Consider the following 89,266-nt stretch of genomic DNA (forward strand, 5'->3'; position numbering starts at 1 on the left):
CCCGAGACCCGCCATGCCCCCCACCGATCTCTCGCTGCAGATCCAGCTGCACCCGTTCCCCGATGGCGACGCCGTCGCCTCCGCCCTGGCGCAGGCCGTGGCCGACGACCTGCGCGCCGCGCTCGTCCAGCGTGGCCAGGCCAGCCTGGCGTTGTCCGGTGGCACCACCCCGCGCCGCTTCCTGCAGGCGCTCTCGCAGCAGGCACTGGACTGGGCGAACGTCACCGTGACCCTGGTGGACGAGCGCTGGGTGCCCGATGACCATGAGCGCTCCAATGCGCGGCTGGTGAAGGAGTGCCTGCTGCAGAACGCGGCCGCCGACGCCCGCTTCGTGCCCCTGTACCGGCCCGCGGCGACGCCCGACGAGGTGCTGGAGGACATCGCTGCAGGGTTGCCGGCCACGCTGGATGTCGTGGTGCTGGGCATGGGCGGCGACGGACATACCGCCTCGTTCTTCCCGGGCGGCGACCGCCTGGCCGAGGCGATGGACACGGCCACCGGCACCACCGTGCTGCCGATGCGTGCACCCGGCGCAGGCGAGCCCCGCATCACCCTGACCCTGCCCGTCCTGCGCGATGCCGGCCGGCTCTACCTGCATATCGAAGGCGGCGAAAAGCGGCAGGTGCTCCAGCAGGCCCTCTCGGGCCAGGGCCCGGGGGCGCAGTTCCCGATGCACCACGTGCTGCAGGCACTGCGGGCTCCACTGCAGGTCTACCTGACCGCCTGAGCCTCCCGGCGCCGGTGTTGAGGCAAAACCGGCCGCCCTGCTTATAATGTGGTCTTGTCCGCGGCACCCCGGTGCCCGTCGACCCCCGTTTTCGTAGCCATGCGCGGCCCACGGCCGTGCTGCCAAAGGTGGAAAGTGCGTAACTACGACCTCGAATTCCTCAAGCATTTCTCGATGGTGATCGGCTTCCTGATGCTGGTCACCGCGGGCCTGATCGTCGGCGCGTACTTCCTGCACGACAGCATTCCGCCGGAAGTGAACCCGAAGGCCGTGCAGATCACCGAGGCGCGCATCGCCCCGGCCGGCGCTGTCTATGCAGGCGAAACCGGTGCTGCCGCCCAGGCCGCCGCCGCCCAGGCCGCGCTGGCGGCCGCCGCTTCCCAGGTCGCCTACGGCGGCACGCTGGACGGTGGCGAGATCTACAAGAACCTGTGCGGCGCCTGCCACACCAACGGCGTGGGCAAGGCCCCGATGCTGACCGCCGCCGGCATGGGCGCCCGCGCCAGCAAGGGCGTCGACACCCTGTACAAGCACGCCATCGAAGGCTTCACTGGTCCGGACGGCGGCATCATGCCTCCGAAGGGCGGCAACCCGGCCATCTCCGAAGAGCAGATCCACGCCACCGTCGACTGGATGCTGGCCAACAGCAAGTAAGGCTTCGGGCCTTCCACGAACGCCGCCTCCGGGCGGCGTTTTTGTTTGTGCGGTGCTTCAACCCCGAAACGACCTCTCCCTTCTCCCCGTTGTCACAGGGAGAGGGGAAGCGCGCCAGTCCGCCTCGCATGGAAAACCTTCCGTCACCCAATCCGTTTACCCTTGCCGCCTCGCTTTCCCGGTTGCCCACGATGACGTCGTCCCGCTCGCTGCTCACCCTTGCCCTGCTCGCCTCCCTCTCGCTGCCTGCCTGCGCAGCCACGCCGAAGGAACGCGTCATTCCCATCGGCCAGGTGCAGGGCGAAGGCGCGCGCAGTCCGCTCGATGGTCAGACCGTCACCATCGAAGGCGTCGTCACCGGCGCCTTCATCGACGGCCTCGGCGGCTTCTTCGTGCAGGACAGTGGCGACGGCAACGCCAGGACCTCCGACGCCCTCTTCGTCGCCCTGGAAGAAGGCGCGCCGCCGCCGACGATTGAGGTCGGTGACCGCCTGCGCGTGCGCGGCATCGTCGGCGAACGTAAAGCCGGCAACGATGACACGTTGACCGCACTGCATGCGCCGGTGATCCAGCCGCGCGGCAAGGGCAGCGTCGCACCGACGGTGCTGACCGCGCAGCCCACCGACTGGGAAGCACTGGAAGGCATGCACGTCCGCATCGATGCCCCGCTCACGCTCAGCGGCACCCACACGCTGGAACGCTTCGGCGAACTGATCACCAGCTTCGCCGGCCGCCTGTGGCAACCCAGCGAACTCGCCACGCCCGGCAGCGCGGAGGCCAAGCGCCTCGCCACCGACAATGCGCGCCGCACCCTGCTGCTGGACGACGGCAGCGCCAAGCGCGACCCCGCCACCGTCTGGTACGTGAAGGACGGCCAGCCGCTGCGCACCGGCACCGTGCTGACCGGCGTGCAAGGCATCGTCGACCAGCGCGCCGGTGGCTGGCGCCTGCAACTCACCGCCGCACCGACCATCGCCGCGCCGCAGCGTCCGGCCGCACCGCAGGTCGCTGGCAACGTGCGCGTGGCGGCGTTCAACCTGGAAAACCTGTTCAATGGCGACGGCAAGGGCGGCGGCTTCCCCACCGAGCGCGGCGCCAAGACGCCCGAGCAGTTGAAGGCGCAGATCGCCAGGCTGGTCGCGACCATCCGCGGGCTCGACCCCGACATCGCCGCGCTGATGGAACTGGAGAACGACGGCTACGGCGCCGACTCCAGCCTGGCGCAGCTGGTCGCCGCGCTGAATGCCGGCGGCGGCACGTGGCGCTTCGTCGACGCGAAGCAGGGTCCCGGCCCCGACACCATCCGCGTCGGCCTCATCTACCGCAGCGACAAGGTGAAGCCCAGCGGCAAGCCCGCCACGCTGCAGGAAGGTCCGTTCGGCGAACGCAGCCGCAGCCCGCTGGCGCAAGCGTTCGTGCGTGGCAACGGCAAGCCCTTCGTCGTGGTCGCCAACCACCTGAAGTCGAAAGGCTGCTCGGAAGCCACCGGCGCCGACACTGACCAGAAGGACGGCGCCGGCTGCTGGAATGCATTGCGCCTCGATTCGTCGAAGCGTCTGGACGCATGGCTGAAGACCGACCCGACCCGCACGCGCAGCGACCGCGTGGTGATGCTGGGCGACTTCAACGCCTACGCGATGGAAGACCCGGTGCGCTGGCTGCGCGACGACGCCGGCTGGATCGACGCGTTCAAGCAGGCGGGTGTCGAGCAGCCTTACTCCTACGTCTACAACGGCCTGACCGGCCGCCTCGACCACGCCCTGCTCAGCCCCTCGCTGGTGAAGCAGCTGCGCGGTGCAGCGGAGTGGCATATCAATGCCGACGAACAGGACGCGCAAGGCTACGCTGATGGCGACGCCAGCGTGCCTTTCCGCAGTTCCGACCACGACCCGCTGCTGCTGGGCTTCGATCTGTAGGCGGGACGGCAGGTCGCCACTTTTCCTGTGGGAGCGACGTCAGTCGCGATGACACCTCCACGTTAGGTCATCGCGACTGACGTCGCTCCCACAAGACGGGAAACGTCACCCGCCGATCTTCTCCACCAGCGCCTGCAATTTCTGCACGGTACCCCAGTTGCGCGTGGTGGCGGCCTTGCCTGCCTTGCCCAGCATCGCTTCCGCGGCCTTGCTCTCCAGAATGCCGCTGGCGCAGTGCAGGTAAGCGGCGCGCGTGCCGACCAGGAACTGTTCGGGCGCGACTACATGCGGCGCGATGGCGTCGAGGTTGACCAACGCGGCGGCGTCCGGCGTGAACGCGACCAGCAGGCGTGACGGATCCGTCGCGGTGTCGGCGAAGGGGTTGTCGGCCATGATGGCGTCGAGATCCTTCGCGGATTTCACGATGACAGGCACCTCGATGCCGAGTCGATCGGCGATGGCCTTCGAGATGTCGGTCGCCAGCGTTGCGGACGTTCCCTTGCCGGCCTTGAAGACGACGTTGCCGCTATTGAGCAACGTAGCGACGTCGGTGTAGCCGAGCGCCTCCAGCAGCGCGCGCAGGTCCGCCATGGCGATGCGCTTGGCCTTGCCGACGTTGATGCCGCGGAGCAGGGCGATGTGGGTCGTCATGTCAGAGCTTGCGTCATTGATGCTTGAGGACGCCGAAGCGGTCAGATGTCATCGTGGGGCTCGTCGCGGGAGCCGCCAAGAAACCACAACGCGACGCCGACGATTCCCACTGCAATCGGCCAAGCCACATGCAGATCAGCATGCCGGTGGAGTTGCGACAGGACCAGCGAGGCCACGATGACGAGGCTACCGGTGATGCTCAATGGACCGAGGGAGGTATTGCCCACCCGGTAGAACCGCCCATCGTCGCGATTGATCCAGGCCCGGAGTTTCGACCACCGTCCCATGCGCATCTCACTCCTGTGCGGACCCGATCGGCGCGAAGCGACGCACCGGCTGCCCGTCCACGATCACCTCCTCGCAGAACATCGCATACGGCCGCACCCACAATCCGCCTTCGCCGTACAGCGCGCGACACACCACCAGCGGCTCCAGCGTCTCGCTGTGCCGCGCTACTGCGACGACTTCGTAGTCGTTGCCCTTGTAGTGGCGGTAGAGGCCGGGGGTGAGTTCGGGGATGGTGGGGAGTGTGGCCATGGTGGTGTCTTCTCTCAACATGATGTGGGCATAGGCTAATCCTACGAGATCACGGTCCCCTAAGTGCTTCCTTGCCACAGCCCTTGGATTGGCTGAGCCACGGGCAGTGACCCGATAGCGCCACCTTGCATAGTTGCGTTTATCAATGAATCTCATCTATTTTTCACGGCAGAAAGCAGCTGGATTCGAGCTATACAAGGAAAGGCAATGAAGCCTATTTGGATTAGCGGGGCATTGATAGTTTTGGTGGCATCCACTCTCGCCATATCGCGAAGTTGCGGTACTCCAGACCTTCTTGATGAAGGAATAGTTGCCCCGGAAAACCAACCCTCAGCAGCCGGCCACGGACCAGCGAGGGCGGATTCATCTAAGCCGCACAACGACATACGTCAGGCGTCAACTGAAAAATCTACTCTTAGCCCCTTCTCTCATCTACCTAGGACAAGGAGCGGACTTCCGCTGGAGTCGGACCCGTTCGTGGCCGAAAGTGTAGAGGAACAGAGATGGCTGGATCGGAACGGCTATCCGAATGCTGAGCAATGGAAAACGTACTCGATGTCTTCGGACTCCATGCTTCAGTTGGCTGCGGAAAGTGGAGACAAACTCGCTGGCGTGGTGTTAGACAGCAGAGCTTTGTACAAGGGTGACAAAGGCGCTTCTGATCGCCTTTTCCATGCGGCCGAAGATGGCTCAATGTTTGCGCTCTCTTTGCTACAGGCGTATATGGCTGCCTCTCCTAATGGGAACCGTGAACTCGCTTACGCAATCAGCAGAGTCATGGAAATGAAGGGTGATACAAGGGCCGCCCTGGCTAGAGATTTTTCCTTCCCAAGCGCTCTGACCGCTGAAGAGCGATTGAAAGGGGAAGCACTGACGCTGCAACTTCACAAGCAGCTCAAGAGCAACACAAAGACAACCAGTTTCGTTGATCCTCGGCCGTTTCCCTGAAAAATAAGGAGTTTTTTGTGAAGAAAAGGAACCTAGTAGTAACCGCCTTGTTCGGTTTCTCGGGATTAGCCGTCGCTTGCAATATGCTGCCTCTCCCTATACCACCATTGCCAATATCGGTTTCTGCAACAGATGTGGCCAAGGCAATGATGAATGGATTTAGTCCTGCCAGCGCTCTGCATGCAGCAGCGATGACAAAAATGGACTCTTATGCAGGCACTGCAGTGGGAAAAGATGTTTGGAAAGCAAACAATTTCGTTGGTTACTTGAACTACAGAGGACCAATGGGTGGCGCAGGCATGGTCTTCATTGACAAGCCTTGCGACAAAACTGCCGAAGACGTCGCGCGGGAACGTCAAAACTCAACAAACCCAGCAACGCCCGGCTCAGGCAGCGGAGGCGGCGGCGGCGGCGGACCAGGCTACGGCGGTAGTCCTGGCGCACCAGGGTGTGTCTACGGATGTGGAAATCCAATCGTAGATGTCGGCGACCTTGAGCAGGCTTGATCCCTGTGTCGTGAAAAATGTTGTCACTTACAGCGCGGGGAGTGTGGTCAGGGCTGTCTCGTGAATGCTTAGGGTGGGCCTTGGCCCACCCTATAGACTGCCCGGATCGTGATGATGGGTATTGCTTCGCTCCACCCATCCTACGCACTACGGATTGAGCCGATTGAACACGGCCACGCTGACCCACAGCAGCACGAGAACACCGATGCCGCGATAGGTTGGGGTGAGCTTGCGAAGCCCAACAGGTAGACGTTTCGTCGCCACGATGTTGGGGTTCACTCCGTTCACCCCAACCTATGAAAGCACTTGCGCAATCCCTCAATACCCCGCCGCCTGCCCATCCTTGCGGCTCTCGCTGGCGCCGTAATACACGCCGGTGTCCGGGTCGCGCTTGATCGCCTGGTAGCCGCCGTACGGGCCGAGTGCCCATTCGACGTGGTGGCCCTTGTCCATCAGCGCGCGCACGGTCTCGTAGGGGAAGCCGGATTCCAGCTGCACCACGCCGCCGTCGCTCATGACCTTGGCGCTGCCGACCGGCTCGGTGGAGCCGTCGTGCTGCACGCGCGGCGCGTCTCCGGCCTCTTGCAGCGTCATGCCGAAGTCGACCAGGTTCATCACGATCTGCACGTGGCCCTGCGGCTGCATCGCACCACCCATCACGCCGAAGCTGACCCACGGCTTGCCGTCCTTGGTGATGAAGGCCGGGATGATGGTCTGGAACGGACGCTTGCCCGGCGCGTAGCAGTTGGGATGCGGCGCGGCGCCCTCGCAACCGTTCAGCACGAACATCTCACCGCGGTCCTGCAGGATGAAGCCCAGGCCGGTCGGCGTCATGCCGCTGCCCATGCCGCGGTAGTTGGACTGGATCAGCGAGACCATCATCCCGTCCTTGTCGGCGACGGTCATGTAGATGGTGTCGCCCTCTTCCAGTTCCTTCGGCGTTCCGGGCTGTACTTCGCGCAGCACTTTGTCCGGCGAGATCAGCTTGGCGCGCTCGCGCGCGTACGGCTTGGAGATCATGCGGGCGACGGGCAACGGCTGGAACGCGGGATCGGCGTACCAGCGCGCGCGGTCGGCGAAGGCCAGCTTCTTGGCTTCGACCAGCAGGTGCACGTGCTCGGGGCTGCCGTAGGGGATCTTGGAGAAGTCGTAGCCTTCCAATACGTTGAGCATCTGCAGCGCGGCGATGCCCTGGCTGTTCGGCGGCAGTTCCCACACGTCGTAGCCGCGGTAGTTGGTGCTGACCGGCTCGACCCACTCGCCGTGGTGCGCGGCCATGTCCTCGTACGACAGGAAGCCGCCGTTGGCCTTGAAGTAGGTGTCGATGGTGCGCGCGATGTCGCCCTTGTAGAACGCGTCGCGACCACCATCGGCGATCTTCTGCAGCGTGTCGGCCAGATAGGGGTTCTTCCACATCTCGCCGGTGCGCGGGGCACGGCCGGCGATGGTGAACTGCTCGGTGAAGTCGGGGAACTTCGACAGCCGCGGCACCGAGCGTTCCCAGTAGTAGGCGATCGTCTGGTGCACCGGATGGCCGTCGCGCGCGTAGCGGATGGTCGGCGCCAGCAGGTCCTTCATCGGCAGCTTGCCGAAGCGGCCGTGCAGCGCGAACCAGCCATCGACCGCGCCCGGCACGCTGACCGGCAACGGGCCGTGCGCGGGAATGTCGGTTATGCCTTGCTGCTTGAAATGATCGAGCGTCAGCGACTTCGGCGAACGGCCCGAACCGTTGTAGCCGTGCAGCTTCTTCGTCTTCGGATCCCAGACGATGGCGAACAGGTCGCCGCCGATGCCGTTGCCGGTGGGTTCCATCAGGCCGAGCGCCGCATTGGCGGCGATGGCGGCGTCCATCGCGGTGCCGCCCTGCTTCATCACGTCCAGCGCGATCTGGGTGGCGAGCGGATGCGACGTGGCCGCCATCGCATGCGGCGCGATGACGTCCGAACGGGTGGCGAAGGCGCGACCGGTGATGCGGTCGGCAGCGGAAGCAGGCTGTGTTGCTGCGAGCAGCAAGCAGCAGGTCAACGGACGCAGCAGTGACATCGGAAACTCCTCACGACGGATGAACGATGCCCCGCGATACCCGCGCGACATCTCAAGTGCGACGGAACCAACCCGTGATGCTGTAGCGATGGTCGCCCGCCCACGGGGCGACCTGGCTGACCTGGTGCCCCTGGGGAACACGGAACAGGCTCAGGCTGTTCCAGTGCGGCGTGAACGTCTCGACCACATTCTGTCGACTGTCAACGAACTGCAGCAGGCCACCCCAGTCGGCTTCCCAGTTGCGGGCCAGGTTGATCACGTAGGCAAACGCGCGCTCTTCCTCATGCGACTTGTCGTCGTGCAGGCGGAGAAAATGGCCGGGGCGATAGCGCACGGCCATCGCGCTGACCATGCGGATGCCGGTGTCGCCGGTCAGGGTATGCGTGAAGGCGATGAAGTCCGGCGAGTTCAGGAAATCGACGACAACGTGCAGCAGCAATTCCGGGTGCAGTCCATCGCGACGTGCTTCGATCATCTTGAAACGGTCGAAGTGGAACTCGAAGCCCGTGGTCGCACGACGCAACGCTTCCATCAACCGGGCCCGATCCTGCTGGGCGGGCGACAACGCCCGTGCCTCCGCCGGGAGCAGGGGAGGCCGGTCGGAGCGTTGCGCAGGCTCCCAAGGAACTTCGTGTTGCAGGCAATCACGCAGCCGTTGCGCGGAGGCATCCTGCAGGAACTCCGGGATCTGCACACGGCCTGTCGCATCCAGGCGCGCACGGTAAGACTCGATGCGGAGATCGTTGTTGATCATCGGAACGCAGACCACGCCGAACTTGGCGACTGCATCATGCGGCCGCCCGATGGCTCATTCTCGCACGCGGTCAGGGCCAGACTGGAGGGTTGGCCTGCCAGGCCCCGAGTACTTCGGCCAGCATGTCGCGATCTTCCTGCCGCCAATCCGGCAGCCGCGAAGCGAAGTTTCTGGCGTCCATCCACGCACCTGGTTCGGTGCGCACGGCGGCGCCGAACCATGCGACGGCCTCCTGCTTGCGGTCCAGCCGCCACAGGACCAGCGCCAGCGTCGGGGGTGCCCAGGAGGGCGACCCATACGCCGTGACGATCTCGGACCACTGCATCAGCGCGGGCTCGAACTGGCCCGCACGGTACAGATCCCATCCATAGTTCCAGCGGATGGCACGCCCGACGGTGCCCTTGGCCTCGGTCGCCGACACGGCCTGCAGGTACAACTGGTCGGCCAGTTCCGCCCGGCCTTCGGCGGCGGCGATGTGCGCCAGTTGCGCCGTCGCCTCCACATGCCGCCGTCCACGCTCGCGTTCACGCACCAGCGCCTGAACCTGCGGCTCACCTTCTCCCTCCACGACGATGATCGGCCGTGCCGTCGACTTGTCTTCGTCGAAATAGAATTCCTTGGGTTTCGGCACGCTCTGCGCATGCGCGGACAACACTGCGGATGCCAGCGCGGCAGCCAGCAGCAAGCACTTACCGGATTTCACGTACGGTCCCCTGACACAGATGTAGCCCCGACCCATCCTAACCGCTGCAACGCACAACAACCCAGTGATGCGCGTCACAGAAAAAGCCGCTGTTACAATGCGCGCCTTCACGCCCGAGGGGTTTTCGGGCCTCGCCAGCCGCTTTCACGGGCCCGCCATGACCAGCACCGCCGAACTCACCTCGCCCTCGTCCGCCAACCTGCCGCAGATCGGGGTGATCGACAGCGACTACACGCTGGAGCACAAGTACACGCGCACCGACGGGCGCATCTACCTGAGCGGCGTGCAGGCGCTGGTGCGGCTGCCGCTGATGCAGCGGCTGCGCGACCAGGCCGCCGGCCTGAACACCGCCGGCTTCATCAGCGGCTACCGCGGCTCGCCGCTGGGCGGCTTCGATCTGGAGCTGTGGCGCGCGCGCAAGCACCTGGAGACGGCAGGCGTGAAGTTCACGCCCGGCCTCAACGAGGACCTGGGCGCGACCATGGTGTGGGGCACGCAGCAGACCAACCTGTTCCCCGGCGCCAAGGTCGATGGCGTGTATTCGATGTGGTACGGCAAGGGTCCCGGCGTGGACCGCTGCGGTGACGTGTTCAAGCACGGCAACGCCGCCGGCACCTCGAAGTTCGGCGGCGTGCTGGCGCTGGCCGCGGACGACCACAACTGCCGCAGCTCGACGCTGCCGCACGGCTCGGAAGACGAATTCGTCAGCGCGATGATGCCGGTCCTGAACCCCGCCGGCGTACAGGACATCCTCGACCTGGGCCTGGTGGGCTGGGCGATGAGCCGCTACACCGGCCGCTGGATCGGCTTCAAGACGATCGCCGAGACGGTGGAATCGTCGGCGTCGGTGCAGGTGGATCCGTTCGCGCGCGAGATCATCCTGCCGGAAGACTTCGCCATGCCGGCCGGCGGCCTCAACATCCGCTGGCCGAATCCTCCGCTCGACCAGGAGATGCGCCTGCACAAGTACGCGGTCGCCGCGGCGCAGGCGTTCGCGCGCGCGAACAAGGTCGACCGCATCGTGCTGGATTCGCCGCGCGCGCGCCTCGGCATCGTCACCACCGGCAAGAGCTACCTGGACGTGCTGCAGGCGCTGGAATACCTGGGCCTGGACGAACAGGCCTGCGCCGACATCGGCATCCGCGTCTACAAGGTCGGCATGACCTGGCCGCTGGAGCCGGTGGGCATCACCGAGTTCGCCAAGGGCCTGGAAGACATCGTCGTGGTGGAGGAGAAGCGCGCCTTCATCGAGCGGCAGATGAAGGAGTACTTCTACAACTGGCCGGCCGGCGCCGGCACGCGCCCGTCCATCGTCGGCAAGTACGACGAGGGCGGCGAGTGGATCCTGCCGTCCACCGGCGAGTTGACCCCGGCGACGATCGCCGGCGTGATCGGCCGGCGCATCCAGCGCTTCTTCACGACCGAATCCATCGAACAGCGCCTGCGCTGGATGGAGGAGAAGGAAGCCGAGATGGCGCTGCCGCGCGCCAACTTCCCGCGCGTGCCGCACTACTGCAGCGGCTGCCCGCACAACACCTCGACGGTGGTGCCGGAAGGCTCGCGCGCGCTCGGCGGCATCGGCTGCCACTACATGGTGACGTGGATGGACCGCGACACCGACACCTTCACCCACATGGGCGGCGAAGGCGTGACGTGGTCCGGGCAGGCACCGTTCACCGAGACGGAACACGTGTTCCAGAACCTCGGCGACGGCACGTTCTTCCACTCCGGCTCGCTGGCGGTGCGCCAGTCGGTCGCCACCGGGGTGAACATCACCTACAAGATCCTCTACAACGACGCGGTGGCGATGACCGGCGGCCAGCCGGTGGACGGCACGCTGTCCGTGCCGCAGATCGCGCACATGATGCGGTCCGAGGGCGTGGACACGATCGTCGTGGTCAGCGACGACGTGCGCAAGTGGAGCAAGCGCGAGCTGTTCCCGAGCGGCGTGGAGTTCTTCGACCGTGCCGAACTGGACGACGTCCAGCGCCGCCTGCGCGAGGTGAAGGGCGTCTCCATCCTGATCTACGATCAGGTCTGCGCCACCGAGAAGCGCCGCCGGCGTAAGCGCGGCAAGCTGCCGGATCCCGCCAAGCGCACGATGGTCAACACGCTGGTCTGCGAAGGCTGCGGTGACTGCGGCGTGAAGAGCTTCTGCGTGTCGGTGCTGCCGAAGGAGACCGAGTTCGGCCGCAAGCGCGAGATCGACCAGTCGAACTGCAACAAGGACTTCCGCTGCGTCGACGGCTTCTGCCCCAGCTTCGTCACCGTGCACGGCGGCACGCCGCGCAAGGGCAAGAAGGCGAACGCCGCGGATCTGCTCGCTGCGCTGCCGGCGCCCGCATTCAAGTCCTCCCTCGACGAGCCCTGGAACATCCTGATCACCGGCGTCGGCGGCACGGGTGTGGTGACCATTGGTGCGCTGCTCGGCATGGCCGGCCACCTGGAAGGCAAGGGCGCCAGCGTGCTCGACCAGACCGGCCTGGCGCAGAAGGGCGGCGCGGTGACCACGCACATCCGCATCGCGCGCACGCCGGAAGACATCCACGCCGTGCGCATCGCCGCCGGCGAGGCCGACCTGGTGCTGGGCTGCGACATGGTGGTGGTCAACGACTACTGGGTGCTGTCGAAGGTGCGCGGTGAACGCTCGCAGGTGGTGCTGAACACCTACGAGGCGATGCCGGGCACGTTCACCACGCATCCGGATATGCAGTTCCCGGCCACCGACATCATCGCCGGCGTGAAGGTCGCGCTGGGCGGCCGCGAGCCGATGCTGGTCGATGCCACGCAGATCGCCACCGCGCTGATCGGCGACGCCATCGGCAGCAACCTCTTCATGCTGGGCTACGCCTGGCAGCAGGGACTGGTGCCGATCTCGTTCGACGCGATCATGCGCGCGGTCGAACTCAACGGCGCCGCCGTCGAGATGAACAAGACCGCCTTCGCCTGGGGCCGCCTGGCCGTGGTGAATCCGCAGGCGGTGCAGGAAGCCGCCGGCCTGATCCGCAACACGCAGACCGAGAGCGAGCGCACGCCGCGCGCCCTCCAGGTGCTGCCGCCGGGCGAATGGGAGAGCAGCGAGTGGGGCGCCAACGCGGCACCGCGCAATCCCGGCAACGAGAGCGAGCTTCGCGGCCTGCCGGAAGACGGCGCGGGCGACGCGGACGTCGCCTTCCTGCCGCTGGACGACCTGCGCCTGTCGCGCTCGCTGGACGAACTGATCGCGCGCCGCACCGCGTTCCTGACCGAGTACCAGGATGCCGCCTACGCGCGCCGCTACACCGACCTGGTCACGCAGGTGCGCAACGCCGAGAACACCCGGGCGCCCGGCTCGACCGCGCTGACCGAAGCGGTGGCCCGCTACTTCTTCAAGCTGATGGCCTACAAGGACGAGTACGAAGTCGCGCGCCTGTATACGAGCGGCGAGTTCCAGCGCCGGCTGCAGCAGCAGTTCGACGGCGACTACGAGGTGCACTTCCACCTCGCGCCGCCACTGTTCGCCAAGAAGGACGCGCACGGCCGCCTGATGAAGAAGGAATACGGCCCGTGGGTGTTCAAGGCGTTCGGCCTGCTCGCGAAGCTGCGCTTCCTGCGCGGCGGCACGTTCGACGTGTTCGGCTACACCGACGAGCGCAAGGGCGAGCGCCAGCTGATCGCCGACTACGAGAAGACCACCGGCGAACTGCTGGCCGCACTGGACGCCGGCAAGCTGGGCCTGGCCGTGGAGATCGCGAGCATTCCCGAGCACATCCGCGGCTACGGTCACGTCAAGGAAAAGCACCTGCACGCCGCGAAAGCGCGCGAGGCCGAACTGCTCGGCCTGTGGCGCAACCCGAAGGCGCTGCACATCGTGCAAGCAGCGTAACGAAGAAACCCCGCTCCGGCGGGGTTTCTTCTTGCTGGACACTACGGTCGGGCGGCGCGTACGCGCTATACGCCAGGCGAGCTGCTCCGCGATCGCGTACGCGTACGGCGCTCATGCACCTCAACGATCGCCGCGCGGCGGACGATGGCAGAACCAGGCCAACCATCAACACGGTGCGGGTGGAGACGGAAGCTGCGATAAGCGGCCACGTGCTCGAACGTATCCATATTTGATGACAGCACTGCCTGCACCTCGTTGTCGACGTATACGCCCGGCTCGATGCGGTCGATGCCGTGCCGCTTACAGCGCGCGGCGTGCCACGCACCAAGCCTCGGCGATTCCGGCATCGTGACGTTGGCCATGCGGATTGGATTTCAAGGTCTTCGACGATCCCGAGCAGACGTCCATTCCATGATCGCGACCATCTGTGTCGGTCTGCGGCGACACAGATGGAGGCCGGAGATCGAATCGGCTCAACTGAAGTAGGGCCGCTCCGGCGCGAACAGAAGGCGTTTGGCCGCCAGCCGCCACGCTTCAGGACATTGACGCCCCTTCAGCACCACCGCTGCGCCGTAGGCCATACCGCGTGAGCGCGGCGAAACGTCCCCGAGTGCGCGCTCCGCCTGCACGAGGCTCGCGCCCGATTGCACCGCATCGATGAACCTCAGGATGTCGGGTGCATCTTCCGGGTCTGATGCCAGAGCGGCCTGGCGCAGAAGCGCTGCGGGTTGGTGTTCGCGCATGGCGAGCGCGAGCGAGGGCCACACGGTATCGGGATCGATGCCCTTTCCTTCCGACAGCGAGAGCGCGGCACGGACAGCCGTGGCATCCGCGCCGTCCGAGGCAGCCACCAGACGCAGGATACGAGGACCGTTGACTGGATCGGCAGCGGCGCCGCGCGCGCGCGCCTGCTCAAGCTTGCCGGAGGCCATCAGATGATAGGCGTGCATCGGCGAATCGGCTGTCTGTTCCCCCGACTCAAGCGCCATCATCTGCCTAAGGCGACTCGAGCCCGCCATCGATGAGGCGGGCAGCGTGCCGTCGCCCGCCACGCGCTGCACCCGTGCCATGTCCAGGCTTACGTATTCGCCGATCTCCGGCAGGCGGCTGCCCTGCTGCAGCAACGCCATCGCCGGCTGCCACTGTTGGCGTTCGGCATGCACGTAACCCGCCGCCATTGCGAACCAGGCGTCCTTGGGCCAGCGCGCATGTCCATCGAGGAATGCCTGGTCCCGCGCCTGTCCGTCCTCGGTGCAGCGCGCGACGAGGTACTGCAGCGAGGAACGACCCGCATCCGCCTGCGCCAGTGCGCGGTGGCGCGCGCAGACTGTCGCGTGGGCATCGCCTTCGGCGAGGTCCTGTTCCATGCGCAGCAGGCTGACCGCGTGCGGCTCGTGCTTCAGCCGCAGGCCGATCAGATCCTGAAGCTTGCCCTGCTCGCTTGCTCGCCCCCACCACTCGCGGGTGTGCGGGGACGCGACGCGATCCCAGCGCGCGTGCGCATCCACCACTCTCGCCTGCTCCGACCCTTCCGGCAGCAGGCCCAGCATGTCGCTTGGTGGGGCATCGCCCAGGCCGCTCAGCACAGTTCGCCAGCCCGACCCGCTACGGCTGCTGATCTGCTCGGGCGGATCGCTGAAGAGATGATCCACGCGGGTCGACGTCCAGCGAATCGCACCGAGCCGGCGTTCGGGACGCTCGCCGGCCGTGCCGTAGCTCGCCGTCCACTCCACCAACGGAGCGGCACCTGCAATGTTGTACACCAGCCGCTCGCTACCAGCCGGCGCCCGCTCATCGAAACGTTCGACCAGTTCGCCACTGTCGCCGGTGTGCGTCTCCACGGTATAGCGCGACTGCTCCGGCAGTGTCATTTCCCGGTGCGAGAACGCCGGCACCTCCACGGTCTGGCCCGCCACCTCGACGCGCATGTCGCGCGCCAGACCGTTGTACACGGTGAGCGTGGAATGACCGACGGCACCGCCGAGCAGGAAGACCGAGCCCACGATGCCGCCGGCCACCGCCAGGCGCGTGGTCGCGGGAACGACGCCCGTCGCGGTCTGGAAGCGATCCCACCATCCCAGCTTGTGCTGCAGCGTGCGGCCCTTGCCAGGCACCAGCAGCGGGTACTCGCGGGGGGCGGCGGCGACCAGCACCGGCGGCGGCAGTTCCGTCGTCGTGCGGATCTGTTCAGCGACGCGATCCTCGGTCGCCAGCAGCGCTTCGAGCGCGACGTGGCGCAGGCCGCCCAGCGCGCCCCGGGCGCCGTCCACCCAACCCTGCGCCACCTGCATCCACTGGTTGATGTTCTGTTCGGACGTCCTCGGCAGGCCGAACGGCTGGTGCAGTGCCGCGGTCCATTCGGTCACACCCAGGCCGGTGGCCATGGCGTCGTCCAGCACGACCTGCGGCGCCTTCGCGTAGAGCGTATCGAGGGCGGAATGCACCTGGTTGCAGGCCGCTACCAGGCGGCGCAGCTCGGCCTCGGAAACGCGGTTGTCCGCGGTCACCACATGGAATGTGTTGGCGAACACCGCATGGGCATCCTCGAGGTCGGCCCTGGCGTGCTCGGCGTAATGCAGCACCTCCAGCTGCCCGCGCAGCGCTTCGGCCCAGCGGCCGCCCAGGCGCTCGGCGGCCGCGCGGTGCAGGCTGCGGCACTCGCGGTCGTGCGCTTCCACGGCCGTGCGCAGCGGCGCGATCTCCGCGTCCAGCTCGGCGAGGATGCGCGGCACGTCCTTGCGTGGGACCTGGGCGCCGCGCCAGTTCACCATGCCGCCTTCGGTTTCCATCGCGCCGATGTGGATCGCGTCCAGCATCGCGCGCTGCTGCTCGAGCTCGCGCAGCCGTTCGATATCGCTGCCCACCTGCGGCGAATACAGTGCGTCGATCCGCGCCACCAGATCGGCGTCGGCCGGCACGGCCTCGTACAGTTCGTGGGCCTTCTGGCAGCGGCGCACGAAGGACCGCCCCAGGTAGGCGCCACGGTAACGGCGCGACATCGCAATGGCTTCGTACTCTTCGTCCAGGTGGCGCAGCGACGCCGCCGGCTCCGCGAAGGTCTCCGGCGCCTGCGACAGCAGCCCGGCCGACAGCGTCGCCTTGAGGCCGTCGGCGTCGCGCAGCAGGTCGATCGCGGGACGTGCATCGATCCCGCACGCCACGTAGATCTTCTTGACGTTCTGCTCGCGTGCGTTGTTGGACGGATGCGTGGACCACATCTGCGGCGGCGGCGCCAGTTCGGCGGCGAACACGCGGTGCCCGCTGGCGTCGGCGCCCGCCGGAACCGCCGGCGCGGCGCCGTAGTCGGGCGTGTCCAGCACGTCGCGCAGCCGCTCGATGATGCGCGACTGGATCGCGAACACATCCTTGACCGCCTGCCCGCGCGCGGCTTCGCGCGAAGCGAACTGCACGGCGCGTTCCCAGGCTTCATCGGCGGCACCCAGCTTGTGCAGTGCGTGCACCAGGGCGTCACTGCCGGTCAGCGATGCGGCCACCAGGTCCGCCTGGAATTCCATCTCGCGCGACAGCGCGCGCTGCGCGATCAGCACCCAGCGGAACACGATCTCCACCAGCGAGCGGATCGACCACACCACCAGCGACAGCGACCAGCCGATCCATGCGATGCGCAGGTCCAGCCGCGAGATCGTCGCCAGCACGGTATCCAGCGCATCGCGCTTGGCGACGATGTGGGCGGCGATCTGCTGCGCCACGTAGACCCACCGGCCGACCGCCATCGATCGCTGGGCGAAGTGACCGAATTCATGTGCGAGCACCGCCTTCAGTTCGCCCAGGCTCAGCACATTGACCAGGGCCAGGCCGATCTCCAGATTCTTGCGCGACGGCAGTAGCAGGTTCAGCAGCGTCAGGTCGTAGAACACGCTGGCGTTGACGCGCGGCGACAGGAAGACGCGATAGGGACGCGGCGCTCGCGCTTCGTCGGCCAGCCGGTGCAGGAACGCGAACAGTTCGGGATGCTGCGCCGCCGTTATTTCGATATCGGCGGAGGAAGCTTCGGTCTTCCTGCGGAAGATCAGCGCCTTGGCCATGAATACCGCCAGGAAGGCGGCGCAACCTGCCACGAGCACGGTGAACAAGGTGCTGCCGTCGCCCCCGGAGCCCGCCAGCAACTTGGTGGTCAGGCGGTAGGCGGTCCAACCGAACCACGCCATCAACCCAAGGTACGCGAGCATGAAACCCGACAGGCCCAGCATGGCGAGCCACGCATTGCGGCGATAGTTGCCGGTCGGTGCCGTCAGGCCAGCCGGGACCGACGCCGGTCCGGCGGGATACAGAGATTCCATCGACTTCCCCCTTGGTTTGGATACATCCCACGTCCAGGCCAAGGCACCGGCCATCCGTGGGCGGAGCAACGCGGCAGCCGTCCCCCGACGGCTGGCGAACAGACACTAGCGCGCGCCGCCTGGACTGTCCATGCGGAAGAGGATCAGGGCATCCGTCGCCAGACCAGGCAGCGGTTGTTGGCCGGCATCGCGTTGTCTTCGACAAGCACCAGGCCGATGCCGCGCGCCAGCGCATTGACGGCTTCGAAGTCGCGGATGCCGGAGGCGGGATCGCGCTCCTTCAACCACTGCTCGAAGGCGCGGTTGCTGTCGCTGGTGAAGTCGCCACCGTAGTTGAAGGGGCCGTAGACGATCAGCAGTCCTTTCTGCTCAAGGATTCCGCCCACACCGGCGAAGAACGCCTCGGCCTGCGGCCAGCCCATGATGTGCAGGCTGTTGGCGGTGAAGACGGCGTCGAAGGTCACGTCGGGCCAGGGACCCTCGACATCCAGCTCGATGGCGGGCGGCGTGTTCGGCAACGCCGCGTCGTCCAACCATGCGCCGATGCCCGCGAGGTTGTCCGCGCGATCACTGCTCTGCCAGGTCAGCCACGGTATCGCCGTCGCAAAGTGCACCGCATGCTGGCCGGTGCCGCTGCCGATCTCGAGCACGCGGCGGGCCTCGGCGAGATGGCGCTGCAGGACCTCAAGGATCGGTCCCTGGTTGCGGTCGCATGATGGCGCGAACGGTCTGGTCATGCGTAGCGTGCGCCATGCGCACGACCAGGCGTTGACGGAAGCATCATGAGGTCGTGCGCACGGCGCACGCTACGCGGCCCGCACATAGAAGCGCTTCGCGCCGCCTTCCCCTGCCCGCTCCTCGACGGTGAAGTGGCGCGGATGCGCCTTCAGCAGGTCGCTGAGCTTCTTGTGCCCGTACAGGCGGCTGTCGAAATCGGGGCGCACCTTGTTGAGGTAACTACCGACGGCGCCAAGGAAAGCCCAGCCCTGGTCGTCGCTGGCTTCCTCGATGGCCTGGCGGATCAGCCGCAGCGGCAGCGATTCCTGCTTGCCGGCCTCCGCCACCGGCGCTGCCGTCGGCTCGGCCTGGCCGGCGGGCTTCTTCGCGGCGGATTTGGTGGTCTTCCTGGCCGGCTTCGCAGGCTTCGGCGGCGACGGCGGCATATTGGATGCGGAAGCCTCGCTCCGCAGCACTTCGACATAGATGAACTTGTCGCACGCCTGCACGAAGGCGTCCGGCGTCTTGCGCTCGCCGAAGCCGTACACGGTCAACCCTTCCTCGCGCAGGCGCTGCGCCAGCCGGGTGAAGTCGCTGTCGCTGGAGACCAGGCAGACGCCGTCGAACCGGCGCGTGTACATCAGGTCCATCGCGTCGATGATCAGCGAACTGTCGGTGGCGTTCTTGCCGCTGGTATAGGCGAACTGCTGCACCGGGTTGATCGAGTGCTTCAGCAGCGCCTGCTTCCACTGGGTCATGCGGGTGCTGGTGAAGTCGCCGTAGATGCGCTTGACGCTGGCGACGCCGTACTTGGCGGTTTCCGCCAGCAGGCCTTCGATGACGGCGGGTTGCGCGTTGTCGGCGTCGATCAGCACCGCCAGTCGTGGCTGCTCGTCGTCGTTCTCGGGCCGGGCGACCGAACGGGATTTCATCTGCGAGGCTCCTGTGCGCGATGAGGCGCATTGTGCACTACGTCGCCGTGGCATGACCGGCGTCACTTGACGTTGCGCCGCATGCCGACGACAGTCCGGTGGCTTTCGCTCCAGGATCCCGACATGCAACGACGCGACTTCCTCGCCCTTGGCGGCCTGACCCTCGCCGGCCTTGCGCTGCCCGGCACGCGCGTCATCGCCGCCGAAGCCCTGCTGGAACCCGGCGACGTGGCGAAAAAGAAGCGTCTGGCCGACGCGGCGTTGGCAGCGGCCACCGCTGCAGGCGCGACCTACTGCGACGTGCGCATCGGCCGCTACCTGCGGCAGTCGCTGATCACGCGCGAGGACAAGGTGCAGAACGTGGTGAACACCGAGTCGTCCGGCATCGGCGTGCGCGTGATCGCGCAGGGTGCCTGGGGGTTCGCGGCGACCAACGACCAGACGCCGGACGGCGTCGCGGCTGCGGCACGGCAGGCGGTTGCCATCGCCCGCGCCAATGCGCGCATCCAGGGCAAGCCGGTGCAGTTGGCACCGCTGGCCGGCGTGGGCGAGGTCGCGTGGAAGACGCCGATCGTCAAGAACGCGATGGCGGTACCGGTGAAGGAAAAAGTGGATCTGCTGCTCGGCGCCAACGCCACCGCGCTGGCGGCCGGCGCCAGCTTCGCGGCCTCGCGCATGTTCGTCATCAACGAACAGAAGTATTTCGCCAGTACCGATGGCTCGTACATCGACCAGGACGTGCACCGCATCTGGGTGCCCTTCACGGTGACGGTGGTGGACCAGGCCACCGGCAAGTTCAAGACCCGCGACGGCCTGTCCGCGCCGATGGGCATGGGCTACGAGTACCTGGACGCCAACCCGGCCGACAAGATCGCGTTGCCCGGCGGGGTGGTGGCGTACGGCGCGTCCTACGACCTGCGCGAGGACATCGTGGCGGCGGCGAAGCAGGCGCGCGCCAAGCTGACCGCACCGTCGGTGAAGCCCGGCAAGTACGACCTGGTGCTGGACCCGTCCAACCTGTTCCTGACCATCCACGAGAACGTCGGCCACCCGCTGGAGCTGGACCGCGTGCTCGGCTACGAGGCCAACTACGCCGGTACCAGCTTCGCCACGCTGGACAAGCGCGAGCAGCGCTTCCAGTGGGGCAGCCCCATCGTCAACTTCACCGCCGACAAGACCGAGCCACGCAGCCTGGGCGCGGTGGGCTACGACGACGAAGGCGTCAAGACGCGCCGCTGGGACCTGGTGAAGGACGGCGTGCTGGTCAACTACCAGGCCACGCGCGATGAGGTGCATATCCTCGGCGAAGACGCTTCGCACGGCTGCAGCTACGCCGACTCGTGGAGCAGCGTGCAGTTCCAGCGCATGGCCAACGTCTCACTGGCGCCAGGCAAGGCGCCGCTGACCGTGGCGGAGATGGTCAAGGACGTCGAGTACGGCATCTACATCCACGGCCGCGGCTCGTATTCGATCGACCAGCAGCGCTACAACGCGCAGTTCGGCGGCCAGTTGTATTTCGAGATCAGGAACGGCCAGGTCACCCGCCAGATCGAGGATGCGGCCTACCAGATCCGCACGCCGGAGTTCTGGAACGCCTGCACCGCGATCTGCGATGCCCGCGATTTCCGCCTGGGCGGCTCGTTCTTCGACGGCAAGGGACAGCCCAGCCAGGTCTCGGCGGTCTCGCATGGCTCGGCGACGACGCGCTTCAACGGCATCAACATCATCAACACGGCACGCAGCCTGGGATAGGCCATCGACCGTCGTCCCAGCGCACGCTGGGACCCATCGTGCTCCTGATTTTGTATTCCCACTCCAGAGCGAAGCGCCAATGGATCCCAGCGTGCGCTGGGATGACGGGACTGAACCTGCCCGCCGCGATGAGCGCGACGTTTCTCCTTCTATGCCGAAAGTCATTTGACGCTGTCTGCACCCCGGCGCAAGAATCGGGGACGACCCGCGCGGTGCACATGGCGCGGGCACAACGCGTCCGTCGCAGTCCTCGCCTGCCCCGTGCAGGCCCAACGGTGGAGAACAGCCTTGCAACGTCGTGACTTCCTGGCCCTGACCGGCCTCACCGTGGGCGGGCTGATGGTGCCGTCCTACTTCGGCAAGGCGATCGCCGCCGAGCAGCTCCAGTCCACCCTCGACATCGCGTTCAAGAAGCGCCTGGCCGATGCCGCGCTGGCCGCGGCCAAGCAGGCCGGCGCCACCTACTGCGACGTGCGCATCGGCCGGTACCTGCGCCAGTTCGTGATCACCCGCGAGGACAAGGTGCAGAACGTGGTGAACACCGAGTCCACCGGCGCCGGCATCCGCGTGATCGCCAACGGTGCGTGGGGCTTCGCCGCCACCAATACGCTGACCGCCGAGGGCGTGGCGGCCGCCGCGCGCCAGGCCGCCGCGATCGCCACCGCCAACAGCAAGACGCAGACCGCGCCGGTGCAGCTGGCCAAGGCGCCGGGCTTCGGCGAGGTGTCGTGGAAGACGCCGATCAGGAAGAACGCCATGGAAGTGCCGATCAAGGAGAAGGTCGACCTGCTGCTGGGCGTCAACGCCGCCGCGATCAACGCCGGCGCCGACTTCGTCAACTCGATGATGTTCGTGGTCAACGAGCAGAAGTACTTCGCCAGCACCGACGGTTCCTACATCGACCAGGATGTGCACCGCATCTGGGTGCCGATGACGGTCACCGCCATCGACAAGGCCAGCGGCAAGTTCCGCACCCGCGACGGCCTGTCCTCGCCGGTCGGCATGGGCTACGAGTACCTGGATGGCGACGCGACGCAGAAGTACGCCACGCCGAACGGCGTCATCAACTACGGCCTGTCCTACGACATGAAGGAGGACGCCATCGCGTCCGCCAAGCAGGCGCGCGCCAAGCTGACCGCGCCGTCGGTGAAGCCCGGCAAGTACGACCTGGTGCTCGATCCCTCGCACACGTGGCTGACCATCCACGAGAACGTCGGCCATCCGCTCGAACTGGACCGCGTGCTCGGCTACGAGGCCAATTACGCCGGTACCAGCTTCGCCACGCTGGACAAGCGCAAGGAGGCGTTCCAGTACGGCAGCGGCCTCGTCAACCTGTTCGCCGACAAGGTGCAGACCGGCAGCCTGGGTGCGGTCGGCTACGACGACGAAGGCGTCAAGACCAAGCGCTGGGACCTGGTGAAGGAAGGCAAGCTGGTCGACTACCAGACCATCCGCGACCAGGCCCACATCCTGGGCAAGGACGAATCCGACGGCTGCTGCTACGCCGACTCGTGGAGCAGCGTGCAGTTCCAGCGCATGGCCAACGTGTCGCTGGCGCCTGGCAAGACCAAGCTGTCGGTCGCCGACATGATCAAGGACGTCGAGAACGGCATCTACATCATCGGCGACGGTTCGTTCTCGATCGACCAGCAGCGCTACAACGCGCAGTTCGGCGGCCAGCTGTTCTACGAGATCAAGAACGGCAAGATCACCCAGCAGCTCGAGGACGTGGCCTACCAGATCCGCACGCCGGAATTCTGGAACGCCTGCACCGCGATCTGCGACGAGAGCGACTACCGCCTGGGCGGCTCGTTCTTCGACGGCAAGGGCCAGCCCGGCCAGGTGTCCGCGGTGTCGCACGGTTCCTCGACCGCGCGCTTCAACGGCATGAACGTCATCAACACCGCCCGCAGCCTGGGATGAGACCTGTAGAGCCGAGCTTGCTCGGCTGCACCGGATCGTAGGTCCTGCCAAACAACGAAGAGCAGCGGAGCGAGCTCCGCTCTACAAGGAAAAACTCCATGAGCATCCTCACCGAAGCGCAGGCCAAGGCCATCCTGGACAAGGTCCTCGCGCTGTCCACCGCCGACGAGTGCACCGCCTCCCTCACCGGCTCGATCGACGGCAACATCCGGTTCGCGCTGAACAACGTGTCCACCAGCGGCATCGTCAGCAATACCGACCTGGCCGTGCAGGTCGCGTTCGGCAAGCGCACCGGCGTGGCGACGATCAACGAGTTCGACGACGCCGCGCTGGAGCGCGTGGTGCGCCGCGCCGAAGACCTCGCCCGGCTGGCGCCGGAGAACCCCGAGTTCATGCCGGCCGTCGAGAAGCAGACCTACAAGCCCTCGCCGACCTTCAGCGATTCCACCGCCGCCATCACGCCGGAATTCCGCGCGCAGGTCGCCGCCGATTCGATCGGGCCGTGCAAGGCGGAGAAGCTGATCGCCGCCGGCTTTCTGGAAGACGGTCAGAGCTTCGTCGCCTTCGCCAACAGCAAGGGCAACTTCGGCTACCAGAAGGCCACCGCGTTCAACTACACCTGCACGGTGCGCACCGAGGACGGCCGCGGTTCCGGCTGGGTCGGCCGCAACCTGAAGGATGCGAACGCCTTCAAGGCCGACAGCGATATCCGCACCGCGATGCGCAAGGCCAGCGAATCGGCTGAGGCCAAGGCGCTGGAACCGGGCAAGTACACGGTCATCCTGGAGCCCGCCGCGGCCGCCGGCCTGATCTCCTTCATGATGAACTTCTTCGATGCGCGCCAGGCCGACGAAGGCCGCAGCTTCCTGTCGAAGAAGGGCGGCGGCAACAAGCTGGGCGAACAGGTCTACGACCCGCGCGTGAATATCAGCGCCGATCCGTGGCACCCCGGCGCCGAAGTGATGCCGTGGGACAACGAAGGCCTGCCGCGCGAGAAGATGCCGATCGTCGAGAACGGCAAGGTGGTCAACCTGGAGTACTCGCGCTTCTGGGCGCAGAAGCAGGGCAAGCGCGCGGTCGGTTCGCCGGGCAACCTGCTGTTCGCCGGCGGCACCAAGTCCACCGCCGAGCTGGTCGCGGGTACGCAGAAGGGCATCCTGGTCACGCGCACGTGGTACATCCGCATGGTCGATCCGCAGACCGTGCTGCTGACCGGCCTGACCCGCGACGGCACGTTCTACATCGAGAATGGCCAGATCAAGCACCCGGTGAAGAATTTCCGCTTCAACGAGTCGCCGGTGATCATGCTCAACAACATCGAGGAACTGGGCAAGCCGGTGCGCGTGGCCGGGGACGAGTCCAGCTTCGTGATGATGATCCCGCCGATGAAGCTGCGCGACTTCACCTTCACCTCGTTGTCGGATGCGGTGTAGCGCTTCTCCTTCTCCCCCCGGGAGAAGGTGCCCGAAGGGCGGATGAGGGGCGAGCGCAGTCCATGATGCTTGAACCATCGGGACGCCATCGCCCCTCTCCCCAACCCCTCTCCCACAGGGACTTCCTGCGGTCGCCGTCGGGAGAGGGGCTTTCAGAGACCCCGGCTTTGCTCCACTCCCGGCTAACGCGTGCGCAGTTCCTCCACCTGATACTCGGCGGCGTGGTGACGGCTGCATTGCCCAGGCAGGCGCGCGCCCAATCGGGCAACTACGACTTCCGCTTCACCCGCCTGAAATACGACTCCGGCGACTGGGACGTGGACGCGCGCATGCCGTCCAACCTGATCACCTCGCTGATCGATTACACCAGCCTGCGCGTGGATCCGAAGGAGCATGTGCTGGCACTGTCCGATCCGCGCATGCTGGCCGCGCCGTTCTGCTACCTGGCCGGGCACAAGCTGGTCGACTTCAATCCGGCGGAGAAGCGCAACTTCGAGCGCTACGTCCGCAACGGCGGCTTCGTCTTCGTCGACGACTGCAACCACGACATCGACGGCCTGTTCGCCAAGTCGTTCGAAGCGCAGATGGCGGCCATCTTCGGCTCGAAGGCGATGAAGAAGCTGCCGAACACGCACGCGATCTATTCCTCGTTCTTCAAGTTCGACGGCCCGCCGGCGACCAGCTTCGAACTCAACGGCTGGGGTGACGACCTGGTGCACGAGTACCTGCAGGGCATCGAGATCAACGGCCGCCTCGGCGTGCTCTACAGCAACAAGGACTACGGCTGCGAGTGGGACTACGACTGGCGCAACAAGCGCTTCCTGGCCGAAGACAACACGAAATTCGGCGTCAACCTCGTGATCTATGCGTTGACGACATGACCGTATCCGCCCACCCGACACTCTCCGCCGTCATCCCAGCGAAAGCTGGGATCCAGTTTGATCTTGCCTTTGCATCTTCCACCGGCCGTCCGCATTCAGCGCGAAGATCACGATGGATCCCAGCTTTCGCTGGGATGACGGCGAACCTTACTGCAACCCGCTGCACTGGAGTCAGCCAGGAAACACCATGACCACGATCACCGAATCCGACCTCCAGCAGCAGCTCGCCAAGCTGGGCGAACTCCGCGCCGCCATCGGCCAAGCCATCGTCGGCCAGCAGGACGTGGTGGAGCAATTGCTGATCGGACTGCTCGCCGGCGGCCACTGCCTGCTCGAAGGCGTGCCCGGCCTGGGCAAGACGCTGCTGGTGCGCTCGCTGGGCGAGGCGCTGCACCTGCAGTTCCGCCGCGTGCAGTTCACCCCCGACCTGATGCCCAGCGACATCCTCGGCACCGAGCTGCTGGAGGAAGACCACGGCACCGGCCACCGCCATTTCCGCTTCCAGCCCGGCCCCATCTTCACCAACCTGCTGCTCGCCGACGAACTGAACCGCACGCCGCCGAAGACGCAGGCCGCGCTGCTCGAAGCGATGCAGGAGCGCACGGTCAGCTATGCGGGCACCACGCATGCCCTGCCCTCGCCGTTCTTCGTGCTGGCCACGCAGAATCCGCTCGAGCAGGCTGGCACCTACCCGCTGCCGGAAGCGCAGCTGGACCGCTTCCTGCTGCACATCCGCGTCGACTACCCGACCGAACAGGAAGAACACGACATCCTGGCGCAGACCACCGGCCGTGCCGGCGGCACGGTGCCGCGGGTGATGGAAGGCGAGGCGGTGCTGGCGCTGCAGCAGCATGTGCGCGACGTGCATGTCAGCGACGACCTGCTGCGCTGGATCACCAAGCTGGTCCGCGCGAGCCGTCCCGGCGACGGCGTGCCGGAAGAGATCCGCAAGTACGTGCGCTGGGGCGCGGGTCCGCGCGCCGGCCAGTCGCTGGTGCTGGCGGCGAAGGCGCGCGCGCTGCTGCACGGTCGCCTGGCCGCGACGCGCGAGGACATCGCCGCGCTGGCCAAGCCGGTGATGCGCCATCGTCTGCTGCTGTCGTTCGCGGCGGAGGCCGAACAGGTGAGTGCCGACAATGTGATCGCCGCGCTGCTGCGCGGTGTGCCGCTCGCCGGCTGATCGACCACCCGTGGCGCACGACCTGATCCCCGCCGACGTCCGCAGCCGGTTGAAGGACCTGCGGCTGACCGCGCGCCGTGCCATCGGCGCGCAGGGGATCGGCGTGCACCACAGCCGCAGCCGCGGCGCCGGCCTGGAGTTCGCGCAGTACCGCGCCTACGAGCCCGGCGACGAACTGCGCCAGATCGACTGGAAGCTGTATGCGCGGTCGGACCGGTTCTTCGTGCGCGAAGCCGAGCGAGAGAGTCCACTGACGGTGTGGATCGTGCTCGACGCCACCGCCTCGATGAACCAGCGCGACGGCGAACGCGGCACGCGCTTCGATGCCGCGCGCCGGCTCACCGCCTGCATCGCTGAACTCGCGCTGCGCCAGGGCGATCGTTTCGGCCTGCTGGTGCTGCACGGCGATGGCGTGCGCCTGGTGTCGCCCGGGAACGGCGCGCGCCAGCGCGACCAGTTGCTGCTGGCGCTGCATGGGCTGAGTGCGGGCGGCGTGTTTCCGGCCACGGACAAGCTGGCGCCGGTGTGGGAGCGCATCGGCGCCGGCGACCTGGTGATGGCGCTGAGCGACGGCTTCGACGAGGCGATGGTCGCGTTGATCGAACGGCTGGCGGCCGCGCGCCGCGAGGTGCTGGCGATCCAGCTGCTGACGGCGGAGGAGCGCGACTTCCCGTTCACCGGCGGCCACCGCTTCCGCGATCCGGAGACCGGCGAGGAACTGCTGGGCGATGCCGTCGCGCTGCGTGCGGACTATCTGGCCCGCTTCGCCGAGGCACAGCGCCTGCTGGATGCGCGGCTCGATGCCAGCGGCATCCGCCATGCGCGCTACTACACCGACCAGCCGCTGGACCTGCCGCTGCGGCGGCTGTTCGGTGCGCGCGACGCGGCGGAGTACGCATGAGCCTGGCCGTGCTGTTGCCTGCCGGCCTGGCCGCGCTCGCGGCGCTGCTGCTGCCGTTGCTGCTGCACCTGGCGCGTCGCCACGAACAGACGTCGACCGACTTCGCCGCGCTGCGCTGGCTGCGGCAGAAGCCGAAGCCGCGCCACCGGATCCGCTTCGACGAGTGGCCGCTGCTGCTGCTTCGCCTGCTGCTGCTCGCGTTGCTGGCGCTGTGGCTGGCGAAGCCGGTGCTGTCCGGCATGGACGACACGCGCCCGTGGATCGTCGCCGTGCCGGGCGTGGATGCGACCGCGATACGCGCGCAAGCCGGCAGCGCGGACGCGCGCCTGCACTGGCTGGCGGCCGGCTTCCCGTCGCTGGACGAATCCGCACCCGCAGGCACACCCGCCGTCGCCAGCCTGCTGCGGCAGCTGGATGCCGAACTGCCGGCAGGTGCGCCGCTGACCGTAGTCGTGCCGGCGACACTTCAAGGCGCGGATGCCGAGCGTCCGGCGCTGTCGCGCGCGGTGACATGGACCGTGGTCGATGGCGCGATGCCCGCACCCTCGGCATCAACTCTATCGCCGCCATCGATGGTCGTACGTCACGCAACTGGCAACGACACGGGACTTCGCTACCTGCGCGCCGCCGCGCATGCCTGGCAGCCGAACGCCGATGCCCCACCGCCGTTGCAGGTCGGCACGCAGGATGAAGCGCTGCCGGCGATCACCCGGCCGCTGGTCTGGCTGGTGCCCGGGCCGGTTCCCGCGCCGGTCGTGCAGTGGATCGAGTCCGGCGGCACGGCACTGCTGGCGCACGACAGCACGCTCGACGGTTTCGCGGCCGACGCAACGCCGTGGCGCGATGCCGACGGTGCAGCGATGGTGGAATCGGCAACCCGCGGCAAGGGTCGCGTGCTGCGCTTCACCCGACCGTTGCGACCGGATGCGATGCCGGCGCTGGTCGAAGCCGACTTCCCGCAGCAGCTGCGCGCCCTGTTCGATGCGCCAGCCGCAGCTCCCGCGCGCGTGCTCGCCAGCGACTACGCGCCGGTGACTGGTGGCGCGACCTATCCCGTCGCGCCGCGCGACCTGCAGCCCTGGCTGGCCTTGCTGATCGCACTGCTGGTGTTGGTCGAGCGCTGGATGGCGACGCGACGTGCACGGAGCGTGGCGCCATGACGTTGTCGGCGATCGATCGCTTGGCGCAGGTGCGACGGCATGCGCTGCTCGGCCAGCTGCTGCTGGGCGCGGCGATCCCGGTCGCGGTCGGCGCCGTCCTGTGGCGCATGACGTCGCCTGGCGCCGCAGTTGCGGTGGCACTCGTCGGCATCGCCCTGCTCGCGCTCCTCGCGTGGCAACGAACGCGCGCGTTCGACACGCCATGGCTGGTGCGGCAACTGGATGCCCGCCGCACGGATCTCGACGACAGCGCCGACTTGCTGCTGGCGCCGCCCGCCTCGCTGACGCCGTTGCAGCAGCTGCAACAGGCGCGCGTGCGCGAACGGCTGCGCGTGCAACCCGCGCCGGACCTGCGCACGCCGTGGCCGTGGCCGCGCATCGCGGCGGTGTGGCTGGCCGCCGCAGTCGTGATCGTCGCGACGCTGCTGTGGCCTTCCACGACGCTTGACGCCGGCACCCTCGCACCGTCGGACGAACCGGCGCCGGCGACGCCCGGCATCCCGCACCTGGTAGCGCAACGCCTGCATGTCGCACCCCCGGGCTATACCGGCATCGCCGCCCATGCGGAAGCGTCGCTGGATGCCAAGGCGCCGGTCGGCTCGCGGCTGACCTGGACGTTGCGCTTCGATCCGCAACCGACGGCGGCGACGCTGGTCTTCCACGATGGCCAGCGGATCGCGCTGACGCGCGACGGAGATACCTGGAGCGCTGCGCACCTGCTGGCGAAGTCGACGCTGTATCGCGTCGTCGCGGCCGGCACGGAAGGCCTGCCACCGACGAAGCTGCGCCGTCTGGATGCGATCCCCGACCGTGCGCCGGAAGTGAAGGTGCTGGCACCGGATCGCGGCCTCAGCCTGGTGGCGGTCGGACAGACGCAGTGGTCCCTCGCCTTCGAAGCGCGCGATGACTACGGCATCGCCCCGACCGCCGCGCTGAAACTGACGCTCGCACAGGGCAGCGGCGAGAACATCGCGTTCAAGGAACAGGTGATGACGCTGCGCGGCAGCGGTCCGGCGACGGCGCGCCGCTTCAGCGCCTCGTTGGACCTGAAGACGCTGGGCATGGCGGTGGGCGACGACCTGATCGCGCAGCTGAGCGTGCAGGACACGCGGTCACCGTCGCCGCAGCGCGCGCAGAGTCCCGGCCTGATCCTGCGCTGGCCGGCGGACCTCGGCCAGGAAAGCACCGGGCTGGAAGGGCTGGTGAAGAAGGTGATGCCGGCCTACTTCCGCAGCCAGCGCCAGATCATCATCGACGCCGAGGCGTTGCAGAAACAGAAGCGCAGCCTGCCGGCGGATACGTTCGTGACGCACTCCGACGCCATCGGCGTGGACCAGCGCATCCTGCGACTGCGCTACGGCCAGTTCCTCGGCGAGGAAGCCGAAGGCGAGCCGCAACCACCGCCGACCAACGATGCGGACGACGAGCATGCGGACGGCGACGGCCACGACCATGCCGGTGAAGCGGCGCAGGCCGACGACGGGCATGGTCACGGACAGGCGACGTCGGCCAGCGGCGCTGGCTTCGGCCGCGAAGCCGACGTATTGGAAGCCTACGGCCACACGCACGACCACGCCGAGGCCGCGACGCTGCTCGATCCGGAAACGCGCGCGACACTGAAGAAGGCGCTGGACCAGATGTGGCAGTCGGAACTGCACCTGCGCCAGGGCCATCCCGACCGGGCGCTGCCGTTCGCCTACAAGGCGCTGGAGTACATCAAGCAGGTGCAGCAGGCCACGCGCATCTACCTGGCGCGGGTGGGGCCGGAACTGCCGCCGATCGACGAGACGCGCCGACTCGGCGGCGACCGCAAGGGCATCGCGCCGCGCGCGCTCGGTCCGCTCGCGCGTCCGCAGGACGACGAAGCACCGGCGCCGGCGCGCGCCTGGACCGCGCTGGCGAACGACAGCGTGCCGGCCGACGTCGCCGATCTCGATGCGCTGCAGGCCTGGCTGCGCAGCAACGAGACGCGCGTGCCGGACGTGCTCGACCTGTTCGCCGCCATCGACGAGGTACGCGGCGATCCGGCGTGCGCGCCCTGCCGCCAGCGACTACGTGCGCTTCTGTGGTCGGCGTCCGCGCAACCGCCGGCGCAGGTACCGCGGCGTGGCGCGGTGGACGACGCGGGTCGCCGGTACCTGGATGCTCTGCGGCAGGAGCCGGCGCGATGAACGTGGCCGCCTCGCTACCGCTGTTGTTGGCTGTGCTGCTGGCGCTCGCCGTGGCGATGGCATGGCTGCGCCTCGTGCTGTGGCGGCAGAGCGCGCCGCAGGACCGGCGCAGTTCATCGACGCGGTTCGCGCTGCTGTGCCTGCTGCAGCCGATGATCGCGCTGCTGCTCTACTTCACCCTGCTGCCGCCCCGCCAGTCGGCCACCACCGGCACGCTGGTGGTCATGACCGCACAGGCGGACCGCGTCGCCCTGCCGGCGACGCTGCAAGGCCAGCCGCGCGTCGCGTTGCCCGAAGCACCGGCAGGCCTCGATGCCGAGCGCGTGCCCGACCTCGGCACGGCGCTGCGCCGGCATCCGGAAGCGCATGCGCTGCATGTCGTCGGCACCGGGCTGGAAGCGCGCGATCGCGACGCCGTCGGTGATCGCGACCTCGCCTTTTCGGCGGCGCCGATGCCGACGGGCATCGTGCAGCTGGCGCCGGTCGATGTCGTGGTGCCGGGCGCCACCTTCGCCGTCACGGGCCGCGTGCATGGCGTGCCGCAGGCGACCGTGGTGTTGCGCGATCCCGCCGGCCAGCGCATCGCCGCGACCGTCGTCGACCGCCAGGGCAGCTTCCGCCTCGACGGACTGGCACGGCTGCCGGGGCCGTCGTCGTTCCGCGTCGAGGTGCTGGATGCCACGCGCAAGGTGGTGGATGCGGCGACGGTGCCGGTATGGACGCAGGCCACACCCGCGCCACGCGTCTGGGCGCTGGCCGGTGCGCCGAATGCGGAATGGAAGTACCTGCGCCGCTGGGCGACCGACGCCGGCATTCCGCTGCACCTGCAGGTCAGCCTGGGCGGCGGCCTGCAGCTGGGCGACGCGCCACTGCCGATGACGGCCGACACGCTGCGCCGCTTCGACCTGGTGCTGCTGGACGCACGCAGCGCCGCCGCGCTAGGCGAGGGACAGCGTGCGGCGCTCGTCGCCGCGATGCGCGACGGGCTCGGCGTGCTGGTGCGCACCGATGGCGCACTGGCGCCGGGCGTGCAGCGGATGCTCGGCCTGTCGCTGGCCGGCAACGGTGCAGCGGAATTCCAGCTGCCGCGTCCCGCGCCTGACGACGATGCCTGGCGCGCGCGCCGCGGCGCCGGCACGGCGGATGCGCCGGTCGATGCGGATGCGGTCCCTGCCGGACTGCCGACGCTGACGCGGCAGGCGCTGCGCCCGGCGTCGCCGGACGCGATCCCGCTGCTGCGCACGGCCGATGGCACCCCGATCGCGTGGTGGCGCGCGGAAGGGCGCGGCCGCATCGGTGCGTGGACGCCGACGGATACCTACACGCTGGCGCTGGCCGGCCACGCCGACACGCACGCCACCCTGTGGTCGCAGGCGTTGGGCACGCTCGCACGTTCGAGCCCGGACGCGACCTTGGCCGCACTCGACGATGCGCGTGTTTCGCAGCGGGTATCGCCATGCGGACTCGCCGACGACGCCCGGGTCACCGCACCGGATGGCACCGTCACCCGAGTGCAGCGCGATCCCGCCACCGGCGCGACCCGCTGCGGCGGCTACTGGCCGCGCGCGGCGGGATGGCACCATCTGGCAACGGACAGGACGACGGCTCCGTTCTTCGTCCGCGCGAAGGACGATGCGCCGCACCTGCACGCGGCCGCGGTGCGCGAACAGACCCAGCGGCTGGCATCGCGATCCCGGACTGCCGCCGCCGCGTCGGCAACGGAAGGCCCCCGTGGGCCTGCGTGGCCCTGGTTCCTCGGTTGGCTGTTCGCTGCGGGTCTGCTGTGGTGGCTGGAACGGCGGCGTCCCATCGCGGCGTGAGCAGGCCCGGCTTTCCGGTCCCGGATTAACGACTCTCGAATGTCTGATACGTAATCTCTGCTTCAGACCCATCTTCCGGAGTGCCGCATGATCCGAGCCGCGATTCCCGCCGTGTTGCTGACCCTGTCGCTTGCCGCCTGTTCCGCGCCCGATGCCGACGAGCAGACCGCCGCCGCCGAACAATCCCAGGCCGCCGCCACCGAAGCCGCCGAGCCGGCGCCCGCGGAACCGGCACCGACCGAACTCGCCGGCACCTGCGACGATACCCAGGCGCAGTGGATCATCGGCAAGACGGCCGGCGAGAAGGAGATCGAACAGGCAAAGACCGACAGCAAGTCCGAGGCCGTGCGCGCACTGAAGCCGGGCGATGCCGCCACGATGGACTTCAATCCGAACCGCCTGAACATCATCCTCGACGAGAAGGGCGCAGCGACCTCGGTCAACTGCGGCTGACAGCCACACGACAGGGTTCGACGACGAGCCGCCTGTGCCTGCACAGGCGGCTTTTTCGTGCATGAAGAATCGCACTGCACGCCCCGCAAAAAGTTGCCTTTGCAACCAACCACTGGCGTGCAATAGGTGTTGTTGCGGCATCGCAACAACTGTGATCTAGTCGGGGCTCCGGTGACATTTCGAAGTGCCGCTGCGTGGGCAGGGCACGGTGTCGCCGTCACTCCGGTTTGAGGCGACACATGGCCCCTCGCAATCGCCAAGGCGGCTTTGACAACGGTCTGTACGATCCGAACGACGAGCGCGACGCCTGCGGCTTCGGCATGATCGCGCAACTCGACGACCAGCCCTCGCGCGCGCTGGTCGATACCGCCATTGCCGCGCTCTCGCGCATGACCCACCGCGGTGGCGTCGCCGCCGACGGACTCACCGGCGATGGCTGCGGCCTGCTGATCCGCAAACCCGATGCCTTCCTCCGCGCGCTCGCCGCGGAGTCCAACATCGCGCTGGGCGAACGCTTCGCCTCCGGCCTGGTGTTCCTGCCACACGACGACGCGCAGGCCGCGCAGTGCCGCGCCACGCTGGAAGCCGAACTGTTCCGCACCGGCGTCACCGTGAAGGGCTGGCGCGTGCCGCCCACCAACGACAGCGTGTGCGGCCAGCTGGCGAAGGACACGCTGCCGCGCATCGAACAGGTGTTCGTCGACGCCGGCGACGAGCAGAAGGACGAAGCCTTCGGGCTGGCGCTGTTCCTCGCGCGCCGCCGAAGCGAACAGCAGCTGCGCGTGCCGGTCCCCGACTTCTACGTGGTCACGCTGTCGCCGCATGCCATCGGCTACAAGGGCATGGTGCTGCCGGACAAGCTGGCGGTGTTCTTCGCCGACCTGCAACGTGCCGAGCTGGCCAGCAGCGCGGTGGTGTTCCACCAGCGCTTCTCGACCAATACGCTGCCGCGCTGGCCGCTGGCGCATCCGTTCCGCCTGCTGGCGCACAACGGCGAGATCAACACCATCGAAGGCAATCGCCGCTGGGCGCAGGCGCGCAGCAAGGTGTGGAAGACGCCGCGTTTCGACATCGGCGAGTTCGACCCGGTCATCTCGATGCACGGCTCGGATTCGCAGAGCCTGGACAACATGCTGGAACTGCTGGTCGCCGGCGGCATGGAGCTGATCCAGGCGTTGCGCATCCTGGTACCACCGGCCACGCAGTCGCTGGAGTTCAAGGACGCCGACCTCGCCGCGTTCTACGAGTTCTACGGTCTCAACACCGAACCGTGGGACGGCCCGGCCGGCATCGTCTCGATGGATGCGCGCTATGCGGCGTGCACGCTGGACCGCAACGGCCTGCGCCCCGCGCGCTGGATGCTGACCAGCGACCGCCACTTCATCGTCGCCAGCGAAGCCGGCGTGTGGGAAGTGCCGGCCGAGCGCGTCACCCGCAAGGGCAAGCTCGGCCCCGGCGAGATGATGGCGATCGACCTGCGCCGTGGCGACCTGCTCGACAGCGAGGCGGTGGACCGCATCAACCGCGGCCGCGCGCCGTACAAGCAATGGTTGCAGCAGGGCGTCACCTACCTGCAGACCGAACTGATCGACCCGTCGCTGGTCGAGGAGCCGTTCGACGAAAAAACGCTGCGCGGCTACCACAAGCTGTTCCAGCTGACGACCGAGGAAGTCGAGCAGGTGCTGCGCCCGCTCGCGGAAACCGAGCAGGAAGCCACCGGCTCGATGGGCGACGACACGCCGATGGCGGTGCTGAGCCGGCAGACGCGTCCGCTGTACGACTACTTCCGCCAGGCGTTCGCGCAGGTCACCAACCCGCCGATCGATCCGCTGCGCGAAGACTGCGTGATGTCGCTGACCACCCAGCTGGGCCGCGAGACCAACATCTTCCATGCCGGCGCGGAGACGGTGAACCACGTCATCCTCAACTCGCCGGTGCTGAGCCAGCGCAAGCTGCGGCAGCTGCTGAAGATGCCGCAGTACGTCGAGAAGAACCGCCTGATCGACCTGTCGTACGCGCCCGAGGAAGGCCTCAAGGCCGGCCTGGAGCGGATCTGCCGTGAAGCCGAACAGGCCGCGCGCGATGGCGACGTCATGCTGCTGCTGTCGGACCGCTACCCGCAGCCGGGCCGGCCGATGGCGCACGCGCTGCTCGCCACCGGCGCGGTGCACCACCACCTGTGCCGGGTCGGCCTGCGCTGCGACGCCAACTTGATCGTCGAGACCGGCACCGCGCGCGACCCGCACCACATGGCCTGCCTGATCGGCGTCGGCGCGACGGCGGTGTATCCGTACCTGGCCTACCAGACGCTGTTCGACCTTGGCCGCCGCGGCATCCTGCAGATCAAGAAGGGCGGCGAGCAGGCGCAGATCGGCCGCAGCTACCGCAAGGGCGTCTACAAGGGCCTGTCGAAGATCATCTCGAAGATGGGCATCTGCACCATCAGCAGCTACCGCGGCGCGCAGCTGTTCGAGATCGTCGGCCTCGACCCCGATGTCGTCGACCTGTGCTTCGCCGAGACGCCGTCGCGCATCGGCGGCGTCGGCTTCGAACGGCTCGACCTGGAAGCGCGCCAGCTGGACGCGCGTGCGTGGAACGACCGCGAGGCGCCGGACGTCGGCGGCCTGCTGAAATACGTGCACGGCGGCGAGTACCACATGTACAACCCGGACGTGGTGATGACGCTGCAGCGCGCGACGCGCAGCGGCGACGCCCGCGATTGGCAGGCGTACGCGGAAGCGGTGAACACGCGTCCGCCGTCCGCGCTGCGCGATCTGCTGCAGCTGAAGAAGGCCGACGTGCCGACGCCGCTCGACCAGGTCGCCGATGCGTCCGACCTGTTGCGCCGCTTCGACAGCGCCGCGATTTCGCTGGGCGCGCTGTCGCCGGAAGCGCACGAGGCACTGGCCATCGCGATGAATCGCCTGGGCGGGCGCAGCAACTCGGGCGAAGGCGGCGAAGATCCTGCGCGCTACGGCACCGAGAAGCGCAGCAAGATCAAGCAGGTCGCGTCTGGCCGCTTCGGCGTGACGCCCGAGTACCTGGTCAATGCGGAAGTGCTGCAGATCAAGGTCGCGCAGGGCGCCAAGCCCGGCGAAGGCGGCCAGCTGCCCGGTCACAAGGTCAACGACCTGATCGCGCGGCTTCGCTACGCCAAGCCCGGCATCGGCCTGATCTCGCCGCCGCCGCACCACGACATCTATTCGATCGAAGACCTCGCCCAGCTGATCTACGATCTGAAGCAGGTCAATCCGCAGGCGCTGGTCTCGGTGAAGCTGGTCAGCCATGCGGGTGTCGGCACCATCGCCGCCGGCGTGGTGAAGGCGGGCGCCGACCTGATCACCATCTCCGGCCACGACGGCGGCACCGGCGCGAGCCCAGTCAGTTCGATCCGCTATGCCGGCGTGCCGTGGGAACTCGGCGTGGCCGAAGCGCACCACGCGCTGGTGGTGAACCAGCTGCGCGACCGCACCGTGCTGCAGACCGACGGCGGCCTGAAGACCGGCCTCGATGTGGTGAAGGCGGCGCTGCTCGGCGCCGACAGTTTCGGTTTCGGCACCGGCCCGATGATCGTGCTGGGCTGCAAGTACCTGCGCATCTGCCACCTCAACAACTGCGCCACCGGCGTCGCCACACAGGACGAGCGCCTGCGCACGCAGTACTTCACCGGCCTGCCGGAACGCGTGGAGAACTTCTTCCGCCTGCTGAGCGAGGAAGTCCGGCAGTGGCTGTCGTATCTGGGCGCACGCTCGCTGGACGAGATCGTCGGCCGCACCGACCTGCTGCAGCAGATCGACGTATCGCCGCGACAGGGCGTCAACATCGACCTGTCGCGCCTGTTGAAGGGCGCCCAGTTCGACAGCAGCGCCTGCGCGGCGCAGCGCCTCTACGAATCGCCCGACAGCCTGGCCACGCAGCTCGACGGCCTGCTGGCCGAACCGATCCGCAGGAAGAGCGGCGGCGACCACCGCTTCCTGATCCACAACACCGACCGCAGCATCGGCACCCGCCTGTCCGGCGCCATCGCGCGCCAGCACGGCAACCAGGGCATGGCCGACGCGCCGTTGAACCTGCGCTTCCGCGGGACCGCCGGCCAGAGCTTCGGCGCGTTCAACGCCGGCGGCCTGCAGATGGAGCTGGAAGGCGAAGCCAACGACTACGTCGGCAAGGGCATGGCCGGCGGCCGGCTGGTAGTGCGCCCGCCGCGCGGTGCGCGGTTCGAAGCGCGCAACACGCCGATCATCGGCAACACCTGCCTGTACGGCGCGACGGGCGGTGAGCTGTTCGCCGCCGGCCGCGCGGGCGAGCGCTTCGGCGTGCGCAATTCCGGCGCGCTGGCCGTCATCGAAGGCGCCGGCGACCACTGCTGCGAATACATGACCGACGGCATCGTGCTGGTGCTGGGCAAGGTGGGCCTGAACTTCGGCGCCGGCTTCACCGGCGGCCTCGCCTACGTGCTCGACCTGGACCGCGATTTCGTCGACCGCTACAACCACGAGCTGATCGACATCCACCGCATCAGCCCGGAAGGCTTCGAGAGCCACCGCCAGCACCTGCATACACTGATCAGCCGCCACCGCGAACTGACCGGCAGCATCTGGGCGCAGCAGATCCTCGACGAGTTCCGCGACTACGTGGGCAAGTTCTGGCTGGTGAAGCCGAAGGCCGCGAGTATCGATTCGTTGAACGAGACGTTGAGGCGCGCGGCATGAGTGCGCTTCGCCTTTCTCCTCCCCCCTCGCGGGGGAGGATGCCCGCAGGGCAGGAGAGGGGGCGCGAGCGCAGCGACGCGTGCGGTTGCTTCCATGCACTCGATGCGATGACGTGGCGCTTCGCCGCAGCGGGCTCCGGCTCACCCTCTCCCGGCCTTCGGCCACCCTCTCCCATCAAGGGAGAGGGGAAGCAGGTACTGTCCCCATGAGCAAGAAGCAGGTATTCCAGTTCCTCGACCTGCCGCGGACGATGCCGCAGCGCATCCCGCTGGAGCTGCGCACGGGCGGCGACTGGGGCGAGCTGTACGGCAAGTTCGGCAAGGACGAGGCGCAGTACCAGGCCGGCCGCTGTCTAGACTGCGGAAATCCTTATTGCAGCTGGAAGTGCCCGGTGCACAACGCCATCCCGCAGTGGCTGCAGCTGGTGCAGGAGAACCGCATCGAGGAAGCCGCCGCGCTGTGCCACTCCACCAACCCGCTGCCGGAAGTCTGCGGCCGCGTCTGTCCGCAGGACCGCCTGTGCGAAGGCAGTTGCACGCTCGAGGAATTCGGCGCGGTCACCATCGGCGCGGTGGAGAAGTACATCGTCGACACCGCGCTGGCGAACGGCTGGCGGCCCGACCTCAGCGACGTGCAGCCGACCGGCAAGCGCGTGGCGGTGATCGGCGCGGGTCCCGCCGGGCTCGGCTGCGCGGATCGGCTGGCACGCGCCGGCATCCAGGCCGTGGTCTACGACCGCTACGAACAGATCGGTGGCCTGCTGCAGTTCGGCATCCCCAGCTTCAAGCTCGACAAGAGCGTCATCGCGCAGCGCCGCGAGGTGCTGGAAGGCATGGGCGTGGAGTTCCGCCTCGGCGTGGAGATCGGCCGAGACCTGACGCTGGCGCAGCTGCTGGAGGAGTACGACGCGGTCTTCCTCGGCACCGGCGCCTACCGCTACACCGACGGCGGCCTCCCCGGCCAGGATCTCGATGGCGTGCTGCCGGCCCTGCCCTTCCTGGTGCAGAACGGCCGGATCGTCAGCGGCAGCGATCCCTGGGGTCGCGCGATCGCCGGCTGGGAAGACAAGCTGCAGCTGCCCGAGCTGCAGGGCAAGCGCGTGGTCGTGCTGGGCGGCGGCGACACCGGCATGGACTGCGTGCGCAGCGCGATTCGCCTGGGCGCGGCCAAGGTCACCTGCGCCTACCGTCGCGACGAAGCCAACATGCCCGGCTCCGCGCGCGAAGTCGCCAACGCGCGCGAGGAAGGCGTGCGCTTCCTGTTCAACCGCCAGCCGCTCGCCATCGTGGCCGGCGACGACGGCCGCGTCGCCGGCGTGCAGGTGGTGGAAACGAAGCTCGGCGAACCCGACGAGCGTGGCCGCCAGAATGCGGTGCCGATCGAAGGCAGCGAGTCGGTGCTCGAAGCGGACGTGGTGATCATCGCGTTCGGCTTCTCGCCCACCGTGCCGGCGTGGTTGGCGGAGCTGGGCGTGGAGGGCACGCCGAACGGCCGCATCGTCGCCGGCGGCGGCGAGCGCCTGCCGTTCCAGACCACGCATCCGAAACTGTTCGCCGGTGGCGACGCCGTGCGCGGCGCTGATCTCGTCGTCACTGCGGTGGCCGAAGGGCGCGACGCGGCGGGCAGCATTGCGACACTGCTGCTCGGCTAGGATGGATCACGCGTCGATCCATTCGGACGACGCGGGTCACCTGCCGAGGCATCCATGACGTACCGAACGGCTTGCGTTTTCGCAATGGCGGCCTGCCTCACCGCGAATGCGGTGATGGCCGCATCACCGGCCCGCCGGGAAACGACCGACCAAGAAGTGGACGCTTCGTTGGCCCCGCCTCCTGCAGGGTGGGCGTCAAGGACGTTCCAACCGCTGAAGCTCGCGTTGTCGGCCACCCGCACTCGCCTCGGTTCCCAGGAACGACTCCTGCTGAATGCCACGTGGTGCAACACGAGCAAGCGCAGCGTGCTCGTGTATCGCGACACGGACTGGGGCGTATCCCGAGGCATCCTGCTGCTCAGGAGGACAGCGACCTCGAACTACGAAGCGGTGCACTCGGTACCCCATCGCATGATCCCTCCCGGCGTTTCCAACAGGGCGGACTATTACGCCACGCTCGAACCAGGCGCCTGTACGTCCCTGCGTCTGGAAGGCACGGCCGCGTCTTTGTCCGGCGCAGCGGGAAACTACGAGCTCAAGCTTTTGGGCATTCCCTATGCGACGACCCGGCAAAACTTGCCGTCGTCTGCCTGGACCATGGAGGGAGGCACCATAGAATCGAACGTGCTGGAAGTAGACGTACTGCCCTGACGCCCGGAGGTGCCAGGACAGCCCGGCCTCACAGCGTCGCCATGTCGATGACGAAGCGGTACTTCACGTCGCCCTTCAGCATGGGCTCGTAGGCATCGTTGATCTCGACGCCATCGGTGACCGTACAATCCGCAATACGTGGGTTTCTCTGTCCCAACCGGGGTCGACCGTCGCTTAGACTGTGGTTCCACCCACGACCTCCTTTCCCTCATGCGCCTGGGCCTGGCCGCCAACCGCCTGCACCACCACACCGAGGACGCCGCGCTGTTCCGTTGGCTGCGCGCCTGCGAACCCGGCATCCGCGAGCTCGGCCTGGGTCTGCACGTGGTGGGCCGCACCCACGACGCCATCGCCGCCGCCGGCATGCTGCGCGGTTACGAGCCGCTCAAGCGCTATCCCTACGGCCGCGATGGCGGTCTGATGAAACTGGTGGCGGAAGTCGTCGGGCTGGAAGGCGCGGAGCGCAGCCTGGACGGGGCGATCTACTTCATCGATCCGGTCGATCCGTCCTCGATCTTTCCCGAAGCGATTGCCTTGAAGCGCCAGTGCGTGATCCACGGCAAGCCGTTCCTGTCGACGGTCGCCTCGGCGCGCGACTGGGTCGAGATGGAACGCGTCCATGCCGGCCTCCTGCCGGACCGCGGCGCGGACCGCTTCCATGCGCTGGAGTCGCAGACGCTGGCGCTGATCGCGCACGATGCGATGAAGCCGCGGATGCTCGACTTCGCCGATACCCATTTCGACGTGCTGTCGCGTTTCGCGCATCGCATGGCCACTGGCACCACCGGCGCGCGCCTCAACGAGCTGGCCTGGAGCCGCGGTTGGCCGCAGGACACGCCTTGGGTGGAACGCTTCCAGAGCGGTCCGCTCGGCGGCGACGCGCAGATCGCCGACCGCGTGCTGGAGCACCGCTGCCAGCGGGTGATCTTCTTCGAGGATCCGCACGTCGCGCGCCAGCACGAAGCCGACATCCAGTTGCTGGAGCGCGCGGTGACGACGGTGACCGATGAAGCGGTGTGCACGACGTCGCTGGCGGTCGCGCACCGCTGGTGCGAGGCGGTGACGAAGCGTGTGCTTCTTGTAGGAGCGACGTGAGTCGCGACCGAACGCCGGAATCCCCTTTAACTTCATCGGGCAAACAGCAATCAGGCAGTTCCATTCTCGCGGTCGCGACTCACGTCGCTCCTACAGGAACGGCAACAACGCATGAGCACCCCACCCCGCCATCTACTCAAAGACCTCTCGCTCTCCGCCATCGCAGCCGGCTTCGTCACCGTGCTGGTCGGCTTCGCCAGTTCGGCGGTGATCGTATTCCAGGCGGCGCAGTCGCTGGGCGCGTCGCCGGCGGAGATCAGTTCGTGGATGTGGGCACTCGGCCTGGGCATGGGCCTGACCTGCATCGGGCTGTCGCTGCGCTACCGCATGCCGGTGGTGACCGCATGGTCGACGCCCGGCGCCGCCATGCTGATCAGCAGCGCGGCCGGATTGCCGCTGTCGGACGCCATCGGTGCGTTCCTGCTGTCGGCGTTGCTGATCGCGGTGTGCGGTTTCTCGGGTTTCTTCGAGCGGATGATCAGCCGCATCCCGGTATCGCTGGCCTCGGGCATGCTGGCCGGCGTGCTGCTGCGCTTCGGCATCGACGCGTTCGCGGCGATGAAAACGCAGCTCGGCATGGTGCTGACGATGTTCGCGGTCTACCTGCTCGCCCGCCGGCTGCTGCCGCGCTACGCGGTGATCCTGACGCTGCTGGTAGGCATCGTCTTCGCCGCAGCGCTCGGCCTGCTGCATGTGGACGGCCTGTCGCTGCAGCTGGCGAAACCGATCTTCACCGCGCCGACTTTCTCGTTCGCCGCCATCGTCGGCATCGCGCTGCCGTTGTTCATCGTGACCATGGCCTCGCAGAACGTGCCCGGCGTGGCGGTGATCCGCGCGTCCGGATACGCGATCCCGATCTCCCCCGTTGTCGGTTGGACCGGCGTGACCAACCTGCTGCTGGCGCCGTTCGGTGCGTTCGCGCTGAACCTGGCCGCGATCACCGCGGCGATCTGCATGGGCCGCGAGGCGCACGAGGATGCATCGCGCCGCTACGTCGCGGCGATGGCAGCCGGCGTGTTCTATCTGATCGTCGGCCTGTTCGGTGCGACGGTGGCCGCGTTGTTCGCGGCGTTCCCGAAGGAACTGATCCTCGCCATCGCCGGCATCGCCCTGCTCGGCACCATCGGCAACAGCCTGGCCGCCGCGTTGCGCGAGGAAGCGGATCGCGAGCCGGCGCTGGTGACCTTCCTCGTCACTGCCTCCGGGCTATCGCTGGGCGGCATCGGGTCGGCATTCTGGGGGCTGGTCGCGGGTGTGGTGACGCTGCTGGTGCTGCGTCGCCGCTGAGTCGCGTTCGTGCATTGCTCATGCAGGTGAACACGGTGTGGAGCGTTCAGTTCCAACGCGCGGGATTCACCGACCGGTGATGCGGGCGTCGGCAGGATCGGCGCTCCATCCTTGCAGGAGATTCCCATGCAGACCATCCGCCTCCGCCATCGCCTGTTGACCCTGGCCACGCTGGCCGCCCTGTCCGGCGCCGCGTTCGCGCAGGCGCCCGCGCCGACCGTCGGCAAGGACGCGATGAAGGAGCCGCAGGTGCGCGCGCTGCTGGCCGAGAAGGGTTACACCAACATCGACGATCTCGATTTCGAAGACGGCATGTGGGAAACCGACGCCACCAGTGCCAACGGCGACCGCGTCGACGTCCGCATCAATCCGGCCACCGGCGCCGTGATGGCCGAGAAGCTGGTGTCCAACCTCAGCGAAAACGACGTCAAGGCGAAGCTGGCCGCCGCCGGTTACTCCAAGATCCATGACGTCGATTTCGACGACGGCGTGTGGAAGGCCGAAGCCGAGCGTGCAGACGGTAACGATGTCGAGATCCACCTGGCCGCCAACACCGGCGAGATCATCCACGTCGAGAACGATTGATCGCCATTACGTCTATGCCATGAAGAAGGCCGCCCTCGGGCGGCCTTCTCCTATCCCGCTGTCGATGCCTGCGGTGGTCGTGCGAATCGCCATCCCACCAGCCAGCCGATGGCCAGCAGCACCGCCGCCAGCAACCACGGCGCGCCGGGCACATGGGCCGGCGCGGCTTTGCCGATGAACAGTGCGAACGTACCGGCGAACATCATCGGGCCGACGATGCCGGCCAGGCTGACCAGGCTCATCAATGCGCCCTGCACGCGGCCCTGCACGTCGGCGCCCACCTGCTGCGTGATCAGTGCCTGCGTCGCCGGACCGGCGAGACCCCACAACGCACTGATCGGCAGTCCGATCAGGAACATCCAGCCGACATCGGCGGTACCGTAGATGCAGAAGCCGACCACGCCGCACGCCAGCCCGAACAGCAGTGTGCGGCGTTCACCGAATCGCGGCACGACGCGACCGACCAGGCCCGCCTGCACGATCACGCTGCATACGCCGACGGCCGCCAGCACCCACGCAACTTGCTGCTCGTTCCAGCGGTACTGGTACTCGGCGAACAGCACGAACACGCTCGGATAGACGTAGTGCGCCAGGTTGGCGATCAGCACGACCGCGGCCAGCCCAAAGACCTGCGGATAGCGCTTCAGCAGCGCCATGGAACCGATGGGATTGGCATGGGACCAGTCGAACGTCGCTGTGCGACGCGCCTTCGGCAGCGATTCCGGCAGCACGAACCAGCCGTACAGGAAGTTCAGCAGCGCAAGCCCGGCGGCGAACCAGAACGGCAGCCGCAGGTCGATGGCACCGAGCTGGCCGCCGATGATCGGACCGATGATGAAACCCACGCCGAAGGCCGCCCCGATCATGCCGAACGCCTGCGCGCGTTTCTCCGGCGCAGTGATGTCGGCGATGTAGGCATTCGCCGTGGTGAAGCTGGCCGAGAACACGCCGGAGAAGATGCGCGCGACCAGCAACCACGGCAGCGATTGCGCCAGTGCCATCAACACGAAGTCGATGCCCAGGCCCAGGCACGACAGCAGGATCACCGGGCGTCGTCCAAAGCGGTCCGACAGCGCGCCCTGGATCGGCGTGCACACGAACTGGATGGCGGCGAACAGCATGCCGAACGTCCCGACCCACCACGCGGCCTGCACGAAGTCGCCGCCGGTGAACTCGCGCACCAGCCCCGGCAGCACCGGAATGATCACGCCAAACGAGAGGATGTCGATCAGCACCGTGATGAAGATGAAGACCAGGGCCGCGCGACGGCCTGCGGATGCGGGAGTTTCGGCGTTCACAGGCGGCACCGGCGAGAGGTGCGCAAGTGTAGGGCATGCCACCGGCCGTGGTGGAGGCTTCTTGTGGGAGCGACGTCAGTCGCGATCGCAGACCATGGCGGTCCTCGATGTTCGGTATCGATGTCTGGAGCACTTCCGCACCGTTGGCACCGTGTATGGCAGCACGCGTGCGATCGCGGCTGACGTCGCTCCCACAGGGCGGGTCTACAACGCGGCCACCGAGACCACCTGGCTCAACCGATGCCTCTGGCCCGGCTCCAGCTCGATCGCATCGTCGCTGGCGTTCGCGGCTTCCAGGCAGACGAAGGTCCGCCAGCCGTCGTCGGGCATGTCGCCGATGGCGGCGGCACCGGCCTCACCCGGATTCCAGACCACCAGCGAACGGCTTCCGAACGTGTCCAGCCGGATGCGGCGACCGCCCGCCGGGTCGAGCAGGTCGAAGCGATGCCCGGTGCCGATATAGATGCGGTCGCTGCGGCCGGGATCGCGCGGGTCGCGCAGCGACCAGTCGCCGGACTGCACATGCGTCCCGCCGTCGTACTTGTCGTCGTAGCGCAATCCCTCAAGACCGGTGACCGTTGCCTGGGTGACATCGGCAACGCGGAAGTAGGTGTGCAGTGCCTGTGTCAGCCGGTACGGCGCGTCGCCGCGATGCAGGGTGTCGATGCTCTGCCGCAGTTCGCGGCCGATGTGCAGCGACATCTGCAATTCCAGCGGCACGCCGTCGCGCAGCGGCAGCGCGAGTTTCAGCACGGCGGTGCCGTCGGCTTCGCGCTTCGCCTCGGTCAACGGCCAGCGCGAGATGCGTGCATGGCCGTGCTGGACGGCACCGTCCGGTTGCCCCTGCTTGCCGAAGTATGGCCAGCAGACGGGCACGCCGCCGCGGATAGCCTTCGGTGGCAGCGATGTCGTCGGCGACACCCATAGCAGGTCATCGAAGCCGTTGGGGGTGAACGACAGCAGCTGCCCGCCATGCAGGCTGATGCGTGCGACGGAGAACGGCGTCTCCACGCGCAGCGCCTCGATGCCGCACCATGTTTCGCTGGTTACGCCGTCGGGAAGTGTGTTCACGGCTTCAGGCCTTCGGGTGGCACGACCGGCGGCCCTTCCGCCTTCAGCGCCGCAAGGATCTTCGTGCCGGCGCGACCATCCGCCGGAAGCAGCCCCAAACGCTGCTGCTCAACGACGATGGCTCGCCGTGTCTGCGTCCCGATCATGCCGTCGGCACTGCCGATGGCATGGCCGCGGGCGAGCAGAAGGGTCTGCAGTTCGCGCCGCTGCGGGCGCCCGATCCCGGGATCGTCGGTCGGCCAGGCGGCGACCAGCCCCGTGCCGCCACGCAGGCGATCGGCGAGCAGCGCGATGGCCAGCGCGTAACTCTCGGCGGCGTTGTAGGAATAGATCGCGTCGTAGTTCTTGAAAACGACAAAGGCGGGACCATTGGCGCCGGTCGGCACCAGCACCGCGGCGTTGCGGTCGTCGGCCGGCAATGGCTGGCCATCGACGCGCGCGAGGCCCTGCGCCACCCATTGGGTCAGCGGCTTGCGGTTGGTGCGCCCGGCCTGCACCACGTCGGATCCGGCCGGCAGCTTCACCTCGTAGCCCCACGGCTCGCCCGTCCGCCAGCCGGACTTCACCAGGTAGTTCGCGGTCGAGGCCAGCGCATCGGGAATGCTGTCGATCAGGTTGCGCCGCCCATCGCCATCGAAGTCGACCGCGATGCGCTGGTAGGTACTGGGCATGAACTGCGTATGGCCGAACGCGCCGGCCCAGGAACCGTTCAAGCCGTCCACGCGCACATCACCCGCCTGCAGCAGCTTCAGCGTGGTCAGGAACTCCCCGCGGAAGAACGCCTGCCGCCGGCCGAAGCACGACAGCGTGGACAGCGACACCAGCAGCGGCCGCTTGCCGAACACGCGTCCGTAGTCGCTTTCCACGCCCCACACGGCGACGACGCTGGCAGGGTCCACGCCGTAGGCCTGCGATACCCGGCCCAGCAGTTCAGCATGCGTCGTCAGCATGGTCTGCCCGTCGGCCACGCGCTGGTCGTCGACCAGTGCGGCCAGGTAATCCCATAGTGGCGTGGTGAACTCGGGTTGCGCGTCGAGCAGGTCCAGCACGCTCATGTCGGCGGCCAGGTCTTTCGTGTACGTGTCGAAGCTGGCGGTCTTGATGCCCTGCTTTTCGGCGACGCCGCGCAGGCTGGTCATGCAGGCGGCAAACACCGGATCGGGCACCGGTGTTGCGGAGGCAGGAGGTGCAGGTGCAGGTGCAGGTGCAGGTGCAGGTGCAGGTGCAGGTGCAGGTGCAGGTGCAGCCAATGGTGTTTGCGCGACGGCAGGGGCTGCGGCCATCAGCGCCAGCCAGAGAATGGATGCGTGCGAGGTCATGACGGCCTCCCTGGCCTTCGGGGGAGCGGCCACTTTGCCTTGCGAAAACAGTGAAGCCAAGCCGCATGCCAATGGTTCGCCGGGGCGTGGGCGGCCATGCACGCTGGCCAAGCCGGGTCAGGGACGCCGATCAGCGAACGACGACGCGGTACTCCACCACCTCCACCGGCGGCACGGTCTCCCACGAGCGCCGATACTCCATCCGTACCGTCGCCTCGCCCGGCTTGTCCGCACGGAACCACCAGCGGGCCATCGACGATGCGCCGGGCATCGGTGGTTGCGTGTCCATCGGCGGCGGCGTGGCCGGACCGGTGGTCCGCGACAGCACGGGCGTGCCGTCCGAGGTGAATTCCCACTGGTAGCCGGTGCTGGCGTTGGACATCAGCGCGATCTCCAGCACCTGACCCACGCGCATCGACACCGGTCCTTCGCCATGGGGCCGGACCAAGCCATCGTCCGGCAAGGTCGCCGGCGGTGGACCACCGCCGCTGGCGGGGTCGCTGGCGCAGGCCGACAGCAGCACGAACAGGCCGGGCAGCAGCAGTGATCGCATGGTCGCGTCCTCTCGGGAGACGCCGCCGTTATACACCCCGGCTTTAGGGCCCGTCCGTAAAATGGCGGCATGAACAACACCCCCCAGGATTCCTCGCTGGGTCGCGAGGTCGCGTATCCCGCGCACTACGACCCGACCCTGCTGTTCCCCATCCCGCGCCAGGGCGCGCGCGACGAGATCGGCATCGCCGCCGATGCCCTGCCCTTCATCGGACACGACCGCTGGCACGGCTACGAGCTGAGCTGGCTGGACGCCCGCGGCAAGCCACGCGTGGCGACCGCCACACTGACCGTGCCCTGCACGTCACCCTGCCTGATCGAATCGAAGTCCCTCAAGCTCTACCTCAACTCGCTCAACAGCACGCGCTTCAACAGCGATGCCGCCGTGCTGGAACGCATCGCCACCGACCTGTCGGCGCGCGCCGGGGCGGACGTGCAGGTGGTGTTCGGTCTGCCGCCGATGGCGGAGACGCCGGAAGGCGAGTCGATCGACGGACTGGATGTGGAAATCGACCATTACGGTCCGCCGCGTGCCGAGTTCCTGGCCGCCGATCCGGAAGAGAGCGTCGAGGAAGTGCTGTCGTCCGAACTGCTGAAGTCCAACTGCCCGGTCACCGGCCAGCCGGACTGGGCGACCGTCATGATCCATTACCGCGGCCCGCGCATCGACCGCGTGGAATTGCTGCGCTATCTGGTCAGCTTCCGCGACCACGCCGAGTTCCATGAGCAGTGCGTCGAACGGATTTTTCACGATCTGCTGGCGCACTGCCGCCCGACCTCACTGTCGGTCGAGGCGCGCTACACGCGTCGCGGTGGCTTGGACATCAATCCGTGGCGCGCGACGGCTGACATGAATGTCCCGCTCATGAAGCGCGACCTGCGCCAATAAAGTTACTCAGGTAACAATAGATCCGTTTCACGCGCGCGCTATGGATTCTTAACAGGGCGCGTGCAACGCTTTGCGCATCCCACAGCCCGCCAGGAAGGGTGGATGCAATGAGTACAGAAAAGAAGGCCGACTTCTCGGACGTTACAGCCAAGGTGGATTCCACTGCCGAGAAGGCTGCGGACTTCTCCGACGTCACTGCACGTGTCGACAGCACTGCTGAGATCATCGGCGAGCAGAGCTACACCATCGAAAAGGGCGACACGCTTTCCAAGATCGCTAAGACGCACTACGGCAGCGCCAATGCGTGGAAGCAGATCTTCGAAGCCAATCGCGACACGATCGACGACCCCGACCGCATTTTCCCGGGGCAGGTCATCAAGCTGCCGCCCAAGCCTGCCGACGCCTGATCGCCTCTTCACCTCATCCACAAGGATCGAACCCATGAAGCACAACCGCATTTCATACGCTCTGGCCGCCGCGCTCGTCGGCACCGTCGCGCTCGCCGGCTGCAAGAAGAAGGAAGAACCCGTTGTCGCGCCGCCGGCCGCCGTTGAGCCGGCACCCGCACCGGCTGAACCCGTACCTGCCCCGATGCCGGTCAGCGCTACCAGCGTCACCGTCGGCAATACGGCCGCCGCCGACAAGTCCGTGGCTGCTGTGGGCATGTTCGGCGTGAAGGACAAGATCATCGTGTCGGTGAAGACCGATGCGGCGACGCCGGCCAATGCCGCGATCGACGCCAAGCTGACGTTCCAGGATGGCCAAGTAGCCGCTCAGCAGACCGCTAATGTAGTCGCCGGCGGTGCCGACACCACCAACATCGAGTTCACCAAGGCGACCAACTGGCCTGCCGGCAAGTACAAGGTCGACGTGACCTTGAACGGCCAGCCGGTTGGCATGACGCAGGAAATCGAAGTCAAGTAATCCCGCAAGACCAAGGCTCTCTCCCACGTGTGTGGGGCAAGCTCGGGCGTGGAGCGATCCACGCCCGCTTTTTTTGCGCGTGATCCGCCGCCGGATCGTTCCCTCTGCACACAAGGCGACGGCGACCCTGTCCCGGGACAGGAAGGCAGCGGAGGCTGCCGCCATCCATACCCCCTCGTTTTGCCCTGCGTGCGATGGCGCGCGACAATGGCGCGCTGAATTCCCATCGCCCCTTGTCGAGAGTCCTGATCCCCATGTCGGATACGCCCCGCATCATCTACACCCTCACCGATGAAGCCCCGTTCCTCGCCACCCAGTCGCTGCTGCCGATCGTTGAAGCGTTCACCGCGCCGGCCGGCATCGCCGTGGAGACCCGCGACATCTCGCTGGCCGGCCGCCTGCTCTCGCAGTTCCCGGAATACCTGAGCGACGCGCAGAAGATCAGCGACGACCTGGCCGAGCTGGGCCAGCTGGCGACGCAGCCGGAAGCCAACATCATCAAGCTGCCCAACATCAGCGCCTCGGTGCCGCAGCTGAAGGCCGCCATCAAGGAACTGCAGGCGCAGGGTTATCCATTGCCGGACTACCCGGACGAGCCGAAGGACGACAGGGAGAAGGACGCCAAGGCGCGATACGACAAGGTCAAGGGCAGCGCGGTGAACCCGGTGCTGCGCGAAGGCAACTCCGATCGCCGCGCGCCGCTGTCGGTGAAGAACTATGCCCGCAAGCATCCGCACCGCATGGGCGCGTGGAGCGCCGACTCGAAGTCGCACGTCGCCCACATGGCCGCCGGTGACTTCTTCGGCAGCGAGCAGTCGGCCACGCTGGCCAACGACGGCGCGCTGAAGATCGAACTCGTCGCCAACGACGGCACGGTTACCGTGCTGAAGGACAAGGTGAAGGTGAAGGCCGGCGAGATCGTCGACGCCGCCTCGATGAGCCGCAAGGCGCTGGCCGCGTTCGTCGCCGCCGAGATCGCCGATGCCAAGGCCAAGGGCGTGCTGTTCTCGCTGCACCTCAAGGCCACGATGATGAAGGTCTCCGACCCCATCATGTTCGGTGTGGTGGTCAACGAGTACTACAAGGCCGCGCTGGCCAAGTATGCGGCCGTGCTGGAACAGATCGGCTTCGACGCCAACAACGGCATCGGTGACCTGTACGCACGCCTCGGCACGCTGCCGGCCGACCAGCAGGAAGCCATCAAGGCCGATCTGCAGGCCGTCTACGCCGACAGCGCCGCCGTGGCGATGGTGAACTCCGACAAGGGCATCACCAACCTGCACGTGCCGAGCGACGTGATCGTCGATGCCTCGATGCCGGCGATGATCCGCGACTCCGGCAAGATGTGGAACGCCGACGGCAAGCTGCAGGACACCAAGGCCGTCATCCCGGACCGCTGCTACGCCGGCATCTACCAGGCGGTGATCGACGACTGCCGTGCGAACGGTGCGTTCGACCCGGCCACCATGGGCAGCGTGCCCAACGTCGGCCTGATGGCGCAGAAGGCCGAGGAATACGGCAGCCACGACAAGACCTTCCAGATCCCGGCCGACGGCACCGTGCGCGTCACCGACGACGCCGGCAAGGTCGTGTTCGAGCAGAAGGTCGAGGCCGGCGACATCTGGCGCATGTGCCAGACCAAGGACGCGCCGATCCAGGACTGGGTGAAGCTGGCCGTCGGCCGCGCGCGCCTGAGCAAAACGCCGGCGATCTTCTGGCTGGACAAGGACCGTGCGCACGATGCGCAGGTGATCGCCAAGGTCGAGCAGTATCTGAAGGACTACACCATCGATGCGCTGGACATCCGCATCCTGCCGCCGGTCGAGGCGATGAAGGTGTCGCTGGAGCGCACCCGCAAGGGCGAGGACACCATCTCGGTGACCGGCAACGTGCTGCGCGACTACCTGACCGACCTGTTCCCGATCATGGAGCTGGGCACCAGCGCGAAGATGCTGTCGATCGTACCGCTGATGGCCGGTGGCGGCCTGTTCGAGACGGGCGCCGGCGGCTCCGCGCCGAAGCACGTGCAGCAGTTCCTGGAAGAGGACTACCTGCGCTGGGATTCGCTGGGCGAGTTCCTCGCGTTGGCGGCATCACTGGAGCACCTGGGCCAGCGCTACCTCAACACGCCGGCCAAGGTGCTGGCCAACGCGCTGGACGTGGCCAACGGCCGCATCCTCGACGAGAACCGCTCGCCCGCGCGCAAGGTCGGCGAACTCGACAACCGTGGCAGCCATTTCTACCTGGCCCTGTACTGGGCGCAGGCGCTCGCCGCGCAGGACGAGAACGCGGAACTGAAGGCGAAGTTCGCGCCGCTGGCGAAGGCGCTGGCCGACAACGAAGCCACCATCCTCGGCGAGTTGAACGGCGCACAGGGCAAGGCGCTCGACATCGGCGGTTACTACCACCCCGATCTGGCGAAGACCGCCGCCGCGATGCGTCCCAGCAAGACGTTCAACGACGCATTGGCGACGCTGTCGGCCTGACGCTGATTGCTTTGCTGCCGACTCCAACGCCCGGTCTCGTGCCGGGCGTTGTGTTTTCGGCGACCATCGTGCGTGCCGCCGCTATCCGATGCCTCCCGCCATGACCGACGCCACCGACATCCTGCTGTTCTCCTACGGCACCCTGCAGCTGGAAAGCGTGCAGCTCTCCTCGTTCGGCCGCCGGCTCGACGGCGAACCCGATGCGATGACCGGATACGCGCGGACGATGGTGGAGATCACCGATCCCGACGTGCTCGCCGCCAGCGGCGAACGCTTCCATCCCATCGTCAGTCCCAGCGGTGATCCGTCCGATGAAGTCGGCGGTACCGTGTTCCGCATCACCGCCGACGAACTCGCCGCGGCGGACCGCTACGAAGTCGCCGACTACACGCGGGTGCAGGTACGCCTGAAATCCGGGCGCGACGCCTGGGTCTACGTGAAGGCCTGACCCCCTCGCCACAGAAGTTGTGGGAGCGACGTCAGTCGCGATGAACCGCCGCGGTGGCCGATCGCGACTGACGTCGCTCCCACGTCGGCCTGCGCTCAGCGGAACAACGACAACGACGTCATCGCGCGCAGGCGGCGCTCGCCCAGCCGCTGCACCGCGCGCTGGTGCCTGGCCTTGCCCGCCGCGTCATGGACATGGTGACGGCGCTCTCCCTGTGCCTGCGCCGCGTCGTCGAGTGAGTGCGCGACATGGCCTTGCAGGAACAACATGCCCTGGCTCATGCCAGCCAGCTGCTGCCACCACTGCTTCCTGGTTTCGGTCTGCATGGGACTGCTCCGTTGCGCCGGTGTCCGGCTTGAAGGACTCCCAAGGTAGGCGCATGATCTGCCCTGAAAAAGCGAAAGCTCCGCAACCCAGCCTTGAGGTGCATTCAAGATGAGTCGGCTGCCGCTGGACCAGGTGGACGCCTTCGTCCCCGCCGCCCGCCTGCGCAACCTGACGCGTGCGGCCGAGGCCATGCACCTCACCGTCAGTGCGTTGAGCCATCGCATGCGGCTGCTGGAGCAGCGGCTGGGCCACAAGCTGCTGGCGCGCGGCCCGCGCGGCGTGGAACTGACGCCGGACGGCCAGCGCCTGTTCGATGCGATCTCCGGCCCGCTCGACACCATCGAGCACGCACTGCGGCGCGCCACGCTGCGCAACGACCACACCGTGACGCTCAGCCTGATCCCATCGATGGCCACCGCCTGGCTCGTGCCGCGACTGCCGGCGTTCCTCGCGGCGCATCCCGAGCTGGGCCTCAACCTGCAGTCGAGCACGCACGTCGTCGACTTCGAGCGCGAGCCGGTCGACCTCGCGCTGCGCCTCGGTGGCGGCCGCTGGCCGAACGTGCACGCCGAGTTCCTCTTCCACGAATGGATCACGCCGGTGGCCAGCCCTGCGCTGGTGAAGCAGCATGGCAAGCCGGCGCCGGACCAGATGACGAAGCTGCCGCTGCTCGGCGACCCGGCCAACCGCTGGAAGGACTGGTTCGAGCATTTCGGCGGCCAACCGCCCGCGCGTTACGTCGCCCAGTTCGACGACACCGAGACGCTGCACCAGGCCGCGGCGCAGGGCGTCGGTGTGGCGCTGGCGCGCTGGACGCTGGCCGAGCCGCTGGTAAAGGCCGGCCGGCTGGTGGCGCTGACGAAGAAGCGGCTGCAGGCCGACTTCGCGCACTACCTCGTCTATCCAGAGCGCAGCCTCTCGCACCCCGGCTTCGGCAAGGTGCGCGCCTGGCTGCTGGAACAGGCCGGCATCGCGGTGGAGCGATGACTCCAGCGCGTGCCGGCTAACATCGGTCGCATGGTCCACGACGATGCCATCGCCCGCCTGATCCACGACGCCTTCGCGGACTACCACGCGCGATTCGCGGAGATCACGCAGCGCGCGAAAGGCCGGTTCGAAACGATGGACTGGGCCGGCGCGCGTGCCGACGCCGTCGAACGCATCGAGCTGTACGACCAGTGCATCGCCGAATGCGCGCTGCGCCTGCAGTCGGCGCTGCTGGGCCAAGCCCACGACCGGACGCTATGGGTCACCGCACGGGCAGCGTTCGAGACGCTGGTCGCGGGGCAGATCGACCGCGAGTTGTACAAGACGTTCTACAACACGCTCTGCCGCCGTTTCCTGCGCATCCGCGGCGTGGACCCGGCGCTGGAGTTCGTGGCGCTGGACGTCGAACCCACCGATGCGATCACCCATCCGGTCGCGCGCCACAGCTATGCCGTGTCCGAGCAGCGCCCGACGGATACGTTCGCGCGCGTGCTCGGCGATTACGGGTTCGACGTGCCCTATGCCCACCGCACCCGCTGCGCCGCGGCCATCGCCGTGCGCCTGCAGGACGACCTGGCGCACTGGGGCGCGAATCCCGTCCGCGGCATCGAACTGCTGGACACGGTGTTCTACCGCGAGCGCCGCGCCTACCTGGTGGGCCGTGTGTTCGGCGAACACCGGTTCTCGCCCTGCGTCATCGCCCTGGTCAACGACGGTGGCCAGCTGAAGGCAGAAGCGGTGCTGACCCATCGCGGCGACGTGGCGCACCTGTTCGGTACCTCGCGCAGCTACTTCCACGCCGACCTGTCGACGGTCGGCGATGCGGTGGTGTTCCTGCGTTCGCTGCTGCCGGGCAAGCCGATCGACGAGATCTACACCGTGCTCGGCCGCGCCAAGCAGGGCAAGACCGAGCGCTACCGCACCTTCTTCCATCACTTCCGTGCGCAGCCGGACGAGCGTCTGGTGCATGCCGAGGGCACGCCCGGCATGGTGATGGCGGTGTTCACCCTGCCCAGCTATCCGCTGGTGTTCAAGGTGATCCGCGACCGCTTCGCCTACCCGAAGGCGATGAGCCGGCAGGATGTCGAGGACAAGTACGACCTGGTGTTCCACCTCGACCGCGTCGGCCGGCTGCTGGACACGCAGGCGTTCCGCTTCCTGCGCTTCCCGCGCGCGCGCTTCTCGCCCGAGCTGCTGTGGGAACTGCGCGAAAGCTGCGGGCAGAGCCTCAGCGAGGACGGCGACGACCTGGTGATCCACCTCTGCTACGTGCAGCGGCGTCTGCGCCCGTTGAACCTGTACCTGCGCGAGCAGAAGGCCGAGGCCGCACGCACCGCCGCGCTCGACTACGGCCAGGCGATCAAGGACATGGCGCGCAACAACATCTTCCCGGGCGACATGCTGCTGAAGAACTTCGGCGTGTCGCGCCGCGGCCGCGTGGTGTTCTACGACTACGACGAACTGCGGCTGGTCGCCGACTGCCGCTTCCGCGACTGGCCGCAACCGACCACGTACGAGGAGCAGATGGCCGATGGCCCGTGGTTCCACGTGGATGCCGGCGACGTCTTCCCCGAACGCTTCCCGCAGTTCCTCGGCCTTCCCGATGCGCAGGCGAAAGCGTTGAAAGCCGCACATGGCGACCTGTTCCGGCCGGCGTGGTGGCGCGACCTCCAGTCGCATCTCGCCGCCGGCGAATACCCGGATACTGCCCCGTATCCGGATGCGTTGAAGCTGGCGTGATGGCGCGCATGCGGACGCAACGCGCGTCGCGCTACCCTTGCCGGCATCCGGAGGACGCTGTCCCGTCATGAGCACGTACCGTCTCGATTCCATCTTCCGGCCTCGCGCCGTCGCGGTGGTGGGCAGCCAGTCGCGGCCGCGCTCGGTCGGCCGTGCGGTGATCGAAAACCTGCTGGCGGCCGGCTTCGACGGAAACATCGGACTGGTGAACAAGCATCCGACGCCGATGGACGGCGTGACGACCGTGCGCCAGCTTCGCGACCTGCCATGGACACCGGACCTGGTGGTCATCGCTACGCCCGCGGCGACCGTGCCGCAGCTCGCCGCGGAAGCCGCAGAGAAAGGCGCCGGTGCCGTGGTCGTGCTGACCGCGGCGATGGGCAGCGGTCCGGGCTCGCCCGCGGCGCAGCTCGAAACCCTGACGCGCGAAAAGGGCCTGCGCGTGCTCGGGCCGAACTGCCTGGGCGTGATCGCGCCGCATGCACGCCTCAACGCCAGCCTCGCCAGCCGCTTCCCGAAGGCCGGCGACCTCGCGCTGATCTCGCAGTCGGGTGCCATCTCCGGCGGCCTGGTCGAATGGAGCATGAGCCAGCCGGTCGGCTTCTCGGCCGTCGTGTCGCTGGGCGATGCGCTGGATGTCGACTTCGCCGACCTGCTGGACTACTTCGCGACGGACCATCGCACGCGCGCGATCCTGCTGTACGTGGAAGCCATCCACGACGCCCGCAAGTTCATGTCGGCCGCGCGTGCGGCGGCGCGCACGAAGCCGGTCGTCGTGGTGAAGTCAGGGCACAGCGGTCGCGCCCAGGTCACGCCCGCCGGCAGCACGCACACCCAGAACCTGGCGCGTCCGAATACGGTCTACGGCGCCGCGTTCCGCCGTGCCGGCCTGCTGCGCGTGCGTTCGCTGCACGAACTGTTCGCCGCCGCGCGCACGCTGGGCCAGGTGCGGCCCTTCCAGGGCCGTCGCCTGGCGATCCTCACCAACGGCGGCGGCGTCGGCGCGCTGTCGGTCGATCACCTGTACGAACAGGGCGGCACGCTGGCGACGCTGTCGGACACCACCCGCGATGCGCTGGACCGCATCCTGCCCGTGGGCTGGTCGCGCACCAATCCGGTCGACCTGCTGACCGACATCGACGCCGACCGCTATGCCGCCACGATCGAGGCGCTGCTCGCCGATCCGGAGAACGACGCACTGCTCGCGGTCAACGTGCCGACCGTGCTGTCGTCCTCGTCGGAAGCCGCGCATGCGGTCACCCGGGTGCTGTCGCAGCGGCCCGCGCACGGCGCGCGCAAGCCGGTCTTCACCGTCTGGCTGGGCAACGACCCGCAAGCCGAAGCGGTACTCGATGCTGCGCAGATCCCACGCTATCCGAACGAATCCGACGCGGTCGCCGGCTTCATGCATCTGGTCCGCCATCGCGAGGTGCAGGCCGCGCTGATGGAGACGCCGCCCAGCCTGCCGGAGGACTTCAGTCCGGACCTCGCCACCGCACGCAGGCTGGTCGATGCCGCACTGGACGCCGGACAGACCTGGCTGGATCCCCTCGCCACCACGCAGCTGCTCGCCGCCTACGGCATCCCGATGGCGCCGGTATGGCGCGCGGTCGATCCCGACGATGCGGCGCGCATCGCCGCGCCCTTGCTGGCCGAAGGCGCGACGGTGGCGGTGAAGATCCTGTCGCCCGATATCCCGCACAAGTCCGACGTCGACGGCGTGCGCCTCAACCTGCCCAACGCGAACGCCGTCCGCGAGGCGGCGGCGGCCATCCTGCGGCGCGCGCGCGAACGCCGGCCGGACGCGCGCATCGAAGGCGTGCTGGTGCAGCCCACGCTGCTGCGGCCGAAGGCGCGCGAACTGATCGCCGGTATCGCCGACGATCCGGTATTCGGCCCGGTCATCGCGTTCGGGCGTGGCGGCACGGCGGTCGAGGTCATCAACGACCAGGCCGTCGCCCTCCCGCCATTGGACCTGCGGCTGGCGCACGAGCTGATCGCACGCACCCGCGTCTCGCGCGTGCTGAAGGCGTACCGCGACGTGCCGGCGGCCGACGAGCGCGCGGTCGCGCTGGTGCTGGTGAAGCTGGCGCAGCTGGCCGCCGACATTCCGGAGATCCAGCAGCTCGACATCAATCCACTGTTGGCCGACCGCGACGGCGTGGTCGCGGTCGACGCGCGCATCGCGGTGGCGCGCGGTCGCGCGCTGCACAAGGGCCGCGGCCATCCCCGCTTCGCGATCTTCCCGTATCCGACCGAGTGGGAGCGCACGATCCTGCTCGGCGACGGCCAACCCGCGCTGGTGCGCCCGGTGCGGCCGGAGGACGACGCGATGTTCCGCGCGTTCTTCACCCACATCACCGACGAAGACCTGCGCCTGCGCTTCTTCCAGTCGGTGCGCCATTTCAGCCACGAGTTCATCGCCCGCCTGACCCAGCTGGACTACGCCCGCTCGATCGCGCTGGTGGCGGTGCATCCGGGCACGCACGAGATGCTCGGCGCAGTGCGCCTGCACGCCGACGCCAACTACGAAACCGGCGAGTACGGCATCCTGGTGCGCTCGGACCTCAAGGGCCACGGCATCGGCTGGAAACTGATGCAGATCATGATCGAGTACGCACAGCGGCTGGGCCTGAAGACGATCGAAGGTCAGGTGCTGCGTGAGAACCGCACCATGCTGGCCATGTGCGAGAGCCTGGGCTTCCGGGTCAAGCTGGATCCCGACGATCCCACGCTGATGCATGTCAGCCTGCCGGTGCCTCCCAACGCGCGATAGTTGGCCCGTCATTCCCGCGAAGGCGGGAACCCAGTGCCTTCGCTTCCGTACGTTCAAGTCGCTGGGTCCCCGCCTTCGCGGGGACGAAGGTCTACAGCTTCACCATCACCTTGCCGAAGTTCTCCCCGCGCAACAGGCCGATCAGTGTGCGCGGCGCGTTCTCCAGCCCGTCGAACACATCCTCGCGCCAGCGGATCTTTCCTTCCGCCAACCAGCCGCCCGTCTCATACAGGAGCTGCGGATACCGCGTTTTCCGTCATTCCCGCGCAGGCGGGAACCCAGTGCCTTCGCCTTCGCGCGTTCAAGTCGCTGGGTCCCCGCCTTCGCGGGGATGACGGGCTAAAGCTTCACCACCACCTTGCCGAAGTTCTCCCCGCGCAGCAGGCCGATCAGCGCGCGCGGTGCGTTCTCCAGGCCATCGACGAGATCCTCGCGCCAGCGGATCTTCCCGTCCGCCAGCCAACCACCCATCTCACGCAGGAACTGCGGATACAACGCGATAAAGTCGTGCTGGATGAAACCGCGCACCGTCAGGTGGCGGGTGAGGATCTGGCTCATCAGCCAGGCCATGCGATCGGGCCCTGCCGGCAACGCCTTGTCGTTGTAATGCGCGACCAGCCCGCAGACCGGAATGCGGGCGAAATCGTTGAGCAGCGGCACCACCGCATCGAACACCGCGCCACCGACATTCTCGAAGTAGACATCGATACCGTCCGGACAGGCCGCACGCAGCTGCGCGGCGAAGTCCGGCGCGCGATGGTCCAGCGCGACGTCGAAGCCGAGTTCGTCCCGCAGGTAGGCGCGCTTCTGCTCGCCGCCGGCGATGCCGACCGTGCGCGCGCCCTGCAGTTTCGCGATCTGGCCGACGGTCGCGCCGACCGGCCCGCTGGCGGCGGCGACCACGACGGTTTCGCCGGGCTTGGGTTGGCCGATCTCATGCAGGCCCACGTAGGCGGTGAACCCGGGCATGCCGTAGACGCCCAGTGCGGTGGTCAGTGGCGCGACGTTCGCGTCCAGCTTGCGCTTCAACGTCCGCCCGTCAGCGACGGCATGCGTCTGCCAGCCGCCATGCGCCAGCACGACGTCGCCGACCCGCAGATCGGGATGGCGCGATTCGATCACCTCCGACACCGTGCCGCCGTCCATCACCTCACCGATCTCCACCGGCTTCGCGTAGGAGCGCCCGGCATTCATGCGCCCACGCATGTATGGGTCCAGCGACAGGTAGCGGTTGCGCAGCAGCACCTGGCCATCGGCGGGCGCGGGCAGCGGCGCGTGCTCCAGGCGGAAATTCTCTGCGGTCGGCTCGCCCTGCGGCCGCGCCGCCAGCACGATACGGGTGTTGCGGTCGTCGTTCATGGCGAAGCGGTTCCCGGTGCGTGGATGCGGCGAGTCTAGCGACCATGCGGGAGGATGCGGTGAAGCGTGTCCTGCGTGCGGCGACCGCCATGCCGCCTGAACAAGACGCGTGCTAGGCTCCGCGCACCTTTCTGGAGGGCTTTCCGATGACGATCCGCATGGTCCCGCTTTCCCTGGCGCTGCTCGCCGCCCTCGCCGCGTCGCAGCCGACGATGGCCGCAACACCGGCGACGCCGGCCAAGGCATCGCCCACCCTGCCCGCCGCCGACGCCGCGGCGCTCGATGCCGTCCTGAAAGGCGACTGGCGCAGTGCGGAGAACACCGCGCGCGATGTCTATCGCCACCCGAAGGAAACGCTGGCCTTCTTCGGCGTGAAGCCGACGCAGACCGTGGTGGAGATCACGCCCGGTGGCGGCTGGTATGCGGAGGTGCTGGGCCCTTACCTGAAGAAGAGCGGCCACTACGTCGCCGCCGTGGTCGACCCGGCGTCCGCGTCCGAGAAGAGCCGCGGCTACTACCAGCGCAGCGTGGATGGCCTGCAGAAGAAATTCACCGACGGTCCGGCGCAGTTCGACAAGGCCAAGATGGTGAAGTACGACCCCGCCAAGCCGGTATTCGGCGCGGCCGACTCGGCCGATGTGGTGCTGACCTTCCGCAACGTGCACAACTGGCGCAGCGCCAACCAGGCCGAAGGCATGTTCAAGGGCTTCTTCGCGGTGCTGAAGCCGGGCGGCGTGCTGGGTGTGGTGGAGCACCGCGCCAACCAGGACGTCGCGGCCGACGACAAGACCGGCTATGTCGGCGAAGCGCAGGTGATTGCGATGGCCGAGGCCGCGGGTTTCCGGCTGGACGGGAAGAGCGAGATCAACGCCAATCCGAAGGACACGAAGGATCATCCGAACGGCGTGTGGACGCTGCCGCCGTCCAACAACCACCCGGAAGCCGACCGCGCGAAGTATCAGGCCATCGGCGAAAGCGACCGCATGACGCTGCGGTTCGTGAAGCCGCACCACTGATCCTGCGCAGCTGGATATGCCGCGATCCTCACCGGGTCGCGGCGTTGCAGTCCGCCGCCCCATGCTCATCGCGTTCAACAAGCCGTTCAACGTGCTTTGCCAGTTCACCGACCGGAGCGAGCCGCCGCGGCGCACGCTGGCCGAGTTCGGCCTGCCGCCGCGCGTGTACGCCGCCGGCCGGCTGGATTACGACAGCGAGGGCCTGCTGCTGTTGACGGACGACGGCGCTTTGGCGAACCGGCTGACCGATCCGCGCCACAAGCAGCCGAAAACCTATTGGGTGCAGGTGGAAGGCACGCCGACAGACGAGCAACTGGATCGGCTGCGGCGTGGCGTGGCGTTGAACGACGGGCCGACGCGGCCCGCGCGGGTGGAGCCGCTGGAGCCCGCACCGACCCTGTGGCCACGTGATCCGCCGGTCCGCTTCCGCAAGTCCGTGCCCGACGCCTGGTTGTCGATGACGATCACCGAAGGACGCAACCGCCAGGTCCGGCGGATGACCGCAGCCGTCGGCCTGCCGACGCTGCGGCTGGTGCGGGTCGCCATGGGCGATACCCGATTGGGCGACCTCGCGCCCGGTGCCTGGCGCGCGCTCTGACGAGGCGCACCGGCCGGTAGCGGGCGATCAGCTCTCGGTGGAACGGGCCGTACTGCGCGGCTTGCGCGGCGTGCCGGTCTTGCGCGCGGTGGATGCCTTGCCGTTGACCTTGCGGGCTTCCACGCGGCGCGACTTGCCTTCGATCGCACCGGTCGCCTGACCCTGCTTGCGCTTGCGGTAGGCCACCAGCGCAAGCAGGCCCACGCCGATGCCCGTCGCCACCGCCACGGCCGGATTGCGCCGCACGAAGTTCACCGCGAGCTTCCCGCCTGTCTTGGCGACGCCCAGCGCCGCCCCCGTCTGCAACAACTTGTCCGCGCTCGGCACGGCGTGCTTGAGGCTGGTGCCGGCCTGGCTCGCCAGTTCCAGTGCACGGTCGGTGATGGTGGTCAGCTTGCTCATGGGTCTTCCCTGGAAGAAGTGGGTAGGCCGCCAGTGTCTTGGCGGTGGTGTTTACGCGGCGTTAGTTCGGCGCCCCGCACCTGAACGGCAGCGTAGCCCGCGCGTCCATGGATCGTCGGACCGCGCCGAGTGGAACCTCCCCGCGACGTGAAGCATGCGCCGCCGCCGCGGCAGGCGATAACGAAACGTCAGGTGCCTCGGGGCTTCGCCCGATGCGTAGCCTGCGCGCTCCATGGAGCGTCGGGCCGCGCCGAGTGGAACCTCCCCGCGACGTGAAGCATGCGCCGCCGCCGCGGCAGGCGAAAACGAAACGTCAGGTCCCACGGGGCTTCGCCCGATGCGTAGCCTGGGCGCTCCACGGATCGTCGGGCCGCGCCGAGTGGAACCTCCCCGCGACGTGAAGCATGCGCCGCCGCCGCGGCAGGCGATAACAAAACGTCAGGTGCCGCGGGGCTTCGCCCGATGCGTAGCCTGCGCGCTCCACGGATCGTCGGGCCGCGCCGAGTGGAACCTCCCCGCGACGTGAAGCATGCGCCGCCGCCGCGGCAGGCGATAACGAAACGTCAGGTGCCGCGGGGCTTCGCCCGATGCGTAGCCTGCGCGCTCCACGGATCGTCGGGCCACGGATGCTTCGGATACCGCCCCTTCATTTCCTTCTTAACCTCGGCATAGGTCGAGTTCCAAAAGTTGCGCAGGTCGGAGGTCACCTGCAGCGGCTTGCCGCCGGGCGACAGCAGATGCAGCAGCAGCGGCACGCGGCCATCGGCGACGCGCGGGGTGTCGGCCAGGCCGAACAGCTCCTGCAGCTTCACCGCCAGCACCGGCGGCTGGCCATGCGCGTAGTCGATGCGGCGCTCCATGCCGGACGGCACGGTGATGCGGGTCGGCGCCAGCTGGTCGATGCGTTGGCGCAGCGACCATTCCATGCCGGACTTCAGCGTGTTCGCCAGGTCGTCCTCGCCCAGCGCGTCGAGCCGGGTCTTGCCGGCGAATGCGGGCTTCAGCCAGTCGTCGAGCGTGGCCATCAGCGCGTCGTCCGACAGGTCGGGCAGGCCGAGGTCCGGCATCCACTCGCGCAGGCAGCGCACGCGTTCGCGCCACTGCTGCAGCGATTCTGGCCAGGACAGCGCCTCCAGTCCGAGGTCGCGCACCGCGTCGGTCAGCGCCGCGGCAGCGAGCGCGGGATCGACGCGGCCCGCGGGACGCGCGTCGAACACGATCTGGTCGAAGCGCGATTCGCGCTGGGCGGACAGCGCACGCCGCGCCGCGTCCCAGCGCACGGTGTCTTCGGTGACGAAGCGGTCGGCAAAATCGCGGCGCAGGCGTCGTTCGTCCACCGGCGCGCCGCGCTGCACCAGCGCGTCGCGGTTCTCGTGGCGCAGCTCGCTGACGACGATCCACGGTTCGCCGACCAGCGCGCTGTCGTCGAACAGCCGCGCACTGCGCCCGTTCGCCAGCAGGTAGCGACGCGCGTCCTGCGGATGCTGGAAGCCGATGCGGTCCGGGAAGGCGTGCATCAGCACGTCGCCCAAGCGATGCGCTTCAACGGACGATGGCGGCGCTGCGTTCTCACGTACGCGGCGGCGCCACTGCTTCGCGGCGGCGTCGATCGCGGCCAGGCCCGAACGGTTCGCGTCCTGCGGTGCGCGGCCATTGCGGAACGCCGCCAGCGCACGCCAGCGCACGGCCAGCGCATCGCCTCCCATCCGCAGCGGATCGCGTGCTTCGACCAGCGCGGCGAGATCGCAGGCGAGCGCAAGGTCCTCGCCCTCGCCCGCTGACAGCAGCATCGCGGCCAGGCGCGGATGCGTGCCCAATGCAAGCATGCGCTTGCCCAGCGGCGTGATGGCATTCGTCGTCGTCAGCGCGCCAAGACGGCGCAGCAGGTCGCGGGCTGCGTTCATGGCACCCGGCGGCGGTGCGTCGACGAAGCGCAATGCGTCGCTGCCCCACGCGGCCAGTTCCAGCGCCAGCGCCCCGAGTTCGACCAGCGCGATCTCCGGGCGGCGTTGCGGGTCCAACCGCTGCGACTGCGGCCACAGGCGATAGGCCCAGCCATCGGCAACACGACCAGCACGACCGGCGCGCTGGTCGGCAGAGGCCTGCGAAATCGTGGTGATTTCCAACCGGGAAAAGCCGCTGTTCGGATCGTAGGACGGCTCGCGCGCCAAGCCGCTGTCGACCACCACGCGTACGCCAGGCAGGGTCACCGACGACTCGGCCACGTTGGTCGCCAGCACCACGCGGCGCCGGCCCTGCGGATCGGGCTGCAATGCTTCGGACTGTTTCTCCACGGGCAGGTCGCCGTGCAGGGCCAGCACCACGATGTCGTCCTTTCTTTCTCCCGCCGGGAGAAGGTGCCCAGCGGACGGACGAGGGGCGGGCGAAGCCATGTTGCCCGTCCCACCGCGACCTTCGTCGCCCCTCACCCCAACCCCTCTCCCGTCGGGAGAGGGGCTCAGCATCGCCTCCACGCGCACAATCTCGCGCTGGCCCGGCAGGAACACCAGTACGTCGCCGGGATGCTGTGCGAGGGCGTGTTCGATCGCACGCTTCGCATGCAGTTCCACCGGCTCGTCCCGATCGCCCTGAGCCTGTCGAAGGGCACGGCGTGCCGGGAAGTGCGCCACCTGCACCGGAAAGCCGCGGCCCTCGCTGCTCAGCCGTGGCGCATCGAGGAAGCGCGCCAGCTTCTCGCCATCGAGCGTGGCCGACATGACGACCAGGCGCAGGTCCTCGCGCAGCTGCGCCTGTACGTCCAATGCCAGTGCCAGGCCGAGATCGCCGGCGAGATGGCGTTCGTGGAATTCGTCGAACAGGATCGCACCGACGTCCTCGAGCATCGGGTCGTCCTGGATCATCCGCGTCAGGATGCCTTCGGTGACGACCTCGATTCGCGTGTCGGGACCTACCTTGTTCTCGAAGCGGATGCGGTAGCCCACCGTGCCGCCCACGGTTTCGCCACGCTGCTTCGCCATGAATCCGGCGGCCGCGCGCGCGGCCACGCGGCGCGGTTCCAGCATCACGATCTTGCGGTCCTGCAGCCACGGCTGGTCCAGCAGCGCCAGCGGTACCTGCGTGGTCTTGCCCGCGCCGGGCGGCGCTTCCAGCACCAGGCGCGTGTGCTCGGACAGGCTGCGGACGATGTCCGGCAGCAGCGGGGTGATCGGGAACGTGGGCGACGGCATGCGGGGGAAGGATAAAGCCTGCCGTGCCTCTGTAGGAGCGACGTGAGTCGCGACCGCACGGCTTGCGTGACGGTAGTTCCGGGAGATTTCCGATGGATTCGGGCTTTTCGTTTTCGCGGTCGCGACTCACGTCGCTCCTACAACAGCACACGCCAGGGCTTAAAATACCGCCATGGATCTCATCGACATCGGCGCCAACCTCACCCACGAAAGCTTCGACCACGACCGCAACGCCGTGCTGCAGCGCGCGCGTGAGGCCGGCGTGGTGCAGCAGGTGGTCACGGGCGCCAGCCGCGATCACTCGCCGACCGCGCTGCGGCTGGCGCAGGCGCATGCAGGCGAGCTGTTCGCCACCGCCGGCGTGCACCCCCACCACGCCACCGAATACACCGACGAATGCGATGCCGAAATGCGTGCGCTGCATGCGCACCCGGAAGTCGTGGCCGTGGGCGAATGCGGGCTGGACTACTTCCGCGATTTCTCGCCACGTCCCGCGCAGCGCAAGGCGTTCGAACGCCAGTTGCAGATCGCGGTCGATACCGGCAAGCCGCTGTTCCTGCACCAGCGCGACGCACACGACGACTTCGTGGCGATGATGAAGAACTTCGACGGCAAGCTGGGTCCGGCCGTGGTGCACTGTTTCACCGGCACGAAGAAGGAACTGTTCGACTGCCTCGACCAGGACTGGCATATCGGCATCACCGGCTGGCTGTGCGACGAACGCCGCGGCCTGCACCTGCGCGAACTGGTGAAGAACATCCCGGCCAACCGGCTGATGATCGAGACCGACGCGCCCTACCTGCTGCCGCGCACGGTCAAGCCGCAGCCCTCGCACCGGCGCAACGAGCCGATGTACCTCGCCCACATCGTCGCCGAGCTGGCGCGCGACCGCGGCGAAGACATCGAGGTCACCGCCGCCGCCACGACGGCGACGGCGCGTGCGTTCTTCCGGCTGCCGGCGGCCGGCTGAGGCCCGGCGCGCTCACTCGACCTTGCTGTCCTCGGACTTGGCCTGCTGCATGGCCTCGGGTTCGAGCTCTTCCGCACTGCGGTTGAGGTGGACGAACACGCCCCACGCCACCAGCAGCAGAGCGGCCGAGCCGCCGATCGCGATGACATAAGGCAGCTGGCGCGGATCCTCGTGCATCAGTTCGAACGTCGCGACCAGCGTCTCGATCGACAGCGCGATGACGATGACGACCAGGAAGCGCGACAGGTAACGGCGCACGCGGGTGGGTCCGCTGACCTTGACGTCGCGTTGCACCTCTTCCTCGAACACGGTTTGCGCCAGCTCCAGCGCCACCAGCCCGATGGTCAGCATGCCGATGCTCTCGAGGATGTTGTCGAAGCGGCCGCGCAGGCCGACGTCGCTGCCGGCGATCACGACGCCATGCCAGAGTTCGCTCGCGGCCAGCACGATCAGCGCGACGGCGGCGACGAAGAACAGGGCGATGATGGCCAGGTGGCCGACGAGGAAGATCTTGTGCAGGTGCTTCATGGCTGCGCCACCGGAAAGCTGGCACAGGATGGAGGCACGCGGCGTCAGGGCCGCGTGAAAGCCGGCATCACGCGGCGCGCTGCGCTTCGTAAGCCTGCAGGTGCACCCAGGCAGCCTGCAGGCGCGGCACATCGACGCCGTGCGCGTGCGCGCGATGCACCATGTCGCCGACGATGTGCGCGGCTTCGACGCGCTGGCCGGACTCCAGATCGCGCAGCATCGAGGCCTTCATCGGCGAGCCGGCGGCAGTCAGCGTGTCGCGCGCGGACGCCTGCGCGGCGGCCGGTATCGGCTGGCCCGAGGCCGCGGCGATGGCCAGGCATTCGTCGTGCAGTCCGGCCATGAACGCGACGCCATCCTCACCCGCCACGATCTCGCCGATCGGCGCGCGCATCAGGCACGTGCCAGCCGCGAGGGCCGTGAGGAAGCTGTACTTCACCCATTGCGCCTGCGCGATGTCGGGCGTGTGCGCGTGATCGACGCCCGCCTGCGTGCAGGCGGCGGCCAATGCCTGCAGGCGAGTATCCGGCGACTGGCCGGTGCGTTCGCCGAACGTCATCGACGCCGGCTTGCCCAGGTGCAGGATCTCGCCATCGGCACCCAGCGTGGCACTGATGAAGCACAGGCCGCCCAGGATCTTGTCGAAACCGAAGCGTGCATCCAGCGCTTCGTAGTGGCGCAGGCCATTGAGCAGCGGCAGCACGGCAGCCCCGGACGCCACGGCCGGTGCAATGGCATCCATCGCGCTGTCCAGGTCGTACGCCTTGCAGCTCAGCAGCACCAGGTCGAACGGCACGACGGCCGACAGGTCGTCCGCGGTCAACACCTGCACCGCTACGTCGGCGTCGCCCAGCGGACTGCGAAGGCGCAATCCACGCTCACGCAGCAGTGCCGCGCGCGCGGGACGCACCAGGAAGCTGACGTCGATGCCGGCCTGTGCCAGGCGACCGCCGAAATAGCCGCCGGTTCCGCCGGCGCCGAGCACGAGCAGCCGCATCAGCTGCGCAGCCCCACGCCCTTCTTCAACAGCCACAGACCCAGCGCGGCCAGGCCGAATACGAACGCCAGCATCAGCGCGTAGGCGATCCACAGCGGGACGTCGCTGGTGCCGAGCAGGCCGTAGCGGAAGGCGTTGACCATGTAGAAGATCGGGTTGGCGTGGGTCAGGGCTTCGGCCCACGGCGGCAGCAGCTTGACCGAATAGAACACGCCGCCCAGGTAGGTCAGCGGGGTCAGGATGAAGGTCGGCACGATGGCGATGTCGTCGAACTTCTTCGCGTAGGCGGCGTTGACGAAGCCGGCCAGCGAGAAGATCGTCGCGCCGAGCAGCACGGTGGTGATGGTCACCAGCGGGTGCGGTATGCGCACCTTGGTGAAGCACATCGCGATGACCAGCACGATGGCGCCGACCATCAGGCCACGCAGCACGGCACCGGCCACATAGCCAAGCAGGATCACCCAGTTCGGCATCGGGCTGACCAGCAGTTCCTCGACATGGCGGCCGAACTTGGCGCCGAAGAACGAGGACGAGATGTTGCCGTAGCTGTTCTGGATGATGCTCATCATCACCAGGCCCGGCACGATGAACTCCATGTAGCTGTAGCCGCCCATGTCGCCGATCCGGCTGCCGATCAGACCGCCGAAGATCAGGAAGTACAGCGTCATGGTGATGGCCGGCGGCACCAGGGTCTGGCCCCAGATGCGCAGGATGCGCGCGACTTCGCGACGGACGATGGTGCCCAGCGCGACCAGGTTGGGATGACTCATGCCGCCTTCTCCTTGGCGCCGTCGCCGTTGCCGGTCATGCGCACGAACAGTTCCTCCAGCCGGTTGCTCTTGGTGCGCATCGAGCGCACGCGGATGCCCGCGTCGTTGAGCGCGGCGAATACGCGGTTGAGGTCCATCGCGCGCGGCATGTCCAGGTCCAGCGTGTGCGTGTCGGTGGCGACGAGGGTGGTGCCCTCGATCACCGGCAGCTGCGCCGGCAGGTCGCCGTCGATGTCGAACAGGAAGCCTTCCACGTCCAGCTTGGCCAGCAGCGCGCGCATCGGGCCCTGCTCGACGATCACGCCGCGGTCGATGATGGCCAGGTTGCGGCAGAGGCTCTCGGCCTCTTCCAGGTAATGCGTGGTGAGGATGATCGTGGTGCCGGCGGCGTTGATGTCCTTCAGCGTCTTCCACATGCCGCGGCGGATTTCGATGTCGACGCCGGCGGTGGGCTCGTCCAGGATCAGCAGCCTGGGCCGGGTCATCATGGCGCGGGCGATCATCAGCCGGCGCTTCATGCCACCGGACAGCGTGCGGCTCATGACGTTGGCCTTCTCCCACAGCTGCGCGCGCTTGAGTTCCTCTTCGGCGCGCACCAGCGCCTCGGCGCGCGGGATGCCGTAGAACCCCGCGTAGTTCACGCAGATGTCGAGCGGCTTCTCGAACATGTTGAAGTTGATTTCCTGCGGCACCAGGCCCAGCAGGCGCATCGCGCCGTCGCGGTCGCGGTCGATGTCCACGCCGAACACGCCGACCTGGCCGCTGCTCTTGTTGACCAGCGAGCTGACGATGCCGATCAGGGTGGACTTGCCGGCGCCGTTGGGGCCGAGCAGGGCGAAGAAATCGCCGGGTTCGACCTGCAGCGACACGCCCTTGAGGGCCTGCACGCCGGTGTCGTAGACCTTGCGCAGGTCGGTGATGGCCAGCGCGGGGGGTGCGGCGGAGGCCGCGGAAGGAGACGCCATGGGAGCCTTGCGATGCGCGCGGGGCGCGGTGGGAGGGCGAGCGCTTATTATAGGCGTCCCACCGGGCCCGCCCCGGGCCACACAGTGTTCCAGCCGCTTTGGCCATCGCTCCCTTTCCCCTGAAGCTCGTCGGCCGCCGCATGCTGGCGCCCAGCGTGGGCCACTACAGCTTCGTGCGCGACGATGGCCAGCCGCTGGACTTCATCCCCGGCCAGTTCATCCAGGTGCATTTCAGCTACGCGGACGGCACGGCCACCAAGCGCAGCTATTCGCTGGCCACGATCCACGACCATGCGATGGGACCGGGCGAAGCGGTCGAGATCGCGGTCAGCTACGTGCCCGGTGGCGCGGCGACCGCGCTGTTCGAGGGCCTGCCGGAAGGCGGCCATGTCGAGGCCAGCGGTCCGTTCGGCCGCTTCTGCCTGATGCCGGGCGACCGCAACGCCCGCTACCTGCTGATCGCCACCGGCACCGGCGTGACGCCCTACCGCTCGATGCTGCCGCAGCTGGAAGCGCTGATGGCCGAGCGCGGCGTCGAGGTCGTGCTGCTGCAGGGCGCACGCACACCGACCGAGCTGCTGTACGGCGACGATTTCCGCGCTTTCGCCGACGCGCATCCGGGCTTCCGCTACGTGCCCTGCCTGTCGCGCGAACTGCCGGCCGATCCGCATCCCGACGTCCGCCAGGGCTACGTGCAGCAGCACCTGGCCGAATTCGCACCCGATGCCGCGCGCGATATCGCCTACCTGTGCGGCAATCCCGACATGGTCGATGCCTGCTTCGACGCGCTGAAAGGACATGGGCTTCCGATTCCGCAGATCCGGCGCGAAAAGTACGTTTCAAGCAAATAAGTCGAGCTGCCCTGCCCGACTGGCGATGCCGGGCCTGCCGGCGCTTTCGTGCTCCGTACAGATCGTTGGTCACATCCGTCCCGCTGCATCGTCATGGCATGCTGGGACCCGCCTCCAACGGAACTGATACATGGCACTTCTTCATCGATCACTCGCAACCGCGCTCGGCGCGCTGCTGCTGGCAGGCTGCAATGGCACCGCCACCGGCCCCGACCAGCAGGCGGTGCGCCATTACGGCGACATCGCCTTCAAGCCCTGCACGCTGACCGCGCCCTACCTGACGACGACGGTGGAAGCGCAATGCGCGACCTACGACGTCGCCGAGGACCCGGCGAAACCCGAGGGCCGCAAGGTCGCCTTGAACATCGCGTGGCTGCCAGCCACCAACGAAGGCGCGGCGACCGAGGACCCGGTGTTCTTCCTGGCCGGTGGTCCGGGCCAGGCGGCGGTACAGGTCTGGCCGGTCATCGACGCGGCGTTCCGCGAGGTACGCAAGTCGCGGCACATCGTGCTGGTCGACCAGCGCGGCACCGGCAAGTCGAACCCGCTGGCCTGCAAGGATGACGAAGGCCGCAACGCCTACAGCGACCCGGAAGACCTGAGCGAGGAAGCGGCCGTCGCGTTCGCGCGCGACTGCGCCGCGTCGCTGCAGGCCGATCCGCGCTTCTACACCACCACCGATGCCGTGCGCGACCTGGACAGCGTGCGCAAGGCGCTGGGTGCGGCGAAGATCAACCTGGTCGGCGGCTCGTACGGCACGCGCGTCGCGCAGCAGTACGCCATGCGACATCCCGACAGCACCCGCGCTGTGGTGATCGACGGCGTGGTGCCGAACGAACTGGTGCTGGGCAGCGAGCATGCGCGCAACCTGGACGCTGCGCTGGCACTGCAGTTCCAGCGCTGCCAGGCGACGCCGACGTGCAAGGCGCGCTTCGGCGACGACCTGCGCGGGCAGCTGCGCGCATTGATGACGCGCCTGGCCGCAGCACCTGTGCAGACCGACTACCGCGATCCGTCGACCGGCGAGCTGGTCAGCGGCGAAGCGACGGCCGGTGCGGTCGCCGGCATCACCCGCATGTACTCGTACTACCCGCAGGGCGCCGCCCTGCTGCCGCTGGTCCTCAACGAAGCGCAGCAGGGCCGCTACGGTTCGCTGATGTCGCTGTCGAAGATGCTGGAAACGCAGGTCGGCGACCAGTTCATGCACGGCATGCAGCTGTCGGTGATCTGCGCCGAGGATGCGGACCTGCTGAAGGCCGATCCCGGTGATACCGACACGGTGCTGGGCAGCATGCTGGGAGACACCCTGAAGGCGCAATGCGGTGCGTGGCCCACCGGCAAGCGTCCTGCCGACTTCCACACCGCATGGACATCGGACATTCCCACCCTGATCACGTCGGGCGAGCTGGACCCGGTCACGCCGCCGCGCTACGGCGAGCAGGTGCTGAAGACGCTGTCCGCCGGCCGCCACCTGACGCTGAAGGGCCAGGGCCACGGCACGTTCGCCGTCGGCTGCATGCCCAAGCTGCTGGGCCGCTTCCTGGAGACCGCGAACGCCAAGGATCTGGATGCGACCTGCCTCGACAGCCTGGACTACGTACCGCCCTTCACCAGCTTCAACGGCTGGGAGCCGTGAGCCGCGCACCGCGCGCCCGCCACTTTCAATGGACATGACCGAATGATCATCGCCAACGACCTGCACAAGTCCTTCAAGACCAAGACCGGAACGGTCACCGCCGTGGACGGCGTCAGCTTCACCGCCCACGACGGCCAGATCACCGGCCTGCTCGGCCCCAACGGCGCCGGCAAGACCACCACCATGCGCATGCTCTACACGCTGATGACGCCCGACCGCGGCGAAGTGCGCGTGGATGGCCTGGATAGCGCCCGCGATCCGGTCGCCGTGCGTCGCGCGCTGGGCGTGCTGCCCGACGCCCGCGGTGTCTACAAGCGCCTGACCGCGCGCGAGAACATCGCCTACTTCGGCGAGCTGCACGGGCTGTCGTCCAAGCAGATCGCCGAACGCACGAAAGCGTTGTCCGAGGCACTGGACATGGGCGACATCCTCGACCGCCAGACCGAAGGCTTCAGCCAGGGCCAGCGCACCAAGACCGCGATCGCGCGTGCGCTGGTGCACGACCCGCGCAACGTCATCCTCGACGAGCCCACCAACGGCCTGGACGTGATGACCACGCGCGCGATGCGCGGCTTCCTGCGCCAGCTGCGCGAGGAAGGCCGCTGCGTGATCTTCTCCAGCCACATCATGCAGGAGGTTGCCGCGCTGTGTGACCGCATCGTCATCATCGCCAAGGGCACGGTGGTCGCCGCAGGTACTGCCGACGAACTGCGTGCGCAGGCGGGCGAGGACAACCTGGAGGATGCCTTCGTCAAGGTGATCGGGTCGGAGGAGGGCCTGCTGGCATGAACATGTTCCGTACCGTCTTTACGGTGATGCGCAAGGAACTGCGCGACCTGTCGCGCGACCGCCGCACGCTGGCGCTGGCTCTGTTCCTCGGCCCGCTGCTGTATCCCGCGCTGATGCTGGGCATGGGCTATCTGACCGAGAACCGCATCCGCACCCAGGTCGACAAGACGCTGGAGATTCCGATGGTGGGCGCCGAACATGCGCCGAACCTGGTCAAGTTCCTCGCCACCAACGGCATCACCGCCGGCAAGGCACCGGACAACCTGGATGCCGCGATCCGCTCGCAGGAGATCGACGTGGCGCTGCGTATCGATCCCGCGTACGCCGAGGACTGGCGCAACGGCCGTCCCGCACTGGTCGAGATCCTGCGCGACAGCACGCGCCGCGATGCCGACATCCCCACCCAACGCGTCAACGCCGCGTTGTCCGCGTACAGCCAGCAGGTCGGCGCGCTGCGCCTGCTCGCGCGTGGTGTGGATGCGTCGGTCGCGCGGCCCGTGAACGTGGGTATGCAGGACCTGGCCACGCCGGAAGCGAAGCAGGGCATGCTGTTGTCGATACTGCTGCCCTACCTGCTGATCCTGACGTCCTTCATCGGCGGCGCCTACCTGATCCTGGATGCCACCGCGGGCGAACGCGAGCGGCAATCGCTGGAGCCCTTGCTGGCCACGCCGGCGCCACGCAGCGCCGTGGTCAGCGGCAAGATCGCCGCCGCCTGCGTGATCGGCCTGGCCACACTGCTGCTGACGCTGCTCGCATTCAAGTTCAGTGCGCAGTTCGCGGGCACGCTGGGCCGTCAGTTGAACGTGTCGTTCCTCTCGATGGGCAAGATGCTGCTGATCCTGCTGCCGATGCTGTTCATCGGCACCTCGTTGCTGACCTATCTCGCGGCCTCGGCCAAGAGCATGAAGGAAGCGCAGAGCCACATGACCTGGCTGATGCTGTTGCCGATGATCCCGACGTTCGCGCTGATGGCCAATCCGCTGAAGAGCCAGCCCTGGCAGTTCGCCGTGCCGTTCCTGGCGCAGAACCAGCTGCTGCTGAAGGTCATCCGCAACGAGTACATCGGTCCGCAGACCTGGGGCATCTACATCGCTGCGGCATTCGGCGTGGCGGCATTGCTGTGGTTCGCGGCCGTGCGCCGCTACCACCAGGAGAAATTGGCCATCGCGGGCTGATCGTTCTCGATTGCCGCAACGGAAACGGCCACCTCGCGGTGGCCGTTTTTTTTCGCCTCAGAAGCGGTATTCGTAACCCAGCGTCAGCGTCTGCGCGGTGACGTCGGCGTTGAACAGGTCGCCGGTGTTGTAGTCGTAGTTCAGGCTGAGGCCGTTGTTGTGGTCGAAGTCGTAGCCCACGCCCACGCCCACATACGGCTTGGTGGAACGGTCGCGCAGCGACACACCGTCGGCGCTCAGCCTGGTGTTGACGCTCTGCGCACCGGCGCGACCGGCAATGAAGAAGCCGGTGTTGTCGGCGCCGAACGCCTTCTTGCCCACCACGCCCAGGCCCACCGCATCCATGTCGTAGGAAATGCCCTGGATGGAGCGGTCGCCGAGGATCGAGTAGAACCCTTCGACGGCCACGTTCGGGGTGAAGTAGTGGCCGATGCGCAGGCCGTAGACGGTATCGGTGTCGTCGGCGCTCAGGTTGTCGACCTCGACCTTCAGGTCGCTGTGGCCGATCTCCAGGCGTCCGTACCACTGGCCCGCTTCGGTGGCGGCGGCGGTGGACGAGAGGGTGAGGCATGCCAGCGCAACGGCGCCGGCAACAGTGAATCGCTTCATGGAATCCTTCCGTGTTGTTGTGATGTTCGCCCGTCATGCGGGCGGCGGCACAGTAATCGTCGTCCTTGTTCTGGTCCAGCGCTGGCCTTCTATTGTTAGGCGAGATCCCTTACGCAAAAAAGAAACGCCGGCTGCGGCCGGCGTTTCGCATGCCATCCCTGCGACCGCGATCAGCCGGGGCTGAAGCCGATCGTGCGGCGCGTGGTCACCGGCGCATCCACCGGTTCGAAGCGCCAGCGGCGCACGGCATTCAAGGCTTCGCGATCGAACACGCGCGCCGGCGTCGCGCGCACCACGCGGGCGTTGGTGACCGAGCCATCCGTGCCGACCGTGATCTCGACGAGCACCTCGCCCTGGGTCCCCGAGCGCAGGGCTTCCGGCGGGTACCGCGGAGCGGGCGTACTCACCGCGCGCAGGGCCTGCGACGGCGCCGCGGCGGGAGCGGCGGCGCGCGCCGCCGCGGCCTGGCGTTCCGCGGCTTCGCGTTGGGCGGCGGCCTGGCGTTCGGTTTCCTGGCGCGCGGCTTCCGCACGGGCGGCTTCCTGCTGCTGGGCGAGCTGCTGGGCGGCGGCGGCTTCGGTCGCGCGCTGCTGCTCCGCCACCTGCGTCAGTCGCTGCTGTTCCTTCAGGCGAGCATCTTCGGCGGCCTTGGTCTTGGCGGCCTCGTCGGTGACGGCACGCTGCGCGACGGCCTGCTGCGCGGCGGCTATGCTCTGCTGCAGGCGTGGCAACGCCGGGGCCTTGGGATCGGCCTTCTGGATGATCGCCGACAGGCGCTGGGCCTCGGTGAATTCCTCGCGCGCGATGCTCTGCTCGGCGGCGATCAGCGTGTAGGGCATCAGGTCGGTCAGCGCGCTGGTGACGCCCGGGTCGTTCGGCAGCTTGTCGCGCAGGGCCAGGTAGTACTCCATGGCGTTGTCGCCGCCCGGCGCATAGATGCGGTTCTCGCGCAGGGCCTTGGTGGCGGCGTCGCGCAGGCTGTCGGCATCCATGGCCTGGACTTCGGCGGACACGGCCGGCGGCGGTGGTGCGGCAGGCGCGGCCGCGGGGGCGGCGGCAGGCGCAGCGGCTTCGTCCTGCTTGGAACACGCCGCCAGCGCGACGAGCAGCAGCAGCGGTGCGGCGTAGCGCAGGCGCCCGGTGGTCTGGATCAAGGACATCGTTTCAACTCCCCCAAGTACGTTTCTAATGGTGTCGGCACGCCGTCGACCGCGCGTGAGCGCGGCGCCGGGTGTCGCGAATCAGTACGGACCCGCAACCTGCCAGGCCCCGTCCGGGCTGGAATGGCGCGATGCCTTCCGGGTACCCCTACCCGGTCGCCAGAGTACGTCGGCGCATCGTGACCCACACTTGATGTCTGTCACACTTTTGGCGGACTGCGCCGCGACGCGGTCATTTGCCGATGCAGAACGTGGAGAAGATGTGGCCCAGCATGTCGTCCGCGCTCAGGCGACCGGTGATCTCGCCCAGCGCATCGTGGGCCAGGCGGAGTTCCTCGGCCGCCAGTTCCAGCTGTTCGTACCGCAACTGGTCGGTGGCCGTGGTGGCATGCGCCGCGGCGCGACGCAGCGCCTCCACATGGCGGGCGCGCGCCGAGAACTCGCCATCGCCGCCATCGCTGGCGGATCCCGTCGCGAGCGCTCGCAGCCGTACATGCAGGCGGTCGAGGCCGATGCCTTGGGCCGCGGACACGTACACGCGGTCGTCGTCGTCCGGCGGCACGGCGGCCAGCAGGTCGGTCTTGTTGTGGATCCACAGAATGGTGCCCACGCCCTCGATGCCGTCGGCGACCGCCGCACGCCCTGCTTCCGGATCTCGCGCGTCGACGACCGCCAGCGCCACGTCGGCGCGTGCGAGTTCCGCGCGCGCGCGCCGCATGCCCTCGCGTTCGATCGCGTCGCCGCCGTCGCGCAGGCCGGCGGTGTCCACCAGGTGCAGTTCCAGGCCGTCGAGGCGGATCGTTTCCCGCAGCGTGTCGCGCGTGGTGCCCGCGACGTCGGTGACGATGGCGCGGTCGCTGCCGGCCAGCGCATTGAGCAGCGAGCTCTTGCCCGCGTTCGGCGGACCGACGATCACCGCATGCACGCCATCGCGCAGCTTGCGTCCACGTTCGGCATCGGCGATCAGCGCATCCAGGCGTTGCAGCGCGTCCGCCAGGCGCGCGCGCACCTGTTCGCCGCCCAGCGTGTCGATCGATTCGTCGGCGAAGTCGATCGCGGCTTCGACGTGCACGCGCAAGCCCAGCAACGATTGGCCGATGCTGTCGACGCGTTCCGAGAACACGCCGTCGAGCGAGCGTCGTGCCGCCCGTGCCGCGCGGGCATCGGCGGCGGCGATCAGGTCGGCGATGGCCTCGGCCTGGGCGAGGTCGAACTTGTGGTTGAGGAAAGCCCGTTCCGAGAACTCACCGGGACGCGCCATCCGTGCGCCGAGCGCGCAGGCACGCGCGACCAGCTGCTGCAGCACGACGGGACTGCCATGCGCCTGCAGTTCGACGACGTCCTCGCCGGTGAAGCTCGCGGGGCCGGGGAACGACAGCGCGATGCCGTCGTCCAGCGTGTCGCCATCGGCGTCGCGGAAATGGACGTGGTGCGCGCGGCGCGGCGACAGCGCACGCATGCATATCTGCTCCGCCATCGCCTGCGAGCGCGGGCCGGACAGGCGCACGATGCCAACGCCACCGGCGCCGGGTGCGGTGGCGATCGCGACGATGGTGTCGTGGGCTGACGTCATGAGGTAGTGCTCGCAGGAGCTTTTAGCGTAGCGGAAACACGAAGCCCGCCGGAGGGCGGGCTTCGTGGCGTCGCGGTGGGTGCGGATTACTTCGCGACCGCGGTCTTCGGCGGCGTGGCGGATTCGCCGTGGCGCTTGGTCATCCACCACTGCTGCAGCAGGCCCAGCGCGCCGTTGGTGACCCAGTACAGCACCAGGCCCGACGGGAAGAACGCCATCATCACGCCGAACACCAGCGGCATGAACTGCATCATCTTCTGCTGCATCGGATCCATGCCCGGCGCCGGCGTCAGCTTCTGCGTCAGCCACATCACCAGCATGTTGAGCACCGGCAGGATGAAGTAGGGATCGCGCGCGGTCAGGTCCTGGATCCACGCGAACCACGGCGCCTGGCGCAGCTCGACGGTTTCCACCAGCACCCAGTACAGCGCCAGGAACACCGGCATCTGCACGAGGATCGGCAGGCAGCCGCCCATCGGGTTGATCTTCTCCTTCTTGTACAGCTCCATCATGGCGACCTGGAACTTCTGCTTGTCGTCGCCGTAGCGTTCCTTCAGTTGCTGGATGCGCGGCTGGAACTTGCGCATCTTGGCGAAGCTCTTGTACTGCGCCGCCGACAGCGGATACAGCGCCAGCTTCACCAGGATCACCAGGCCGATGATCGACCAGCCCCAGTTGCCGATGAAGCCGTGCAGGAAGTTGAGCACCCAGAACAGGCCCTGGCCCAGCAGCGCGAGAATGGCGAACTGGCTGTAGTCGACGACGCGGTCGATGCCCGGCGCCTTGATCGCATGGATCTTGTCGACCAGCTTCGGGCCCACCCACAGACGCGCGGTGGTGGTGGCCTGCTGGCCGGGGCCGACGTTGACGCCCGGACCCATTTCGCGGATCAGCGCACGCGTGCCGTTGTCCGGATTATCGAGCGAGATCGTGGTGGTGTCGTCGGCCTGCGGAATCCACGCACTGAAGAAGTGGTGCTGCGGAATGGCGATCCAGCCACCCTTCACCTGCGCGTTGACGCGGCCGTCTTCCAGATAGTCCTCGTTGAACTTGCGGCGCTGATAGCTGCCGTCCCACCAGGTGGCGCCGTTGAAGCTGAAGGATTCCGGATTGGTCATGCCGCTCTTGACCTGCGGCGGCGTGCGCAGCAGCTGGCGATAGACCGTGCCCTGCCACGTGCCCGTGCCAGCGTTGACGACCTGGTCGCTTACCTCGATCTCGTAGCTGGCGCGCTTGAAGGTATAGGTGCGGCGGATGGTGACGCCATCCGGACCCTGCCACACGAAGGGCACGCTGACGCTGTCGGCACCCTGCGCCAGGGCCACCTCGCCTGCGCCGTTCTCGGGCACGAACGCATGATGGTCCGGCGCCTTCGATCCACTGCTCACCCAGCCGCTCTCCGCCGCATAGAAATGCTGCGGTTCTTCACTGAAGAGACGGACCGGACCGCTGCCCGGCGTCTTGCTCTGGGGATAGTGGAGCAGGTCGGCCTGCAGCACGCTGCCGCCGTCCAGCACCAGGCTCAGCACGTCGGTATTCACGGTGACGCGCGCGGTCGCGGCGTTCTTCGCGGACGCAGTGGGCATCGGCGCCACCGTCGGCGCGCTGGGGACAGTACCCGATGAGGGCGAGGCCGGCACCACCGCGGCGGGCACGGTGCTGCCGGGCGTCGTGGCCGTCTGCGCGGCAACGGCAGGCGCGGCGGGCGCCGCCTTGTCCTTGTTCCACTCCAGCCACAACAGGGTCGCCACCATCAGCCAGGCGAAGATCAGGAATACACGGGTCTGGTTCATCAGGCAGGCAGTCTCAACCGGCGTCGGAAACCGGTTTGGTCGGAGAAGAAGGAGTGGGAGGCGGCGCGGGGGAATTCAAGCCCGGCGGCATTGTGCCGCCCGGTGCCGGTGCGGGCAATGCGCCAGCGCGCAGCAGCACGCGTTCGAAGGTTGCGCGCAACAGCCCGGAATCGGCCTTCGCCGCGGGCGGACGCGCGACCACGACATAGTCGCCACCGGGCAGCGTGGTGCGCAGGCGACGGAAGTGTTCGCGCAGCTGGCGCTTGATGCGGTTGCGGCCGACCGCCCGCGTATCGACCTTGCGGGACACCGCCAGGCCCAGGCGCGCAGGCCCGTCGCCCGGCAGCCAGTGCAGGCTCATCAACGGATCGGAGGTGCGGCGCGCCTGTTCGAACACGCGCGCATAGTCGGCGCTCGCGCGTACCCGCGCGCTGCGCGGGAATGCCGTGCTCATCTCAGCAAGAAGCCCGCTCGTGAACGGGCGGGCTCCTTTTGATGCAGGGAACGCATGGAAGCATGGCCGCGATGCGGCCAGGCCATCAGGCGGTCAGGCGCTTGCGGCCCTTGGCGCGGCGACGGGCCAGGATCTTGCGACCGTCGGCCGTGGCCATACGGGCACGGAAACCATGGTCGCGCTTGCGCTTGAGGTTGCTGGGTTGGTAAGTGCGCTTGGTGGCCATGGGGCCCTCGGGCGTGTTCGGGTGGAAAGAACCGGAAATTCTATAGGAACCACCAGCTTACGGTCAACTCCCCGCGTGCTTTCGATGTGGATCTCCCCGCAACCGCCTGACCGCGCTGCCGTTCGTCCTGTCATCCACATCTTATGCACAGGATCGTTGGCGGGTCCCGGCACCGGTGGTAGTCTGGCCGACCCCATGGATTCCACCCCGCGCTGCCCCCGGCACTGCGGGATGACCTGTCGCCCCTACACGCGAGTTGTTCCACCTGATGGATGCCTGGCCCCGTTGCCTCGAACGCCTTGAAGCCGAATTTCCGGCCGAGGATGTACACACCTGGCTGAAGCCGCTGCAGGCCGAACAACGCAGCAATGCGATGGTGCTCTACGCGCCCAACGCGTTCATCGTGGAACAGGTACGCGAACGCTACCTCAGCCGTATCCGCGAACTGCTGGACTATTTCGCCGGCCACGGCGACGTGTCGCTGGAAATCGGCTCTCGCAGCAAGCCGGTTGACGCAATAGCAACCGTGTCGCCCTCGACGACCGCCAGCGCCGCCGCGCCGGTCGAGCCGTTCGCCGGCAACATGGACCTGCACTACACCTTCGACAACTTCGTCGAAGGCCGCAGCAATCAGCTCGGTCGCGCCGCCGCCTGGCAGGCCGCGCAGAAACCGGGCGACCGCGCCCACAACCCGCTGCTGCTCTACGGCGGCACCGGCCTGGGCAAGACCCACCTGATGTTCGCCGCCGGCAACGAGATGCGCCGGCAGAATCCGAACGCCCGCGTGCTGTACCTGCGCAGCGAGCAGTTCTTCAGCGCCATGACCAAGGCGCTGATCGAGAAGTCGATGGACCAGTTCAAGCGCCGCTTCCAGCAGGTCGACGCGCTGCTGATCGACGACATCCAGTTCTTCGCCGGCAAGGACCGTACGCAGGAAGAGTTCTTCCACACCTTCAACGCGTTGTTCGACGGCCGCCAGCAGATCATCCTGACCTGCGACCGCTATCCGCGTGAAGTGGAAGGCCTGGAGCCGCGGCTGAAGTCGCGCCTGGCCTGGGGCCTGAGCGTGGCGATCGATCCGCCGGACTTCGAGACGCGCGCGGCGATCGTGCTGGCCAAGGCGCACGAGCGAGGTGCGCAGATCCCCGACGATGTCGCGTTCCTGCTGGCCAAGAAGATGCGCAGCAACGTGCGCGACCTGGAAGGCGCGCTCAACACGCTGGCCGCACGCGCCAACTTCACCGGACGCGCCATCACCACCGAGTTCGCGCAGGAGACCCTGCGCGACCTGCTGCGCGCGCAGCAGCAGGCCATCAGCATCCCCAATATCCAGAAGACCGTGGCAGACTACTACGGTCTGCAAATCAAGGACCTGCTGTCCAAGCGGCGCACGCGTTCACTTGCGCGCCCGCGACAGGTAGCGATGGCCTTGGCCAAGGAACTGACCGAACACAGCCTGCCTGAAATCGGCGACGCGTTTGCCGGCCGTGACCACACGACCGTGCTGCACGCCTGCCGACAGATCCGCACCCTCATGGAGACGGACGGCAAGCTGCGTGAGGACTGGGACAAGCTGATCCGGAAACTCAGCGAGTAAGCCGACCGACCGTATCGGGCCGAGCTATCCGCGAGTCGCCGGACGGTGTTTCACCTCTCCAGGCAAGGCATGTGATGGTGCGGTGCGCGCAGTTCTCATCGCGCCGTGCCTGCGGTGATCATGTACCGGACCAGTAGGGTTCGCAGGTGATCGCAGCGCCATCTCATGTCGCCAGCAGAACCGCGCTGCCCAACCCGGAGCGCACTGTAGGCAAGCGTTTGGGGAAGGGCAACGCATAACATCGTGGGCAACCGGGCGCACGATCTGTGGATAAGATGTGCGTGTTTTCAGCCCTCAAAGTTGTCCACAGGATCCAGCACAGCTACAGCCGACCCTGTCCACCGGGTTGGAAGAAGAAAAAACAAAACAAATTCATGGGGTTAGGTAGGTTTTCCCGGCTTTTCATGCCTACCACCACCACCAGCTTTTAAGCTTTTAGTCTTAAAAATCCAAAGCGAAGGGGCTCCAACACTCATGCGTTTCAGTCTGCAGCGCGAAGCTTTCCTCAAACCCTTGGCCCAGGTGGTCAACGTGGTCGAACGCCGGCAGACGCTGCCGGTCCTGGCGAATTTCCTGGTGCAGGTGCAGAACGGACAGCTCTCGCTGACGGGCACGGACCTGGAAGTCGAGATGATTTCGCGTATCGCGGTCGACGACGCGCAGGACGGTGAGACGACGATTCCTGCCCGCAAGCTGTTCGACATCATTCGCGCCCTGCCCGATGGCAGCAAAGTCACCGTCAGCCAGACGGGCGACAAGGTCACCGTGCAGGCCGGCCGCAGCCGTTTCACGTTGGCCACGCTGCCTGCCAACGATTTCCCGTCGGTGGACGAGGTCGAGGCCACCGAGCGCATCGAAGTGCCGGAAGCGACGCTGAAGGAACTGATCGAGCGCACCTCGTTCGCCATGGCCCAGCAGGACGTGCGCTACTACCTCAACGGCCTGCTGTTCGACCTGAGTGAGCGCACCCTGCGTTGCGTGGCGACCGACGGCCACCGTCTGGCGATGTGCGAGTCGCAGCTGGAAGGTGCTCCCGTGGGCAAGCGGCAGATCATCGTGCCGCGCAAGGGCGTGACCGAGCTGCAGCGCCTGCTGGAAGGCGGCGACCGCGCGTTGGAGCTGGAAGTCGGCCGAAGCCACATCCGGGTGAAGCGCGACGATGTCACTTTCACCTCCAAACTGATCGACGGCCGTTTCCCGGATTACGCGGCGGTGATTCCGATCGGTGCCGATCGCGAAGTGCAGCTGGATCGTGAAGTACTGCGGGCGGCGCTCCAGCGTGCCGCGATCCTGTCGAACGAGAAGTACCGCGGCGTCCGCGTGGAAGTTTCGCCGGGCCAGTTGAAGATCAGTGCCCATAATCCCGAGCAGGAAGAGGCGCAGGAAGAGATCGAGGCCGATACCAAGGTCGACGGTCTGGCGATCGGCTTCAACGTGAACTACCTGCTGGATGCGCTGTCCGCCCTGCGCGACGAGCACATCGTCCTGCAGCTGCGCGACGCCAACTCCTCCGCCCTGGTCCGCGAAGCGAGCAGCGAGAAGTCCCGGCACGTCGTGATGCCGCTGCGTCTCTGACCTGTCTGTTCCACGTGGAACACGATGCATCGCCCGGCTCAGGCCGGGCGATGTCGTTTGGGCTCCACGAGAATCAGGCGGGCCATGGCCCGGGCCACCTCACGCGCTAGAATTTGATCCATGACGCTGCTGGTTCCCTGCCCTTTTCCCGCCCCGGTCCATGACAGCCCGCGCCCCTTGTCCTGCGCGAGGCGTCTCCCATGCAGGTAACCCGACTGGAAGCCAGCGGGCTGCGGCGCTTCCCGCAGGTCTCCCTGATACCGGAAGTCGGGCTCAACCTGATCACCGGTGACAACGGGGCCGGCAAGACCAGCCTGCTGGAAGCCCTGCACCTGATGGCGTATGGCCGGAGCTTCCGGGGACGCGTGCGGGACGGACTGGTGCGGACGGGCGCAGAGGCGGTCGAGGTCTTCGTCGAATGGCGCGAAGCCAGCCAGGGCCGTCATCGCCGGGCCGGCTTGCGGCACAGTGGCCAGGCATGGACGGGCAGGCTGGATGGCGAGAATGTCGCGCAGCTGGGGGATCTCTGTGCCGCCTTGGCCGTCGTCAGCTTCGAGCCTGGCAGCCACGCGCTGGTGACTGGCGGGGGCGAACCGCGCCGCCGATTCATGGATTGGGGCTTGTTCCACGTGGAACAGGGTCGTGAAGGGGGCTTTCTCCCCTTGTGGCGGCGGTACGCGCGCGCGTTGAAACAACGGAACAGCCTACTCAAGGCGGGCATCGCCGGTGCGCAGCTGGATGCGTGGGACCACGAGCTCGCGGAGGCCGGTGAGCCCCTGACCAGCCACCGCCAAGGCTATCTGGACGCGCTCCAAGGCGATCTGGCTGATGTGGTCCGTGAACTTGCCCCGTCGCTCGGGGCTGCCACGCTCCAGTTCCAGCCGGGCTGGCGGCGCCATGAGCTTTCACTGGCGGATGCGTTGCTGCTGTCCCGCGACCGGGATCGTGCCGCCGGCTACACGACGGTCGGGCCACACCGGGCGGACTGGCGTATCGACTACTCCACCCTGCCTCAGCGGGAGACCCTGTCACGCGGCCAGGCCAAGCTGACTGCCCTCTCCTGCCTGCTGGCGCAGGCGCAGGACTTCGCCCGTCGTCGCGGCGAATGGCCGGTCATGGCACTGGACGATCTCGCGTCAGAACTCGACCGGCACCACCAGCGCCGGATCCTGGAGCGCCTGCTGTCCAGCGGCGCGCAGGTCTTTATCACCGGGACGGAGTCCCCGATGGGGCTGGCCGATGCTGGCATCCGTCCAGCGCTGTTCCACGTGGAACAGGGGACGGTCCAGCCAGTCCCGGGTGCCTGAACCCGGGGCTAAGTGCCCACCAGTGCTATAATTCCGCATTGATCCCTTGACCTGCGCATTGCGCCTGCCGACCCGGCGGCGCGGCGCCGGCCTTGCAGCCGACACGAAGCGAATGACCGACGAAACGACCTCTTCAGCACCGAACGGCAACACGTACGACGCCAACAGCATCACCGCCCTGGAAGGTCTGGAAGCGGTCCGCAAGCGCCCCGGCATGTACATCGGCGACGTGCATGACGGCACGGGCCTGCACCACATGGTGTTCGAAGTCGTCGACAACTCGATCGACGAAGCCCTGGCGGGTCATGCCGACCACGTGGCGGTCACGATCCACGCGGATGGTTCGGTCTCGGTGTCCGACAACGGTCGCGGCATCCCGGTCGGCAAGCATGCGCAGATGAGCGCCAAGCTGGGTCGTGAAGTCTCCGCGGCGGAGGTCGTCATGACCGTGCTGCATGCGGGCGGCAAGTTCGACGACAACAGCTACAAGGTGTCCGGCGGCCTGCATGGCGTGGGCGTCAGCGTGGTCAACGCGCTTTCCGAAAAGCTGCAGCTGGACATCTTCCAGGGCGGTTCCCACTACCGGCAGGAATACAGCAACGGCGCTGCGCTCGGTCCGTTGACCCAGGTCGAAAGCACCACCAAGCGCGGCACGACGCTGCGCTTCTGGCCGTCGGTGACCGCCTTCCACGGCAACGTCGAGTTCCACTACGACATCCTGGCCCGCCGCCTGCGCGAACTGTCGTTCCTCAATTCCGGCGTCAAGATCGTGCTGGTCGACGAGCGCGGCGAAGGCCGCCACGACGACTTCCACTACGAGGGCGGCATCCGCAGCTTCGTGGAGCATCTGGCGCACCTCAAGACGCCGCTGCACCCGAACGTGATCGCGGTCAGTGGAGAGCAGAATGGCATCACGGTGGAAGTCGCCCTGCAGTGGACCGACGCCTATCAGGAAACGATGTTCTGCTTCACCAACAACATTCCGCAGAAGGATGGCGGTACCCACCTGATCGGCTTCCGTGCCGCGCTGACGCGCACGCTGACCAATTACATCGAACAGAACGGCATCGCCAAGCAGGCGAAGGTCAATCTGTCCGGCGACGACATGCGTGAAGGCATGATCGCCGTGCTGTCGGTGAAGGTGCCGGACCCGAGCTTCTCGTCGCAGACCAAGGAAAAGCTGGTCAGTTCCGACGTCAGGCCGGTTGTTGAGAGCACGTTCGGTGCACGTTTGGAGGAGTTCCTGCAGGAACACCCCCATGAGGCCCGTGCGATCGCCGGCAAGATCGTCGATGCCGCCCGCGCCCGCGAGGCCGCGCGCAAGGCGCGCGACCTGACCCGCCGCAAGGGTGCGCTGGATATCGCCGGCCTGCCCGGCAAGCTGGCCGACTGCCAGGAGAAGGATCCGGCGCTGTCCGAACTCTTCATCGTCGAGGGCGACTCGGCCGGCGGTTCCGCCAAGCAGGGTCGCAACCGCAAGAACCAGGCGGTGCTGCCGTTGCGCGGCAAGATCCTCAATGTGGAGCGCGCGCGCTTCGACCGCATGCTCGCCTCGGCCGAAGTCGGCACGCTGATCACTGCGCTCGGCACCGGCATCGGCAAGGACGAGTACAACCCGGACAAGCTGCGCTACCACCGCATCATCATCATGACCGACGCCGACGTCGACGGCTCGCACATCCGCACGCTGCTGCTGACGTTCTTCTACCGGCAGATGCCCGAACTCATCGAGCGCGGCCACGTCTATATCGGCCTGCCTCCGCTGTACAAGCTCAAGCAGGGCAAGCAGGAGCTGTATCTGAAGGACGACGCAGCACTCAACGTCTATCTCGCGAACAACGCGGTGGAAGGTGCGTCGCTGATCCCCGCCGATGGCGAACCGCCGATCTCCGGCGAGGCGCTGGAGAAGCTGCTGCTGGTGTTCACCACCGCCCACGACGTGATCGCGCGCAATGCGCACCGCTACGATCCGGTGCTGCTGGAATCGCTGATCGACTTCACGCCGCTCGATGCAGAACACCTGCAGCAGAACATCGACGAGCGCCACGAACTCGATGCGCTGGAAGCCAAGCTCAACCGCGGCAGCCTGGGCAGTGCGCGCTACGCGCTGACGCTGCAGCCCGCCACCGAACAGCGCCCGGCTGCGTTGCTGGCCACGCGCCGGCACATGGGCGAGGAACTGGTACAAGTGTTGTCGCTATCGGTTTTCGAGAGCGGCGAACTGCGTCCGCTGCGCGAAGCGGCCTCCCTCCTGCATGGTCTGGTGCGTGAAGGCGCACAGGTCGTCCGCGGCAACAAGGCGCAGCCCGTCGCCACATTCGCCGATGCGCAGGCGTGGTTGCTGGAAGAAGCCAAGAAGGGTCGCAGCATCCAGCGCTTCAAGGGCCTGGGCGAAATGAATCCGGAACAGCTGTGGGACACTACGGTCAATCCCGACACGCGTCGCCTGCTGCAGGTGCGCATCGAGGACGCGGTCGCCGCCGACCAGATCTTCAGCACGCTGATGGGCGATGTCGTCGAGCCGCGCCGCGAGTTCATCGAAGACAACGCGCTGAAGGTCTCCAACCTCGACATCTGACGCCGCGCGAATGAGCGAGGTGCGCCCCCTGTCCGACGCCGTCGAAGCGAAGCCGGCCGCCCTGCCCTTGCGCAGCGTGCTGCCGGCGTTCGCCCTTGATGTCGTACTCGCGATCACGCTCTCGTTCTCGACGCTGATGCTGGGCCTGGTCGGCTGGGCGGCGTGGCAAGGCATCCGGATCGCGCAGCAGCAAGGAGGAGCGCCGGATGCGCAGGCGTTGCAGGCGCAGCTCGGTACACCGCCCGTCCTCTTCCTGATCGTCACCACACTGGTCAGCACGGGTGGTACGGCCCTGGTGCTGTACGTCTGGCGCCGCCGTGCGACCCCTGTGGAGCGGCGCGAGTCCCATGACCGCCTGCGTCTTCCCGGGACCTGGGGCTGGGCGCTGGGCGCCGGCTTGGCGACGTTCGTTTTCAGCACGGTGATGAGCGCCAGTGGGCGTGCCCTGGGGTTGGATCTCGAACCCAGCAACCTGGACCTGATCCGGGACGGTTTCGCCCGGTTTCCGGTGTTCCTGGCGCTGTTCGCGGTCGTGCTGGCGCCGTTGTACGAGGAACTGCTGTTCCGCCGGGTCCTGTTCGGACGGCTGTGGCAGGCTGGCTGGCCGGTCCTGGGACTGGTCCTCAGCAGCCTGGTCTTCGCGCTGGTCCACGAACTGCCGGGCCTCAATGGCAAGCCGCTGGGCAGCACGGTGTTCCTGATCCTGGTCTACGCCGGCATGGGCGCTATCTTCGCCTGGGTTTACCGCCGGACCGGCACCCTGTGGGCGCCCATCGCCGCCCATATCCTGAACAATGCGATAGCGCTGGCTGTCCTGCAGGTTTACGGCGGCGCGCCGGTCTAATGTGATTGACGAAAGTTTAAGACGCGCTTGCCCAGACTCGGGTGTCACGCAATGTCGCAGGGGGCGAGCATGAAACTCCGTATCCTCGGAACCGCCATGGTGCTGGGCCTGACGGCCTGCGCTACCACCACCTCGCCCACTGGGCGCACCCAGATGGTGGGCGGCGTGTCGCAGGCGCAATTGGACCAGTTGGGCGCACAGGCGTTCGCCGAAACCAAGGCGAAGGAAACCCTCAACCGGGACGCGAAACAGAACGCCTACGTCACCTGCGTGGTCAATGCGCTGGTACGTCAGCTTCCGCCGGAGCAGCGCAGCGTCGCCTGGGAGACCGCCGTCTTCACCGACAAGGAACCCAACGCGTTCGCCTTGCCGGGAGGCAAGGTAGGCGTGAACACCGGCATCTTCACCGTCGCCAAGAATCAGGATCAGCTGGCCGCGGTATTGGGGCACGAGATCGGTCACGTGATCGCTCGGCACCATGAGGAGCGCATCACCCGCCAGATGGGAGCGCAGGCGGGCTTGGGCGTCTTGGGCGCGTTGGCAGGCGCCCGATATGGCGATGGCGCGGCCAGCACGGTCAACCAGCTGGGCGGTATGACGGCGCAGGCCGCCTTCCTGCTGCCGGGCTCCCGCACCCAGGAAAGCGAAGCCGACGTCGTCGGCCAGCGGCTGATGGCGCAGGCCGGTTTCGATCCCCGCCAGGCCGTCGGACTCTGGCAGAACATGATGGCCGCCAGCGGCGGGCGCTCACCGCAATGGCTCTCGACGCACCCCGATCCCGCGAACCGCATCCGCGAACTGGAGCGCGACGCCCCTTCCCTCGTACCCACCTACGAGGCGGCCAGGAAGGCCGGAAACGCACCGAAGTGCGGCTGACACACGCCACGGTATTGCTGCTTAGCAACATCTGAAACGGTATCCGCCGCCACTGGCTTTCTGTTAGTTTTGCCGGCCCTACACGTCGGCGGGATGTCGTGTCATCTCCCGCAAGGCCCCATGAGGTTAGACATGAAGCTTCGTAATCCCAAGACCACTCTCCTCAGTCTCGCGCTGCTTGCCACCTTCGGTGGAGGGCTCGTGGCGGATGCCGCGGCTGTCGAGCGCCCGGAGGATCGCAACGCGCGTCGCAGCCAGCAGAAGTCTGGCAAGGAAGAGGTGCGTTTTCCCGACGCCACGCGAGAGGAGCCGAAACTCAAGTCTTCCTCGAAGATGCAGGGGAAGCTGAGCAAGCTCTACAAGGCTTATGAAAAAGAAGACAACGATGCTGAAGTGCTGGCGCTGGCCAAGGAAGTCCTGGCAGACACCAACGCCAATGAATATGACAAGGGTGTAGCGGCCCAGCTTGCCGCCCAAGCGGCGTACAACCAGGATGACCTGGCGGGAGCGACGGAATACCTCAAGCAGCTGCTGGCGCTCAATTCGCTAAGCAACAACAATCATTACCAGTCCATGTTGATGCTGGCGCAGATCCACCTGCAGCAGGATCAGTTCCAGGAAGGTATCACCACCCTGGATCGCTACTTCGCAGAAACCAAGTCGTCCAAGCCGGAAGAGTTGATCCAGAAAGGCCAAGCGCTCTACATGATGGAAAAGTATGCGGAGGCCATTCCGGTTCTCAAGCAGGCCATCGAGACCAGCCCGGAACCCAAGGACAACTGGTACGGACTCCTGCTCGCTTCCTATACCGAGGCCGGCCAGACAGCCGAGGCAGTCAAGCTTGCCGAGCAACAGGCAACCAAGAATCCTGCCGACAAGAAGTCGCAGATGAACCTGGTGGCCACGTATCAGCAGTCGGACCAGTTCGACAAGGCTGCCAGCATCCTCGAGAAGCTGCGCGCCGAGGGTCAACTGACCGATGAGAAGGAATATCGCCAGTTGTACGTCACCTACGCCAACATGGAAGGAAAGGAAAAGGAAGTGATCTCGGTGGTCAACGAGGGCATGCAGAAAGGTCTTCTGAAGCCGGATCACCAGACCTACCTTGCGTTGGCACAGGCGTACTACTATTCCGAGCAGATTCCGCAGGCGATCGAAGCGTGGCAGAAGGCGGCCCCGCTCTCCAAGGATGGCGAGACCTACCTCAACCTAGCACGCGTGTTCTGGCAGGAAGGCCGTATCCCCGAAGCCAAGACCGCCGCGCGGGCCGCGCTGGAGAAGGGATTGAAGAAGCCGGAAGACGCGAAGAAGATCATCGCGCTGCCGTAACGGGAGCCGCTGACACCGAAGGCCAAAAAAGCGGTTTGGATGATGGCATCGGGGCGTCGGATTGGTATAAGCTGGGGATTCCGCCGATGAAAACCATCGGCAGGATCCAGAATCAACGAGGCGCCCCGGCGCCCGTATCAACCTTGAGTTAATTGGCGCATGGCTGAACAACTGGTCATCAACAGGTACCGGGAACAGGAAGAGGACAACAGCCTCAACTGGCCGCGTATCATCGGTATTGCCTTCGTGATCGCGCTGCACGCGGCAGCGCTGCTTGCGCTGCTGATCCCGGCGGTCGCTCCGCCTGCGGAAAAGGAAAAGGAACGCCGGACGTCGGTCGTCATCGTTGACGCACCGCCTCCGCCGCCTCCC

At 67.4% G+C, this 89,266-nt stretch carries 75 protein-coding genes and 1 pseudogene; 46 read left to right on the plus strand and 30 right to left on the minus strand.

Translation table 11 applies throughout. The features are described from left to right. Window positions 1–13 precede the first annotated feature (13 nt). The 3 genes from pgl (at window position 14) to CSC78_RS12930 (ending at window position 3,297) form a co-directional block, all read left to right on the plus strand. On the plus strand, window positions 14–727 hold the full coding sequence (gene pgl, locus CSC78_RS12920; RefSeq protein ID WP_162338275.1) for a 6-phosphogluconolactonase: 714 nt from the start codon (window positions 14–16) through the stop codon (window positions 725–727). A gap of 135 nt (window positions 728–862) precedes the next feature. Further along, on the plus strand, window positions 863–1,381 hold the full coding sequence (locus CSC78_RS12925; RefSeq protein WP_162338276.1) for a c-type cytochrome: 519 nt from the start codon (window positions 863–865) through the stop codon (window positions 1,379–1,381). Window positions 1,382–1,572: 191 nt separating this feature from the next. Then, a complete protein-coding gene (locus tag CSC78_RS12930; RefSeq protein WP_162338277.1) occupies window positions 1,573–3,297 on the plus strand; it encodes an ExeM/NucH family extracellular endonuclease in 1,725 nt (574 codons plus the stop codon). 105 nt (window positions 3,298–3,402) lie between these two features. On the opposite strand, the gene CSC78_RS12935 is transcribed toward CSC78_RS12930, so the two are convergent. Genes CSC78_RS12935 through CSC78_RS12945 form a run of 3 tightly spaced genes read right to left on the minus strand, consistent with a single transcriptional unit; the run spans window position 3,403 to window position 4,485 of the window. Continuing rightward, entirely contained in the window at window positions 3,403–3,948 is a 546-nt protein-coding gene (locus CSC78_RS12935) for a DUF1697 domain-containing protein (RefSeq protein ID WP_162338278.1), read from the minus strand. 41 nt (window positions 3,949–3,989) lie between these two features. Beyond that, complete coding sequence (locus CSC78_RS12940; protein ID WP_162338279.1) at window positions 3,990–4,241, minus strand: hypothetical protein; 252 nt, start codon at window positions 4,239–4,241, stop codon at window positions 3,990–3,992. A 1-nt stretch (window position 4,242) separates the two neighbouring features. Further along, a complete protein-coding gene (locus CSC78_RS12945; RefSeq protein WP_162338280.1) occupies window positions 4,243–4,485 on the minus strand; it encodes a DUF1653 domain-containing protein in 243 nt (80 codons plus the stop codon). Between the two features lie 477 nt (window positions 4,486–4,962). Between CSC78_RS12945 and CSC78_RS12950 the strand changes: the two genes are divergently transcribed. Both CSC78_RS12950 and CSC78_RS12955 read left to right on the plus strand, forming a co-directional pair. Further along, a complete protein-coding gene (locus CSC78_RS12950; RefSeq protein ID WP_162338281.1) occupies window positions 4,963–5,433 on the plus strand; it encodes a hypothetical protein in 471 nt (156 codons plus the stop codon). A gap of 17 nt (window positions 5,434–5,450) precedes the next feature. Then, window positions 5,451–5,939, plus strand: a complete 489-nt coding sequence (locus CSC78_RS12955; protein ID WP_162338274.1) for a hypothetical protein — start codon at window positions 5,451–5,453, stop codon at window positions 5,937–5,939. A gap of 147 nt (window positions 5,940–6,086) precedes the next feature. Here the strand turns inward: CSC78_RS12955 and CSC78_RS19205 are convergent, their stop codons facing one another. The 4 genes from CSC78_RS19205 to CSC78_RS12970 all read right to left on the minus strand — a co-directional run bounded on the left by CSC78_RS19205 (window position 6,087) and on the right by CSC78_RS12970 (window position 9,439). Next, window positions 6,087–6,218 (minus strand): hypothetical protein, encoded by a 132-nt coding sequence (locus CSC78_RS19205; protein WP_274379362.1) that lies wholly within the window; start codon window positions 6,216–6,218, stop codon window positions 6,087–6,089. Window positions 6,219–6,257: 39 nt separating this feature from the next. Further along, entirely contained in the window at window positions 6,258–7,982 is a 1,725-nt protein-coding gene (ggt, locus tag CSC78_RS12960) for a gamma-glutamyltransferase (protein ID WP_162338282.1), read from the minus strand. A 52-nt stretch (window positions 7,983–8,034) separates the two neighbouring features. Beyond that, window positions 8,035–8,736 carry a 2OG-Fe(II) oxygenase gene (locus tag CSC78_RS12965; protein WP_162338283.1) on the minus strand — a complete coding sequence of 234 codons (702 nt, stop codon included), beginning with the start codon at window positions 8,734–8,736 and terminating at the stop codon, window positions 8,035–8,037. A 70-nt stretch (window positions 8,737–8,806) separates the two neighbouring features. Then, window positions 8,807–9,439, minus strand: a complete 633-nt coding sequence (locus CSC78_RS12970; RefSeq protein WP_238391275.1) for a tetratricopeptide repeat protein — start codon at window positions 9,437–9,439, stop codon at window positions 8,807–8,809. A 157-nt stretch (window positions 9,440–9,596) separates the two neighbouring features. Between CSC78_RS12970 and CSC78_RS12975 the strand changes: the two genes are divergently transcribed. Further along, entirely contained in the window at window positions 9,597–13,304 is a 3,708-nt protein-coding gene (locus tag CSC78_RS12975; RefSeq protein WP_162338284.1) for an indolepyruvate ferredoxin oxidoreductase family protein, read from the plus strand. Between the two features lie 65 nt (window positions 13,305–13,369). On the opposite strand, the gene CSC78_RS12980 is transcribed toward CSC78_RS12975, so the two are convergent. The 4 genes from CSC78_RS12980 to CSC78_RS12995 all read right to left on the minus strand — a co-directional run bounded on the left by CSC78_RS12980 (window position 13,370) and on the right by CSC78_RS12995 (window position 19,254). After that, complete coding sequence (locus tag CSC78_RS12980; RefSeq protein WP_162338285.1) at window positions 13,370–13,666, minus strand: hypothetical protein; 297 nt, start codon at window positions 13,664–13,666, stop codon at window positions 13,370–13,372. A 111-nt stretch (window positions 13,667–13,777) separates the two neighbouring features. Then, entirely contained in the window at window positions 13,778–17,515 is a 3,738-nt protein-coding gene (locus CSC78_RS12985) for a M48 family metallopeptidase (RefSeq protein WP_162338343.1), read from the minus strand. Window positions 17,516–17,748: 233 nt separating this feature from the next. Further along, the gene (locus CSC78_RS12990; RefSeq protein WP_162338286.1) at window positions 17,749–18,342 is read right to left on the minus strand and encodes a DUF938 domain-containing protein; all 594 of its coding nucleotides are present in this window, start codon (window positions 18,340–18,342) and stop codon (window positions 17,749–17,751) included. 69 nt (window positions 18,343–18,411) lie between these two features. Beyond that, window positions 18,412–19,254: an NYN domain-containing protein gene (locus tag CSC78_RS12995; protein WP_162338287.1), complete on the minus strand. Its 843-nt coding sequence runs from the start codon at window positions 19,252–19,254 to the stop codon at window positions 18,412–18,414. Between the two features lie 123 nt (window positions 19,255–19,377). On the opposite strand from CSC78_RS12995, the gene CSC78_RS13000 reads away from it, so the two are divergent. The 13 genes from CSC78_RS13000 (at window position 19,378) to CSC78_RS13060 (ending at window position 39,942) form a co-directional block, all read left to right on the plus strand. Beyond that, a complete protein-coding gene (locus tag CSC78_RS13000) occupies window positions 19,378–21,006 on the plus strand; it encodes a TldD/PmbA family protein (protein WP_162338288.1) in 1,629 nt (542 codons plus the stop codon). Window positions 21,007–21,294: 288 nt separating this feature from the next. Continuing rightward, window positions 21,295–22,929 carry a TldD/PmbA family protein gene (locus tag CSC78_RS13005; protein WP_162338289.1) on the plus strand — a complete coding sequence of 545 codons (1,635 nt, stop codon included), beginning with the start codon at window positions 21,295–21,297 and terminating at the stop codon, window positions 22,927–22,929. A gap of 98 nt (window positions 22,930–23,027) precedes the next feature. Then, window positions 23,028–24,362, plus strand: coding sequence for a TldD/PmbA family protein (locus CSC78_RS13010; RefSeq protein ID WP_162338290.1), 1,335 nt, complete (start codon window positions 23,028–23,030; stop codon window positions 24,360–24,362). 62 nt (window positions 24,363–24,424) lie between these two features. Next, window positions 24,425–25,243, plus strand: coding sequence for a DUF4159 domain-containing protein (locus tag CSC78_RS13015; RefSeq protein WP_202924180.1), 819 nt, complete (start codon window positions 24,425–24,427; stop codon window positions 25,241–25,243). Between the two features lie 187 nt (window positions 25,244–25,430). Then, window positions 25,431–26,423, plus strand: a complete 993-nt coding sequence (locus CSC78_RS13020; protein ID WP_162338292.1) for an AAA family ATPase — start codon at window positions 25,431–25,433, stop codon at window positions 26,421–26,423. Between the two features lie 10 nt (window positions 26,424–26,433). Further along, window positions 26,434–27,324 (plus strand): DUF58 domain-containing protein, encoded by an 891-nt coding sequence (locus CSC78_RS13025; RefSeq protein WP_162338293.1) that lies wholly within the window; start codon window positions 26,434–26,436, stop codon window positions 27,322–27,324. After that, a complete protein-coding gene (locus CSC78_RS13030) occupies window positions 27,321–28,484 on the plus strand; it encodes a BatA domain-containing protein (RefSeq protein WP_162338294.1) in 1,164 nt (387 codons plus the stop codon). Before CSC78_RS13025 ends, CSC78_RS13030 begins: the two co-directional genes overlap by 4 nt. Next, a complete protein-coding gene (locus CSC78_RS13035) occupies window positions 28,481–30,655 on the plus strand; it encodes a DUF4175 domain-containing protein (protein WP_162338295.1) in 2,175 nt (724 codons plus the stop codon). Before CSC78_RS13030 ends, CSC78_RS13035 begins: the two co-directional genes overlap by 4 nt. Continuing rightward, complete coding sequence (locus CSC78_RS13040; protein WP_162338296.1) at window positions 30,652–32,475, plus strand: Ig-like domain-containing protein; 1,824 nt, start codon at window positions 30,652–30,654, stop codon at window positions 32,473–32,475. Before CSC78_RS13035 ends, CSC78_RS13040 begins: the two co-directional genes overlap by 4 nt. 87 nt (window positions 32,476–32,562) lie before the next feature. Further along, window positions 32,563–32,928: an I78 family peptidase inhibitor gene (locus CSC78_RS13045; protein ID WP_162338297.1), complete on the plus strand. Its 366-nt coding sequence runs from the start codon at window positions 32,563–32,565 to the stop codon at window positions 32,926–32,928. A 239-nt stretch (window positions 32,929–33,167) separates the two neighbouring features. Continuing rightward, a complete protein-coding gene (gltB, locus tag CSC78_RS13050) occupies window positions 33,168–37,640 on the plus strand; it encodes a glutamate synthase large subunit (RefSeq protein WP_162338298.1) in 4,473 nt (1,490 codons plus the stop codon). Between the two features lie 205 nt (window positions 37,641–37,845). Further along, the gene (locus CSC78_RS13055; protein WP_162338299.1) at window positions 37,846–39,291 is read left to right on the plus strand and encodes an FAD-dependent oxidoreductase; all 1,446 of its coding nucleotides are present in this window, start codon (window positions 37,846–37,848) and stop codon (window positions 39,289–39,291) included. A gap of 54 nt (window positions 39,292–39,345) precedes the next feature. Then, complete coding sequence (locus CSC78_RS13060; protein WP_162338300.1) at window positions 39,346–39,942, plus strand: hypothetical protein; 597 nt, start codon at window positions 39,346–39,348, stop codon at window positions 39,940–39,942. A gap of 28 nt (window positions 39,943–39,970) precedes the next feature. Here the strand turns inward: CSC78_RS13060 and CSC78_RS19210 are convergent, their stop codons facing one another. Beyond that, a complete protein-coding gene (locus tag CSC78_RS19210) occupies window positions 39,971–40,099 on the minus strand; it encodes a hypothetical protein (RefSeq protein WP_274379364.1) in 129 nt (42 codons plus the stop codon). A gap of 53 nt (window positions 40,100–40,152) precedes the next feature. Here CSC78_RS19210 and CSC78_RS13065 point away from each other — a divergent pair, with 53 nt between their 5' ends. The 3 genes from CSC78_RS13065 to CSC78_RS13075 all read left to right on the plus strand — a co-directional run bounded on the left by CSC78_RS13065 (window position 40,153) and on the right by CSC78_RS13075 (window position 42,909). Then, the gene (locus CSC78_RS13065) at window positions 40,153–41,037 is read left to right on the plus strand and encodes a methylglyoxal synthase (RefSeq protein WP_162338301.1); all 885 of its coding nucleotides are present in this window, start codon (window positions 40,153–40,155) and stop codon (window positions 41,035–41,037) included. Window positions 41,038–41,148: 111 nt separating this feature from the next. Further along, window positions 41,149–42,324 (plus strand): benzoate/H(+) symporter BenE family transporter, encoded by a 1,176-nt coding sequence (locus tag CSC78_RS13070; RefSeq protein WP_162338302.1) that lies wholly within the window; start codon window positions 41,149–41,151, stop codon window positions 42,322–42,324. A gap of 126 nt (window positions 42,325–42,450) precedes the next feature. Continuing rightward, on the plus strand, window positions 42,451–42,909 hold the full coding sequence (locus CSC78_RS13075; protein WP_162338303.1) for a PepSY domain-containing protein: 459 nt from the start codon (window positions 42,451–42,453) through the stop codon (window positions 42,907–42,909). Between the two features lie 50 nt (window positions 42,910–42,959). Here CSC78_RS13075 and CSC78_RS13080 read toward each other — a convergent pair whose 3' ends face one another. The 4 genes from CSC78_RS13080 to CSC78_RS13095 all read right to left on the minus strand — a co-directional run bounded on the left by CSC78_RS13080 (window position 42,960) and on the right by CSC78_RS13095 (window position 47,150). Then, window positions 42,960–44,207, minus strand: a complete 1,248-nt coding sequence (locus tag CSC78_RS13080; protein WP_162338304.1) for a TCR/Tet family MFS transporter — start codon at window positions 44,205–44,207, stop codon at window positions 42,960–42,962. A 204-nt stretch (window positions 44,208–44,411) separates the two neighbouring features. Continuing rightward, window positions 44,412–45,278, minus strand: coding sequence for a D-hexose-6-phosphate mutarotase (locus CSC78_RS19065; RefSeq protein WP_162338305.1), 867 nt, complete (start codon window positions 45,276–45,278; stop codon window positions 44,412–44,414). Further along, entirely contained in the window at window positions 45,275–46,597 is a 1,323-nt protein-coding gene (locus CSC78_RS19070; RefSeq protein WP_238391277.1) for a lytic murein transglycosylase, read from the minus strand. The genes CSC78_RS19065 and CSC78_RS19070 overlap by 4 nt, the downstream gene beginning before the upstream one ends. Before the next feature lie 130 nt (window positions 46,598–46,727). After that, a complete protein-coding gene (locus CSC78_RS13095; protein ID WP_162338306.1) occupies window positions 46,728–47,150 on the minus strand; it encodes a protease inhibitor I42 family protein in 423 nt (140 codons plus the stop codon). 69 nt (window positions 47,151–47,219) lie between these two features. Here CSC78_RS13095 and queF point away from each other — a divergent pair, with 69 nt between their 5' ends. From queF to CSC78_RS13120, 5 genes are all read left to right on the plus strand, one after another. Further along, window positions 47,220–48,038 (plus strand): NADPH-dependent 7-cyano-7-deazaguanine reductase QueF, encoded by an 819-nt coding sequence (gene queF, locus CSC78_RS13100; protein WP_162338307.1) that lies wholly within the window; start codon window positions 47,220–47,222, stop codon window positions 48,036–48,038. 107 nt (window positions 48,039–48,145) lie between these two features. Further along, entirely contained in the window at window positions 48,146–48,445 is a 300-nt protein-coding gene (locus CSC78_RS13105; RefSeq protein WP_162338308.1) for a LysM peptidoglycan-binding domain-containing protein, read from the plus strand. A gap of 34 nt (window positions 48,446–48,479) precedes the next feature. After that, window positions 48,480–48,962: a hypothetical protein gene (locus tag CSC78_RS13110; protein WP_162338309.1), complete on the plus strand. Its 483-nt coding sequence runs from the start codon at window positions 48,480–48,482 to the stop codon at window positions 48,960–48,962. 254 nt (window positions 48,963–49,216) lie between these two features. Beyond that, window positions 49,217–51,448, plus strand: coding sequence for an NADP-dependent isocitrate dehydrogenase (locus CSC78_RS13115; RefSeq protein WP_162338310.1), 2,232 nt, complete (start codon window positions 49,217–49,219; stop codon window positions 51,446–51,448). A 100-nt stretch (window positions 51,449–51,548) separates the two neighbouring features. Continuing rightward, window positions 51,549–51,896 (plus strand): gamma-glutamylcyclotransferase family protein, encoded by a 348-nt coding sequence (locus CSC78_RS13120; RefSeq protein ID WP_162338311.1) that lies wholly within the window; start codon window positions 51,549–51,551, stop codon window positions 51,894–51,896. A 95-nt stretch (window positions 51,897–51,991) separates the two neighbouring features. Here CSC78_RS13120 and CSC78_RS13125 read toward each other — a convergent pair whose 3' ends face one another. Further along, a complete protein-coding gene (locus tag CSC78_RS13125; RefSeq protein ID WP_162338312.1) occupies window positions 51,992–52,222 on the minus strand; it encodes a hypothetical protein in 231 nt (76 codons plus the stop codon). Between the two features lie 109 nt (window positions 52,223–52,331). Between CSC78_RS13125 and CSC78_RS13130 the strand changes: the two genes are divergently transcribed. From CSC78_RS13130 to CSC78_RS13140, 3 genes are all read left to right on the plus strand, one after another. Further along, window positions 52,332–53,210, plus strand: a complete 879-nt coding sequence (locus tag CSC78_RS13130; protein WP_162338313.1) for a LysR substrate-binding domain-containing protein — start codon at window positions 52,332–52,334, stop codon at window positions 53,208–53,210. 30 nt (window positions 53,211–53,240) lie between these two features. Then, window positions 53,241–54,950, plus strand: coding sequence for a bifunctional isocitrate dehydrogenase kinase/phosphatase (gene aceK / locus CSC78_RS13135; RefSeq protein ID WP_162338314.1), 1,710 nt, complete (start codon window positions 53,241–53,243; stop codon window positions 54,948–54,950). 67 nt (window positions 54,951–55,017) lie between these two features. Further along, the gene (locus CSC78_RS13140; RefSeq protein ID WP_162338315.1) at window positions 55,018–57,726 is read left to right on the plus strand and encodes a bifunctional acetate--CoA ligase family protein/GNAT family N-acetyltransferase; all 2,709 of its coding nucleotides are present in this window, start codon (window positions 55,018–55,020) and stop codon (window positions 57,724–57,726) included. Between the two features lie 339 nt (window positions 57,727–58,065). Here CSC78_RS13140 and CSC78_RS13145 read toward each other — a convergent pair whose 3' ends face one another. Continuing rightward, window positions 58,066–59,085, minus strand: coding sequence for an NADP-dependent oxidoreductase (locus CSC78_RS13145; RefSeq protein ID WP_162338316.1), 1,020 nt, complete (start codon window positions 59,083–59,085; stop codon window positions 58,066–58,068). Between the two features lie 146 nt (window positions 59,086–59,231). Between CSC78_RS13145 and CSC78_RS13150 the strand changes: the two genes are divergently transcribed. Both CSC78_RS13150 and CSC78_RS13155 read left to right on the plus strand, forming a co-directional pair. After that, window positions 59,232–60,101: a class I SAM-dependent methyltransferase gene (locus CSC78_RS13150; RefSeq protein WP_162338317.1), complete on the plus strand. Its 870-nt coding sequence runs from the start codon at window positions 59,232–59,234 to the stop codon at window positions 60,099–60,101. Between the two features lie 61 nt (window positions 60,102–60,162). Further along, the gene (locus CSC78_RS13155; RefSeq protein WP_162338318.1) at window positions 60,163–60,699 is read left to right on the plus strand and encodes a pseudouridine synthase; all 537 of its coding nucleotides are present in this window, start codon (window positions 60,163–60,165) and stop codon (window positions 60,697–60,699) included. A 27-nt stretch (window positions 60,700–60,726) separates the two neighbouring features. On the opposite strand, the gene CSC78_RS13160 is transcribed toward CSC78_RS13155, so the two are convergent. Beyond that, window positions 60,727–61,101: a hypothetical protein gene (locus CSC78_RS13160; RefSeq protein WP_238391278.1), complete on the minus strand. Its 375-nt coding sequence runs from the start codon at window positions 61,099–61,101 to the stop codon at window positions 60,727–60,729. A gap of 563 nt (window positions 61,102–61,664) precedes the next feature. After that, window positions 61,665–64,289 (minus strand): ATP-dependent helicase HrpB, encoded by a 2,625-nt coding sequence (hrpB, locus tag CSC78_RS13165; protein ID WP_162338319.1) that lies wholly within the window; start codon window positions 64,287–64,289, stop codon window positions 61,665–61,667. Window positions 64,290–64,461: 172 nt separating this feature from the next. Here hrpB and CSC78_RS13170 point away from each other — a divergent pair, with 172 nt between their 5' ends. Then, window positions 64,462–65,259, plus strand: coding sequence for a TatD family hydrolase (locus CSC78_RS13170; RefSeq protein WP_162338320.1), 798 nt, complete (start codon window positions 64,462–64,464; stop codon window positions 65,257–65,259). Window positions 65,260–65,271: 12 nt separating this feature from the next. On the opposite strand, the gene CSC78_RS13175 is transcribed toward CSC78_RS13170, so the two are convergent. The 4 genes from CSC78_RS13175 to CSC78_RS13190 form a co-directional block, all read right to left on the minus strand. Then, window positions 65,272–65,787, minus strand: coding sequence for a hypothetical protein (locus CSC78_RS13175; RefSeq protein WP_162338321.1), 516 nt, complete (start codon window positions 65,785–65,787; stop codon window positions 65,272–65,274). A gap of 67 nt (window positions 65,788–65,854) precedes the next feature. Then, window positions 65,855–66,784 carry a 2-dehydropantoate 2-reductase gene (gene panE / locus CSC78_RS13180; RefSeq protein WP_162338322.1) on the minus strand — a complete coding sequence of 310 codons (930 nt, stop codon included), beginning with the start codon at window positions 66,782–66,784 and terminating at the stop codon, window positions 65,855–65,857. Further along, window positions 66,784–67,554 carry an ABC transporter permease gene (locus tag CSC78_RS13185; RefSeq protein WP_162338323.1) on the minus strand — a complete coding sequence of 257 codons (771 nt, stop codon included), beginning with the start codon at window positions 67,552–67,554 and terminating at the stop codon, window positions 66,784–66,786. The genes panE and CSC78_RS13185 overlap by 1 nt, the downstream gene beginning before the upstream one ends. Next, on the minus strand, window positions 67,551–68,519 hold the full coding sequence (locus tag CSC78_RS13190; protein WP_162338324.1) for an ABC transporter ATP-binding protein: 969 nt from the start codon (window positions 68,517–68,519) through the stop codon (window positions 67,551–67,553). The genes CSC78_RS13185 and CSC78_RS13190 overlap by 4 nt, the downstream gene beginning before the upstream one ends. A gap of 98 nt (window positions 68,520–68,617) precedes the next feature. Between CSC78_RS13190 and CSC78_RS13195 the strand changes: the two genes are divergently transcribed. The 4 genes from CSC78_RS13195 (at window position 68,618) to CSC78_RS13210 (ending at window position 72,973) form a co-directional block, all read left to right on the plus strand. Further along, window positions 68,618–69,370 (plus strand): ferredoxin--NADP reductase, encoded by a 753-nt coding sequence (locus tag CSC78_RS13195; protein WP_162338325.1) that lies wholly within the window; start codon window positions 68,618–68,620, stop codon window positions 69,368–69,370. 130 nt (window positions 69,371–69,500) lie between these two features. Further along, the gene (locus CSC78_RS13200) at window positions 69,501–71,006 is read left to right on the plus strand and encodes an alpha/beta fold hydrolase (RefSeq protein WP_162338326.1); all 1,506 of its coding nucleotides are present in this window, start codon (window positions 69,501–69,503) and stop codon (window positions 71,004–71,006) included. A gap of 42 nt (window positions 71,007–71,048) precedes the next feature. After that, a complete protein-coding gene (locus CSC78_RS13205; protein ID WP_162338327.1) occupies window positions 71,049–71,795 on the plus strand; it encodes an ABC transporter ATP-binding protein in 747 nt (248 codons plus the stop codon). Next, window positions 71,792–72,973, plus strand: coding sequence for an ABC transporter permease (locus tag CSC78_RS13210; protein WP_162338328.1), 1,182 nt, complete (start codon window positions 71,792–71,794; stop codon window positions 72,971–72,973). Before CSC78_RS13205 ends, CSC78_RS13210 begins: the two co-directional genes overlap by 4 nt. 57 nt (window positions 72,974–73,030) lie before the next feature. Here the strand turns inward: CSC78_RS13210 and CSC78_RS13215 are convergent, their stop codons facing one another. Beyond that, window positions 73,031–73,582 carry a porin family protein gene (locus tag CSC78_RS13215; RefSeq protein ID WP_162338329.1) on the minus strand — a complete coding sequence of 184 codons (552 nt, stop codon included), beginning with the start codon at window positions 73,580–73,582 and terminating at the stop codon, window positions 73,031–73,033. On the opposite strand from CSC78_RS13215, the gene CSC78_RS13220 reads away from it, so the two are divergent. Further along, window positions 73,581–73,766 carry a hypothetical protein gene (locus tag CSC78_RS13220; RefSeq protein WP_162338330.1) on the plus strand — a complete coding sequence of 62 codons (186 nt, stop codon included), beginning with the start codon at window positions 73,581–73,583 and terminating at the stop codon, window positions 73,764–73,766. The genes CSC78_RS13215 and CSC78_RS13220 overlap by 2 nt on opposite strands. Here the strand turns inward: CSC78_RS13220 and CSC78_RS13225 are convergent. From CSC78_RS13225 to rpmH, 5 genes are all read right to left on the minus strand, one after another. After that, window positions 73,753–74,742 carry an energy transducer TonB gene (locus CSC78_RS13225; protein ID WP_162338331.1) on the minus strand — a complete coding sequence of 330 codons (990 nt, stop codon included), beginning with the start codon at window positions 74,740–74,742 and terminating at the stop codon, window positions 73,753–73,755. The two genes, CSC78_RS13220 and CSC78_RS13225, sit on opposite strands and share 14 nt — an antisense overlap. Window positions 74,743–74,974: 232 nt before the next feature. Continuing rightward, the gene (gene mnmE / locus CSC78_RS13230) at window positions 74,975–76,315 is read right to left on the minus strand and encodes a tRNA uridine-5-carboxymethylaminomethyl(34) synthesis GTPase MnmE (protein WP_162338332.1); all 1,341 of its coding nucleotides are present in this window, start codon (window positions 76,313–76,315) and stop codon (window positions 74,975–74,977) included. Between the two features lie 86 nt (window positions 76,316–76,401). Further along, window positions 76,402–78,108, minus strand: coding sequence for a membrane protein insertase YidC (yidC, locus tag CSC78_RS13235; protein ID WP_162338333.1), 1,707 nt, complete (start codon window positions 78,106–78,108; stop codon window positions 76,402–76,404). 13 nt (window positions 78,109–78,121) lie between these two features. Further along, a complete protein-coding gene (gene rnpA, locus CSC78_RS13240) occupies window positions 78,122–78,562 on the minus strand; it encodes a ribonuclease P protein component (protein ID WP_162338334.1) in 441 nt (146 codons plus the stop codon). Between the two features lie 85 nt (window positions 78,563–78,647). Beyond that, window positions 78,648–78,788, minus strand: coding sequence for a 50S ribosomal protein L34 (rpmH, locus tag CSC78_RS13245; RefSeq protein WP_027083663.1), 141 nt, complete (start codon window positions 78,786–78,788; stop codon window positions 78,648–78,650). Between the two features lie 268 nt (window positions 78,789–79,056). On the opposite strand from rpmH, the gene dnaA reads away from it, so the two are divergent. The 8 genes and pseudogenes from dnaA to CSC78_RS13285 form a co-directional block, all read left to right on the plus strand. Further along, entirely contained in the window at window positions 79,057–80,385 is a 1,329-nt protein-coding gene (gene dnaA, locus CSC78_RS13250; protein ID WP_162338335.1) for a chromosomal replication initiator protein DnaA, read from the plus strand. Between the two features lie 474 nt (window positions 80,386–80,859). Next, complete coding sequence (dnaN, locus tag CSC78_RS13255) at window positions 80,860–81,960, plus strand: DNA polymerase III subunit beta (RefSeq protein ID WP_162338336.1); 1,101 nt, start codon at window positions 80,860–80,862, stop codon at window positions 81,958–81,960. A 200-nt stretch (window positions 81,961–82,160) separates the two neighbouring features. Further along, window positions 82,161–83,267, plus strand: coding sequence for a DNA replication/repair protein RecF (gene recF, locus CSC78_RS13260; protein WP_162338337.1), 1,107 nt, complete (start codon window positions 82,161–82,163; stop codon window positions 83,265–83,267). Between the two features lie 112 nt (window positions 83,268–83,379). Continuing rightward, window positions 83,380–85,845 (plus strand): DNA topoisomerase (ATP-hydrolyzing) subunit B, encoded by a 2,466-nt coding sequence (gene gyrB / locus CSC78_RS13265; RefSeq protein WP_162338338.1) that lies wholly within the window; start codon window positions 83,380–83,382, stop codon window positions 85,843–85,845. A 10-nt stretch (window positions 85,846–85,855) separates the two neighbouring features. Further along, on the plus strand, window positions 85,856–86,689 hold the full coding sequence (locus tag CSC78_RS13270; protein ID WP_162338339.1) for a CPBP family intramembrane glutamic endopeptidase: 834 nt from the start codon (window positions 85,856–85,858) through the stop codon (window positions 86,687–86,689). Between the two features lie 69 nt (window positions 86,690–86,758). Then, window positions 86,759–87,565: a M48 family metallopeptidase gene (locus tag CSC78_RS13275; protein WP_162338340.1), complete on the plus strand. Its 807-nt coding sequence runs from the start codon at window positions 86,759–86,761 to the stop codon at window positions 87,563–87,565. Between the two features lie 132 nt (window positions 87,566–87,697). Further along, window positions 87,698–88,894 (plus strand): tetratricopeptide repeat protein, encoded by a 1,197-nt coding sequence (locus CSC78_RS13280; RefSeq protein ID WP_162338341.1) that lies wholly within the window; start codon window positions 87,698–87,700, stop codon window positions 88,892–88,894. Between the two features lie 159 nt (window positions 88,895–89,053). Next, window positions 89,054–89,266 (plus strand): annotated as a pseudogene (locus CSC78_RS13285) (energy transducer TonB); the annotation flags it as partial.

The organism is Pseudoxanthomonas japonensis, assembly GCF_010093445.1.
Classification (GTDB): Bacteria; Pseudomonadota; Gammaproteobacteria; order Xanthomonadales; family Xanthomonadaceae; genus Pseudoxanthomonas_A; species Pseudoxanthomonas_A japonensis.

What these genes read in the sequence shown, in the direction of transcription:
- pgl (WP_162338275.1), top strand. Translation starts at nt 14, where the DNA reads ATGCCCCCCACCGATCTCTCGCTGCAGATCCAGCTGCACCCGTTCCCC.
- CSC78_RS12930 (WP_162338277.1), top strand. Translation starts at nt 1,573, where the DNA reads ATGACGTCGTCCCGCTCGCTGCTCACCCTTGCCCTGCTCGCCTCCCTC.
- CSC78_RS12935 (WP_162338278.1), bottom strand. Translation starts at nt 3,948, where the DNA reads ATGACGACCCACATCGCCCTGCTCCGCGGCATCAACGTCGGCAAGGCC.
- CSC78_RS12940 (WP_162338279.1), bottom strand. Translation starts at nt 4,241, where the DNA reads ATGCGCATGGGACGGTGGTCGAAACTCCGGGCCTGGATCAATCGCGAC.
- CSC78_RS12945 (WP_162338280.1), bottom strand. Translation starts at nt 4,485, where the DNA reads ATGGCCACACTCCCCACCATCCCCGAACTCACCCCCGGCCTCTACCGC.
- ggt (WP_162338282.1), bottom strand. Translation starts at nt 7,982, where the DNA reads ATGTCACTGCTGCGTCCGTTGACCTGCTGCTTGCTGCTCGCAGCAACA.
- CSC78_RS12965 (WP_162338283.1), bottom strand. Translation starts at nt 8,736, where the DNA reads ATGATCAACAACGATCTCCGCATCGAGTCTTACCGTGCGCGCCTGGAT.
- CSC78_RS12975 (WP_162338284.1), top strand. Translation starts at nt 9,597, where the DNA reads ATGACCAGCACCGCCGAACTCACCTCGCCCTCGTCCGCCAACCTGCCG.
- CSC78_RS12980 (WP_162338285.1), bottom strand. Translation starts at nt 13,666, where the DNA reads ATGGCCAACGTCACGATGCCGGAATCGCCGAGGCTTGGTGCGTGGCAC.
- CSC78_RS12985 (WP_162338343.1), bottom strand. Translation starts at nt 17,515, where the DNA reads ATGCTGGGCCTGTCGGGTTTCATGCTCGCGTACCTTGGGTTGATGGCG.
- CSC78_RS12990 (WP_162338286.1), bottom strand. Translation starts at nt 18,342, where the DNA reads ATGACCAGACCGTTCGCGCCATCATGCGACCGCAACCAGGGACCGATC.
- CSC78_RS12995 (WP_162338287.1), bottom strand. Translation starts at nt 19,254, where the DNA reads ATGAAATCCCGTTCGGTCGCCCGGCCCGAGAACGACGACGAGCAGCCA.
- CSC78_RS13000 (WP_162338288.1), top strand. Translation starts at nt 19,378, where the DNA reads ATGCAACGACGCGACTTCCTCGCCCTTGGCGGCCTGACCCTCGCCGGC.
- CSC78_RS13010 (WP_162338290.1), top strand. Translation starts at nt 23,028, where the DNA reads ATGAGCATCCTCACCGAAGCGCAGGCCAAGGCCATCCTGGACAAGGTC.
- CSC78_RS13015 (WP_202924180.1), top strand. Translation starts at nt 24,425, where the DNA reads ATGATGCTTGAACCATCGGGACGCCATCGCCCCTCTCCCCAACCCCTC.
- CSC78_RS13020 (WP_162338292.1), top strand. Translation starts at nt 25,431, where the DNA reads ATGACCACGATCACCGAATCCGACCTCCAGCAGCAGCTCGCCAAGCTG.
- CSC78_RS13030 (WP_162338294.1), top strand. Translation starts at nt 27,321, where the DNA reads ATGAGCCTGGCCGTGCTGTTGCCTGCCGGCCTGGCCGCGCTCGCGGCG.
- CSC78_RS13035 (WP_162338295.1), top strand. Translation starts at nt 28,481, where the DNA reads ATGACGTTGTCGGCGATCGATCGCTTGGCGCAGGTGCGACGGCATGCG.
- CSC78_RS13040 (WP_162338296.1), top strand. Translation starts at nt 30,652, where the DNA reads ATGAACGTGGCCGCCTCGCTACCGCTGTTGTTGGCTGTGCTGCTGGCG.
- CSC78_RS13045 (WP_162338297.1), top strand. Translation starts at nt 32,563, where the DNA reads ATGATCCGAGCCGCGATTCCCGCCGTGTTGCTGACCCTGTCGCTTGCC.
- gltB (WP_162338298.1), top strand. Translation starts at nt 33,168, where the DNA reads ATGGCCCCTCGCAATCGCCAAGGCGGCTTTGACAACGGTCTGTACGAT.
- CSC78_RS13055 (WP_162338299.1), top strand. Translation starts at nt 37,846, where the DNA reads ATGAGCAAGAAGCAGGTATTCCAGTTCCTCGACCTGCCGCGGACGATG.
- CSC78_RS13060 (WP_162338300.1), top strand. Translation starts at nt 39,346, where the DNA reads ATGACGTACCGAACGGCTTGCGTTTTCGCAATGGCGGCCTGCCTCACC.
- CSC78_RS13065 (WP_162338301.1), top strand. Translation starts at nt 40,153, where the DNA reads ATGCGCCTGGGCCTGGCCGCCAACCGCCTGCACCACCACACCGAGGAC.
- CSC78_RS13070 (WP_162338302.1), top strand. Translation starts at nt 41,149, where the DNA reads ATGAGCACCCCACCCCGCCATCTACTCAAAGACCTCTCGCTCTCCGCC.
- CSC78_RS13075 (WP_162338303.1), top strand. Translation starts at nt 42,451, where the DNA reads ATGCAGACCATCCGCCTCCGCCATCGCCTGTTGACCCTGGCCACGCTG.
- CSC78_RS19070 (WP_238391277.1), bottom strand. Translation starts at nt 46,597, where the DNA reads ATGACCTCGCACGCATCCATTCTCTGGCTGGCGCTGATGGCCGCAGCC.
- CSC78_RS13095 (WP_162338306.1), bottom strand. Translation starts at nt 47,150, where the DNA reads ATGCGATCACTGCTGCTGCCCGGCCTGTTCGTGCTGCTGTCGGCCTGC.
- queF (WP_162338307.1), top strand. Translation starts at nt 47,220, where the DNA reads ATGAACAACACCCCCCAGGATTCCTCGCTGGGTCGCGAGGTCGCGTAT.
- CSC78_RS13105 (WP_162338308.1), top strand. Translation starts at nt 48,146, where the DNA reads ATGAGTACAGAAAAGAAGGCCGACTTCTCGGACGTTACAGCCAAGGTG.
- CSC78_RS13110 (WP_162338309.1), top strand. Translation starts at nt 48,480, where the DNA reads ATGAAGCACAACCGCATTTCATACGCTCTGGCCGCCGCGCTCGTCGGC.
- CSC78_RS13115 (WP_162338310.1), top strand. Translation starts at nt 49,217, where the DNA reads ATGTCGGATACGCCCCGCATCATCTACACCCTCACCGATGAAGCCCCG.
- CSC78_RS13120 (WP_162338311.1), top strand. Translation starts at nt 51,549, where the DNA reads ATGACCGACGCCACCGACATCCTGCTGTTCTCCTACGGCACCCTGCAG.
- CSC78_RS13125 (WP_162338312.1), bottom strand. Translation starts at nt 52,222, where the DNA reads ATGCAGACCGAAACCAGGAAGCAGTGGTGGCAGCAGCTGGCTGGCATG.
- CSC78_RS13130 (WP_162338313.1), top strand. Translation starts at nt 52,332, where the DNA reads ATGAGTCGGCTGCCGCTGGACCAGGTGGACGCCTTCGTCCCCGCCGCC.
- aceK (WP_162338314.1), top strand. Translation starts at nt 53,241, where the DNA reads ATGGTCCACGACGATGCCATCGCCCGCCTGATCCACGACGCCTTCGCG.
- CSC78_RS13140 (WP_162338315.1), top strand. Translation starts at nt 55,018, where the DNA reads ATGAGCACGTACCGTCTCGATTCCATCTTCCGGCCTCGCGCCGTCGCG.
- CSC78_RS13145 (WP_162338316.1), bottom strand. Translation starts at nt 59,085, where the DNA reads ATGAACGACGACCGCAACACCCGTATCGTGCTGGCGGCGCGGCCGCAG.
- CSC78_RS13150 (WP_162338317.1), top strand. Translation starts at nt 59,232, where the DNA reads ATGACGATCCGCATGGTCCCGCTTTCCCTGGCGCTGCTCGCCGCCCTC.
- CSC78_RS13155 (WP_162338318.1), top strand. Translation starts at nt 60,163, where the DNA reads ATGCTCATCGCGTTCAACAAGCCGTTCAACGTGCTTTGCCAGTTCACC.
- CSC78_RS13160 (WP_238391278.1), bottom strand. Translation starts at nt 61,101, where the DNA reads ATGAGCAAGCTGACCACCATCACCGACCGTGCACTGGAACTGGCGAGC.
- hrpB (WP_162338319.1), bottom strand. Translation starts at nt 64,289, where the DNA reads ATGCCGTCGCCCACGTTCCCGATCACCCCGCTGCTGCCGGACATCGTC.
- CSC78_RS13170 (WP_162338320.1), top strand. Translation starts at nt 64,462, where the DNA reads ATGGATCTCATCGACATCGGCGCCAACCTCACCCACGAAAGCTTCGAC.
- CSC78_RS13175 (WP_162338321.1), bottom strand. Translation starts at nt 65,787, where the DNA reads ATGAAGCACCTGCACAAGATCTTCCTCGTCGGCCACCTGGCCATCATC.
- panE (WP_162338322.1), bottom strand. Translation starts at nt 66,784, where the DNA reads ATGCGGCTGCTCGTGCTCGGCGCCGGCGGAACCGGCGGCTATTTCGGC.
- CSC78_RS13185 (WP_162338323.1), bottom strand. Translation starts at nt 67,554, where the DNA reads ATGAGTCATCCCAACCTGGTCGCGCTGGGCACCATCGTCCGTCGCGAA.
- CSC78_RS13190 (WP_162338324.1), bottom strand. Translation starts at nt 68,519, where the DNA reads ATGGCGTCTCCTTCCGCGGCCTCCGCCGCACCCCCCGCGCTGGCCATC.
- CSC78_RS13200 (WP_162338326.1), top strand. Translation starts at nt 69,501, where the DNA reads ATGGCACTTCTTCATCGATCACTCGCAACCGCGCTCGGCGCGCTGCTG.
- CSC78_RS13205 (WP_162338327.1), top strand. Translation starts at nt 71,049, where the DNA reads ATGATCATCGCCAACGACCTGCACAAGTCCTTCAAGACCAAGACCGGA.
- CSC78_RS13210 (WP_162338328.1), top strand. Translation starts at nt 71,792, where the DNA reads ATGAACATGTTCCGTACCGTCTTTACGGTGATGCGCAAGGAACTGCGC.
- CSC78_RS13220 (WP_162338330.1), top strand. Translation starts at nt 73,581, where the DNA reads ATGGAATCCTTCCGTGTTGTTGTGATGTTCGCCCGTCATGCGGGCGGC.
- CSC78_RS13215 (WP_162338329.1), bottom strand. Translation starts at nt 73,582, where the DNA reads ATGAAGCGATTCACTGTTGCCGGCGCCGTTGCGCTGGCATGCCTCACC.
- CSC78_RS13225 (WP_162338331.1), bottom strand. Translation starts at nt 74,742, where the DNA reads ATGTCCTTGATCCAGACCACCGGGCGCCTGCGCTACGCCGCACCGCTG.
- mnmE (WP_162338332.1), bottom strand. Translation starts at nt 76,315, where the DNA reads ATGACGTCAGCCCACGACACCATCGTCGCGATCGCCACCGCACCCGGC.
- yidC (WP_162338333.1), bottom strand. Translation starts at nt 78,108, where the DNA reads ATGAACCAGACCCGTGTATTCCTGATCTTCGCCTGGCTGATGGTGGCG.
- rnpA (WP_162338334.1), bottom strand. Translation starts at nt 78,562, where the DNA reads ATGAGCACGGCATTCCCGCGCAGCGCGCGGGTACGCGCGAGCGCCGAC.
- rpmH (WP_027083663.1), bottom strand. Translation starts at nt 78,788, where the DNA reads ATGGCCACCAAGCGCACTTACCAACCCAGCAACCTCAAGCGCAAGCGC.
- dnaA (WP_162338335.1), top strand. Translation starts at nt 79,057, where the DNA reads ATGGATGCCTGGCCCCGTTGCCTCGAACGCCTTGAAGCCGAATTTCCG.
- dnaN (WP_162338336.1), top strand. Translation starts at nt 80,860, where the DNA reads ATGCGTTTCAGTCTGCAGCGCGAAGCTTTCCTCAAACCCTTGGCCCAG.
- recF (WP_162338337.1), top strand. Translation starts at nt 82,161, where the DNA reads ATGCAGGTAACCCGACTGGAAGCCAGCGGGCTGCGGCGCTTCCCGCAG.
- gyrB (WP_162338338.1), top strand. Translation starts at nt 83,380, where the DNA reads ATGACCGACGAAACGACCTCTTCAGCACCGAACGGCAACACGTACGAC.
- CSC78_RS13270 (WP_162338339.1), top strand. Translation starts at nt 85,856, where the DNA reads ATGAGCGAGGTGCGCCCCCTGTCCGACGCCGTCGAAGCGAAGCCGGCC.
- CSC78_RS13275 (WP_162338340.1), top strand. Translation starts at nt 86,759, where the DNA reads ATGAAACTCCGTATCCTCGGAACCGCCATGGTGCTGGGCCTGACGGCC.
- CSC78_RS13280 (WP_162338341.1), top strand. Translation starts at nt 87,698, where the DNA reads ATGAAGCTTCGTAATCCCAAGACCACTCTCCTCAGTCTCGCGCTGCTT.